Here is a 113,310-nt window from a genome sequence, read left to right as displayed (position 1 = left end):
CCTGCGCCAGCGACTGCCCGCCGATGCGCCGCCGACCCACCGGCTGCGCATGCTCAACCGCTACTTCTTCCGCGAACTGGGCTTTGCCGGCAACGTCAACGACTACCACCATGCCGACAACAGCTACCTGCACCGGGTGCTGCAGACGCGCCTGGGCATTCCCATCTCGCTGGCCCTGCTCTACATCGAGATCGCCCAGCAGATCGGCCTGACGGCGCGGGGCATCTCGTTCCCCGGCCACTTCCTGGTCAAGCTGCGGCTGCCGGCCGGCGAGGTGGTGGTCGACCCCTTCACCGGCGAATCGCTCTCGCGCGAGCGCCTGGCGCAGCGCCTGGAGCCCTGGCGCCAGCAGCTGGGCCTGCCGGGCGATGACGAGCTGCCGCTGGGCCTGTTCCTGCAGGCGGCCGAGCCGCGCGAGGTGCTGGCGCGCATGCTGCGCAACCTCAAGTCAGTGCATGAACGCCAGGGTGACCTGCGGCGCCAGCTGGCGGTGCAGCAGCGCCTGGTGCGGCTGTTGCCGGGCGACTGGGACGAGCGCCGCGACCGCGGCCTGCTGCTGGCCGAGCTGGGCCGCCCGGCCGAGGCGCTGGTCGACCTGCAGACCTGCCTGGACCAGCGCCCCGACGGCCCGCAGGCCGAGCTGCTGCGCCAGCGCATGGCCGAGCTGCGCGGACGCCCCCCCGCCTGAGCGGCGTGGACGGTCGCCGTACAATCGCGCAGCGTGTTGCGGGACGCCCCCCACGGGCCGCGCGGCTGGCCGGCCCCGACACCGTGACCCGCACCGCCCCGCCGCCGCCAGCGTTCCTGCCGGGACGCGCGTGCCGCCGATCCCTGTACCGATGAACCTATCCCCCGCCCAGAGACAGTCGCTGAGCTGGCTGCTGATCGCCGCAGTCGTGCTGGTGCTGCTGTGGCTGCTCGCGCCCGTGCTGATGCCCTTCCTGATCGCGGCGGTGCTGGCCTATGCGCTGCAGCCGCTGACCGAGGCGCTGGCCCGGCGCGGCTGGCCGCGTTCGCTGGCGGCCACGCTGGCGGTGCTGCTGGCGGTGGTGTCGGTGCTGGCGATGGCGCTGCTGGTGGTGCCCATCATCGCCCGCGAACTGCCCATCCTGCGCGAGCAGATCCCGCGCGGTGCCGAGTGGGCCAACCAGGTGCTGGCGCCGGCGCTGGCCAGGCTGGGCATCGAGGTGCGCCTGGATGTGGCCGGCATCAAGGACATGGTGCTCAAGGGCCTTGGCGGCAACCTCGAGGATGGCCTGGCGGCGTTGCTCAGCTCGGCGCGCCTGGGCGGCAGCGTGGTGCTGACCGTGCTGGGCAACCTGGTGCTGGTGCCGCTGGTGCTGTTCTACCTGCTGCTGGACTGGCCGCAGATGATGGAGCGGCTGCGCCGGCTGGTGCCGCCGCGCATGCGTGCCTCGGTGGACAGCTTCCTGGGCGAGTGCGACGAGCTGCTGGGCCAGTACCTGCGCGGCCAGCTGATGGTGATGCTGGTGCTGTCGGTCTGGTATGCCGGTGCGCTGGCGCTGGCCGGTTTCGAGCTTGCGCTGCCGGTGGGCGTGTTCACCGGCCTGCTGGTCTTCATTCCCTACCTGGGCTTCGGCCTGGGCCTGGTGCTGGCGCTGCTGAGCGCGGTGCTGCAGTTCGGCAGCTGGTACGGCCTGGGCGCGGTGGCCGTGGTCTACGGCCTGGGCCAGATGCTGGAGAGCTTCGTGCTGACGCCGCGCCTGGTGGGTGAGCGCATCGGCCTGAACCCGCTGGCGGTGATCTTCGCGCTGATGGCCTTCGGCCAGCTGTTCGGTTTCGTGGGCGTGCTGGCGGCGCTGCCGCTGTCGGCGGTGGCCCTGGTCGCTGCCCGGCGCGTGCTGGCCGCCTACCTGCAAAGCGAGCTGTACCGCGGATGAAGCAGATCCCGCTGGCCATCGGACTGGGGCCCGAGCCCGGTTTCGACAACTTCGTGACCGGGCCCAATGGGGTGGCCCTGCATGCGCTGACCCAGTGGCGCCAGCCGGGTCCGCCGGTGTTCCTGCACGGGCGGGCCGGCACCGGCAAGTCGCACCTGCTGGCGGCCTGGGCGGCGCGGGTGCGGGGGCAGGGCGGTCAGGTGGCCTGGTTCCACGCCAGCACACCGCTGCCCTGGACCTTCGACGAGGCCTGGACCCTGGTCGTCATCGACGACGCCCAGGACCTGGACGAGGCGCGCCAGCATGCCGCCTTCACGCTTTTCGTCGAGGCCGCCACCCATGGCACGCAGATGGCCGCCGCCGCCCGCCTGCCGCCCGTGGACCTTCCGCTGCGCGAGGACCTGCGCACGCGCTTCGGCTGGGGCCCGGTGTTCGAGCTGCAGCCACTGGACGAAGCCGCCACCCGAGCGGTACTGCGCCGCGAGGCCGACGCGCGTGGCCTGATGCTGTCCGACGAGGTGATGGACTACCTGCTGACCCGCTTCGAGCGCGACCTGGGCTCGCTGAAAAGCCTGCTGCACCGGCTCGACCGCTTCTCGCTGGCCGAGCGCCGCGCCGTCACCGTTCCCCTGCTCAAGAAGATGCTCACTGAAGGCGAGGTGGCCGCATGAGGCTGGCCCTGTTCGACCTGGATGGCACCCTGCTGCCCACCGATTCCGACCACGCCTTCGGCGAGTTCATGTGCGCCATCGGCTGGACCGACGGCCAGGCCTGGCGCGCGCGCAATCAGCAGTTCTTCGAGCAGTACCAGGCCGGCACGCTGGTGCTGGCCGACTACGTGGACTTCGCCACCTCGGCCTGGCGCCACCGCCCGCTGGCCGACGCCGAGGCCGCGCGCGAGCGCTTCATGCAGGAGGTGATCGGCCCCGCGCTGCGCTTCGAGGCGATCGAGCTGGTGCGCGCCCACCAGCAGGACGGCGACCTGGTGGCGGTGGTCACCGCCACCAACGAATTCGTCACCCGGCCGATCGCCACGGCCTTCGGTGTCGAGACCCTGCTGGCGGTGGAACTGGAGCGCGGCGCCGACGGCCGCGCCACCGGCGCCATCCGCGGCACCCCCACCTTCCGCGAAGGCAAGGTGGCGCGCGTCCAGGCCTGGCTGCACAGCCGGGGCCAGTCCTTCGCCGACTTCGACGACGTGCTGTTCTACAGCGACTCCACCAACGACCTGCCGCTGCTCGAGGCGGTGCCCACCCCGGTGGCCACCAACCCGACGCCGGCCCTGCGTCAGATCGCGCTTGAGCGCGGCTGGCGCATCATCGACCTCTTCGACGCGACATGATCCGCAAATTCATCGACAAGCTGCTGGGCAAGCCCGCAGCGCCGCAGCCCGCCGGCATCCCGCTGGGCAAGCGCCTGGAGATCCCGGCGTCCGAGCATGGCATCGACCCCTCGCTGCTCGACGAGCGCGCGGTGCGCGTGGTCACCACGCTGCAGGACGCGGGCCACGAGGCCTACATCGTCGGTGGCGCGGTGCGCGACCTGCTGGTGGGCCGCCGCCCCAAGGACTTCGACGTCGCCACCAACGCCACGCCCGAGCAGGTCAAGGGCCTGTTCCGCCGCGCCTTCATCATCGGCCGGCGCTTTCGCATCGTCCACGTGATCCATGGCCGCGGCCGCGACCACGAGGTGATCGAGGTCTCCACCTTCCGCGCCTACATGGACGCCAGCGCCGCCGAGCAGGTGGCCGGCAATGAGAAGACCTCCAAGAAGGAGATCGAGAACAAGAGCCACGTCGTCGATGCCGACGGCCGCGTGCTGCGCGACAACGTCTGGGGCCCGCAGATCGAGGACGCCGCGCGCCGCGACTTCACCGTCAACGCGATGTACTACGACCCGAGGCGTCAGCTGGTGGTCGACTACCACCATGGCTTCAAGGACGTGCGTGCGCAGACGCTGCGCATGATCGGCGACCCGGCCACCCGCTACCGCGAAGACCCGGTGCGCATCCTGCGCGTGGTGCGCTTTGCCGCCAAGCTGGGCTTCAAGATCGAGCCCAAGACGCACAAGGCGATCGCCGCCGCCATCCCGCTGCTCGCCAACGTGCCGGCCTCGCGCATGTTCGACGAGATGATCAAGCTGCTGCAGACCGGCCACGCGCTGGCCAGTCTGGAGCAGATCCAGGCCCAGGGCCTGGGCCGGGGTGTCTTCCCGATCCTGGATGCTGCGCTGCTCAACGCCCCGGCCGGCAGCGCGCGCCAGAAGTTCATCCAGCTGGCGCTGGCCGACACCGACCGCCGGGTGGGCGAGGGCAAGGCGGTGGCGCCCAGCTTCATGCTGGCCTGCATGCTGTGGCACGACGTGCAGGCCGGCTGGGCCGAGCGCCGCGCCGCCGGCGAGCACCCGTCGCCGGCGCTGCAGCAGGCGATCGACGCGGTCTTCGACGCCCGCATCGGCGACATCTCCGGCCGCGGCAAGCTGGCCGCCGACATGCGCGACATCTGGATGATGCAGCCGCGCTTCGAGCGCCGCACGCCCAACGGCGCCTTCGGCCTGGTCGAGCAGCCGCGTTTCCGCGCCGGCTTCGATTTCCTGCGCCTGCGCGCCGACGTGGGTGAGATCCCGGCCGAGCTGGCCGAGTGGTGGGAGGATTTCTCGCTGGGCAGCCCGGAGGACCGCGAGGCCCTGCTGGAAGCGGTGCGCGACAGCCAGCACAAGCCGCGCCGCGCGCCCAAGCCGGCCCGGGCGCCAGCGGCCACTGCCCAGGCCCCGCGCGAGGCCGACGCCGATGACGACGGCCCTGAGGCCGGCGCGGAGGGCGGCCCGGACGCCGGCGATGGCCCCGACGAGGGCGGTGACGCCGCCCCGGCGCGCAAGCGCCGCCGGCGCCGCCGCCGCAAGCCCTCGGGCGGGGGCGAGGGCGCGCCGCCCGCCGCGGCCTGAGCGTCGTGACCGAGCTGGCCTACATCGGGCTGGGTGCCAACCTGGGCGATGCCCAGGGCACGCTGCGGCTGGCCTGGCAGGCTCTGACCACGGTGGCGGGGGTCGAGGGCGACGGCCTGTCGGGCCTGTGGCGCAGCGCGCCGGTCGATGCCGGCGGCCCCGACTACGTCAACGCCGTGGGTCGCGTGCGCACCGCGCTGGCGCCGCGCGCGCTGCTGGCGGTGCTGCAGGACATCGAGCAGCGCCACGGCCGCGAACGACCCTACCGCAACGCGCCGCGCACCCTGGACCTGGACCTGCTGCTCTACGGCCAGTTGGTGCAGGACGACCCGGTGCTGACGCTGCCGCACCCGCGGATGCACCAGCGCGCCTTCGTGCTGCGCCCGCTGGCCCAGCTGGCGCCGGAACTGGCGCTGGCGCAGGGCGACTGGCCCACGCTGCTGGCGGCCGTGGCCGATCAGCGTCTCGAACCCCTGTGAGGGCCCTGGCATGACCTGGCTGACCAGCCTGCCGCTGTGGGTGCAGACCTTTGGCCTGCTCACCCTGTCCAACCTGTTCATGACCGTGGCGTGGTATGGCCACCTGCGCCATCAGGCCGGCCAGGCCTGGTACGTGGCCGCCCTGGTCAGCTGGGGCATCGCGCTCTTCGAGTACCTGCTGCAGGTGCCGGCCAACCGCATCGGCTACGGCGGCGGCTACAGCCTGGCGCAGCTGAAGATCGCCCAGGAGGTGATCACCCTGGCGGTCTTCGTGCCTTTCGCGGTGTTCTACATGGGGCAGCCGCTGAAACTGGACTACCTGTGGGCCGGGCTGTGCCTGCTGGGCGCGGTGTACTTCATCTTCCGGTCCTGAGCGCCCGCTAGAATGCGGATATGACAGGGCGATGACCGCAGTGTGACGGTCACCGCCCCTTTTTGCGCCCGCACCGGGCCAGAGGAGACCCCGATGTTCTTCGGCAAGCTGTTGCCCAAGGAAGGCAACTTTTTCGAACTCTTCAACGAGCATGGCAAATACATCGCCGAGGGGGCCCGCTCCTTCACGTCGATGATCCAGTACTACAGCACGCCCGACCTGCGTGAGAAGTACGCCGCCGAGGTGGACAACGCCGAGCGCGCCGCCGACAAGGTCACGGCCGAGGTCAACCGCCTGCTGCACCGCAGCTTCATCACGCCGATCGACCGCGAGCAGATCCACGGCCTGATCAACGCGATGGACGACATCCTCGACCTGCTGCAGGACTCCTCCGAGGTGATGGCGCTGTACAACGTGCAGAACGTCAACGAGGACGTGATCCGCCTGGGTGACATCTCGCTGAAGTGCTGCGAGCGCGTGCAGCATGCGGTCTCGCTGCTGCCCAAGCTGTCGCAGCCCGAGGTGGCCGAGGCCGCGCTCAAGACCTGCGAGGAGATCGACCGCCTGGAAAGCGACGCCGACCGGGTGATGCGCAGCGCCATGTCCAAGCTCTTCCGCGACGACATCGACGTCAAGGAGCTGATCAAGCTGAAGGCCATCTACGAGCACATGGAGTCGATCTCCGACCGCTGCGAGGATGTCGCCAACCTGATCGAGGGCGTCGTCCTCGAGAACTCCTGAGCGGCCGCGGCCCGGACTTCTCATGGAAGCAGCCCAGATCGCGTTCTGGTTCGTCGTCGTGCTGGTGGCCCTGGCCCTGGCCTTCGACTTCATGAACGGTTTCCACGACGCGGCGAACTCGATCGCCACCGTCGTCTCCACCGGTGTGCTCAAGCCGCAGCAGGCGGTGCTGTTCGCCGCCTTCTTCAACGTCATCGCCATCTCGGTCTTCCACCTCAGCGTGGCCAAGACCATTGGCAAGGGCATCGTCGAGCCTGGCGTGGTCGACCAGCATGTGGTCTTCGGCGCGCTGATCGGCGCCATCACCTGGAACATCATCACCTGGTGGTACGGCATCCCCTCGTCCAGCTCGCACGCGCTGATCGGCGGCATCATCGGTGCGGTCATCACCAAGGCGGGCCTGGGCAAGCTGATCGGCGCCGGCATCGCCAAGACGGTGGTCTTCATCTTCATCTCGCCGGCCCTGGGCTTCGTGCTGGGCTCGCTGATGATGGTGGGCGTGTCCTGGGTGTTCCGGCGCACCGCGCCGATGCGCGTGGACCGCTGGTTCCGGCGTTTCCAGCTGGTCTCGGCCGGCCTGTATTCGCTGGGCCATGGCGGCAACGACGCGCAGAAGACCATCGGCATCATCTGGATGCTGCTGGTGGCCTCGGGCTACGTGGCCGCCTCCGACACGGCACCGCCCGACTGGGTGATCTGGTCGTGCTACATGGCGATCGGCCTGGGCACGATGTTCGGCGGCTGGCGCATCGTCAAGACCATGGGCCAGCGCCTGACCAAGCTCAAGCCGGTGGGCGGCTTCTGTGCCGAGACCGGCGGCGCGCTGACGCTGTTCCTGGCCACTTCGCTGGGCATCCCGGTGTCGACCACCCACACGATCACCGGCGCCATCCTGGGCGTGGGCTCGGTGCGCAACCCGTCGGCGGTGCGCTGGGGCCTGGCCGGCAACATCGTCTGGGCCTGGATCTTCACGATCCCGGCGGCGGCCTTCGTGGCCGGCGTGTTCTACTGGATCAGCACGATGCTGTTCTGAGCCACGCGGTTCGGCGCACAGACAGGGCCTTGCGGGGCCCTGTGTCGTGTCTGGCCCTCAGTCGGCCGCCGGCAGCGTGTCGCCCACACCCAGCGCGCGTTGCATCAGCACCACGTCCAGCCAGCGGCCGAACTTCCAGCCCGAGGCCTTGAGCACGCCGGTGTGCTCGAAACCCAGCCGCCGGTGCACGCCGATCGAGCCGGCATTCGCGCTGTCGCCGATCACCGCCAGCATCTGGCGGGCGCCACGCGCCTCGCACTGGCCCACCAGTTCGGCCAGCAGGGCGGTGCCCACGCCACGGCCCTGGGCCTCGGGAGCCAGGTAGATCGAGTCCTCCAGGCAGAAGCGGTAGGCCAGGCGCGGCCGGAAATGGTTGGCGTAGGCATAGCCCAGCAACGCGCCGTCGGCGCCTGCGGCCACCAGCCAGGGCAGCTGCTTGCCCAGCACGTCGGCGCGGCGGCGGCCCATCTCGGCCAGGTCGGGCGGCTCCAGTTCGAAGGTGCCGGTGCCGTGCAGCACGGCCTGGCCATAGATCGCGGTGATGGCCGGCAGGTCGGCATCGGTGCTGGGGCGGATGAGCAGCTCGGGCATCTCGGTTTGTCAGGTTCGCTGTACAGACCCTATAATCCCATGTTTTCCAGCACCGGCTTGACGGTACCCACGGAGCGTGGTCACCGAGCAGGCGTATCTACGGGGCTGGAGCAGCGTTCGGGTCTGACGTACATCTGCACATCAGGCCCGGGCAACCGGATCAGCCAATCCAGGCGGTGTCTCCCAGGCGCGGCGGTCCACACGAACTGAACATCAAGGAACGACAACATGGTCGTGATTCGTCTGGCCCGCGGTGGCTCCAAGAAGCGCCCCTTCTACAACATCGTCGTCGCCGACTCGCGCGAGCGCCGTGATGGCCGCTTCATCGAGAAGCTGGGCTTCTACAACCCGGTGGCCTCCGAGGGCGAAGAAGCCCTGCGCGTGGCTCAGGACCGCGTGACCTACTGGGTCGGCGTCGGCGCCCAGCCGTCGGACACCGTCTCGCGCCTGATCGCCCAGGCCAAGGCCAAGGTCGCCCCGGCCGCCTGACCGGCCCGGCCGGCCCACCCATCCGCGCATGACGTCGCCTGATGCGGTGAGCTGGCCCGATGACGCGGTCGAGGTCGGCCGCATCATCGACGCCTGGGGCATCAAGGGCGGGTTCAAGGTCCAGCCTTTTTCCGCCGATCCCCAGGCCCTGTTTTCCTCCCGCCGCTGGTTCCTGCAACCGGCGGACGCGGCGCCCGGCAAGGGTGTCGCCGCGGTGCGCGCCGCCAAGCCGGCGCCGCTGCCGGCGCTGCTGAAGATCACCAGCGCCAAGGAACATGGCGAGGTGGTCGTGGCCACCGCCCAGGACATCCCCGACCGCAACGCCGCTGAGGCGCTCAAGGGCGCCCGGGTGTTCGTCTCGCGCCAGAGCTTTCCCACCGCCGACCCCGACGAGTTCTACTGGGTCGACCTGATCGGCCTGCAGGTGCTCAACCGCGAGGGGGCGGTGCTCGGCACCGTCACCGACCTGCTTGAAACCGGGGCCCACTGCGTGCTGCGCGTGCGTCGCCCCGACGCGGCCGCTGATGCGCCGCCCGACGAGGCCGAGCGCCTGATCCCCTTCGTGGCCGCCTATGTCGACGAGGTGGACCTGCCGGGCCGGTGCCTGCTCGTCGACTGGGGCCTGGACTATTGACGATCGGGCCATGCGCTTCGACGTCATCACGCTGTTTCCCGAGCTGTTCACGCCCTTTCTCACGCAGGGCGTGACCCGGCGCGCCTTCGAGTCGGGCCAGGTGGACGTGCGCTGCTGGCCGCTGCGCGATTTCGCCGACGACAACTACCGCCGCGTCGATGACCGTCCCTACGGCGGCGGCCCCGGCATGGTGATGCTCGCCGAGCCGCTGGAGCGCGCGCTGGCCGCGGTGCGCGCCGACCGCGCCGCCCCCGCGCCGGTGATCCACTTCAGCCCCACCGGCCGACGCATCGACCAGGCCCTGCTGCGCGAGATGGCCGGCGGCCCTGGCGCGCTGCTGCTGTGCGGCCGCTACGAAGGGATCGACCAGCGCCTGCTTGACCGCCATGTCGACCTGGAACTGAGCCTGGGCGACTTCGTGCTGTCCGGGGGCGAACTGCCCGCGCTGGCGCTGCTGGACGGCATCGCGCGTCTGCAGGAGGGCGTGCTGGCCGACGCCCGCTCGCACCAGCAGGACAGCTTCGAGGACGGCCTGCTCGACTGCCCGCACTACAGCCGCCCCGAGGTCTGGACGCCCGCTGAGGGCGAGGCCGCCCAGCCGGTGCCGCCCGTGCTGCTGTCCGGCCACCATGCGCAGATCGAGCGCTGGCGCCGCGAGCGCTCGCTGGAACTCACCGCGCGCCGTCGCCCCGACCTGATCGCTGCCGCCCGGGCGGCGGGCCGCCTCAGCGCGGCCGATGAGCGCTTCCTGGCTGCGCTTGGCGCCCAGGGCAACGCCGCGCTATAATCAGCGGCTTTTCGATCCTCTGCCGAGGGACGCATCCATGCACCGCCAGGGATGCACCATCTTTCAACCAGCCCCGGCACGATCACTTCGGAGAAGTCAGTGAACCTGATCCAGACCCTCGAGCAGGAAGAAATTGCTCGTCTTGGCAAGACCATCCCGGCCTTTGCCCCCGGCGACACCGTGATCGTCAGCGTCAACGTCGTCGAAGGCACCCGCAAGCGCGTGCAGGCCTACGAAGGCGTCGTGATCGCCAAGCGCAACCGCGGCCTCAACAGCAGCTTCATCGTGCGCAAGATCTCCAGCGGCGAAGGCGTCGAGCGGACCTTCCAGCTCTACAGCCCGCTGATCGCCTCGATCGAAGTCAAGCGCCGCGGTGACGTCCGCCGCGCCAAGCTGTACTACCTGCGCCAGCGCTCGGGCAAGTCGGCGCGCATCAAGGAAAAGCTGTCCTGATCGCCGGCCTCGCGCCTGCCCCCAAGAAAGCCGCCCCACCGGGGCGGTTTTTTTTCGTCCCGGCGCGGCGCTGCTGGGCAGGGTTCTTGCTGAGTCCTGGGGGCAGTACAGAACAAGAGGACGTCGATGGCCACCCCTTTGCCAGCCCTGGTGCCGGTCGCGCAACTCAGCGCCGGCGACACCGCCTGGATGATCAGCGCCACCACGCTGGTGCTGCTGATGAGCCTGCCAGGCCTGGCGCTGTTCTACGCCGGCATGGTGCGGCGCAAGAACGTGCTGGGCACCCTGGCGCAGGTGCTGGCCATCGCCGCCCTGGTGAGCCTGCTGTGGTTCGCCATCGGCTACAGCCTGGCCTTCGGCCCTGGTGATGGGTGGATCGGCGACTGGCGCCACCCCTGGATGGCCAGCCTGCGCGTGGACAAGCCACAGGGCCTGGCCAGCGTGCACCCGCTGATGCCCTCGGTGCCCGAGGCGGTGTTCGCGATGTTCCAGCTCAGCTTTGCCGTCATCACGCCCGCACTGATCGTGGGCGCGGTGGCCGAACGCATGCGCTTCGCCGCCCTGTTGTGGTTCAGCGCACTGTGGTCGCTGGGCGTCTATGCGCCGCTGGCCCACTGGGTCTGGTCGCCCGAGGGCTGGCTGGCGCAGCGCGGCGCACTGGACTTCGCCGGTGGCACCGTGGTCCACCTCAACGCCGGCGTGGCCGGCCTGGTGGCGGCCTGGTGGCTGGGCCCGCGCCAGGGTTGGGGGCGCGAGGCCCTGACCCCCTCGCACCTGGGCCAGACGATGACCGGCGCGGCGCTGCTGTGGGTGGGCTGGATCGGCTTCAATGCCGGCTCGGCCGGGGCCGCCGATGCCCGCGCCGCCATGGCCATGCTGGCCACGCAACTGGCCGGGGCCGCCGGCGCGCTGGGCTGGATGGGGGCCGAATGGACGCTGCGCCGCACGCCCACGCTGCTGGGCCTGTGCAGCGGCGTGGTGGCCGGCCTGGTCGCGGTGACGCCGGCCTCGGGCTTCGTCGGCCCCGGCAACGCGGTGCTGATCGGCGCGGTGGCGGGTCTGGCGGGCCTGTGGGGCGCCACCGGTCTGAAACGCCTGCTGGGCGTGGACGACTCGCTGGACGTGTTCGGCGTGCACGGCATCGGTGGCCTGGTCGGTGCACTGCTGACCGGCGTGCTGGCCGAGCCGCTGGTGGGCGGCGTCAGCGGTTCGCTGGCGGCGCAGGCCACCGCCGCGGGCGCCACGCTGCTCTACAGCGGCGTCGCCACCGCGTTCCTGCTGTGGCTGGTCGACGCCCTGGTCGGCCTGCGCCTGACACCCGACCAGGAGCGGCTGGGGCTGGATCTGGCCCAGCACGGCGAACGCATCGACTGACCCACGACCCGGGAGTGACCCATGTTGGAGAGCGAGAAGCTGGCCCTGGCGGCCCATCTGCACGTGGTGCTGCGCCGCCATGTCGGCCGCGTCACCGACGTCGAATGGCTGGTTCGCGATGCCGCCTACGCGCAGGAGATCATCGCGCTGGCGCGGGCCAGCGGCCAGGCCGACTGTGTCGAGCGCGCCAACCGCCTGGCCGAGGCCCTGTTCCCGCCGCCACCGCCCGCCGCGCCGGTGCGGCCGGCCGCCACGCCCAGCAGCCCGCTGGGCGTGGCGATGCGGCGCTACGTGGGCAGCCTGCGCTGACGGGGCGAGCCGCCTATCATGGCCGGGCATGAACGCGCCGCCGACCCGACCCAGCCGCCTGATCCGCGACCCCCGCGCCATCCCGGTCCTGTCCACCGACGCCCATCTGCCGGCGATCGATCCGGCGCGGCTGCAGCCTGCGCTGTTGCGCCAGCGCCTGGCGGGCGCCCATGAACGCGTCGCTCCGATCGCGGGCGACGGCAACCGCCACGACCTGCACTTCGACCGCGAACCCACGCCCGCCGCGGTGCTGGTGCCGCTGGTGCCGCGGCCGCACGGGCTGTCGGTGCTGCTGACCGAGCGCACCGCCCACCTGCACGACCATGCCGGCCAGGTCAGCTTTCCCGGCGGCCGCACCGACCCCGAGGACGCCGACGCGGTGGCCACCGCGCTGCGCGAGGCCCACGAGGAGGTGGGCCTGGGCGCCGAGCGGATCGAGGTCATCGCCCGCCTGCCCACCTACACCACGGTCACCCGCTACGTGGTGACGCCGGTGGTCGGCCTGGTCGACCCGGACCACCAGCTGGCGCTGGACGCCTTCGAGGTGGCCGAGGCCTTCGAGGTGCCGCTGGCCTTTCTGATGAACCCGGCGCACCACCGGCGCCACCGCTTCGAGGCGGCGCCCGGCGTCTGGCGCGAGTTCCTGTCCATGCCCTGGTCGCCCGACCCGGCGGGCCAGCCCGACCGCTTCTTCATCTGGGGCGCCACAGCCGCGATGCTGCGCAATCTCTACCACCTGCTGGCCGACGATTGAGCCGCCAACGCTGGGTATCATCGCCAGCGTGAGTTTCTTCGCCGTCCTCTTCGCGCTGGTGCTTGAGCAGATCAAGCCGCTGCCGCGCGACAACTGGGTCCATGACACGCTGGCCGACTGGGTCGGCTGGACCGGGCGCAATTTCGACGCCGGCCAGCCCCAGCACGCGCGCATCGTCTGGGTGGTGACGGTCATCGTGCCGGCCCTGCTGGCCTGGGCGCTGCACTGGGTGCTGGCCACCTACATCAGCTTCTTCCTGGCGCTGGCCTTCGATGTGCTGGTGATCTACCTGACGCTGGGTTTTCGCCAGTTCAGCCACTACTTCACCGACATCCGCGAGGCGCTGGAGAAGGGCGACGAGGACGGCGCCCGCCGCCTGCTGGCCGAATGGCGCCACCTGGATGCGTCCGAGCTGCCGCGCACCGAACTGCTGCGCCACGTGCTGGAACACGCACTGCTGGCCGCGCACCGCCATGTCTTCGGCGTGTTCTTCTGCTACGTGGTGCTGGCGGCGCTGGGCCTGGGCCCGGCCGGCGCGGTGCTCTACCGCATGGCCGAGTTCGGCAGCCGCTACTGGGCCTTCAAGAGCCACCACCTGGGCGTGCCGGTGAATGACAACCTGCGCGAGCTGTCCCAGCGCGCCTTCAACCTGATCGACCATGTGCCGGCCCGCCTCACCGCCTTCGGCTTCGCGGTGGTGGGCAACTTCGAGGATGCGGTGGCCGGCTGGCGCCGCGACGCCGGCCTGTGGAAGCACGCCAACGAGGGCATCATCCTCGCGGCGGCGGCCGGTGCGGTGGGCGTGCAGCTGGGCGGCGCGGCCGCCCCGGGCGTGACGCCTGACCGCAGCCGCACCTTCGCCAGCGGCGACACCGACGCCACCGACGCCACCGGCTCCACCCCCGGCCTGCCGCCCGAACTGGGCCACCTGGGCAGCCTGGTCGGTCTGGTCTGGCGCTCGGTGGTGCTGTGGATGCTGCTGCTGGCGCTGCTGAAGCTGGCCAATCTGCTGGGTTGAGAACCCCGCGGAATGCGGGCCACGTGCCGCCGTGGCTTGTCCAGGGTCAAGCTGAACAGGTGGTCGCCCACCACAGAATCGACAGGTCTCGCCTGTGATCCTGTGCCGCCGTGAACGCTGATGCCGCCCCCCGCACCGACTGGCACGCCCTGCCACCGGCGGCCGCACTGCAGCAGCTGGGCACCGACGCCGAACTGGGCCTGAGCGCCGAGGACGCGGCGCGCCGCCTGACCGTGCATGGCCCCAACACGCTGCCCGAGCCCAGCACGCGCCCGTACTGGGCGATCTTCCTGCGCCAGCTGCGCAGTCCCTTGATCGCCATCCTGGGCGTCGCCGCTGGGCTGGCGCTGGCGATGGGTCACCTGGGTGATGCGGCGGTGATCGTGGTGGTGGTGCTGATCAACGGCCTGCTGGGCAGCCTGCAGGAGGGGCGTGCCGAGCGCTCGATGGCGGCGCTGCGCCAGCTGGCCGCGGTGCAGGTGCGGGTCTGGCGCGACGGCGCCGAGCAGTTGGCGCCGGCCCATGCGCTGGTGCCGGGCGATGTGCTGTTGCTGGCCGCGGGCGATGCGGTCGCGGCCGACGCACGGCTGCTGGAGGCCGTGCGGCTGCAGGTGGCCGAGGCCGCCCTGACCGGCGAATCGGTGCCGGTGACCAAGACCGTGGCCGCCGTGCCCGAAGCCAGTGCGCTGGCCGACCGCCACTGCATGCTGCACGCCGGCACGCTGGTCACCGCCGGCCGCGCCCGGGCGCTGGTGGTGGCCACCGGGCGGCACACCGAGATCGGCCGCATCGCCGGCCTGACCCAGCGTGCCCAGGAGCCGCCCACGCCGCTGGAGCAACGGCTGGAGCGCTTTGGCCGCGCGCTGACGCTGGCGGCGCTGGGCCTGTTCGCGCTGGTGATGGCGCTGGGCCTGTGGCGCGACATGCCGCTGGCCGAGGTGCTGATGGTGGCGATCAGCCAGATGGTGTCGATGGTGCCCGAGGGCCTGCCGGTGGCCATGACCATCGCGCTGGCGGTGGGCATGCAGCGCATGGCCGCCCGCGGCGCCATCATCCGCCGACTGGCGGCGGTGGAGACGCTGGGTTCGACCACGGTGATCTGCAGTGACAAGACCGGCACGCTCACCCGCAACGAGATGACCGTGGTCGCGCTGTGGCTGCCGGGGGACACGGGCGGCCAGCGTCTGCAGGTGCAGGGCAGCGGCTACGCCCCGCAGGGCACGCTGTTGGCGGCAGACGGGCCCGTGCAGGCCACAGCGCTGCCGGATCTGCATGCGCTGCTGCGTGCCGCGGTGCTGTGCAACGACGCCCAGCTGCTGCCGCCCGCCGATGGCGCAGCCTGGCGCATCGTCGGCGACCCCACCGAGGGCGCGCTGCTGACACTGGCCGCCAAGGCCGGTCTGGACGTGGACACCACCCGCGCCGCCACACGCCGGCTGGCCGAGCAGCCCTTTGACGCCGACACCCAGCGCATGGCCACGCTGCACCCCGGGCCCGATGGCCGCGCCCAATGGCTGATCAAGGGCTCGCCGGAGGCCGTGCTGCGCCTGTGCGGCGCCGAGCGCCCGGCGACGCTGCAGGCCGCGCGCGCCCAGGCCGAGGCGCTGGCCGGCCAGGCGCTGCGGGTGCTGGCGCTGGCGGTGATCGACGCCGTCGATCCGCAGGCCCCGTCTGCGGTGGATGACTCCGACCTGGTGGCGCGGGGCCGCCTGCTCGGCCTGGTCGGCCAGATCGACCCGCCGCGCGAGGCCGCGCCCGCCGCGGTGGCCGCCTGCCAGGCCGCGGGCATCCGCCCGGTGATGGTCACCGGCGACCACAAGCTGACCGGCCTGGCGATCGCGCGCACGCTGGGCATCGCCGGCCTCGACGACCGCGCCGTCGACGGCCCCGAGCTCGAGCGCATGGGCGAGGCCGAACTGCTGGACGCGCTGCCGGCCATCGCTGTCTTCGCCCGCGTGCAGCCGGCACAGAAGCTGCGCATCGTCGAGGCGCTGCAGGCCCGCGGCGAGGTGGTGGCCATGACCGGCGACGGCGTGAATGACGCGCCGGCGCTGGCCCGCGCCGACGTGGGCGTGGCCATGGGCCGCAGCGGCACCGAGGTGGCCAAGAGCGCCGCACGCATCGTCATCACCGACGACGACTTCGCCACCCTGGTGCATGCGGTGGCGCAGGGCCGGGTGGTCTATGCCAACCTGAAGAAGGTCATCCTCTACCTGTTCGCCACCTCGGTGGACGAGGTCATCCTGCTGCTGCTGTGCCTGGTGGCCGGCCTGCCGCTGCCGCTGGTGGCGGTGCAGATCCTGTGGATCAACATCGTCACCGAGGGCACGCTGACCGTGAACCTGGTCATGGACCCGGCCGATGGCGACGAGATGCGCCGTGCGCCCACCGCACGCGATGAGGCCCTGTTCGACCGCCGCATGCTGCTGCGCGCCGCCCTGATGGCCCTCAGCGCGGCGGCGGTGGCCTTCGTGTGGTTCCAGTGGCGGCTGGGCGTGGGGATAGCGCTGGAGCAGGCCCGCACCGAGGTGTTCACCCTGGTGGCGCTGACCCAGTGGTTCAACATGCTGAGCTGCCGCAGCGCCACCCTCAGCGTCTTCAGCCGCCGGGCGCTGCACAACCGCTGGCTGGCCGCCGGGCTGGGCCTGAGCGTGGTGCTGCAGGCCGCGGTGCTCTACCTGCCGGCAATGAATGCGCTGTTCCACACCGTGCCGCTGGACGGCAGCACGCTGCCGGTGCTGCTGGCGCTGGCGGCCCTGGTGCTGGGGGTGGAAGAGGCCCGCAAGCGACTGATGCGCCGCTGATCGGCAGGCGCCTGGCGGACGGCCACGCCGGCCGTGGCGGCACAATCAGGGCGTTCATCACCACCAAGAACAGGGAGACTCACCCATGATCCGAATCGACCGGGCCGCTGGCCTGGCGCTGCTGTGCGCCCTCGCGCTGCCGGCGCCCGCCCAGGGGCTGCCCGCCTGGCTGGTCGAGGCCCAGGCCCGCGAAGCCCGCCTGCCCGCACCGGTGCCGCTGAGCAGCGAGGATGGCTGGCTGCGCACCCAGGTCCAGGGCCGGGTGGACCGCAAGCCGGTGCTGCAGGACGAGGGCTATGCCTTCAGCATCGTGGTGGACGACACGCTGACCGTGCATTGCGAAGTGGCCCGCGAGGCGCGTGATCTGGCGCGGCTGCTGGTCGTGTCCTCCGAAGCCGGTTTCGCCCAGGTCGCGAAGTCCATGGGCTCGGTCGAGGCGCGGGTGATTGAACGCACCGCCGCCGGCGCCGTCGGGCCCCATGCCTTCCTGGGCCTGCAGTGGATCTACCGGGTGACGCAGAAAGGCGAGCAGCGGGTCGGCGCCTTGCACCAGTTCGCCGCCAACGTGGGCGATGCAGCGCTCCTCTGCGCGCACGATCAGGTGGGCTACGCCAAGACCTTCGAGACCCTGACGCGCACGCTGACCAGCGCCCTGCGCACCGGCGACGCCGAGCCGCCTGCGCCGCGCTTCCGGGAGATCGTCACCTTCAGTGTCGACGGTGCACCGGTGGGTGTGACCACGACCTCGTTCAGTGTCGACGCCGATGGGGACACCCAGCTGGTCAGCCGCGGTTCGACGATCCTGCAGATCACGCCGGGCCGACTGGTGTCCGAGGACAGCTTTGCGGTGGAGTGGGTGCGCCCCGACGGCAGCCTGATCAATGCCGCGCAGTTCAAGGCCGCCAACGGCGAGCTCAGCCACAACCTGACGCTCAAGCGGGCCGACGGCGTCTGGCGCGCCAGCGGCAGTCTCGACGGCAAATCGATCGACCTGGCCTTGTCGGGTGAGCCGGCGTCCCAGGTCGCGCAGGCCCTGGCACGGCGCCAACTGATGGCCCGTGCCGACGCGGTGGGTGCCAGCACCGAGGCCATGAACTGGAGCGGGGTGGACCCGACCCGCCTGATCAAGGCGCGCGCCACGGTACTGGCGGCCCAGGGCGCGGACGCGTTCTCGGTGCGCGAGGAACTGGGTGAGATCGCGATGGAGATGGTGCTCGACCGCCGCACCGGCACCCTGCTCAGCGGCCGCATGCCGATCGGTCCGCGGACGATGAGCTTCCAGCGCATCTACACCGAGGGCAGCTTCTGATGCGCCGCCGCCACCCGGCGTACCGTGGGGCGTCGGCGGCATCGCGGGTGGGCGCCGTGTTCGTCAGCCTGTGCGCGGTCGGGGGGGCCCTGTGGCCCGTGTCGGGCCAGGCCCAGGTGTTTGCCTCGATCCCGGTGGAGGCCTCAGCAGTCGCCGCGCCGCCCGCCAGCGGGTCGGCGGTGCGGGTGCGCGTGCAGGCGGCCGATGCCGCCGCGCTGGCGCGCTTCCTGGGGCGGCCCGAGGGCGAGGACACGCGGCAAGGCCATGTGGTGCTCACGCTGGCGCCCGGCCGGCAGGCGGACCTGGACGTCGCGCTCGACGCCCTGGCCGCGTCCTTCATCATCGACCACGCCGACCCGGCGGTGCAGCAGCTCAAGGCGCAATTGCTGCAGCAGCGGCCCGGCGAGCCGGTGGACGGCGCGCGCGTCGTGGCCTTCGTGGCCAGCGTGATGCGCTCGGAGCCGGCCCAGACACCCTACGCCTCTGCGGTGGCCCGCAACCTGCGCGGCGACTGCACCGAGCACGCGCTGCTCAGCGCCGCGCTGGCGCGCGCGCTGGGCATTCCGGCACGCGTGGTCCATGGCGCGGTGCTGGTGGTGGTGAACGGGCAATGGCAGGGTTATGGCCATGCCTGGATCCAGACCCAGGAATCGGGCCAGTGGGTGCTGCGCGACAGCGCGCTGTGGAGCGAGCCCGGGCCGATCTACTACCTGCCCAGCCTGGTGCTGAGCAATGAAGGGCCTGGCCACCGACTGTCCCTGCTGCAGGGCCTGGCCCGGCTGCCCAGCCGCATCGAGGTGCTGGGCCTGGCACAGGACCCTGGCGGCCGCTGAGCAGTCCTAGCCCTTGCGCTGCCCCGCCTCCAGCTCGTCCCACAGCCCGGCATACAGCCGGTAGCGGGTGGCGGCGATCTCGCCGCGATCGGCCGCGTCACGCACGCCGCAGCCGGGTTCGTGGCGGTGGGTGCAGTTGTAGAAGCGGCACGCGCCCAGGTGCTGGCGCAGATCGGGCATCAGCTCGGCCAGGCGCTGCGGCGTGATGTGCATCAGGCCGAACTCCTGGAAGCCGGGCGAATCGAGGATCGCGCCGCGGCCGTCCAGGCCCGACGCGGTCTCGTCCAGCCAGTACCAGCGGGTGGTGGTGGTGGTGTGCTTGCCGGAGTTCAGCGCCTGCGAGACCTCCTGCGTCTCGGCCTGCGCGCTGGGCACCACCAGGTTGATCAGCGTGCTCTTGCCCATGCCGCTGGCGCCCAGCACCAGCGTGGCGCGGCCGGCCAGCAGTGGCGCCAGCGTGGCGCGGGCCTCGTCGGGGCGGGTCTTCAGCGCGGTCTCGTGCAGCGTGTAGCCCATGGCGGCGTAGGGCCGCAGGCGCTCGCGCGCGGTGGCGGCCTGCGGCACATCCACCTTGTTGAGCAGCAGCGTGGCCGGGATGCCGGCGTCCTCGGTGGCGATCAGCGCGCGGGTGAGCTGGCTTTCGCTGAACATCGGCTCACCGGCCAGCACCACCAGCAGCTGGTCGATGTTGGCGGCAAAGCTCTTGTGGCGCCACTCGTCCTGGCGCATCAGCAGGTTGCGGCGCGGCTCGATCGCCTCGATCACGCCCTCGTCGCCAGCGCGTTGCCAGCGCACCCGGTCGCCCACCACGCAGGCGCTCTTCTTCCCGCGTGGGTGGGCGATCAGCCGCTGGCCTTCCGGGGTCTCGATCATCACGTGGCGGCCGTGGCTGCCCACCACCAGCGCCAGATCCAGCTCGGCGCGCGCCACCATCAGTCGTGCTTCTGCATGGCCGCGAGCCGCTCGCTGGCCGGCGGGTGCGAGTAGTGGAAGCGCACGTACAGCGGATCAGGGGTCAGCGTGCTGGCGTTGTCCTGGTAGAGCTTGAGCAGCGCCGACGACAGCTCGCGCGCGCTGGTCTGCTGGCAGGCGTAGGCGTCGGCCTGGAACTCGGCGCCGCGCGAATGCACCGCCATCAGCGGCCCGATGAAGAAGGTGAAGCAGGGCGAGGCCAGCAGGAACAGCAGCAGCGCCAGGCCGTCGTTGGCCGCGGCCAGGTTGGGCTGCACCCCCAGGCCCACATAGAAGCCGGTCTGGCCCGCCAGCCAGCCCAGCAGCGCCAGGGCCGCGAAGGACAGGCCGAACATCATCAGCATGCGCTGCTGGATGTGGCGGTGGTGGAAGTGGCCCAGCTCGTGGGCCAGCACCGCCTCGATCTCGTCGGTGTTCAGGCGCGCCAGCAGCGTGTCATAAAAGACCACGCGCTTGGACTTGCCCAGGCCGCCGAAGTAGGCGTTGCCGTGGGCGCTGCGGCGGCTGCCGTCCATCACGAAGAAGCCCTTGCTCTGGAAGCCGCAGCGCTGCATCAGCGATTGCACCCGCTGCGCCAGGCCGGTGTCGTCCAGCGGCTTGAACTGGTTGAACAGCGGCGCGATCCAGATCGGGTAGATCACCTGCATCAGCAGCGCAAAGCCGGTCCACAGGCACCAGGCCCACAGCCACCACCAGCCGCCCGAGGCGCCCATCACCCACAGCACCGCGGCCAGCAGCGGGCCGCCGATCAGCACGCCCACCAGCACCCCCTTGGCCTGGTCGGCCAGCCACAGGCCCAGGCTGCTGCGGTTGAAGCCGAAGCGCTGCTCCAGCCGGAAGGTGCGCCACCACGACAGCGGCAGGTCCAGCAGGCCGCTGATCACGCTGAAACCGGCGAACAGCGCCAGCTGGTAGGCCAGGTCGCCCCAGCGCGCTTGCACGGCGTCACGCACCCATGCGTTCAGCGCGTCCAGCCCGCCCAGCAGCGTCCAGCCCAGCAGCACCACGCCGCCGAAGCCATCCACCAGCAGGCTGAAGCGGGCCTTGGCGATGGTGTAGTCGGCGGCCTTCTGATGGGCCTCGGGCGTGATGCGCCCCGCGAAGGCCTCGGGCACGCGGTCACGGTGCGCGGCCACGTGGCGGATCTGCCGGGTGGTCAGCCAGAAGCCCACGCTGAGCGAGGCGAGCAGGAAGGCGCAGAACAGCGCGGTGACGGTGCCGGCGTGCAGGGACAGGGACATCCCGGCAGTGTATGTTGTCGGACAATCAGCGGCTGGACCTGCCCCGAGATGACCATGACCGACACCGCCCCCGTGCTCGCCAAGAGCGAGCAGAACCTGATCTGGATCGACCTGGAGATGACCGGCCTGAAGCCGGAGTCCGACCGCATCATCGAGATCGCGGTGGTCGTCACCGACCCCAGCCTGAGCATCCGAGTCGAGGGCCCGGTGTTCGCCATCCACCAGAGCGATGCCGTGCTCGACGGCATGGACGCCTGGAACAAGGGCACCCACGGCAAGAGCGGCCTGATCGACCGCGTCAAGGCCAGCGAGGTCTCCGAGGCCGACGCCGAGGCCCGCGTGATCGAGTTCCTGGCCCAGTACGTGCCCGCCGGCAAGAGCCCGATGTGCGGCAACAGCATCTGCCAGGACCGCCGCTTCCTGGCCAAGGACATGAAGGGCCTGGAGGCCTACTTCCACTACCGCAACCTGGATGTCTCCACGCTGAAGGAGCTGGCCAAGCGCTGGAACCCGGCGGCACTGGAGGGCCTGGTCAAGGCCAACAAGCACACCGCGCTGGCCGACATCCACGAGTCGATCGACGAGCTGGCGCACTACCGCAGCACCTTCCTGAAGGTCTGAACAAGGGGGCGGCCCCTTGAAACCGCGCCGGGCTGCCACGATCTGCCAGGGTCTGCCGCTTTTCGACCCTGCCATGAACCCTCGTTCGCTGGTTCCTCTGCTGACCGCCGGCCTGCTGGCCCTGACCCCCGCCTGGGCCCGCGAGCCCGCCGCGCCGCGCGCCGTCACGCCGCGCGGTCCGCTGCTGGCGCAGGAGCAGCAGGTGGTCAACCTGTTCGAGTCCACCGCGCCCTCGGTGGCCTACATCACCACCGAGGTGGTGCAGATGAACGGCTTCTTCCTGCGACCCGAGGTCAGCCAGGGCGCCGGCAGCGGATTCGTCTGGGATGCCAGCGGCCACGTGGTGACCAACAACCATGTGGTCGAGGACGCGCGCCGGGTCTTCGTGCAACTGGATGCCGGCAACCCGATCGAGGCCACGCTGGTCGGCCGCTCGCCCGAGTACGACCTGGCGGTGGTCAAGCTCAGCCGCGTGCCCAAGGACCTGCGGCCGATCCCGCTGGGCAGCTCGCGCGAGCTGCGGCCCGGCCAGACGGTTTACGCGATCGGCAACCCCTTCGGCCTGCAGCGCACGCTGACGCAAGGCCTGATCAGCGCGCTTGACCGCGAACTGCCCACCACCGACTACCGCGAGGTGGCCGGCGTGATCCAGACCGATGCGGCCATCAACCCCGGCAACTCCGGCGGCCCGCTGCTTGACAGCGCCGGCCGGCTGATCGGCGTGAACACCGCGATCCGTTCGGCCTCGGGCTCGTCGGCGGGCATCGGCTTTGCCATCCCGGCCGACCTGGTCAACCGCGTGGTGCCGGCGCTGATCAGCCGCGGTCGCGCGCCGCTGCCCAGCATCGGCATCGCACCGGTGCGTCCTGATCTGGTGGCGCGCGCCGGCCTGTCCGGCGTGGTGATCGCCGACGTGGTGCGCGGCAGCCCCGCGCACGATGCCGGCCTGAAGGGGCTGGATCGCCGCACCGGCGAAGTGGGCGACATCATCGTCGCCGTCAACGGCAAACGGATCACCTCGCTGTCGGGCTTCGTCGGCGAGCTGGACAAGGCGGGTGTCGACAACACCGCCGAGCTCACCGTGCTGCGCGGCGACCAGGAGCGCCGGCTGCGGGTGAAGGTGGTCGACGGGGTGCGCTGAGGCACCCCCTCGCGCGGGGGCTCAGACGCCCAGCAGCTGCACCTCGAAGACCAGCGTGGCGTTGGGCGGGATCACGCCGCCGGCGCCGCGCGGGCCATAGCCCAGGTGCGGCGGGATCACCAGCACGCGGGTGCCGCCCACTTTCATGCCCTGCACGCCGTCGTCCCAGCCGCGGATCACCATGCCGGCGCCCAGGTGGAAGCGGAAGGGGTCGTTGCGGTCCTTGCTGGAGTCGAACTTCCGGCCGCGGTTGTCCGGGGCGCTTTCATCGAACAGCCAGCCGGTGTAGTGCACGATCACCGGCTTGCCGGCGGTGGCCTCGGCGCCATCGCCCAAGGTGACGTCGATCATCTGCAGTTCCGGCAGCACCGGCTGCGGCAGCAGCTCCACCTCGAAGACCAGCGTGGCATTGGGCGGGATCACGCCGCCGGCGCCGCGCGCGCCGTAGCCCAGCTCGGGCGGGATGGTCAGGATGCGCTGGCCGCCCACCTTCATGCCCTGCACGCCCTCGTCCCAGCCGCGGATCACCATGCCGGCGCCCAGGTCGAACTCGAAGGCCTCGTCGCGGTCCTTGCTGGAGTCGAACTTCTTGCCGCGCTTGTCGGGGGCGTTCTCGTCGTACAGCCAGCCGGTGTAGTGCACGGTGACGCTCTGGCCGGCGGTGGCCTCGGCGCCGTCGCCGATCTTGACGTCATCGATCTGCAGGCCGCTCGGGGTGGTGCTCATGGACATCCTTGGAATGGTTCAGGCAAAGGCGGTGATCATGCCACCGAAGCACGCCACGGCCAGGCGGCCACGGCGCTGGCCAGCCAGTCGGGCAGGGCGGTGCCGGGCAGCGGCGGCAGCCCCAGCACCGTGCCCGCCGCGCGCAGCGCCGCCAGCGGGTCGGTCAGGTCCAGCGGCGCGGCGCCGTTCTGCTTGCTGAGCTTGCAGCCGTCGGCCGCCAGCACCAGCGGTGTGTGCAGGTAGACGGGCGTGGGCACGCCCAGCGCGCGCTGCAGCAGGATCTGGCGCGGCGTGTTGTCGGCCAGGTCCTCGCCGCGCACGACGTGGGTGATGCCCTGCGCGGCATCGTCCACCACCACCGCCAGCTGGTAGGCCCACAGACCGTCGGCGCGGCGCAGCACGACATCGCCCACGGCACTGGCCACGTCCTGCTGCTGGGCGCCCAGGCGGCGGTCGGTCCAGTTGATGCGGGCCGAATCACCGGTGTGCAGGCGCCAGGCGCGGCCGGTGCGGCCGGCCAGACCGCCGCGCTCGGGGCGGCAGGTGCCGGGGTAGGGCAGCTCGGCATGGCGCTCGCGCTGCAGGCCGGCGGCGGCCTGCGCGGCCTCGATGTCCTTGCGGCTGCAGGCACAGGGGTAGGCGCGGCCGGCAGCGGCCAGCGCGTCCAGCGCCTGCTGGTAGTGGGCGGCACGCGCCGATTGCCAGACCGGCGGCTCATCAGCGTGCAGGCCGCAGGCGGCCAGCTGGCGCAGGATCTCGTGGTCGGCGCCGGGCACGCAGCGGGGCGTGTCGACATCCTCGATGCGCAGCAGCCAGACGCCGCCATGCGCGCGCGCGTCCAGCCAACTGGCCAGCGCAGCCACCAGCGAGCCGGCGTGCAGCGCACCGGTGGGCGAGGGGGCGAAGCGGCCGCGGTAGATCAATCGACGTCAGAGGGCAGGCCGCAGTGGCGCTCCAGCAGGGCCCGGCGGGTGGCCGGGCTCTCCAGCTGCTGCAGCCACCATTGCAGCGCCAGGCCCTGCGGCGCCTGGCGCCGGCTGCCCACTGCGGCGGCGCGCCAGGCATAGCCCAGCCGCACCTGCCGGCGCTGGCGCTGCACGGTTTTGGCCACCAGGCGGCCGCCGCGCAGGTGGTCGCGCACCAGCGGCTCGGGCACGAAGCCGCAGCCCAGGCAGCGCAGCTGGGCCTCGATCTTGGCCTGCATGCTGGACACTGTCAGCACGTCCTGGCCCGGCAGCAGGTTCACGGTGATGGGTGACAGGCGCTGCGCCGAGTCGGCCACCGCCACCGCGCGGTGGCGCAGGATGGCGTCGTCCGGCAGCGGCTCGGGCAGGGCGGCCAGCGGGTGGTGCGGCGCCACCGCAAAGACAAAGGGCAGGTCGCCCAGCGGCGCCAGCTCGATGCCCGGCGCCGCCGATTCCAGCGGCACACCCAGCGCCAGGTCGGCCTGGCCCGAGACCAGCGCCTCCCAGGTGCCGGCCAGCACCTCGGTGCGCAGGCGCAGCCGGGTGCCGGGACCCTGCTCGGCCTCGTCCGGGCGCAGCGCGTAGAAGGCCTCGCACAGCTCCAGCAGCGTCAGGCGCGAGAGCACGCCGTCGGCCGCCACGGTCAGCTGGGTTTCCCAGCCGGTGGCCACGCGGCGCACCCGGTTGGCCACCGCGTCCATCTCGGCCAGCAGGCGCCGGCCCTCGGCCAGCAGTTCCTCGCCAGCGGCGGTGGGCTTGGCCTGGCGCGAGCGGCGGTCAAACAACAGCACGTCCAGCGCGTCTTCCAGCTGGCGCACGCTGTAGGTCAGCGCCGAGGGCACCTTGCCCAGCTCGCGCGCCGCGGCGGCAAAGCTGCCGGTGCGGGCGATCGCGTCCATCATCAGCAGCGCGTCGGGCGTCAGGGCGGTGCGGCGGTCGGGCATGGGTTCATCTTATTTGAAAGATCCCTCCAACGCGTCGCATCCCCCTGCTCGCGGCAGCGCCCTACAGTGGAGCCCACTGCACGAAAGGAGTCCCGAGATGATCACCCTGCGCCGCTCCGAAGACCGAGGCTACGCCGACCACGGCTGGCTCAAGAGCCACCACAGCTTCTCGTTCGCCGACTACCTGGACCCGGCCCACATGGGCTTGGGCAACCTGCGGGTGATCAACGAGGACCGCATCGCCCCGGGCACCGGCTTCGGCACCCATGGCCACCGCGACATGGAGATCGTCAGTGTGGTGCTCTCGGGCGAGCTGGCCCACCGCGACAGCATGGGCAACGAAAGCGCCATCCGCCCCGGCGAGATCCAGCGCATGACCGCCGGCACCGGTGTGCGCCACTCCGAGTTCAACCACGCCCAGGGCCAGACCACGCACTTCCTGCAGATCTGGCTGCTGCCCGAGGCCACCGGCCTGGCGCCCGGCTACGAGCAGAAGGCCTTCGACCCGGCCGAGCAGCGCGGCCGGCTGCAGCGCGTGGCCTCGCCCGATGCGCAGGACGGCGCGATCCGCCTGAACGCCGACGCCGCGCTGTCGCTGGGCCGCTTCGACGGCGCCGAGTCGGCCACGGTGGCGCTGAACCCGCGCCGCCTGGGCTATGTCTTCGTGGCCGAAGGCTCGGTGCAGGTCAATGGCCAGCGTCTGGGCACCGGCGACGCCGCCACGCTGGACGGCGAGCCCGAGCTGCGCCTGGATGGCGGCCAGGGCGCCATGGTGCTGGTCTTCGACCTCGCCCGATGAGGCGCTGATGGCCCGACAATCGGGCCGATGCGCATCTTCAGTGTCGACGCCCTGTCCCTGCTGCCGCTGGCCGACTGGCTGGCGCTGGCGCTGTTCTTCGTCGGCTGGGTGGGCTACGCCGCCTTCGCGCGGCGGCGTGCCGCCACCCGGCCGTCGATCCTGGGCCTGACCAACCGCGCCCGCCACGCCTGGATGCTGCGCGCCACCGCGCGCGACAACCGCGTCTTTGATGGCGTGGTCACGCAGAACCTGTCGTCCAGCCCGGCGTTCTTTGCGTCCACCACGATCCTGATCATCGGCGGCCTGCTGGCGGTGCTGGGCACCGCCGACAAGGCGGCCGAGCTGGCGCGCGAGCTGCCCTTTGCCGCCCGCACCACCGGTCTGGTGTTCGACTTCAAGCTGGTGCTGCTGACGGGCGTCTTCGTCTTCGCCTTCTTCCGCTTCACCTGGAGCATCCGCCAGTACAGCTTCGGCGCGCTGCTGCTGGCCGCCGCGCCGCAGCGCGACGAGGGCTGGACCGAGCCCGAGCGCCAGGCCTTTGCCGACCGCGCCGGCGGCATCATGGGCCTGGCCGCCGAGAGCTTCAACGACGGCCTGCGCGCCTACTACATGGCCTTTGCGGCCGTGGCCTGGTTCATCTCGCCCTGGGCTTTCATGGCCGCCACGGCCGCGATCGTCGCGCTGCTGTACCGGCGCGAGTTCCACTCCGACGTGCTGCGGCTGCTCGCCCAGCCGTGAATACGTCACTGCACATTTCGTGATGTGAGAGTGAGGCCGGTGGCGTCCGGCCGTCCTGTGGTGTTCGTCACCGAAGAGAAGGACAAATCCGGCCAGTTCTGGAAAACGCTTAATTCCATGCAGGTCCGAGCCGAAACCACGAGCGACGGGGACCCTCGGGCCGGGCTGCATGACCATTGTGCGCATCGATCCAGGGGTTCCAACCCAACACCCTGGAGTGCTCGATGGCCACCTATATCCCGAACCTGACGACGGCCCAGATTGCTGCCCTGTCGACCGCGACGATCGCGCGTCTGACCACTGAAGACTGGGCCGCCTTCTCGACCGCGCAGATCGTGGCGCTGACGACGGCGCAGATCGCGGCCATCCCGGCGGCCCGCCTGTCCGGCCTGTCGACCACCCAGATCGCGGCGATGGAGACGGCCGATGTGCGCGCCATCACCACCGCCGGCATCGCTGCGCTGACCACGGCGCAGCTCAATGCGATGACCGACGCCCAGATGGCCGCGCTGACCACGGTGCAGCTGGGCAAGCTCAGCACCACGCAGGTGGCCGCGCTGGACACCGGCAACCTGAACGCGCTGGGCACCGCGCAGTTCGCGGCGCTGAGCTCGGCGCAGATCGCCGCGCTGGGCACCGCCCAGGCCGCCGCGCTGCAGTCGGCCGATGCCGCCGCGATCAGCACCGCGTCGCTGCGCAGCCTGTCGACCGCCGCGCTGGCCGCGCTGTCCACCGACGCCATCCAGGCCATGACCACCGCCCAGTACCTGGCGCTGACCACGCGGCAGGTGGCCTCGCTGGGCACCGACCAGATCGCGGCCCTGCAGACCGCCGATCTGCGTGCGCTGACCACCGCCCAGGTGGCCGCGCTGGGCACGGCGGCTGTCGATGCCCTGACCACCGCGCAGGTGCAGGCGCTGACCACCGCCCAGGTCAATGCGCTGTCGGTGGCCCAGGCCCAGGCGCTGAACACCGACCAGATGGTGGCGCTGGCCAGCGCCCAGCTCAACGCCCTGAAGACCGCCGCGCTGGCCGGTCTGTCGTCGGACCAGCTGGCGGCCCTGGGCAGCGCCCAGTGGGCCGCGCTGGGCACCGCCAACCTCAATGCGCTGACCACCGCCCAGGTGGCCGCGATCGAAACCGATGACCTGCGGGCCCTGACCACCGCCCAGTACGCCGCGATGAGCGCCAGCCGCATCACCGCGCTGACCACCGACCAGGTGGCCGCGCTGGAGACGGCCGACCTGCGCGCCATCAGCACCCGCAACGTCATCGCCATGGGCAGCGCCCAGCTCAACGCCCTGGGCACCGCCCAGGTCGCGGCGCTGACCACCGCCCAGGTGGCGGCGCTGACCACCGGCCAGGTCGCCAACCTCGGCAGCACCCAGCTCAACGCGCTGGGCACGGCCCAGATCCAGGCCCTGACCACCGCCCAGGCCGCCGCGCTGACCACCGCCCAGGCCGCCGCGATGGAGACCGCCGACATCGCCGCGCTGACCACCGGCGCGCTGCGCGCCCTCAGCACCGCCGCCATGGTGGCGCTGGGCACCGAGGGCCTGAGCGCGCTCAGCACCGCCCAGCTGCGCCAGCTGACCACCCAGCAGACCGCCGCCCTCACCACCGCCCAGATCGCCGCGCTGTCCACCGCCCAGGTGGCCGCGCTGCAGACCGCGCAGGTCAACGCGCTGGCCACCGACCGCATCGCCGCGATGGAAACCGCCGACGTGGCGGCCCTGAGCACCGCCCAGGTGCGCGCGCTGTCGAATGCCCAGGTCGCCGCGCTGACCACCGACCAGGTGGCCGCGATGGAAGCCGCCGACCTGGCGGCGCTGAGCACCTCGCAGCTGCTGTCGCTGGGCTCGGCCCAGCTCAATGCGCTGGGCACGGCCCAGCTGGTGTCGCTGACCAGCGAACAGGTGCAAAAGCTCAGCACCGCCCAGCTGTCCGCCCTCAGCACCGACAACCTCAACGCGCTGACCACCGCCCAGTTCAGCTGGCTCAGCGCCACCCAGGCCGCCGCGCTGACCACCGCCCAGGTGGCCGCGCTGCAGACCGCCGACGTGGCCGCGCTGGCCACCGCCAGCTTCGCCGCGCTGACCACCGCCCAGGTGGCGGCACTGGGCACCGACCAGCTGGCCGCCATCACCACCGCCCAGGCCGCTGCGCTGACCACTGCCCAGGCCGCCGCGCTCGGCAGCGACCAGATCGCCGGTCTGCAGACCGTGGACCTGGCCCGCCTGAGCACCGCCGCCATCCGCGCCCTGGCCGCCGACACCGTCGCCGCGCTGGATTCCGCGCAGATCGCCGCGCTGGGCAGCGCCCAGGTCGCCGCGCTCAGCACCGCCCAGGTGGCGGCGCTGACCACCGCGCAGATCGCCGCGCTCGAGACCGCTGACCTGGTCGCCCTGGGCAGCGCCGCCGTCCGCACGTTGGACAGCAGCCAGATCGATGCCCTGACCACGGCCCAGGCCGCGGCCCTGACCACGGCCCAGCTGGCGGCCCTGAGCACCGACCAGATCGCCGCCATCGCCACCGATGACCTGCAGGCCCTGGGCACCGCCCAGTACGCGGTGCTGAGCACCGCCCAGGTCGCCGCGCTGAGCACCGACCAGGTGGCCGCGCTGCAGACCGCCGACCTGGTCAGCCTGAGCACCGCGCAGATCGCCGCCATGGGCACGGCCCAGCTCAATGCGCTGGGCACCGCCCAGTGGCAGACCCTGAGCACCGCGCAGATCGCTGCGCTGGGCACCGCCCAGGTGGCCGGTCTGTCGACCACGCAGATTGAAGCCCTGACCACCACCCAGGTGGCAGCCCTCAAGGCCAGCCAGGTGGCGGCCCTGGGCACCGATCAACTGGCCGCGCTGGAAACCGGCGACATCGCCCACCTCAGCACCGCCGCGATCGCCGGCCTGGGCACCGCCCAGGTCGCCGCGCTGGGCACCGACCAGCTGGCCGCGTTGACCACCGGTCAGGCCGCCTCGATCACCGCCACCCAGGCCGCCGCGCTGGGCACCGACCAGGTGGCCGGCTTCGAGACCGCCGACCTGGCCTCGCTGGGCACCGCCGCCGTGGCCGCGCTCACCACCGATGTGGCCGCCGCGCTGGGCACCGCCCAGGTCGCCGGCCTGAGCAGCCTGCAGGTGGCCGCGCTGACCACCGCCCAGGTCGCCGCGCTGACCACCGACCAGGTGGCCGCGCTGGAAACCGCCGACCTGCGCGCGCTGGGTACCGCTCAGATGGCCGCGCTGGGCACCGACCAGGTCGCTGCGCTGACCACCGCGCAGGCGCAGGCCCTGAGCGTCACGCAACTGCGTGCGCTGGACACCGCGCAGATCGGCGCGCTGTCCACCGACAACCTGCGTGCGCTGAGCACCGGGCAGATCGCCGGCCTGTCGACCACGCAGATCGCCGCGCTGGGCACCGAGCAGGTCGCCGCGCTGGAAACCGCCGACCTCGCCGCCCTGGCCACCACCCAGGTGGTGGCGCTGGGCACCGACCAGCTCAACGCCCTGGGCAGTGCCCAGGTGGCGGCGCTGTCCACCGTGCAGGTGGCCGCGCTCACCACGGCGCAGGTCGCCGGCCTGAGCACCGACACCCTCAATGCGCTGGGCACCGAGCAGTTCGCCACGCTCAGCGCCACCCAGGCCGCCGCGCTGACCACCGCCCAGGTGGCCACGCTCGAAACCGCCGACGTCGCCGCGCTGAAGGTGGCCACGCTGCGCGCGCTGGACACCGCCCAGATCGCCGCGCTGTCCACCCAGGCCGTGCAGGCCCTGACCACCGCCCAGGCCGCCCAGCTGACCACTGCCCAGGTGGCCGCGCTGACCACCGGCCAGGTCGCCGCGCTGGAAACCGCCGACCTGGCGGCGCTCAGCACACAGCAGATCGTGCGCCTGGGCAGCGACCAGCTCAACGCCCTGGACAGCACCCAGCTGGCCGCGCTCAGCACGGTGCAGACCGCCGCGCTGACCACCGCCCAGCTGGCCGCCATGGACACCGCGCACCTCAATGCGCTGACCACCACCCAGTTCGCGGCGATGAGCGCGCTTCAGGCCGCCGCGCTGACCACCGCCCAGATCGCCGCGCTGGAAACCGCTGACTTCGCCGCGCTGGGCACCGCCGCGCTGCGCCAGCTCAGCACCGCCCAGATCGCCGCGCTGACCACCGAGGCCATCGCCGTGCTGACCAACGGCCAGGCCGCCGCGCTGTCGTCTGTGCAGTCGGCCGCGCTGGGCAGCGACCAGGTCGCCGCGCTGACCACCGCCGCGGCCTCCCGCCTGACCACCGCCGCGCTGGCCGCGCTGCAGACCGACGCGCTGGCCGCGCTGGGCACCGCCCAGGTCGCCGCGCTGGGCTCGGCCCAGGTGGCCTCGCTGACCAGCACCCAGATCGCCGGCCTGACCACCGACCAGATCCAGGCCCTGGAAACCGCTGACCTGCAGGCCCTGGGCAACGCCGCCATCGGCGCGCTGACCACCGACCAGATCGCCGCGCTGACCGACAGCCAGGTCACCGCGCTGGCCACCCAGCAGGTGGCCCACCTGTCCACCGACCAGATCCAGGCCCTGGGCACCAGCCACATCGTGGCCCTGGGCACCGCCCAGGCGCTGGCGCTGACCACCGCCCAGCTGGCCGCGCTGACCACCGAGCAGGTGGCCGCGCTGGAAACCGCCGACCTGCGCGCCATCGGCCGCACCGGCCTGGTGGCGCTGGACACCGACCAGGTCAATGCCCTGTCCACCGACCAGATCGCCGCGCTGACGACGGCCCAGGTGGCCGGCCTGACCACCGACCAGATCGCCGCGCTGGACACCAGCCTGCTCAACGCCCTGACCACCGCCCAGGTGGGCGCGCTGGGCTCGGCCCAGGTGGCCGCGATGGGCACCGACCAGGTGGCCGCGCTCGAGACCCAGGACCTGGCCCTGCTGAGCACCGCCGCCCTGCGTGGCCTGGACGCCGCCCGCGTGGCCGCCCTGACCACCGAGCAGGTGGCGGCGCTGACCACCGCCCAGGCCGCCTCGCTGACCACCGCCCAGGCCGCGGCCCTGACCAGCGACCAGGTCGCGGGTCTGGAAACCGCTGACCTGGTGCAGCTGGGCACCGCCCAGATCGCCGCGCTGGCCACCGCCACGCTGGCCGCGCTGGACACCGCCCAGATCGCCGCCATCACCACCGCCCAGGCCGCCGCGCTGACCACCGCGCAGATCGCCGCGCTGGGCACCGACCAGGTCCAGGCCATCGAGACCGCCGACCTGCGCACCCTGGGCAGCGCCGCGCTGCAAAGCCTGTCCACCGAGCAGATGGCCGCGCTGGGCACCGCCCAGGTGGCGGCCCTCAGCACCACCCAGCTGCGCTTTCTGGGCACCGACCAGATCGCCGCGCTGGGCACCGACCAGATCGCCGCCCTGACCACCGCCCAGGCCGCCGCCATGACGACGGCGCAGATCGCCGCGCTCGGCACCGAGCAGGCCGCCGCGCTGGAGACCGCCGACCTGGTGGCCCTGACCACCGCCCAGGTGGCCGCGCTGGGCACCGAACAGCTCAACGCCCTGGACACCACCCAGATGGCCGCGCTGCTGGCCAGCCAGGTGGCCGCCATGGGCACCGCGCAGATCGCCGGCCTGAGCACCGACAACCTGGTGGCCCTGGGCACCGCCCAGTTCGCCGCGCTGGGCAGCGCCCAGGTCGCCGCCCTGGGCACCGACCAGGCCGTGGCGCTGGAAGCCGCTGACCTGGCCGCGCTGGGCACCGCCGCGCTGCGTGGCCTGGGCACCGATCAGCTGGCCGCGCTGGGCACCGACCAGATCGCCGCCCTGACCACCGCCCAGGTGGCGGCGCTGGCCACCGGCCAGGCGGCCGCGCTGGGCAGCGAGCAGATGGCGGGCCTGAGCACCGCGCAGGTCGCGGCGCTGGGCACGGCCCAGGTGGCCGCGCTGGCCACCGAGGCCCTGGCCGCACTCGACACCGCCCAAGTGGCTGCCCTGGGCACCGCCCAGGTGGCCGCGCTGACCACCGCCCAGGTGGCGGCCCTGACCACCGACCAGGTGGCCGCACTGGAGACCGCCGACCTGCGGTCGCTGGGCACCGCCGCGCTGCAGGCCCTGAGCACCGGCCAACTGGTTGAACTGACCGCCACCCAGGTGGCGGCGCTGACCACCACCCAGGTGGCCGCCCTGACCACCGACCAGGCCGCTGCGCTGACCAGTGACCAGATCATCGCCCTGACCACTGCCCAGGCCGCGGTCATCACCGCCGGCCAGGCCGCCGCGCTGACCAGCGACCAGCTGGCCGCCTTCGAGACCGCCGACCTGGTGCAGCTGGGCACGGCCCAGGTGGCTGCGCTGAGCACCGAGGCGCTCAACGCCCTGGGCTCCGACCAGATCGGCGTGCTGACCGCCGCGCAGGTGCGCGCCCTGGGCACGGCCCAGGTGGCCGCGCTGGGCACCGACCCGCTCAACGCCCTGACCACCGCGCAGTTCGCCCAGATCAGCTCAGCCCAGCTGGCTGCGCTGTCCACCGACCAGGTCTCGGCGCTGGAAGCCGCTGACGTGGCGGCGCTCAGCACCGCCGCGCTGCGGGGCCTGGCCACCGAGCAGGTGGCGGCCCTGTCCACCGACGCCATGGCCGCGCTGACCTCGGCCCAGGCTGCGTCGCTGACCGCCACCCAGTCGGCCGCCATCGGCAGCACCCAGATCGACAGCCTGTCCACCGCGGCGCTGGCCGCGCTGAGCACCGCCGCCGTCGCCGCACTGACCACCGACACGCTGGCCGCGCTGACCACCGCCCAGGTGGCCGCGCTGGGCAACGCCCAGGTCGCCGCGCTGACCACCGACCAGGTGGCCGCACTGACCACCGACCAGATCCAGGCCATCGAGACCGCCGACCTGCGCATGCTGGGCTCGGCCGCGCTGACCGCGCTGGGCACCGACCAGGTGGCTGCGCTGACCACCGCGCAGGCCGCCGCGCTGTCCACCGCGCAACTGGTGCGTCTGTCCACCGACCAGGTGGCGGCGCTCAGCACCGACGCCATCACCGCCCTGGGCTCGGCCCAGGTGATGGCCCTGGGCACCGCCCAGGTGGCCGCGCTGACCAGCGACCAGCTGCCCTCGCTGGAGACCGATGACCTGCGTGCCATGAGCAATGCGCAGATCAACGCCCTGGGCACCGACCAGCTCAACGCCCTGGGCACCGCCCAGATGGCCGCGCTGACCGGGGGCCAGGTGGCGGCGCTGACCACCGCCCAGCTGGCCGGCCTGGACACCACCCAGCTCAACGCGCTGGGCACCGCCCAGTTCGCGGTGCTGACCACGGCCCAGGCCGCGGCCCTGACCACCGCCCAGCTGGCCGCGCTGGAGACCGCCGACCTGGCGGCCCTGAGCACCGCCGCCGTGCGGGGCCTGGGCACCGACCAGGTGGCCGCGCTGACCACCGACCAGGTGGTGGCCCTGACCACCGCCCAGGCTGGCGCGCTGAGCGCCACGCAGGTGGCCGCGCTGACGACCGACCAGATCGCCGCGCTGGAAACCGCCGACCTGCAGCGCCTGGGCGCCACCCAGATCGCCGCCATGGGCAGCGACCAGCTCAATGCCCTGGGCTCGGCCCAGGTGGCCGCGCTGACCACCACCCAGTCGGCCGCGCTGACCACCGCGCAGATCGCCGCACTCAGCACCGACACGCTGAACGCGCTGACCACCAGCCACTTCGCGCTGCTCAGCTCGGCACAGGCCGCCGCGCTGGGTTCGGACCAGGCCGCCGCGCTGGAAACCGCCGACCTGGCGGCCCTGAGCACGCTGGCGCTGCGCAGCCTGGAGACCGCGTCGGTCGCCGCGCTGACCAGCGACCAGATCATCGCGCTGACCACCGCCCAGGCGGCCGCGCTGTCCACCGCCCAGCTGGCGGCGCTCAGCACCGACCAGGTGGCGGCCCTGGAAACCGCCGACCTGCGCGCGCTGAGCGTGGCCTCGCTGCGCACGCTGTCCACTGACCAGCTCAATGCCCTGGGCTCGGCCCAGTTGGCCGCGCTGACCACCACCCAGGTGGCCGGCCTGACCACGTCGCAGATGGCCGGTCTGGACACCGCGCAACTGGCTGCGCTGACCACCGCGCAGTACGCCGCGCTGACCAGCACCCAGGCCGCCGCGCTGGACACCACGCAAGCCGCCGCGCTGGAAGCCGCGGATGTGGCCGCCCTCAGCAGCGCCACGCTCAACGCGCTGGGCACCGCCAACCTGGCCGCGCTGTCCACCGACGCCATCGCCGCCATGGGCACCGCCCAGTGGCAGACCCTGACCACCACCAACCTGGCCGCGCTGGGCACCGACCAGATGGCCGCGATCGAGACCGCCGACCTGCGTGCCTTGTCGGTCACCTCGCTGCGCGCCCTGGGTTCGGACCAGCTCAATGCGCTGACCAGCGGCCAGTGGGCCTCGCTGAGCACCACCCAGGTGGCCGGCCTGGGCACCGCGCAGCTGGCGGCGCTGTCCACCGATGCGCTGAATGCGCTGACCACCACCCAGTTCGCCGCGCTGACCGGCAGCCAGGTGGCGGCCATCGGCACCGCCCAGGCGGCGGCGCTGGACACGGCTGACCTGGCGGCGATCGAGACCACCGCGCTGCGTTCGCTGGGCACCGCTGCCTTCGCCGCGCTGACCAGCGACGAGATCACCGCGCTGACCACCGCCCAGGCCTCGGCCCTGACCAGCGCCCAGCTGGCCGCGCTGACCACCGACCAGATCGCCGGCCTGCAGACCGCCGACCTGGCGCTGATCGCCACCGCCTCGCTGGCCGCGATGGGCACCGCCACGCTGGCCGAGCTGTCCACCGCCCAGGTGGTGGCCCTGACCGGCGCCCAGGTGGCCGGCCTGACCACCGCCCAGACGGCGGCGCTGACCACCACGCAGATCCAGGCCCTGGAAACGGCCGACCTGCGCCTGATGAGCACCGCCCAGGTCAGCACCCTGGGCACCGACCAGGTGGCCGCCCTGACCACCGGCCAGGTGGCCGCGCTGACCACCACCCAGCTGCGCAGCCTGACCACCGCCCAGGTGGCGGCCATGGACACCGACGACGTGGTCGCCCTGTCCATCGCCCAGGTGGCCGCGCTGACCACCGCCCAGGTGGCCGCGCTGACGACCACGCAGGTGGCCGTCATCGAGACCGCCGACCTGGCCGCGCTGAGCACCAGCCAGTGGCAGGCCCTGGGCACCGACCAGCTCAACGCCATGGGCACCGCCCAGATGGCCGCCGTCAGCACCGCCCAGGTGTCGGCGATGAGCACTGCCCAGCTGTCGGCCCTGAGCACCGACCTGCTCAACGCGCTGGGCACCGCCGCCTACGCCAGCCTCAGCGCCACCCAGGCTGCGGCGCTGACCACCGCCCAGGTGGCCGCGCTGGAGACCCTGGATCTGCGCGCCCTGGGCAGCACCGCGCTGCGCGCCCTGAGCACCGACCAGATCGGCGCCCTGGGCACCGAGCAGGTGGCGGCCCTGACCACCGTCCAGGTGGCCGCGCTGACCACCACCCAGGTGGCCGCGCTGGACACCGACCAGTGGGTGGCCATGGGCTCGGCCCAGGTGGCCGCGCTGACCTCGGCCCAGGCCGCGGCGCTGACCACCGCGCAGATGGCCGCGTTTGACACCGCCGACCTGCCGTCGCTGGCCACCGCGTCGCTGCGCGCCCTGGGCACCGCCCAGCTGGCCGCGCTGACCACCGAGGCCGTGCTGGCCCTGACCACCGCCCAGGTGGCCGCGCTCAGCACCGCCCAGGTGGCTGGCCTGGGCACCGCCCAGATCGCCGCGCTGGAAACCGCCGACATGGCCGCGCTGGGCACCGTCAACCTGCGCGCCCTGACCACCGACCAGGTGCTGGCCCTGACCACCGCCCAGGTGGACGCGCTGACCGCCACCCAGGTGGCCGCGCTGACCACCGCCCAGGTGGATGCGCTGGACACCGCGCAGCTGGTGGCCCTGGGCACCGCCGAGATCGTGGCGCTGGGCACCGCCGGCCTGCGCGCGCTGGACACCGCGGCCATCCAGGCCCTGGAGACCCAGGACATCGTCGCGCTGACCAGCCTGCAGGCCGCAGCGCTGACGGCCACCCAGGCCGCCGCGCTCACCACCGCCCAGGTGGCGGTGATGGAAACGGCCGATCTGCAGGCACTGAGCAGCGCCGCGCTGCAGGCCATCGGCACCGAGCAGATCGACGCGCTGACCACCGCGCAGTTCGCTGCGCTGGGCACCACGCAGCTGGCCCGCCTGACCACCGAGCAGATCGCCGCGATCGCCACCGAGGACCTGCAGGCCATTGGCGCCAGCCAGTTCACCGCGCTGACCACGGCCCAGGTGGCGGCCCTCAGCACCACCCAGTTCGCCGCGCTGAGCACGGCCGAAGTGGCGGCGCTGACCACCGCCCAGGCCCATGCGCTGACCACCGACCAGATCGCCGCCTTCACCACCGAGCAGATCACCGCGCTGCACACGGCGGACATCGCCGCCATGACCAGCGACCAGGTGGCTGCCTTCGAGGCCGAGGACGTGGCCGTGATGAGCGCCGCCCAGCTTGACGCGCTGTATCTGGTCACCCCGATGGTGCTGGACCTGGACGGCAACGGCATCCAGACCGTGTCTGCGGCCCAGGGCGTGAACTTTGACCTGGCCGGCACCGGCACCACCCACCAGGTGGGCTGGGTGGGTGGCAACGACGGCCTGCTGGTGATGGACCGCAACGGTGACGGCCGCATCAACGACGGCACCGAGCTGTTCGGCACCGGCACCCGCGACGCCAACGGCCAGCACGTGGGCAACGGCTACCAGGCCATGGCCCTGGAAGACAGCAACCACGACGGCGTGCTGAACGCGGCCGATGCCCACTGGGCCAAGCTGCAGGTCTGGGTGGACGGCAACCACGACGGCGTCACCGACGCCGGCGAGCTGCGCAGCCTGGACAGCCTGGGCATCGCCAGCCTGGACCTGGCCGCGCAGAAGGGCGGCGCCGTGGACAACGGCAACCTGCTGGGCCTGGTGTCGAGCTACACCAGCACCGACGGCCAGACCCACGCCATGGCCGACGTCTGGTTCGCCAAGCAGCAGCCCGCGGCCGACAGCACCCCGCCCAGCCTGGGCGAGCTGCTGGTGGCGCCCAGCGAGGCGCTGCCCACCGCGCTGACCGAGCACGCTGCGGCCACCGCGTCGCAGCCGGCCCTGCTGGCCGCCGTCTTCCGCCCGGAGAACGACGACCTGCAGCGCCACACGCCGCTGCTCTGATCCGGCGCTGAACCGGAGAGGGCCCGCTGGCGGACAGAAGTCCGCCAGCGGGCCCTTTTTCATGGCTTCAGCCGCGCCGGGCGCTGCCTAGACTGCCCGGATGAAAGTCCACGTTCTGTGCCCGGCCTCCTCGGTCACCGGCGGCCCCGAGGCGCTGCATCAACTGGTCGACGCCGGGCAGCGCCTGGGCTACGACATGGCCATGCTCTACCTGCCCGAGGACGACCCGGACCCCACGCCGGCCGTCTTTCGCATGTACCAGCCGCGCGTGGTCAAGGAGATCGTCGACAGCCCCGACAGCGTGGTGGTGGTGCCCGAGACCGGCACGCTGCAGCTGCTGGAGCTGAAGCACGCCACCCGCGCGCTGTGGTGGCTGAGCGTGGAGCATTACTTTTCGCGCGCCGAGGCCCTGCGCCGCGGCGCCGCCCGCAGCCCGCTGGACTTCGTCTTCGACCCCCGCTTCGAGATCGTCCACCTGGCGCAAAGCGAATACGCCCGTCAGTGGGTGGCCGCCCGCGGCTCCAGCGCGCTGATGCTGACCGACTTCATCCGCGACGAGATCCTGGACCGCAGCCGCGCGCTGCGCGGCGGTGCGCGCCAGAACATCGTGGCCTACAACCCCAAGAAGGGCCTGGCCTTCACCCAGCAGCTGATGGCGGCCTCACCGCCCGAGGTGCAGTGGGTGGCGATCGAGAACATGAGCCCCGCCGAGGTGGCCCAGTTGCTGGGCCGTGCCAAGGTGTATGTGGACTTCGGCCCCCACCCCGGCCGCGACCGCATCCCGCGCGAAGCCGCGCTGTGCGGCTGCGTGGTCATCACCAACACCCAGGGCAGCGCCGGCAACGCGGTGGATGTGCCGCTGCCCGAAGGCTACAAGTTCGACGAGCGCCACCCCTTGACCGTGCCGCTGGTGATTCAGCGCATCGCCGAGGCCATGGCCGACCACGCCACCCACGCCCAGCGCCTGGCGCCCTACGTGCAGTGGATCGAGGACCAGCGCCGCCTGTTCACCGAGGAGGTGTTCACCTTCCTGGCCACGGTGGAGGCCCGCCAGCGCGCGCGCCTGCGCGACGGTCTTCCTGCCTGAGCGAGGCCCGAGCATGAGCCAAGACACCTCTCCCGCCGTCCACCTGTGCGTGACCGCCCCCGCCGGCGCCTGGGCCGGCCTGCACGACCTGGAACTGGCCCTGGCCCTGCGCGACGACCTGCGCGCCCTGGGCCTGGCGCCCACCCTGGCCCGCCGCCGCCTGCAGCCCGGCGCCATCAACTACGTGATCGGCGTGGAACACGGCTTTGATGCCGCCGCCGCCCAAGGCCACGCCTGCGTGCTGGTGCGCGGCACCGGCGAAGCCAGCGCCCTGTCCACCCAGGCCCGCCGCCTGCTCAAGCGCTGGCCCGTGCTGGACGCCGACCCCACCGCCGTGGCCGCCTACCGCGCCGACGCGCCCAAGGCCCCGCCCTTCGCCCTGTGGCAACCCGCCCCCGACCCCGCCACCCCCTGGCAACCCACCCCCCAGCGCCCACTCGGCCTGGTGGTCGAAGGCCAATTGAACGAGCGCCAACACGCCGTGCTGGCCGGCCTGCAACGCCTGGGCCTGCCCGTGCACCGCATCGACGTCCCCCTGGCCGGCCCCGAACGCCGCGCCCTGCTCCGCCAGGCCCAGGCCTGGCTGGCCCTGCTGCCGCGCGACGACGCCGCCCCCGACCTGATGGCCCTGCGCCTCGCCCAGCGCCACGGCGTGCCCGTGCTGGCCGAGGTCAGCAACCGCGCAGCGCTGCCCAGCGATGCCGCGCATGCCCACATCCGCTGGTTCGAGGCGCGGGCGGACGATCTGCTGCGCGCCCTGGCCGACGGGCTGGGGGGGCCGGAGTTCGCCGGAATTGCCGAACGCGACTGGCGCAGCCGCTTGTCCGACGACCGGCTGGACGGTGCACGCGCCGCCTGGCAACTGGGTCAGCAGGTGTGGGCGGCTGCACAGCAGGCCGGCAGCGCGCTGCCGGTGCCCGACCGACTGCACCTGGACGACGGCCGCTCAGGCTACCGGCCGGGCTGGTTCAACGTGGGGGAGGGCGGTGATGCAGCCGGCCCCCTGGATGCCGCTGCACTGCCACGTGGTGACGGGCAATGGACCCTGATCGATGTGGGCGAGCGGCGGCTGGATGACGCTGCCACTGCGCCGCTGCTGGACACCGCGCTGCGGCTGCTGGGGCCGGAGGGGCGCTTGGTGCTGCAATTGGGCGCGGGCGATGCGCCCAATTGGTCCGAACGGCTGGCGCCCTGGCTGGATCGCTTCTGGGAGCGCGGGATGCTGCAGCAGCGGTTGTCGTTGGTGCATGCTGGGGCGTTGGACGACGGTGGGATGCCAGTTGCCGACGCGGGCTCCAACTGCGTGCGCTTGGTGCTGTCGCGGGCCGACACCTCGCTGGCCGAGCGCAGCCGCGCCAGGGTGATGCGCAACAACCTGGCACTGGAGGCCTGAACATCGGCCCGGGTACGCTCGCCCGGATCGTTCTGATCGCACATCGGGCCTGCGCGTTTGAGCCCAGAGCGGACAAACACGGGGGCATTCCTTCCCGGCCGCCTACCTCCACACGGGCATGCCGGGCGGCCGTGGGTCGGGTGCGGCCAAGGGTTGATTGCCATCGCGAGCGATCTTCGTTGCGTAGACTTGACAGTCATAGGAACCCAGATGGCCGTACCGGCCCGGCGGGCTGAGGTAGCCCGCCACGGCAACGGGTACACCCCAAGGTGATCGGCTCATAGCTAACGAGGGGTCGATCTGCGCGTCGCCAAGGCCCCACAGCCAGCATCGCCGGCGCGATCCATCGCCGACTTCAAGGCTGCTTGCCTCGTAACCAACGGTCCAAAGCCCTGCCAGTCGCACCTCGACGTAGCCGTAGTTCTGCATCACCCATGGGCGCAAGCTGGGCCGCGTCCACCAAAACGCCTGGCCATCCTGGAACGCGTCACGCTCCAGGTCGTGATCGCCCGGCATGAAGTCGCCGGGACTGACGAATCCCTCAAAGAACCAAATCAGGTAGGAGCGCCGCGCGCGCTCGCGAGCGACTGGCGTTGACTGCGCATAGACGCGATCAACATACCGATCGGCGAGCTGCTGCGGCGTGGTGGAGGACAGTTCTCCCGTGACCGAACATGCCAACGCAATGGGCAGTGTGGCCTTGATCACTTGAAAACACGCAGAACGCAGTTGCATGATCTTCGCTGCTGACGGTAGCGCCTATGCGCTGCCGAAGGTGGTCGGCTCGAACGTTGAGCCAAGCACCGTTCAGCCCGGACGGCACTGGCATCGGCTCGCGCTGCGACGCAAAGTTTTTCAGGACCTTTGTGACGCAATCTGAGGCGGTTTGTTCCGCTTCGCAAAGAGCGATAGGCAAGGCTCGCCTGCGGCCGCTGGCTGGCGGCGGTGGCGTTGGGCAGTTGTTCGGTCGCGTCTTGCGGGGGAGGGCTGGTCAGCCACTCGTCGCGACGACCTGAACTTCAGGTGCGCCTCGTTCGTCGGAAAGTGAGCCACCTGGACGCGGCTCGCCTTCGTCTTTAGGATGGACTGCAACAGGTCAGAGTCCAGATGGTGATGCGCCTCGACCCACTTGAGCTGCTTGGGGGGAGTGGCTTGGAACTGGCGGGCACCGGGAATCTCCTTCACCGGTGCGCCGATGTATGGCTCGCGTCAGCGGCGGATCAGGTGCCCACTCCAGTGTGGGCGGCGAATGGCCGGGCGGCAAGAGGTGGAGTATCAGACTTGCCGGGCGCTTGATGTTGCCATATGCTATGCCATATGGCAGAGCAGCACACCCCCAAGCAACGCCCCACCGCGCGCGTCGGCTGGAACAACCGCTCGCAGACGGTGACGATGCCGCTTGAGTTTCGGTTTCCGGAGTCGGTGCGCGAGGTATTCATCCGCCGCGAGGGCGAGAGCGTTGTGTTGACGCCGCGACCCACGGATTGGTCCGGCTTTCTTGCTTTGGGCTTGACCGCGTCGGCTGACTTCATGGCGGAGACGGAACGTTTGCCCGTGCAGGAGCGCCGGTTTTGACGTTGCCGCTGTACATGCTGGACACCGACACCTGCATCTTCCTGATGCGTGGCGAGTCGGCGGTGTTGGCGGACAAGGTGCAGTCGGTGCCGCTGCAGCAGCAGCTGATGTCAGCGGTGACATTTGCCGAGTTGAGCTACGGTGTGCAGGCCTCGGCCGCGGCCAAGCGCAAGCAGAACCAGCAGGTGCTGGACAGCCTGGCCCTGCACCTGGCGGTGCTGGACTGGCCGCAGGAGGCGGCGCCCCACTATGCAGAGATCCGCGCTGACCTGAAGCGTCGCGGCGCGCAGCTGGGCGCCGCAGACCTGATGATCGCGGCGCATGCGCGGGCCTTGGGCGCGACCGTGGTGACGAACAACGTCAAGGACTTCGGGCGCGTCAAGGGGCTGCGTGTCGAGAACTGGACCCGGTAGCCAATCGGGGCCAAGTCGGCCTCGCGCGACTGGGCTGGAAGGACCTTGTCGTCAAGCCCGCCGCGCTCACCGCAGCGGCTGCTGCACCCCACCCGCCAACGACCACAACAGCGCCACTGACTGCTGCCCATCGTGCAGCGCGTCCACGTAGGCCAGGCGCAGGTTGAAGTGGTCGCCCTCGGCCGACATCACGTCGAAGAGGGAGCGGCGGCCCAGTTGTTGCCACATCTGCAGGGTGTCGTCGCGCACGCGTTCGGAGTCGCGCAGGACCTGCACCACGTCGCGGGCGCGGGTGAAGGCGGCTTCGGCCTGGCCGTGGACCTGGTCGATGCGGTTGAGCAGGGTGGCCAGGGTGTCTTCGCGCTGCAGGCGGGCGGCTTCGGCGCGTTGGCGGGCGGCGCGCTCGGCGGGGGCGGCGCCGGGGTTGTAGAGCGGCAGGCTCAGGGTCACGCCGGCTTGCCATTGGCTTTGGCGGTCGCCGGCCAGGTCGCGGCTGGCCTGCACGGCCCAGCTCACTTGCGGGCGCTGGCTGGCGGCGGTGGCGTTGGCCAGTTGCTCGGCGGCGTGCTGCTGGGCTTCCAGTTGCAGCACCTCGGCGGCGCCGGTGGCGCGCTGGTGCAGTTGCGGCAGCTCGGGCAGTTCGGTCATCAGCGCGGCCAGGCTGGGCACGTCGGGCAGGTATTCACCCACGTAGCGGCGCAGGCGGGTGTCGGTCAGCTGCATGGCACTCAGCGCCTGCTGGCGTGACAGCTGCACCTGCTGCAGTTGCTTGCGGGCCTGCACCAGTTCGCTGGCGCGGCCGCGGTCGCGGGCGACGATGTCTTCCAGCGCCTGCACCAGGGTGCAGACCTTATGGGTGTATTGCTGCCACACCTGCGCCTGCAGGCGGTAGCGGCTGCGATCAAACGCCAGGTTGACCACCTGCACGCGCAGTTGCTCGGCGGCGTTCAGCTGGCCCTGGCGGGCGGCTTCGGCCAGCTGGCCGCGCCAGTCTTCCAGCGCCTGCTGGCGGCCGCCGTCCCACAGCGGTGCGCCCACCTGCAGGGAAGGGCGGTTCAGCGCATCGCTGCGGCTGGGCAGCAGCTGGCTGCGGCTGCCGGTGGCGCCGGCGATCCAGCTGAGCGAGGCCTGCGGCTGCTTGGCGGCCTGGGTTTCCTGCAGGTCGCTCTGCGCGGCCTCGGTCAGCAGGCGGGCGGCGCCGATGGCCTGGCTGCGCTGCTCGGCCAGCGACAGCAGCTGCACCAGGCTCTGGCGCGGCGGCGGCGACTCGGCCGGCTGGGCCAGGGCCGTGGGGGGCTGGCAGCCGGTGGGCTCGGCGTGGGCGGGCAGCGCCAGCAGCACGCTGGCAACAAGCGAAAGCGTGTGGGCGTGTCTCATCGTTCACGGAAGGCCTCACGGGCCTTGAGCAGGGGGCGCAGCACGAACTCCAGCACGGTGCGCTCGCCGGTGTTCACCTCCACCGTGGCGGTCATGCCGGGGATCACCGGCAGCACCTGGTCGGCGCTGCGCAGGTGGTTGGTCTGGATGCGCACCAGGGCGCGGAACCAGGTGGCATCGGGCGCGTTAGGCGGGCGCTCGGCCTCGCCCAGCGCGTCGGGGCTGATCGATTCGACGGTGCCGCTCAGGCCGCCGTACAGGTTGTAGTCGTAGGCCGACAGCTTCACCTCGGCCGCCTGGCCGATGCGCACGAAGCCCACGTCGGCGGGCTTCAGGCGCATCTCCACCAGCAGGTGTTCGCTGCGCGGCACGATCTCCAGGATGGGTGCGCCGGGCGAGATCACGCCGCCCAGCGTGTGCTGGCGGATGTTCTTGACCAGGCCGTCCACGGGGGAGGCCACCACGGTGCGGCGCACCGCGTCCTCGCGCGCCACCATCTGCTCGTCCAGCTGGGCCAGTTCGCCCTGCACGCGCAGCAGCTCGGTGCTGGCGTCCTGGCGGAAGCGGTTGCGGCGCTCCAGCATCTGCTGCTGCATGTCGTTGATCTGGCGGCGCAGGCGCACCACCTCCACCTCGGACATCAGGCCGCGCTGGGCCATGTCCTCGGCCACCGCCAGCTCCTTGCCCACCAGCGCGATGCTCTGGCGGTTGGCGCCCACGGCTTCGTCCAGCAGGCGGCGGCGGGCCTGGAAGGCCTCGGTCTCCATGGCCACCAGGCGGGGCTGGTCCTTCAGTTCAGCAGGGAAGCTGGGTTCGCGGCCCTGCACCTCGGCCTGCAGGCGGGCGGTGGTGGCCAGCAGCGCCAGGCGGCGCGCAGCGCCTTCGTTCTGGGACGATTCGGCGCGCGTGGGGTCGATGCGCAGCAGCGGCTGGCCGGCGCGCACGGCTTCGCCCTCGCGCACCAGCAGCTCGGCCAGCAGGCCGCCTTCCAGGCTGGAGATGACCTGCTCGCGGGTCTCGGGGATCACGCGGCCTTCGGCGCGGGTGATCTGCTCGACGCGGGTGGTGGCGGCCCACAGCGCGGCCAGCGTGATGGCCACCGCCATCAGCCACAGCGCCAGGCGCGGCGCGCGGCGCGGCTCCAGCTGCTGGGCGGCGCGCACGGCGTGCAGGAAGTCTTCGTCGCCGGGGCGCAGCGCGGCGCGGGTGGGGCGGGGGGAGGCGGCCTGGGCGGCGTTCAGCAGGCGCTTGCTGGCGCGCTCCGGGGCGGGCGCAGCAGCGGGCTCAGGCGGCAGGGTGTGCTTCAGCGTGGGTGGCTGCGTCACCGGCGCGCCCGTGGCCGAGGGCTGCCGCTCGGGCGGCGCCGAGAACCAGCGGCGGGTGTCGGGCGGCTTCATCGCGCGGGGGCTGCGGCGGGCGCAGCGGCTGGTTTGGCAGCGCCGGACAAGGCGGCCAGCACGGCGGCCTTCGGGCCGTCCATCACCACGCGGCCGGCATCCACCACGATGATGCGGTTCACCAGCTCCAGCACCGCCGGCCGGTGGGTCACCACCAGCAGCGTGCGGTCACCGGCCGAGGCGGCCAGGCGCTGCAGGAACTGCACTTCAGACTGCGCGTCCATCGAGCTGGTGGGCTCGTCCATCAGCAGGATGCGCGGCGTGGTGATCAGGCAGCGCGCCAGCGCCACCAGCTGGCGCTGGCCGCCCGACAGCAGTGCGCCGCGCTCGCCCACTGGCAGGTCCCAGCCCAGCGGGTGGCTGGCCACCAGGCGGTCCAGGCCGGTCAGCGCGGCCACCTGCTGCAGGCGCACGCTGTCGGCATGCGAGCGGCCCAGCAGCACGTTGTCGCGCAGCGTGCCGGCAAACAGGCGCGGGTCCTGGGCGACAAAGCCGATCTGGTCGCGGTAGTCCACCGGGTCGATCTGGCGCAGATCAATGCCGTCCACCTCCACCCGGCCGTCGGTGGGCTGGTACAGACCGGCCAGCAGACGCAGCACGGTGGACTTGCCCGAGCCGATGCGGCCCAGGATGGCCACGCGCTCACCCGGGGCGAACTGCAGCGTCACGTCCGACAGCACCTTGGGCGGCCGGTCTTGGCCGGTGGGCGGGTAGGCAAAGCTGGCCTGGCGCAGTGCCAGGCCACCGCGCAGCTGCGGGCGCACCACGTACTGACGCTGCTCGTCGCGCTCCAGCGGCAGGCGCATCAGACGGTCCAGCGCGGTCATCGCGGCGCGCGCACCCTGGTAGCGGTTGGCCAGCGCGATCACGCTGCCCAGCGGCGCCACCGCGCGGCCGGCGAACATCACCGCGCCGATCAAGGCACCGGCGGTGATCACGCCGTCGTGGATCAGGTAGACGCCCCAGACCAGCATCACCAGCGTCACCAGCTGCTGCGCGCTGCCGCTGAGGTTGTTGCTCCAGGCGCTGACCGAGCGGGCGCGCAGCGCCGATTCAGCCGCCAGCGCGGTGGCGTCTTCGTAGCGGCGCAGGAAGCGGCCCTGGGCGCCGCTGGCCTTCAGGTCTTCCAGACCGTCCACGGCCTCCACCAGCACGCCCTGCAGGTCGGTCTGGTGGCGCAGGCCCGAGTTCATCGCGCGGCGCAAGGAGCCCTGCATCACCAGCACCACGGCCAGGATCAGCGGCACCGCGCCAGCCAGCACCCAGCCCAGCGGGCCGCCGACGATGAAGGTCATCGCCATGAACAGCGCGATGAAGGGCAGGTCGGACAGCGTGGCCAGCGTGGCCGACGCGAAGAAGTCACGCACGGTTTCGATCTGCGCCAGGTGGTGGGCGTAGGCGCCGGCGGACACCGGCCGGTGCTCCATGCGCACGCCCAGCGTCTGGCGGAACAGCAGCGAGCCGATGATCAGGTCGGCCTTGCGGCCCGACACATCGATCAGGTGAGCGCGGATCTGCCGCGCCGCCAGGTCCAGCCCCAGCGCCAGCACGGCACCGGCGGCCAGTGTCCACAGCGTGACGAAGGCCTGCTGCGGGATCACCTTGTCGAACACCACTGAGCTGACCAGGCCGGTGACCAGCATCATCACGTTGCTGATCAGCGCGGCCAGCAGGGCGGCGCGGTAGTAGGGCACGAAGCGGCGCAGCGTGCCCCACAGCCAGTGGCCGCCGTGGCCCAGCAGGCCGTTGTCATCCTCGTCGTGCACCACCGGCAGCTGCGGCGTGGCGGCGATCACATGGCCCAGGTATTCCTGCGACAGCTCCTGCTCGCCGACGATCAGCGTGGCGCCGCCGGCGGCGGGCAGCACGATCTCGTAGGAGCGGCCACCGTGCTGCGGCGATTCGATGCGGCGGCGCAGGATGCAGGCGTCGTCGTCGCGCATCAGCGCCACCACCGGGAACAGCAGCGGGCTGATGTCGGCCAGCGGGCGCGGCAGCAGACCGGTGCGGTAGCCCGCTTGGGTGAGGGCGCGCAGTGCCTGCGCGGGCGTGAGGGCGTGGCCGTCCACCGGCACGCCCACCAGCAGTGCGCTGGCCGAGCGCTCGCGGCCGTGGTGGCGGGTCAGCCAGACCAGCGATTGCAGCAGGGCGTCGTGCTCCATCGCCACCCGTTTCGGGGCGGCGGTGGCGGCAGCGGCGGCGGTGGCGGTGCTCACGCGGTGGCCGGATTCATTCGGGTTGGCGCGCCTTCAGCGCCAGGGCGGCCAGCGCGTCTTCGAGCTCGCGCACACGGGCGGGCATGTCGAACAGCGGCGACTGGCGGCCGTCGCGCTCCAGGTAGCGGCGGTACGAGCGGGCACGGCCGGGCGAGCGGCCGATGGCGACGGCCAGGCGCTCGTAGTCGGGCAGGGTCTCGGTGATCAGCTCGGGCAGGCCCACCGCGGTGAGCAGGCTGCCGGCCATGCGCGAGATGTAGCTGCGCCCGGCCAGCGTGACGATGGGCAAGCCCATCCACAGCGCATCGCTGGCGGTGGTGCCGGCGTTGTAGGGGAAGGTGTCGAGCATCAGGTCGGCCAGCGCGAAGCGGGCCAGGTAGTCGGGCGGCGCCACGCGCGGCGCAAACACCAGGCGCTGCTCGGCAATGCCGTGCTGCGCAGCGCGGGCCAGCAGGTTGGCGCGGGTCCAGTCGTTGTCGGCCAGCAGCCACAGCACGCTGCCGGGCACCGCGGCCAGCACGCGCATCCAGCTGTCGAAGACCTCTTCGGTGAACTTGAAGTTGTTGTTGAAGCTGCAGTAGACGAAGCCGTCCTCGGGCAGGCCGTACTGGGCCCGCGTGGGCAGCGCGCCCACCGGGCGCTGGCGGTCACTGACCTGGTAGCACACCGGCAGGTAGATCGGCCGCTCGGTGTGGAAGGGCAGCAGGGCCTCGGGCATGACGAAGCGGTCGGCGACGATCCAGTCCACGCCGGGGATGGCGCAGGTGCCCGGAAAGCCCAGGTAGCTCACCTGCACCGGCGCCGGGCGCAGTGCCAGGATGGCGGGCCGCGCGCCATTGGTCAGGCCCTGCAGGTCGATCAGCACGTCGATGCCCAGGCCGGCGATCAGCCGCGCGGCCAGCGTGTCGTCCATCTGGCCAATGCGGTAGACGTGCTCGAAAGACTTCAGCAGCCGCTCGCGCAGCGGGCTGCCGTCTTCGCGGCTCCAGCAGAAGGCAAAGGTCTCGAAGCGGCTGCGGTCGTGCAGCTCGAAGAGCTCGGCGGTGAGCAGGCCCACCGCGTGCATCGCCAGGTCGCCCGACAGGTAGCCGATGCGGATGCGGCCCTCGCGCCGCGGGCCGCTGGTGTGCAGCGGCGGGTGGTTGGTCCTGGGCAGCTTCTCCTGCACGAAGCGCAGTGCGGCCATCAGCTGGCGCGCGGGGTCGTCGCTGACGCTGAGCATGGCCAGCGCCGAGGTGCCCATCAGCAGTTGGTTGGGGGTGACCTCGCCCACGGTGCGGTACAGCGGCCACTCGCACTGCTTCTGGCGGATGTGCACGTAGTGCTGGATGACGTCGAACTGGTCGGGCTTGATCGTGAGGCTGTCGACCATGTGTGCCTCGGCCACGTCGAAGCGGCGCAGCTGCTCGTTCAGGCGGGCCAGATTGTTCAGCGCGTGCAGGCACAGCTCGCGCTGCTCGGGGCGCGGGTCGTCGGGCAGGGGGCGGGTGTCGGCCACCACGCGGGCCCATTCGGCCAGGGCGCCGTCGGTGTCGCCACGGCGCTCCAGCGCGTGGCCCAGGTTCAGCCGGGCTTGGGAAAAGGCCGGCAGCAGGGCCAGGGCCTCGCGGTAGGCGGCCTCGGCCTCGGTATCGCGCTGGCGGGCGGCCAGCAGCGTGCCCTGGTTGAACAGCGCCACGTGGCGGAAGGGGGAGTCGGTGTGGGCCAGCCACTCGGCGTACAGGCGGATCGCGGTGTCGTCGTCGCCCCGGGCCTGCCAGGCGGCGGTGCGGTCCAGCAGCTCGGCCAGCGGACAGGCGCCGCTGCGCAGGCGCGCCAGATCGGCTTGCGCCGGGGTGGCAACGGGGGCGCTGGCGGGATCGCCGGTGGGGGCGGTCAGCGGGGCGGCAAGGGTGGTCGCGGACATGGCTGGGACACGGTATGGGGTCTCCAGCCGATGCTAGTCAGGGCGGCCCGGGGCCATGGGGCGGAATAGGCGGGCCAAGGCGGGGCAGATCCGCCAGCCGCGGCGCGGGGGGATGTGCCTCAGCGTGGCGGCAGAAAGGCCTGCAGTGCGCCCAGGCTGCGCGCCGGCAGCTCTTCCTGGGGCGCATGGCCCAGGCCGGCCAGCACCTGGAACTGGGCGCCGGGAATGCGCCGGGCGAACTCGGCGCCGGCGGCGGGCGGCACCACGCGGTCCTTCTCGCCCCACAGCAGCAGCGTGGGCAGGCGCAGGCCGGCCAGACGCTCGACGTCGCGCCCCGGCTGCTGCTGCAGCAGGGTCTGCCGCAAGGCCTGGCGGTTGCCGTCGCGCAGCAGCAGCTCGAAATGGCGGTCCACCACCTCCGGCGTCAGGCGCCGCGGATCGGCGTAGACCGCTTCCAGGGTGGCCTCGACCACGCCGCGCGGCAGCAGCGACTGGCCCAGCCAGCCCAGCACCGGCACGCGGGCCAGGCGCAGGCCCGGGGGCACTTCCAGCGGCTCGATCGCCAGGCCGGTGGCGTCCAGCAGCACCAGGCGGCTGATGCGTTCGGGGGCCCGGCTGGCCAGTTGCCAGGCCACCTCGCCGCCCAGCGAATGGCCCACCAGCACCACCTGGCGCAGCTTCAGCTGGTCCATCAGTTGCAGCGTGAAGCGGGCCAGGGTTTCGCTGCGGTAGTCCTGGGGCTGGGGCTCGGGGAAGGGGCCGGTCAGGCCGGCGCCGGGCAGATCGAAGCGGATCACGCGGCGCTGCGCGCGCAGTGCGCTGGCCCAGCCTTCCCAGGTGTGCAGGCTGGAGCCCAGGCCGTGGATGAACAGCAGCGGGGTGGGGTCGTTGCGCGGCCCCTCGTCGCGCAGATGGACCATCAGGCCACCCACCTCCACCAGCTCGGACGGCCGTGGCGCCCAGCGGGCCACCAGCGATTCCGGCGAGCGGTCGGGCGCCCGCGCCAGCGGCAGGGCCACGGCGGTCAGCATCAGCAGGATACCGAAGGCGCGCAGCAGGACGGACAGCATGCGGCGATTCTAGGAGCCGCGCCCGGCGGCCGCGGTCCCCGTCTGGTCACAGGGGTGTGACATCCGTCCGACCTGAAACGTGGGGGGTGGGTCCGGGGCTTGGTAACACTTTGCGACACTTCGGGACCCACAAGGAGACCCAGACCCATGCCCGCATTGAAGTCGTCGAAGACCCTGGCCTGTGCGCTGACGCTGGCCAGCCTGGCCTGCGCACCGCTGAGCGCCGCCGCCGCCAGCTGGACCCCGGTCGCGCGCAAGCCGCCCAACAGCGTGGAGACCATGCTGCTGCTGACCGACGGCACGGTGCTGGCCCATTCCTACGACGGCCCCGGCAACATCTGGCTCAAGCTGAGCCCGGACGCCAACGGCAACTACGCCAACGGCCGCTGGACGCGCGTGGCCGGCATGGGCACCAATCGCCTGTACTTCGCCAGCCATGTGCTGCGCAGCGGCGACGTCTGGGTGCTGGGTGGCGAGTACAGCGGTCCCAACCTGGACGCCAACTGGACCAACACCGGCGAGTGGTACGACACGCTGCGCAACGTCTGGACGCCGATCGCCCCGCACCCTGAAGCCAACTTCGGCGACGTGCCCACCATGCTGCTCGACAAGGACCGCATCCTGGCCGGTTCGCTGTTCGGCCGCAGCACCTACCTGTACGACATCGGCAGCAACAGCTGGACCCGCGCCGCCGACAAGGCCTACGACGACAGCAGCGACGAAGAAACCTACGTCAAGCTGCCCGGCGGCAAGGTGATGGTCTATGACCTGTTCCGCAGCATCGCCACCGGCGGCGGCTACGCCGAGGTCTACGACCCCAAGACCGGCCTGTGGAGCGGCCGCAGCCCGTCCGACGGCACCGCCGCGGGCAGCATCCCGCAGCTCAGCAGCCCGGCCATGGGCTACGAAATCGGCGGCGCGCTGGCGCTGCGCAGCCGCGACCGCGGTGGCCGCGTGATCACGATCGGCGCCACCGGCCACACCGCGCTTTACGACGTGGCCAGCAACACCTGGTCGGCCGGGCCGGACATCATCGGCACGCTGCCCAGCGGCGCCCAGGGCCTGTTTGGTGCGGTTGATGCGCCGGCGGCGGCGCTGCCCGACGGCCGCGTGATGCTGGCCGCCGATGCCAGCCCCTCCACCGGCACCGCCTTCTCGGGGCCGACGCAGCTGTTCACCTACAACCCGGCGCAGAACACCATCCAGCCGCTCAGCCCGGCGCTGCCGGTCACGCTGGGTGACCCGGCCTTCGTGCACCGCATGCTGGTGCTGCCCACCGGCCAGGTGCTGTTCACCCGCGGCGGCACCGATGTGTGGATCTACACCGCCGACGGCGCGCCCCCCGACAAGGCCCGGCCCACGGTGGAAACGGTGCGCTACGACGGCAAGGGCCGCTTCACGCTGAGCGGCCGCCAGCTGACCGGCGCCAACGCCGGCAGCACCTACGGCGACGACGCCGAGTCGGACGAGAACTACCCCATCGTGCGCTTCGGCCAGCCCGGCGGCAGCTCGGTCTGGTACGGCCGCACCTCCAACTGGAAGAGCACCGACGTGCAGGTGCGCAAAATCACCAGCACCCGCTTCACGCTGAAGACCGGCACGCCGGCCGGCCTGGTGAGCCTGGTGGTGAGCGCGGCGGGCGTGGAATCGCTGCCGGTGTGCCTGACGCTGACGGCGGACCAGGTGGCCGGCACCGGCACGGCCGCCGACATCCCGCTGCAGGCCTGTCCTTGAGCGCCGACTGAGGCGGTGGGCGGCCACGGAGGCGCGGTGGCGCCTCCGTAGAATGCCGCGATGTCTTTCGTCCACCTGCGCACCCACACCGAGTTCTCCGTCGTCGATGGCACCCTGCGGATCGACGATGCGGCGGCGGCGGCCAAGGGCGATGGGCAGGTGGCGATGGCCATCACCGACCTGGCCAACCTGTTCGGCGGGGTCAAGTTCTACAAGGCCTGCCGCGGCAAGGGCGTCAAGCCCATCCTGGGCGCCGATGTCTGGGTCGAGCCACTGCCCGACGCGGGCGACCGCACCCAGGCCACGCGCCTGCTGCTGCTGGTGCAGAACAAGCAGGGCTACCTCAACCTGTCGGAGCTGCTGGCCCGCGCCTGGACCCAGCATGTGCAGCGCGCCCAGGCCTGGGTGGCCTGGAGCGACCTGCGCGAGCTGCACGCCGGGCTGATCTGCCTGTCGGGCTTCGAGCATGGCGCGGTGGGCCAGGCGCTGCTGCAGGGCGACACCGCCCGCGCCGCCGCGGTGGCGCGCGAGCTGGCCGCGCTGTTTCCGCGCCGCTTCTACCTGGAGCTGCAGCGCGCCGGCATCCCCAGCCATGAGCCGCTGGTGCGCGCCACCGTGCCGCTGGCCGCCGAGCTGGGCCTGCCGGTGGTGGCCACGCACCCGGTGCAGTTCCTGACGCCCGATGACTTCGAGGCCCACGAGGCCCGCGTCTGCGTGGCCGAGGGCGAAACGCTGGCCAACCCCAAGCGCGTCAAGCGCTTCACCCGCGACCAGTACCTGAAGTCGCAGGCCGAGATGCAGGCGCTGTTCGCCGACGTGCCCAGCGCGCTGGCCAACACGCTGAAGATCGCCCAGCGCTGCAGCCTGAGCCTGGTGCTGGGCAAGCCGCAGCTGCCCGACTTCCCCACGCCCGAGCTGCCCGACGGCAGCCGCATGCCGATCGAGCAGTTCTTCCGCGAGGAAAGCTACAACGGCCTGGACAAGCGCCTGCAGCAGCTCTTCCCCGACCCGGCGCAGCGCGAAGCCGAGCGGCCGCGCTATGTGGAGCGGCTGGAGTTCGAGCTGGGCACCATCCTGAAGATGGGCTTTCCGGGCTACTTCCTGATCGTCTCGGACTTCATCAAGTGGGCCAAGGCCAACGGCTGCCCGGTGGGGCCGGGCCGGGGCTCGGGCGCGGGCTCGCTGGTGGCCTACGTGCTGTTCATCACTGACCTCGACCCACTGCAGTACAAGCTGCTGTTCGAGCGCTTCCTGAACCCCGAGCGGGTGTCGATGCCCGACTTCGACGTCGACTTCTGCCAGGGCAACCGCGACCGGGTGATCGAGTACGTCAAGGAGAAGTACGGCCGACCCGCGGTCAGCCAGATCGCCACCTTCGGCACCATGGCCGCCAAGGCCGCGCTGCGCGACATCGGCCGCGTGCTGGGCATGGGCTTCGGCCATGTGGACAGCATCGCCAAGCTGATCCCGGCGCCGCCGGGCAAGACGGTGACGCTGGCCAAGGTGCCGCCCGAGCCCGACAAGGGCGTGATCTATGCGCGCCTGGAAGCGCCCGAGCTGGAGGAGCGCGAGAAGAACGACGAGGAGGTGGCCGAGCTGCTGCGCCTGGCCGCCAATGTCGAGGGCATGGTGCGCAACATCGGCATGCACGCCGGTGGCGTGCTGATCGCGCCGGGCAAGATCACCGACTTCTGCCCGCTCTACCAGCAGCCTGGCAGCGACAGCGCGGTCAGCCAGTACGACAAGGACGATGTGGAAGCCATCGGCCTGGTGAAGTTCGACTTCCTGGGCCTGGCCACGCTGACCATCCTGGAGCTGGCCAAGGACTTCATCACCAGCCGCTACCCGGACCAGAAGGACTTCGCCTACGAGAACCTGCCGCTGGACGACAAGGCGGTCTACAAGCTCTTCTCCGACGGCCTGACCGAGGCGGTGTTCCAGTTCGAATCGCGCGGCATGCAAGGCATGCTGCGCGACGCCCGGCCCAGCCGGCTGGAAGATCTGATCGCGCTGAACGCGCTGTACCGCCCGGGCCCGATGGACCTGATCCCCAGCTTCGTCGCGCGCAAGCACGGCAAGGAGGTGGTGGAGTACCCGCACCCGCTGGTCGAGCCGGTGCTCTCCGAGACCTACGGGATCATGGTCTACCAGGAGCAGGTGATGCAGACCGCCCAGGTGCTGGGCGGCTACAGCCTGGGCGGCGCCGACCTGCTGCGCCGCGCGATGGGCAAGAAGAAGGCGGAGGAGATGGCCGAGCACCGGCTGATCTTCCGCAACGGCGCGGCGAAGAACGGCATCGAGCCCGAGAAGGCCGACGAGATCTTCGACCTGATGGAGAAGTTCGCCGGCTACGGCTTCAACAAGTCGCACGCCGCCGCGTACTCGCTGCTGGCCTACCACACCGGCTGGCTGAAGGTGCACTACACGGCCGAGTTCTTCGCGGCCAACATGACGATCGAAATCAGCGACACCGACAAGCTCAAGGTGTTGCTGAACGACGCGGTCAAGAACTTCGGCATCCGCTTCGAGCCGCCCAGCGTCAACCGCGGCGTCTACCGCTTCGAGCCCTTGCCCGGGCCTGAGGGGCGCAAGGCGATCCGCTATGGCCTGGGCGCGATCAAGGGCACCGGCCAGGGCGCGATCGAGGCCATCGTGGCGGCGCGCGAGGAGGGTGGGCCCTTCAGCAGCCTGTTCAATTTCTGCCAGCGCGTGGACAAGGGCCGCGTGAACAAGCGCGTGGTCGAGGCGCTGATCAAGGCCGGCGCGTTTGACGAGCAGCACCCGGATCGCGCGGCGGCACTGGCCAGCGTGTCGCTGGCCTTCGACTGGGCCGAAACCCAGCAGGCCAACGCCAACCAGGGCGGCCTGTTCGACTTCGACGATGGCGACGGCCACGGCAGCCACACCCAGGAGCCGCCGCTGGTGGTGGCCGAGCCCTGGACGGTGCGCGAGAAGCTCTCGCTGGAGAAGACCGCGCTGGGCTTCTACCTGTCGGGCCACCTGTTCGACCAGGACGAGGCCGAGGTGCGCCGCTTCGTCAAGCGTCGCGTGGCCGACCTGATCGATTCGCGCGACCCGCAGCTGCTGGCCGGCATCGTCAGCGACCTTCGCATCATCAATGGCCAGCGCGGCCGCGTGGGCATCTTCAAGCTCGACGACAAGAGCGAACCGATCGAGGCCGTGGCCGGCGAGGAGCTGCTGGACGCCCACCGCGACCTGCTGAAGGACGACGAGCTGCTGATCGTGCAGGGCCGGGTGAAGCCCGACCGCTTCAGCGGCGGCCTGCGGCTGGATGTCAGCGCGGTGTGGAGCCTGCCCGCCGCGCGGGCGCGCCACGGGCGCCAGCTGTGGGTGGAACTGCGCGGCGGCAGCACCGCCGCGCTGCCGCGCATCACCGAACTGCTGCGCCTGCACCCGCCCAAGGTGGTCAGCGACGAGCAGGGCGAGACCCGCCAGGGCCTGCCGGTGCGCCTGCGCATCACCGGCGACCGCGCCAGCGGCGAGCTGGACCTGGGCGAGGCCGGCCGCTTCTGGCCGGCCGACGAGGCCCTGGCCGCCTGGCGCGCCCTGGCCGCCGAGGGGCAGGCACGCATCGCCTACGACGAGGGCCGCTGAGCGGCGGCCGCTTCACAATTGCTTGCGGCTTGCCCGCCGCCCTGTGACAACCAAGGCCGGGCGTGCGGCGTTGTTCACGCATCGCCACTTGAGACCGATCTGAACATGAAGAAGCTGACCCCCCTGCTTGTGATGGGCGCCGCCGGCCTGCTGGCCGCCGTGCTGGGATCACCGGCCCAGGCCGCCGAGGTCGGGGTGTCGATCGGGATCAGCCAGCCGGGCGTGTATGGGCGCATCGACATCGGCCGCTTCCCGCAGCCGGACGTCATCGTCCAGCAGCCGGTGGTGGTGCGCCAGGTACCGGTCTATTCGGCGCCGCCGCAGCCGGTGTATCTGTGGGTGCCGCCGGGCCACCGCAAGCACTGGTCGCGCCACTGCGGCCGCTACAACGCCTGCGGCGTGCCGGTGTACTTCGTCCGCGAGGACTGGTATCGCCGCCATGTCGCGCCGGCCCCGGTCTACCGCTCGCATCCCCGCTACGAGCCGCACGGTCCCGGCGAGCATGGCCGCGGCCGCGGCCACGACTGATCGGTCGACAGCGGTCTTTTCCTCGCAATGCAGGCACCGGGGGCGGGCATAGACTCGCCCCATGTCCGCGTCCTCGTCCCCTGTCACGGGCCTGGTGCTCACCGGCGGCGGTGCCCGCGCGGCCTACCAGGTCGGCGTGCTCGTGGCCTTGGGCCGGCTGCGCGCCGAGGCCGGTCAGGCCGGCGCCCCGACCCCGTTTCCGGTGATTGCCGGCACCTCGGCCGGGGCCATCAACGCCGCCGTGCTGGCCGCCGGTGCCGATGACTTTGACGCCACCGTGGCGCGCATGCACGCGGTCTGGCACGATTTCCACGCCGAACAGGTCTACCGTGCCGACGCCCTGGGCGTGATCCGCAGCGGCGCCGGCTGGCTGACGATGCTGTCGATCGGCTGGATGCTGGCGCGCTGGCGCCGCCAGAAGCCACGCTCGCTGCTGGACAACACGCCGCTGGCCGCGCTGCTGGCCGAGGCGGCCCGGCTCGAGCGCCTGCCGCAGCTGATCGCCAGCGGCCATCTGCAGGCGCTGGCGCTGAGCGCCTCGAGCTACAGCACGGGCCAGCACATCACCTTCTACGAGGCGGCCCAGGAGGCGCAACCCTGGGTGCGTTCGCAGCGCCTGGCGGTGCGGCAGCGGCTGTGCATCGACCACCTGATGGCCTCGTCGGCCATTCCCTTCGTGTTTCCGGCTCGGCTGCTGTCGATCGATGGCATGCCCGAATGGCTGGGCGATGGGTCGATGCGGCAGGCGGCGCCGATCTCGCCGGCCATCCACCTGGGCGCACAGCGCGTGCTGGTGGTGGGTGCCGGCCGCATGCATGAGCCGCCGGGCGAGCGCCACGTCGACCCTGGCTATCCGTCGCTGGCGCAGATCGGCGGCCACGCGCTGTCGAGCATCTTCCTGGACACGTTGGCGGTGGACATCGAACGCCTGCAGCGCATCAACCGCACACTGTCGCTGATGCCGCCCGAGGCCCGCGAGGCCAGCAGCCTGCGGCCGGTCGAGCTGCTGGTGATCGCGCCCAGCCAGCGCCTGGATGACCTGGCCGCGCGCCACCTGCATGCGCTGCCGCCGATGGTCCGCGCCCTGCTGCGCGGCCTGGGGGTGTCCGGGTCGGCGGGCTCGACCAGCGGTGCGGCACTGGCCAGCTACCTGCTGTTCGAGGCCGACTACACCCGCGAGCTGATCGCGCTGGGCGAGGCCGATACGCTGGCGCGGCGTGACGACGTGCGGCGCTTCTTCGGTTGGGACCGGTAGGCCGGACGCAGCCGGGGTGGCTGGTCAGGCGAAGGCTCAGACAGCCGCGCCATTCACGCGCAGACCCGCCTGTGACAGGCGCCGCGCGGTGGCCGGGCCCAGGCCCTTGACGCGGCGCTGCAGCGCGCGCCAGTCCTTGAACGGTCCGCCACGCCGGCGCTCGGCCAGGATGGCCTCGGACAAGGCCGGACCGACGCCGGGCAGCATTTCCAGCTCGGCCTGGTTGGCCTGGTTGACCTCCAGGCGCGTGTCGGCCGCCTGCAGCGCCACGGGGGCGCTCAGGCACCAGGCGAGCCAGTGGCGGCGTTGGCGGTTCATCGCGCGGCCAGGGCCGGCGGGCGCGCCGGGCTGGGTGGTGCGTACTCGGTGCCGAACAGGTCCAGCGTGGGCTCGTAGTAGCGCGATCGGACCGCCAGCAGGTGCTGCACGGCGTGGTCGGCCCAATCCAGCCGGAATGGGCGCTGCGCCAGGGCCTGCAACTGCGCTGGGTCCGGCGCCGTACCGCGGCTCCACCAGTAGAGCGGGATGGCGTAGCCGGCCTCGGTGCTCTGGCTGTGGCCGGCGAAGTCGCTGACGTGGCCGACCTCCTGGCCGTGGTCGCTCACATACAGCAGCTCCAGCGCGCGGTCGGGACGCTGACGGTGCAGCGCGTCCATCATGCGCGCCAGCACGTCGGCGCCGCAGCGCACCGCGTCGTCGTACTCGTTGCGGGCGCGCACGATGCTGCTGCTGCGGCCGGCGGCGCGCAGCGCGCGGGTGACCTCGTCGTCCTCGGTGGCCACGGCCCACTGGCGCATGGCGGCGGGGCAGCGCTGCGCGAAGTGGAAGTGCTGGCCCAGCAGGTGGATCACCAGCAGCTCCTGCGGCGCCGCAGGGGCCGCCAGCCACTGGTCCAGCGCGGGCAGCAGGTCGTGGTCGGTGGCCGAGCTGTCGCGCCAGTTGCCGTGGTTGATGAAGCGGCGCTGGTCGGCGCTGGCGGCCATCGACGCGAACCAGCCCTCGTGCGCCGGCTGGTTGGACAGCCAGGTCACGCGGTAGCCGGCCGCGCGGGCCAGCTGCGTCACATCCGGCGTGCTGGCCCAGTCCTCGGGCCGCTCCAGCGTGGCGGCGGTCAGTGCCAGGCGCAGCGAAGGCAGCGTGAAGGCTTCGGCCGACCAGGCCTGGCGCAGCAGCACATGGCTGCCGGGCAGCCGGGCCATGGCCTGGGCCAGCGCGGCGGTGGTGTCGCGCGGGTAGCCCAGCAGGCCCCAGTTCAGGCGGGTGTTGGACTCGCCAATGACCAGCACCACGGTGCGCGGCTGCTCGTCCAGCCGCCGGACCTGCCAGTCGGCGCGCTGGGCCCAGAGCGCGGCGCGGGTGCTGTCGAGCTGGGCGATCTCGCGCTGGGCCTTCAGGTGGCGGGCATAGACCACGCCCCAGCGCGCCAGCGGCTCGGCACGCAGCATCGCCGGGTTCAGGTGGAGCAGGGCGGCCAGCAGCAGCAGGGCGATCAGCGGCCAGCGCGCCGCGCGGTGGTTGGCGGCGGGCGCCAGGCGCCAGCGCCAGGCGCTCCACAGCGCGGCCGCGGTGAAGCCCAGGCCGGTGGCGATGGCGCGCCACTGCTCACCCAGGAAACCGGCGACCTCGGCACCGCTGGTGTTGGCCAGCGACTCGGCGATCACGCTGGGCTGCGGCTGCGAGCCGAAGTAGCCGCGCAGCAGGCCCTGGGTGCCGATGTCCAGCGCAAACAGCCCGGCCAGCAGCAGCCACACGTGCTTGGCAGCGCGCGGACTGCGGCAGCCCGCCAGCAGCCACAGCCCGCCGCCCAGCACCAGCCACCAGGCCAGCGACTTGGCCAGGTCCTTGGTCAGCATGAAGCCCAGAGCCCATGCCGCCGCATGCAGGCCCAGGCCGAAGAGGACGAAGCGCCCGCCGGGCCGCTGCACCAGGGCGTCCGCGCGCATCAGGCGAAGGTGGTGGGTGTGCGGCCGGTCAGCAGCGCCAGCAGCGCCGCGCCCACCTGGCGGGCGTTGTGCGCCTCGTCGAAGTCCGGCACCAGGGTCTTGTAGTGGCGCTCGACCACACCCTCATGGCAGTGGTGCAGAAACTGGCCGACCGAGCGCTCCAGCGCCGCGTGGTCGGGCGGTGCGGCGACGATATCCTCGAAGCGCAGGCCCGGGTGCCAGCGGTGCACGCCCGGCAGGTCGGCGTACCAGGTGGCGCCGAAGACCAGCGCCGGCTTGCCCTGGCGCACCGCCTCCCAGCCCACGGTGCCGCTGATGCTGGCGACGAACTCGCTGCGCGCGGTCAGCTCATGGGTGCTGGTGTGCGAGGCCATGAAGACCAGGTTGGGAATGCGGCGCAGGCGGTGGAAGAACATCGGCCCGCGCATGAAGGCGCCCTGCTTGGGGTTCTCCTTCACGTAGATGGCCACGTCCTCGGGCAGCATGCGCGCCAGCGACTCGATCGCCAGGGCCTGGTCCTTGAACGGGCCGCCCAGCGCCGAGGTGGTCATCTCGGGCTGCAGTTGCAGCGGGAAGTAGACGAAGCGCCGGCTCCAGTCGGGCTGCACGTCCTCGAACTGCAGCAGGTGCTCGAAATAGGCCAGCGAGTCTTCGTGGAAGAAGCGCGCGAAGGGGTCGCGCCAGTCGGGCAGGCCGCCGTAGATGCGCTGCATGCGCCGCAGCAGTCCCGCCACGTACAGCGGGTTCAAGGCCTTGAGCTTGCGCTTGGTGAGCAGGAAGGTCATCAGCTGCGCCACGGCACGCACCGAGATGCGGCCGCCCGCCTGCTTCTGCTGGCCGATGCCCTTCATGTAGAAGTGCTGCAGGGTCTCGCCGCGCTGGATGGGGTAGGGCGGCGCGGCCTCGGCGTCGGGGCGCAGGCGGCCGTAGGCCTCGATCGTCGGCATCGAGATGAAGCGGTTGGGAAACAGCGACTGCGAGACGATCAGCGTGGGCAGGCCCATGGCCCGCGCCACCTGCCAGACCAGGGTGTCGTGCACCAGGTGGGGCACGTTGAAGAACAGCGCATGCGTGGCGCCGCTCTCGGCGATGCGCTGCGCGAAGACATCCGCCAGCACATGGAAGTAGTCCCAGTATTCGTGGAAGCCGTGCAGCGGGTGCGGCAGGTGGGCAAAGGGCTCGGCCCGGCGGTGCAGGTGGTCGATGAACTCGTCCACCCGCTCCTCGTAGTCCTCCTGCATGAAGAGGGCGTGGGCCAGGCCAGTGAAGCGCGTGTCCTGGGTCAGGTGGCCGCGGCGGCCGCGGCGCAGGTTCATCCGCGAGACAGCAGAGGCCTTGTAGTCGGACTCGGTGTTGCCCAGGTGCAGGACCAGCTCGACCTCCGGCCCGGCCTGGCGCAGCAGCTCCTGCAGGGCCGCATCGGTGTTGGCCGCGGTGGACACGGCAAGCAGGCGGATCGTCATGGCGGGTGGTGGGCAGCGGGCCGGGCGGTGGCCCTCAGGGTTCGTCGAGCATCCGGGGCGGGAAGCTGTCCCAGCTGAGGCAGCCCGGGCATTGCCAGAAGTGGCGCTGCGCCTCGAAGCCGCAGGCGGCGCAGCGGTAGCGCTGCAGCGGCTTGGCGGCGCGGGCCACGGCCTCGCGCACGGCCTGGGCGCTGGCGGCGTCCCACTGCTCGACCGGCCGCGCCAGCACACCCAGCGCGGCACTCAGCGTGGGCTGGGCGGCCAGGTGCGGCAGCAGGCCGGGTGCGTCGGCCAGCTCGGCGCCGTCCAGCCGGGCCAGGGCGCGCAGCAGCGGCAGGCTGGGTGCGCGGCGGTAGGCCTCGGTCAGGCGCTGGCGGGCGGCCTCCTGCTGGCCGGCGGCGCGGGCGGCCTCGGCATAGTCCTGGGCCACCAGCTGGAAGACCTGCGGGTCGCGCACCTCCAGGTCGCCCCACAGCGCCAGCGCGCCGGCGGCATCGCCCAGGCGCAGCGCGCGCTGGCCGGCCAGCAGCAGCGGCCGCGGGGCGTTGGGGGCGGCAGCGCGGGCGGTGGCCAGCGCGGCGGCGGCCTCATCAGGCTGGCCGCGGCCGTCCAGTTCCAGCGCACGCTCGCACCAGTGGTGGGCGATGCGGGTGCCGAAGGCACCGGTGCCCAGCTTTTCGAGCGCGGCGGCGGTGTCGGCGGCCTGCTCCCACTCGCGCGAGCGCTCGTACAGGCCCAGCAGCGCCAACCGGGCGTCGGTGTCGAAGGGGGTGCCCTGCAGCGCCTTGTAGGCCTGTTCGGCGCGGTCGAACAGGCCGGCCTTCATGAAGTCCTGCGCCAGTTCGTGCTGCACGCGGTCGCGGTCGCTGGTGGCCAGGTCGCCGCGGTTCAGCAGGTGCTGGTGCACGCGCACCGCGCGTTCAAATTCGCCACGGCGGCGGAACAGGCTGCCCAGCGCGAAGTGCAGCTCGGTGGTGTCGGGGTCGTGCTGGACGGCCTCGATGAAGGCGTCGATCGCCTTGTCCTGCTGTTCGTTGAGCAGCAGGTTCAGGCCCTGGTAGTAGGCGCGCGGTGAATCGGACTGGGCGCGCTTCCACTGGCGCAGGTCCATGCGCGAGGCCAGCCAGCCCAGGCCGAAGGCCAGCGGCAGCCCCAGCAGCAGCCAGGAGAGGTCAAATTCCATGCGCGCGGGCGTCGGTGAGGTCGTTGACCGAGGCGGTGGCGGGCACCGCGGGCGCCTGGGCCGGTCCCGCTGGCGCGGCCACCGGTGCGGCGCTGCGCTGGGCCAGACGGCGCTGGCGCCACCACGAGGGCGCCATGGCCAGCACGCCCAGCACCAGCCCGGCGCCGAAGGCCGCCAGCACCACGAAGACCATGCGCGTCTCCCAGGCGTGGCCGAAGAACCAGTTCAGAGCCACGACATGCTGGTTGTTCAGCGCGAAGGCGAACAGCGAGAAGAAGATGAAGGCTCGCAGGAGCCAGACGATGAAGCGCATCGGCGGGGCAGGGATGTTCGGCGCATTGTAGGCAGGGCCGGCCGCGCATGAAAAAGGGCCCCGAAGGGCCCTGGTCAGCGCGGATGGTGTCGTGCCTCAGGCCGGATCGGCCGGCAGGCTGGCGTCCACGCCTTCGCGCAGCGCCTTGCCCGGCTTGAAGTGCGGCACCAGCTTCTCGGGGATCGTGACCTGCTCGCCGCTGCGGGGATTGCGCCCCACGCGCGGCGGCCGGCGGTTGATCGAGAAGCTGCCGAAGCCCCGGATCTCGATGCGGTGGCCGCGGGCCAGCGCATCGGACATCGCGTCGAGCATGGTCTTGACCGCGAACTCGGTGTCCCGCTGCGTGAGCTGCGAGAACCGTTCCGCGAGCTTGTTGACCAAATCCGATCGGGTCATTCGGCGTTCTCAGGCGATCAGTTGCCGCCCTGGTCCAGCTTGGCGCGCAGCAGGGCGCCCAGGCTGGTGGTGCCGGCGTTCTCGCGCTCGTTGGACTGCGACAGACGCTGCATGGCTTCCTGCTGGTCGGCCTGGTCCTTGGCCTTGATCGACAGCTGGATGTTGCGGGTCTTGCGGTCGACGTTGACGATCATCACCGAGACCTCGTCGCCTTCCTTCAGCACGTTGCGGGCGTCTTCGACGCGGTCGCGGCTGATTTCGGAGGCGCGCAGGTAGCCCATGACGTCGTCGGCCAGCTGCACTTCGGCGCCGCGCGGGTCGACCGTCTTGACGGTGCCGTTGACGATGGCGCCACGGTCATTGACCGAGGTGAAGGTGGCAAACGGGTCGCCGTCGAGCTGCTTGATGCCCAGCGAGATGCGCTCGCGTTCGACATCGATGCCCAGAACGATCGCGTCGACTTCCTGGCCCTTCTTGTAGTTGCGCACGGCGGTCTCGCCCGGCTCGTGCCAGGACAGGTCCGACAGGTGCACCAGGCCATCGATGCCGGCAGCCAGGCCCACGAAGACGCCGAAGTCGGTGATCGACTTGATCGGGCCCTTGACGCGGTCGCCGCGCTTGACCGTGGCGGAGAACTCCTCCCACGGGTTGGCCTTGCACTGCTTCATGCCCAGCGAGATGCGACGCTTGTCCTCGTCGATCTCCAGGACCATGACTTCGACTTCCTCGCCCAGGGTGACCACCTTGGAAGGCGCGACGTTCTTGTTGGTCCAGTCCATTTCGGAGACGTGCACCAGGCCTTCGATGCCCGGCTCGATCTCGACGAAGGCGCCGTAGTCGGCGATGTTGGTGACCTTGCCGAACAGGCGGGTGCCCTGCGGGTAGCGGCGGGCCACGCCCATCCAGGGGTCGTCGCCCAGCTGCTTCAGGCCCAGCGAGACGCGGTTCTTCTCGGCGTCGAACTTCAGGACCTTGGCCTGCAGTTCCTGGCCGACGGTGACCACTTCGCTCGGGTGACGGACACGGCGCCAGGCCATGTCGGTGATGTGCAGCAGGCCGTCGATGCCGCCGAGGTCGACGAACGCACCGTATTCGGTGATGTTCTTGACCACGCCGTTGACGATCGCGCCTTCGGTCAGGGTCTCGAGCAGCTTGGCGCGCTCTTCGCCCATCGAGGCCTCGACCACGGCACGGCGCGACAGCACGACGTTGTTGCGCTTGCGGTCGAGCTTGATGACCTTGAATTCCATGGTCTTGCCCTCGAACGGCGTCATGTCCTTGACAGGACGCGTGTCGAGCAGCGAGCCCGGCAGGAAGGCGCGGATGCCGTTGACCAGCACGGTCAGGCCGCCCTTGACCTTGCCGCTGACGGTGCCGGTGACGAAGTCGCCCGACTCCAGCGCGGTTTCCAGCGCCAGCCACGAGGCCAGGCGCTTGGCCTTGTCACGCGACAGGATGGTGTCGCCGTAGCCGTTCTCGACGGCGTCGATCGCCACCGAGACGAAGTCACCGACCTGGACTTCGACTTCGCCCTGGTCGTTCTTGAATTCCTCGATGGGCACATACGCTTCGGACTTCAGGCCGGCGTTGACCACGACGTGGCTGTGCTCGATACGAACGACTTCGGCGGAGATGACCTCGCCGACGCGCATGTCGGCGCTCTTCAGCGATTCCTCGAAGAGGGCGGCAAAGGATTCTTGCATGGTGTTTCCTGGACCGGCGGCGCGCCGCCGGCGTTGGCTGCAGACCGGGAGGCCTGCCGGGTTGAGGTTGACGAGATCACCGCCCCCGGCGGTGCTGTGCGCACCAGGAGGGAGGGGCGGTGGGCCCTGTGGCCGCTGAACGCGCAGCCTGAGCGGGATGGCTCAGGCCAGGCGGCCAAACGGCCGGCGCTCGTGCCACCAGCCCAGGCAGCGTTGCACCGATTCCTCGATGCCCAACTGCGAGTTGTCCAGCAGCACGGCGTCCTCGGCGGGCTTCAGGGGCGCAGCCGAGCGGTTCATGTCCCGCTCGTCGCGCGCCCGGATGTCTGCGCGAAGACTGTCGATATTAGCGGAAATTCCCTTAGAAATCAACTGCTTGTAGCGGCGCTCGGCGCGCTCGTCGGCGCTGGCGGTGAGGAAGACCTTGAGCGCCGCGCCCGGGAACACCACGGTGCCCATGTCGCGGCCGTCGGCCACCAGGCCCGGCACGCGGGCAAACGAGAGCTGCACGTCGTGCAGCGCCTGGCGCACGGCGGGGTGGACGCTCACCTGCGAGGCCATCGCGCCGGTGGTTTCCAGGCGCAGCTCGTCGCTGATATCGCGGCCGTCCAGCCAGACCTGCTGGCCCTGGAAACGCAGCGCCATCGCGGCCGCCACCCGGGCCACGCCCGCGCCATCGTCCAGCGCCACGCCCGCCGCCCGGGCGGCCAGGGCGGCGGCGCGGTAGAGCGCACCGGAGTCCAGCAGGTGGTAGCCCAGGCGCTCGGCCAGTTCGGCCGCCAGCGTGCCCTTGCCCGACGCCGTGGGGCCATCCACCGCGATCACCGGCACCGCGCCGGGCAGCGGCTCGACCAGGCTGAACAGCGCCTCGAAGTAGTCGGGGAAGGTCTTGGCCACGCACTTCGGGTCGGCGATGCGCACGGGCACCGATGCGCCGGCCAGCGGGTTGAAGGCGGCCAGCGACAGGCACATCGCCATGCGGTGGTCGTCGTAGGTGTGGATCAGCGGGGCGCGCCAGGCGTGCAGCGGCTGCACCTCGATGAAGTCGGGGCCTTCGGTGACCGTGGCGCCGAGCTGGCGCAACTCGGTGGCCATGGCGGCGATGCGGTCGGTCTCCTTGACGCGCCAGCTGGCGATGTTGGTCAGCCGGGTCGGGCCATCGGCGTACAAGGCCATCACCGCCAGCGTCATCGCGGCGTCGGGGATGTGGTTGCAGTCCAGCGTGATGCCCTTGAGCGGCCAGGCGCCGCGGCGCACCTCCAACCAGCCCGGGCCGCCGCTGACCTGCGCGCCCATGGCCTGGGCCGCCTCGACGAAGCGGATGTCGCCCTGGATGGCGTCGAAGCCCACGCCCTCGATGCGCACCGGCGCGTCGGTGCCGGCGATCGCGCCCAGCGCGATGAAGTACGAGGCCGAGGACGCATCGCCTTCCACATGGATGCGGCCCGGCGTGCGGTAGGCCGAGCCCTGCGGGATGGTGAAACGCTGCCAGCCCTCGCGCTGCACGTGGATGCCGAAACGCGCCAGCAGGTTCAGCGTGATCTCGATGTAGGGCTTGGAAATCAGCTCGCCCACCACCTCGATCACCACAGGGCCGTGTCCGCTGACCAGCGGCAGCGCCAGCAGCAGCGCGGTGAGGAACTGGCTGGAGACGTCGCCACGCACCGGGATCGGTTGCGCGGTGTCCAGCGCGTGCAGCGCGCCATCGCCCACGCGCAGCGGCGGGTAGCCGGGCTGGCCCAGGTCGGCCACCGGGCAGCCCAGCGCGCGCAGCGCGTCGACCAGGTCGCCGATCGGCCGCTCATGCATGCGCGCCACGCCGGAGAGTTCGAAGGCACCGCCCTGGGTGGCCGCCAGCACCGCCAGCGCGGCGGTCAGCGGGCGCATCGCGGTGCCGGCGTTGCCCAGGAAGAGCCGGGCCTCGCGCGTGTGCAGGCGGCCGCCCAGGCCGGACACATGCAGCACCTCGCCCTCGCGGCGCAGGCCGCAGCCCAGCTGTTCCAGCGCGGCCAGCATCACCCGGGTGTCGTCGGAATCGAGCAGGTCGTGGACCGCAGTCGTGCCCTCGGCCAGGCCGGCCAGCAGCAGCACGCGGTTGGAGATGCTCTTCGAGCCCGGCAGGCGCACGGTGCCGCGGGCGCGGACGAGGGGCGGCAGGTCGAGGAAGGCGGTGTCGAACATGGGTCGGCGGCCGGCGGCACAGCGCCGGCAGGGGATCAGTTGTGGCGGGCGCCGGAGCTCAGGCGCCAATGGCTGCGGGCTTGCGAGACGCCCTGGATCAGCGCCTCCAGCGCCTCGCCGTGGCAGTCCTGCAGCGCCTTCTCGAGCACGCCCAGCGCGCCGCGGAAGCGCTCGGACTGCTTGATCACCTCCTCGCGGTTGGCAATCAGGATGTCGCGCCAGATCGCCGGGTCGGAGGCGGCGATGCGGGTGAAGTCGCGGAATCCCGGTCCGGCCAGCGCCAGGAACTGCTCGCTGTCCTTCTGCTGCAGCAGCCCGGCCATGTAGGCAAAGGCCAGCAGGTGCGGCAGGTGGCTGACGGCGGCAAACGCGGCGTCGTGCGCCTCGGGCGTCATCACCTGCACATGGGCGCCCACCGCGGTCCAGACCGCACGCGCCTTGTCGACCAGGCCGGCATCGGTCTGGGCGATCGGTGTGAGGATGACCTGGCGGTCGCGGTAGAGCTGGGCGTCGGCGTGCTGCACGCCGGCCTGTTCCTTGCCGGCGATCGGATGGGCCGGCACGAAGGCCGGTGCGCGCTCCTTGAGCACGCGGCGCACCGCATCCACCACGTCGCGCTTGGTGCTGCCCACGTCCATGAACAGCGTGGCCGGCGTCACCAGGTGGCGGATGGCGCGCAGCGTGGCATCGGTGGCGGCCACCGGCACGGCCAGCAGCACGATGTCGGCGCCGGAGACGGCCAGCAGCGCGGATTCGGCGACCTGATCGATCACGCCCAGCTGGCGCGCCTTGTCGGTGGTGGTGGGCGACTTGCTGTAGCCGATCACCTTGTCGACCAGTCCGGCCTCCTTCAGCGCCAGCGCAAAGGAGCCGCCCATCAGGCCGCAGCCGATCAGGCCGAGTTGCTTGAACATTGCCATGGTCGGCGCAGCCCTCAGTGGACGTCGACGGGGTAGGTGCCCAGCACCTTGAAGAAGGCGCAGGCCTCACGCAGCTCCTTCATCGCCTGGTCCACGCGGGATTCATCCGGGTGGCCCTGCAGGTCGATGAAGAAGTAGTACTCCCACTGGCCCGAGCGCGCCGGGCGGGATTCGAGGCGGCTCATCGACACGCCATGCTTCTTCAGCGGCGCCAGGATGTCGTACATCGCGCCGGGCCGGTTGTTGACCGAGACCACCAGGCTGGTGCAGTCGTGGCCCGAGGCCTTGGGCGCCGGGTGGCGGTGCGGGTCGGTGACGATGGCGAAGCGGGTGCGGTTGTGGGCGTCGTCCTGGATGGCCGGTGCCACCACATGCAGGCCGTACTCGTTGGCCGCGCGCACGCTGGCAATGCCGGCCAGGCGCGCATCCTGGCCCGCCTGGCGTGCGCCTTCGGCGTTGCTGGCCACCGGGCGGCGCTCGGCCTGCGGCAGGTGCAGCGACAGCCATTCGTGGCACTGCGCCAGCGCCTGCGGATGGGCGCAGACCGCCTCGATCGCGTCCAGCGAGTTGTCCTTGCGCAGCAGGTTGTGGCGCACGAACAGGCTGGTCTCGCCGATGATGAACAGTGGCGTGGTCAGGAAGATGTCCAGCGAGCGCGCCACCATGCCTTCGGTGGAATTCTCGACCGGCACCACGCCGAAATCGGCCACGCCGGCCGAGGTGTTGCGGAACACCTCGTCGATGCTGGCGCAGGGCACGCGCACGATCGAGCTGCCGAAGTAGCCCAGCGCCGCCTCCTCGCTGAAGGTGCCGGACGGGCCCAGGTAGGCCACGCGGGTGGGCGTTTCCAGCGCGCGGCAGGCGCTCATGATCTCGCGCCAGATGGGTGCGATGTTGTCGTTCTTCAGCGGTCCGGGGTTGCCGGCCTTCAGGCCGTCGATGACCTGGGCTTCGCGCTCGGGGCGGAAGACCACCGAGCCTTCCTTCTTCTTGATCTCGCCCACCTGCAGCGCGATGCTGGCGCGCCGGTTCAGCAGTGCCAGCAGGTCGCGGTCCAGGGCGTCGATCTGGTCGCGCAGCGCCAGCAGCGCCGGCTGGGCGGCGGGTTGGGTGTCGCCCGGCGGCGGTTGGATCGGTTCATCAGCCATGGCGGCGGGCGAAGTCCTGCAGGTAGGTGACCAGCGCCTGCACGCCGGCCAGCGGCATGGCGTTGTAGATGGACGCGCGCATGCCGCCCACGCTCTTGTGGCCCTTGAGCTGAAGCAGTCCGGCTTCGCGGGCGCCGGCCAGGAAGGCCTCGTTCAGGCGCTCGTCGGCCAGGAAGAAGGGCACGTTCATGCGCGAGCGGGCATCGCGGGCGACGCGGTTGCTGTAGAAGCCGCCGTTGTCGTCGAGGTAGCCGTAGAGCAGCTGCGCCTTCTCGATGGCGCGGCGCTCCATCTCGGCCACGCCGCCCTGGGCTTTGATCCACTGGAACACCAGGCCGGCGATGTAGATGCCGTAGGTGGGCGGCGTGTTGTACATCGAGGCGTTGTCGGCCACGTTCTTGTAGTCGAAGGCCGAGGGCGTGATCGGCAGCGCGTGGCCCAGCAGGTCCTCGCGCACGATGACGATGGTCACGCCGGCCGGGCCGATGTTCTTCTGCGCGCCGGCGAAGGCCAGGCCCACGCGCGACCAGTCGATGCCGCGCGAGAGCACGTGCGAGGAGCAGTCCACCACCAGCGGCGCGCGGTGGCCCAGCGCGGCCAGGTCGGGCAGGGTGTGCATCTCGACGCCATGGATGGTCTCGTTCGAGCACACATGCACATAGGCGGCGTTGTCGCGCAGGCGCCAGCTGGTGGGGGCGGGCAGCGTGGTGTGCCGATCGGCCTCGTTGCTGGCGGCGGCCTGCGCGTCAGCGTACCGGCGCGCTTCCTGCAGCGACTTCTGGCTCCACGAGCCCGTGACCACCACATCGACCGCGCCGCCGCGCGAGCAGTTCATCGGCACTATGGCGTTCTCGCCCAGACCGCCACCCTGCATGAACAGGATGCGGAAGTGCGCAGGCACCGCCAGCAGCTCACGCAGGTCGCGCTCGGCCGCTTCGTAGATCGAGATGAACTCCTTGCCGCGGTGGCTCATCTCCATCACGCCCATGCCGCTGCCGTGCCAGTCCAGCATCTCGGCGGCGGCCTGCTGCAGCACGGCCTGCGGCAACATCGCCGGTCCGGCCGAGAAGTTGAACGGTCTCGTCACTTGCGGGCTCCGGACGCCGCGGGCTTGGGCGCCGGCGCCGACGCGGCCGGACCGGCCGCCGCAGCCGCCTTCAGCTTGGCCATGACCGTCTGCTCCAGCGCCTTGAGCTTGGGCTCGACGGTGGCGCGCGTCTCGCTGACCACGCGCTCGGAGATGCGGCCCGGCAACTGTCCGCCGATCTCGCTGTACTTCTTGGACGCGGGCGATTCCAGAAAGGCGATGACCAGCTTCAGCTCGTCCTCGCTGAACTTCTCTTCCAGCATCGCCGGGGCGATCGCCTGGCCGGCCTTGCCGGCGCGCTCGACCAGCATCGGGGCGATGCCGTCGTAGAACTTGCGCACCTCGGCCTGGATCTCCTTGCCCACGGCCTCGCGGCGTTCGGGCGGCAACTGGTTCAGGGCCTGGCCGGCGGCGGCCAGCAACTGCTGCGCCGGCTGGCCGGCGACGCCGCGGCCGATGGCCTCGTAGTCGGCCTGCTGCAGTGCCACGACGCGCGCGACCAGCTCCTTCTTGGTCTGGGCCCACGCCGGTGCGGCGGCCATCAGGGCGGCCAGCGCCAGCAGGGTGAGTCGGTGCGTCATTCGGTGTCTCCAGGGGTGTCTTCGGTGTCGGCGCCGGCATCGTTGGCGTCGTTCTCGACGATGCGCTGCAGGCCCGAGAGCTTGGCGCCATCGTCCAGCGCGATCAGCGTGACGCCCTGCGTGGCGCGGCCGAGCTCGCGGATCTCGGCAACACGGGTGCGCACCAGCACGCCCTTGTCGGTGATCAGCATGATCTCGTCCTCGGCACGCACCAGCGTGGCGGCGACCACCTTGCCGTTGCGTTCGCTCTGCTGGATCGCGATCATGCCCTTGGTGCCACGGCCGTGGCGGGTGTATTCGACGATGCTGGTGCGCTTGCCGAAGCCGTTCTCGGTGGCAGTGAGCACGCTTTGCGATTCGTCCTCGGCCACCAGCATGGCGATCACGCTCTGGCCGTCTTCCAGCATCATGCCGCGCACGCCGCGGGCCTGGCGGCCCAGCGGCCGCACGTCGTCCTCGTCGAAGCGCACCGCCTTGCCGCCGTCGCTGAACAGCATCACGTCGTGGTGGCCATCGGTCAGTGCGGCGCCGATCAGGAAGTCACCCTCGTCCAGGTCCACGGCGATGATGCCGGCCTTGCGCGGGTTGCTGAATTCGTCCAGCGCGGTCTTCTTGACCGTGCCGCGCGCGGTGCACATGAAGACGTAGTGGTCCTTGGGGAAGCTGCGGAACTCGCCGGTCAGCGGCAGCACCACGGTGATCTTCTCGCCCGGCTGCAGCGGGAACATGTTGACGATGGGCTTGCCGCGGCTGCCGCGGCCGCCCTGCGGCACTTCCCAGACCTTGAGCCAGTACACGCGGCCGCGGTCAGAGAAGCACAGGATCCAGTCGTGGGTGTTGGCGATGAAGAGCTGGTCGATCCAGTCGTCGTCCTTGGTGGCGGTGGCCTGCTTGCCGCGGCCACCGCGCTTCTGGGCACGGTACTCTGTCAGCGGCTGGCTCTTGATGTAGCCGGTGTGGCTGAGCGTGACCACCATGTCGGTGGGCGTGATCAGGTCCTCGGTGCCCAGCTCCTGCACGTTGTGCTCGATCGTGCTGCGGCGCGCGCCCGCCTTGGTCTGGCCGAATTCGGTACGCAGCGCGGTGAGCTCGTCCGAGATGATGACGGTGACGCGCTCGGGCTTGGCCAGGATGTCCAGCAGATCGGCGATCTGCGCCATCACGTCCTTGTACTCGCCGACGATCTTGTCCTGCTCCAGGCCGGTCAGGCGCTGCAGGCGCATCTGCAGGATCTCGCCGGCCTGGTCGTCAGACAGGCGGTACAGGCCGTCGGGCTGCATGCCGAAGTGCATCGGCAGGCCCTCGGGGCGGTAGGCCGCGGCGCCGCCGGGGTTCTCGCCCTCGGCGCGCGAGAGCATCTCGCGCACCAGCGACGAATCCCAGCTCTGCGCCATCAGCGCGGCCTTGGCCATCGGCGGCGTCGGCGACTCCTTGATGATGCGGATGAACTCGTCGATGTTGGCCAGCGCCACCGCCAGGCCTTCCAGCACGTGGCCGCGCTCGCGGGCCTTGCGCAGCTCGAACACGGTGCGGCGGGTAACCACCTCGCGGCGGTGCTCGAGGAAGATCTCCAGCAGCTGCTTGAGGTTGCACAGCTTGGGCTGGCCGTCGACCAGCGCCACCATGTTCATGCCGAAGGTGTCCTGCAGCTGGGTCTGCTTGTACAGGTTGTTGAGCACCACCTCGGGCACTTCGCCGCGCTTGAGCTCGATCACCACCCGCATGCCGGACTTGTCCGACTCGTCCTGGATGTGGCTGATGCCCTCGATCTTCTTCTCGTGGACCAGCTCGGCAATGCGCTCGAGCAGGGTCTTCTTGTTCACCTGGTAAGGGATCTCGTCGACGATGATCGCCTGGCGCTGGCCGCGGTCGATGTCCTCGAAGTGCACCCGGGCGCGCATCACCACGCGGCCACGGCCGGTGCGGTAGCCCTCGCGCACGCCGCCCACGCCGTAGATGATGCCGGCGGTGGGGAAGTCGGGCGCCGGGATGATCTCCATCAGCTCGTCGAGCGTGGCCTCGGGCGTGCGCAGCAGGTGCAGGCAGGCGTCGACCACCTCGTTGAGGTTGTGCGGCGGGATGTTGGTGGCCATGCCCACCGCGATGCCGGCCGCGCCGTTGACCAGCAGGTTGGGCAGCCGCGTGGGCATGACCAGCGGCTCGGTCTCGGAGCCGTCGTAGTTCGGGCCGAAGTCGACGGTTTCCTTGTCGATGTCGGCCAGCATCTCGTGGGCGATCTTGGCCAGCCGGATTTCGGTGTAGCGCATCGCTGCCGCGCTGTCGCCGTCGACCGAGCCGAAGTTGCCCTGGCCATCGACCAGCATGTGGCGCAGGCTGAAGTCCTGCGCCATGCGCACGATGGTGTCGTACACCGCGGTGTCGCCGTGCGGGTGGTACTTACCGATGACGTCACCGACGATACGGGCCGACTTCTTGTACGGCCGGTTCCAGTCGTTGTTCAGCTCGTGCATCGCATAGAGCACGCGCCGGTGCACCGGCTTGAGGCCGTCGCGGGCGTCGGGCAGGGCCCGGCCCACGATCACGCTCATCGCGTAGTCCAGGTACGAACGCCGCATCTCCTCTTCGAGGCTGATCGGCAGGGTTTCCTTGGCGAACTGGGTCATGGGGTCGGCGCGGTCCTGCGCGGGGGCGCAGAACGGTGGCGGGGCGCGATAAGGCCGAAACCGGGCATTCTAAAGGGGGCACCCTGTCGCGACGGCGCAACAGGCTGTGTCCTCCGACCACGCCCGGCGCCCAAAATGCGGATCACCCGACGCCCTATGGCACAATGAGTTGTCGGTGGTGAGCGCTCGCAAGGACCGGGTGTTTGCCAGGTTATCTCGCTTCCGATTTGGACGTATCGCAGGCCTCTGCGGCTTTCCTTGAGAGGAGAATCATGAAGAAACTGAACAAGGTGGCAATGCTGTTCGCAGCTGCCGCGCTTGCTGCCCCGATGTCGAGCGCCTTCGCCCAGAAGACCGTCGACAACTGGCGTAATGCTGATGGCTCGCTGGTGTGGAAGAACGGCACCAACGAACTCTGCTGGCGCGATGCCAACTGGACGCCCGCAACGGCTGCCGAGAACTGCGACGGCGCGCTGAAGCCTGCCGCTCCGGCCCCGGCGCCCGCTCCGGCCCCCGCGCCCGCCCCGGCTCCGGCGCCCGCCAAGCCGCCCGCACCGCCCGCTCCGCCGGCCGCTCCGGTCAGCGAAAAGGTCACCTACGCTGCCGACGCCTTCTTCGACGTCGACAAGTCGGTGCTGAAGCCTGAAGCCAAGGCCAAGCTGGACGACCTGGTTGCCAAGACCAAGGGCATGAACCTGGAAGTCATCATCGCCGTCGGCCACACCGACAGCGACGGCTCTGACGCCTACAACCAGAAGCTGTCGGTCCGCCGCGCTGACTCCGTGAAGGCCTACCTGGTCGACAAGGGCGTCGAGAAGAACCGCGTCTACACCGAAGGCAAGGGCGAGAAGCAGCCGGTCGCCGACAACAAGACCAAGGAAGGCAAGGCGAAGAACCGCCGCGTCGAGATCGAGGTCGTCGGTACCCGCAACAAGTAATCCGCTCGCCGGATGCTTCGAAACCCCGCTGCGGCGGGGTTTTTCACATCTGCCGCTGATCAGATCCAATCCCGCTGCGGCGGGATTGTTCGTTTCAGGCCGCTACCATCACGCCCATGAGCATCAACGCCGACCCGCAGGAACTGGACAAGTTCGGAGACCTGGCCCACAAATGGTGGGACCCCGATGGCGAATTCCGCCCCTTGCACCAGATCAACCCGCTGCGCCTGGACTGGATCGCCGAGCAGGCCACGCTGGCGGGCGCGCGTGCACTGGACGTGGGCTGCGGTGGCGGCATCCTGGCCGAGGCCATGGCCCGCCGCGGCGCCCAGGTCACGGGCATCGACCTCTCCACGAAACCGCTGAAGGTGGCACGGCTGCATGCGATGGAGTCGGGCGTGGCGGTGGACTACCGCGAGGTGGCCGCCGAGGCGCTGGCGGCCGAGCAGCCGGGCGCGTTCGATGTGGTCACCTGCATGGAGATGCTGGAGCATGTGCCTGAGCCGGGCTCGGTGGTGCAGGCCTGCGCCACGCTGGCCAAGCCCGGTGGCTGGGTGTTCTTTTCCACCCTCAACCGCAACTTCAAGTCCTGGCTGTTTGCCATCGTGGGCGCGGAGTACGTGCTGAAGATGCTGCCGGCTGGCACGCACGATCACCACCGCTTCATCCGTCCGAGCGAACTGTCGCGCTGGGTGCGCGGGGCGGGGCTGGAACTGTCGGCGATGCGGGGCATGGAACACAACCCGCTGACCGGTCGCTACTGGCTCAGCAGCGACACCAGCGTGAACTACCTGATCGCCTGCCGCAAGCCGCTCGCATGAGGGCCGGTGTGCAGGCGGTGCTGTTCGATCTGGACGGCACCCTGGTCGACAGTGCGCCCGACCTGGCCGGTGCCGCCAATGAGCTGCGTGAACGCCACCAGCGGCCTGCCTTGCCCTTCGAGGCCCTGCGTCCGATGGTGGGCGCCGGCGCGCGCGGCATGCTGGGCGTGGCCTTCGGCGTGGCGCCGGGCGATGCCGCATTCGACACCCTGCGCGAGGACTTCCTGTCGCTCTACGAGGCCCGCATGCTGCGCGAGACGCGCGTCTTTGCGGCGATGGAGCCGGTGCTGCAGCGCCTGGAAGGCGCCGGTCTGCGCTGGGGCATCGTGACCAACAAGCACGAGCGCTTCGCCTGGCCGGTGATCCAGGGCCTGGGGCTGGACAGACGCGCCGCGGCGCTGGTGGCAGGCGATACCACGCCGCATGCCAAGCCGCACCCCGCGCCACTGCTGGAAGCGGCCCGGCAGGCCGGCGTGGCGCCCGAGGCCTGCATCTACGTCGGCGACGACCTGCGCGACATCCAGGCCGGCCGCGCCGCCGGCATGGCGGCCCTGGCCGCCGCCTGGGGTTACCTGGGCCAGGGCGAGGCGATCGAGGACTGGGCGGCCGATGCGGTGCTGTCCGAACCGATCGATCTCTTGAAGTGGCTGGAACTGACCTAAACTACAGGATTCCTGGGGCCGACCTGGTTTCGACGTGGGTGCGGAGTCGGGATAGTGCATGCCGAGCACCAGTTCGCTCGTAAAACCACTGGAAACAAGTAACTGCGAACGACGAACGTTTCGCCCTCGCCGCTTAACACCGGTGAGCCTCTCAGCAGTTGGCCGATGGGCTGCGTCTGAGGTCGCAAGGCCGAAGACAGAGAGGTCATTCACATTGGCTGGTCGACCGGTGGGCCACTCACCAGGCGACGAGACTCAGTGGCTGGCATCCCGGGCAGCGTGCTGCTGCGCGGCACGGGGTGTGAGATCCAAATCAGTCAGCTAAGCATGTAGATCTACCTGGCGATGGCTTGCGGACGGGGGTTCAATTCCCCCCGGCTCCACCATCACACTGCACGCTCCGGCGTGCTTGCTTCAAGGCCCTGGCGCATCGGCGCCCGGGCCTTGTTCATTGGGGCGTCGCCGCCCGCTCCAGCATCAGCGCCCGGATCGCGCCGACGGGCGCATTGCCGTAGCTCAGGAACTGCTCGTTGAAGTCCTTCACGCGGAAGCGCTCGCCCAGCTGGGCTTGTCGGGCCTGGCGCAGCGCCATGATCTCGCTGTAGCCGCTGAAGTAGCTGGTCAGCTGCACCGAGGTGAGGGTCACCCGGCGCCATTTCTCGCGCGCTTCCTGCGGGGTCTGGAAGGCCTGGCGGGTCAGCAGGTCCAGGGCCTCGGTTTCGGTCATGCCCTGCACATGCACCGCGTAGTCGAGGATGGCGTTGGTGACGCTGCGCAGGTTCCACTTGCACCACATCAGCCACATCTCGGGCGCGTGGTCGCCCCAGCCGTTCTCCAGCATCATGCGTTCGCTGAACACCGCCCAGCCCTCGATCATGGCGCCGTTGCCGAACAGCGTCTTGACCAGCGACGGTGAGCGGTTGGCATGCACCAGCTGCGTGTAGTGGCCGGGCACCGCCTCGTGGATGTTGAGGATCTGCAGGATCCAGTGGTTGTACTCGCGCAGCGTGCTCTCGGCCTGCTCATCGGTCAGCTCGTCGAGCGGCGTGACGTTGTAGTAGGTGCGGTCCTGCGGCCGGTAGGGACCGGGGGATTCGATGCCTGCGCCTGCCACACCGCGCTGGTACACCGGGGTTTCGCGCACCACCAGCGGCTTGCGCGGGTCCTGGCTGATCAGGTCTTTCTGGCGCACCCAGTCCTGCAACGTGGCGATCTGGCGGCGGATCTCGGGGTAGAAATCGGCGCGCGCCACATGCCGCTCGCTGAGCTTGTCGATCACCTGGCCGATCAGCACCAGGCGGTCGGTGGGTGGTGCGGCCGGGCCGATCACGCGGGGCCACAGGCCGCGCGCCAGATCGGCCATCTGGGTCAGCAACTGCTCGCGTGCCTGCAGGGCGGCGTCATAGGTCTGCGCAGCGCTGCGCTCGGACTGGATGTCGAGGCGGAACTTCTGCTCGTAGAGCGTGCCGCCCAGGCGGAACGGGCGTGCGTAGCCGGGCTCGGCGTCCATGCGGCGCAGCTGCCCGCGCAGGAATTCGACATACCCGTCCACCGCCGCCTTGGCGGCACCCAGGCGCACCTCGAACTGGCGCCGCTCGGCGGCGCCCAGTGCCTTGGAGGCGCGCGCGGCACGGCCCAGTTCGTCCAGCACCGACAGATTGCCCGGTGCCTGCGCAATCGCCAGCGCGGTGTGCTCGCGCGTGGGCTGCTCGATGGCCTGCTGGGCCGCCTGGTAGTAGGCCGGGACGGCCTGCAGGCGTCGCAGCAGCAGGCGCAGGCGCTGGGGCTCGGGGGCAAAGCGGGTCTGCAGCATCAGGTCGATCGGGCCGGCGATGCTGTAGGCCGACGGGTCCCAGCGGTACTGGCGCAGCACCTCCAGCTCGAAGCGGTCCTGCTCGAGCTTGTTGCGCAACTGGATCAGGTCGGTGCGCTGCTGGATGCCCAGTGTCTGGGCGTCCACCGCGGCCAGGCGCTGCTGCCAGTCGGTGACGAAGGCCAGGCGCGCCGCGCGGGCCGCCGCATCGGGCACCGGCAGGCGGCCGCTGCCTTCGTAGCGCCCGGCGTAGATCGCGGCATCCGGGTCGATGCGCCACAGCGCCTCGATGAAGGCGTGGCTCAGGGCGGCGAAATCGCGTTGCGCACTGGTGGGCATGGGGGCAGGGCGGTGGTGGGCGGCCAGGCTGGGCACAGGGGCCAGGACCAGGCCGGCCACCAGGGCGATGGCGGCCAGCGGGGCCTGGGCGCTGAAGCGCCGATAGCGGTGGGGGTGACTCATCGTGAAGCCCAGCATAACGTGGCCCTGCCGGCTTGAGCCATCCGGAGCATTCCAGGGGTCTCACGCGCCTTGGTACGATGCGCGCCGTTCCAGATTTCCGCACAGGAGAAGACCATGGCCATGGATGTGGTGGACTACGAGATCAAGGGCTCGGAGATGCAGTTCGTCGAGGTCGAGCTCGACCCCGGCGAAGCGGCGGTCGGCGAGGCCGGCAGCCTGATGTACATGGAGGCCGGCATCGGCATGGACACCGTCTTCGGCGACGGCTCCAACCAGGGCGGCGGCTTCTTCGGCAAGCTGCTGGGTGCCGGCAAGCGCCTGATCACCGGTGAGTCGCTGTTCACGACCGTCTACACCAACAATGCGCCGGCCAAGCAGCGCGTGGCCTTCGCGGCGCCGTACCCGGGCAAGATCATCCCGATGGACCTGCGCCAGATGGGCGGCATGCTGGTGTGCCAGAAGGATGCGTTCCTGTGCGCGGCGCGCGGGGTGTCGCTGGGCATCTACTTCCAGCAGAAGCTGTCGGTGGGCTTCTTCGGCGGCGAGGGCTTCATCATGCAGAAGCTCGAGGGCGACGGCCTGGCCTTCGTGCACGCGGGCGGCACCGTGGTCAAGCGCGAACTGAAGCCGGGTGAGACGCTGCTGGTGGACACCGGCTGCGTGGTGGCCTTCACGCCCAACGTGAACTTCGAGATCCAGTACGTCGGCAAGATCAAGACCGCGCTGTTCGGCGGCGAGGGCCTGTTCTTCGCCAAGCTCAGCGGCCCGGGCACGGTGTGGCTGCAGAGCCTGCCGTTCTCGCGTCTGGCCAGCCGTGTCTTCGCCGCCGCACCGCAGATGGGCGGCTCGCGCGAGGAGGGCTCGGTGCTGGGCGGCGTGCTGGGCGGCGGCCTGCTGGGTGGCGTGTTGGGTGGCGACGACGAGTGAGGGACTTTCGGCCCGCGGCGGCGGCCCGCAGCGCGCCGTGCGCGGCCCCCGTGCGGGTTATCCCGTGGGGGCGTCTACACTGACAGGTTTGCTGTTGCTGGTGTTGACGTGATCCTTGTGAACCGCTTCTTCCGCGCCCTGCGCGACGCTCTGGTCTGTGGCCTGGCCGGTGTCCTGTGGCTGGATGCGGCGCCGGCCGTTGCGCAGTCGGCGACTGCGGTCCCGCCGCCGGGCCAGCGACCGATCTTCGTGCTGAACTCCCTGGATGCGAACGTCAGCGTGATCGATCCGGTCAGCTTCAAGGAAGTCAAGCGCATCCCGGTGGGCAAGGAGCCGCACCACCTGTACCTGACCCCGGACGAGAAATCGCTGCTGGTGGCCAACGCCGTGGGCGACACGCTGACCTTCATCGACCCGCTGACCGCCCAGGTGCAGCGCACGCTGACCGGCATCGTCGACCCCTACCAGCTGCGTTTCTCGCCCGACATGAAGTGGTTCGTCACGCTGGCCAACCGCCTGAACCATGTCGACATCTACCGCTGGCAGCCCGAGAGCAGCACCGAGCCGCTGAAGCTGGTCAAGCGCATCGCCACCGGCAAGACGCCCAGCCACCAGTGGATCGACAGCAAGAGCTCGGTGGTCTATGCGTCGATGCAGGACAGCAGCGAACTGATCGCGGTGGACCTGACCACCCAGACCATCCGCTGGCGCGTGCCCACCGGCTCGCTGCCGGCCGACGTGTACCTGACGGCCGACGACAAGACGCTGTTCGTCGGGCTCACCGGCGACCGCTTCGTTGAGGTCTACGACGTCTCCAGCGGCCCCGCCAAGCTGGTCAAGCGCATCGAGACCGGCGAGGGCGCGCATGCCTTCCGTGCGCTGGGCGACAAGCGCCACATCTTCGTCAGCAACCGGGTGGCCAACACGGTCAGCATGATCGACACCCAGAGCATGAGCGTGGTGCGCACGCTGCCTGGCCCCGGCGGCCCCGACTGCATGGACGTGTCGGCCGACGGCAAGACGCTGATGCTCAGCTCGCGCTGGGCGCGCAAGGTGACCTGGATCGACATCGAACAGGGCAAGGTGATCCGCCAGGTCAACGTGGGCCGCTCGCCCCATGGGATCTACACGCTGGACCATGCCCCGCGGCAGTGACGCGCTGCGCCGCGGGCTGCTGCTGGCCGCGGTCGCCTGGCCGCTGGCGGCGGGCGCCGCCTGCGAGCGACCCATCTACCTGAGCTTCGACACCGGCCACATGGGCGTGGCGCCGCTGGTGGCCGAGGTGCTGCAGCGCCAGCAGGTGCCGGCGGTCTTCTTTCTGGCCAACGAGCGCACCCAGGAGGGTGGCGGCAGCCTGGATGAGCGCTGGGCGCCCTGGTGGAAGGCCCGTGCCGACGAGGGACACCTGTTCGGCAGCCACACCTTCGACCACGTCTACTGGCGCGCCGACCGTGCCGACGGCGGCTTCGAGATGCGGCCCAGCGCCGGTCCGCGCAACGGCCAGACCCTGCACTGGAGCGCGCAGGACTACTGCCAGGAACTCGAGCGCGTGCGCACCCGCTTCACGCAGATGACGGGCCGCAGCATGCCGCGCCTCTTCCGCGCGCCGGGAGGCAAGACCTCGCCCGCGCTGCTGCGCGCCGCGGCGTCCTGCGGCTGGACCCATGTGGGCTGGAGCCCCGCCGGCTTCCTGGGCGACGAGCTCTCCAGCGAGCGCTTCCCCAACCGCGCGCTGCTCGACAAGGCGCTGCGCGACATCCGCCCGGGCGACGTGCTGCTGGCCCACCTGGGCATCTGGTCGCGCCAGGACCCCTGGGCGCCCGCGGTGCTCGAGCCCTTGATCACCGGGCTGAAGGCGCGAGGCCTGTGCTTCGCGTCGCTGCGCGACCACCCGGCTTACCGCGCGGCGCTGGCCGCCTCGCCGCCATGAGCCTCGTCGACACCGCCCAGGCCGCCGTCGACGCGCTGACCGGGGCCTTCGGCGACGCCCAGCAGGCCTTGTTCGAGGCGGTGGTGCAGCCGCTGCTGTTCCACGCGGGGCTGGGCTCATTCATCAGCGACGCCTTCGACGCCACCGGCTGGTTGCTGGTGGGCGTGTTGCAGATCGCCGCGATGCTGCTGCTGATCGCGCCGCTGCAGCGCTGGCGCCCCGATGAGCCGCGGGCCACCAGCGCCGTGGCGCAGACCGAGCGCCGGCAGGCGGTGCGCGTGGACGTGCTCTACACGCTGATCCACCGGCTCGGCCTGTTCCGGGTGGCGCTGTTCTTCGCGGTCGATCCGCTGTTCAACGCGCTGTTCGGCTGGCTGGCCGTGCATGGTGTGGACGGCTGGCACCTGGACCAGTGGATCGCGCCGTGGTGGCCCGGGGTCAGCGACACGCAGTTGGCCGGCTTTCTGGTTTACCTGCTGGTCTTCGACCTGCTGAACTACGCGCTGCACCGCGCCCAGCACCAGTTCAACTGGTGGTGGGCGCTGCATGCGCTGCACCACAGCCAGCGGCATGTGACGATGTGGAGCGACAGCCGCAACCACCTGCTCGACAGCCTGATCGTCGACGCGGTGTTCGTGCTGGTGGCGCGCGTCATCGGCGTGGCCCCGGGGCAGTTCGTGGCCTTGATCGCGCTGTCGCAACTGGTCGAGAACCTGGCGCACGCCAACCTGCGGCTGTCCTTCGGCTGGTTGGGCGAGCGCCTGCTGGTGGGGCCGGCCTTCCATCGGCGCCACCACGGCGCCGGCATCGGCCATGAATCGCATGGCAAGGGCACGCTGGGCGGCTGCAACTTCGCCGTGCTGTTCCCGCTGTGGGACATGCTGCTGGGCACCGCCGACTTCCGCCATGACAACGGGCCCTGCGGCATCCGTGACCAATGGCCTGACGAAGGCGGTCGCGACTACGGTCGCGGCTTCTGGGCACAGCAGCGCCTGGGCTTGCTGCGCCTGATCGGGCGCGCATGATCCGCCGCGCCTGATCCGCCGCACCTGAGGCTATCCTCCGCACCATGAAGCTGCTGCTCGATTCCTTCTGGCGCGCCGGCGCCTACCTGTTCCTGCCCCGGGTGATGGGCCTGACGCTGATGCCGCTGCTGCTGTCCTCGCTGCTGGCGCTGGGTCTGGGCTGGCTGTTCTGGGAGTCCGCGGTGGCCGGCGTGCGGTCCACGCTGGAGGGCTGGTCGCTGGTGGCGGCGATGCTGCAGTGGATCGAGGTCAACCTGGGCGCGTCGTGGCGGTCGCTGGTCGGGCCGGTGATCGTGCTGGCGCTGGCGGTGCCGCTGATCGTCGTGCTGAGCCTGCTGCTGGTGGCCTGGTTGGCCACGCCGGCGGTGGCCCGTCTGGTGCGCGAGCGGCGATTCCCGACGCTGGAGCAGCGCCATGGCGCGTCCTTCGTGACCGCGGTGCTGTGGTCGGTTGGCTGCACGCTGGTGGCGCTGGCGGCCCTGCTGGTGACCATGCCGCTGTGGCTGATTCCGCCACTGGTGCTGATCGTCCCGCCGCTGATCTGGGGTTGGCTGACCCGCCAGGTCATGGGCTTCGACGTGCTGGCCGACACCGCCAGCGCCGCCGAGCGCCGCACCGTGGTCGCCGAGCACCGTTGGCCTCTGCTGCTGATCGGCGTGGTCACCGGCTATCTGGGCGCGGCGCCCTCGCTGATCTGGGCGGTGGGCGGTGCGGCGGCGCTGATCTTCGCGCCGCTGATGATCGCGGTGGCGGTGTGGCTCTACACGCTGGTCTTCGCTTTCGCGGCGCTGTGGTTCGCCCACTATGCGCTGGCGGCGCTGGACGAGTTGCGCCGCCGCCAGATGGTCGAGGTGGTGCCCGTCGAGCCGCCTGCCGCACCGCTGCCCCCCGTCACCGACGCACCGAGGTTGCCATGAGTTTCGGTCTGCTCGTGATCGGCGACGAGATCCTCTCGGGTCGCCGCCAGGACAAGCACCTGCCCAGGCTGATCGAACTGCTGGCGGCCCGGGGCCATGCGCTGGGCTGGGCGCAGTTCATCGGCGACGACCGCCCGCGCATCATCGCCGCGCTGAAGGAGGCCCGCGAGAGCGGCGACATCGTCTTCTCGTGCGGCGGCATCGGCGCCACGCCCGACGACCACACACGCCAGTGCGCCGCCCTGGCCGCCGGCCTGCCGCTGGCGCTGCACCCGGGCGCCAAGGCGCTGATCGAGGAGCGCATGCGCGAGGTGGCCGCCGAGCAGGGCGTGGCCTGGGAGCCCGAGCGGCCCGACAACGTGCACCGCCTGAACATGGGCGTGTTCCCGGCAGGCGCCACGCTGATCCCCAACCCGTACAACAAGATCCCCGGCTTCAGCCTCGGGCGCCTGCACTTCTTGCCCGGGTTCCCGGTGATGGCGCACCCGATGATCGAGTGGGTGCTCGACACCTGCTACGCCGACCTGCGCCCGCAGCCGCATGCCGAGCATGCGCTGTACGTCTACAACGGCCTGGAGGCCACGCTGACGCCGCTGATGGAGTCCATCGAGGCGCGCTTTGCCGGCGTGCGGGTGTTCAGCCTGCCCAGCGTCGACCATCCGCAGCGCGGGCGTCACATCGAGCTCGGGGTCAAGGGCGAGCCGGTGCTGGCCGCCCAGGCCTTCGAGGCGCTGAAGGGCGGATTGGCGGCCTTTCCGGAGCTGCGCGTCAGCACCGAATGAGGGCGCCGCGAATGCACCAATATGATGCATATTGATCACCAGGACGGTGCATTGCCTCAGGTGACGTCCGTCAAGTCCCTTGCTTCCTCGGGGACCCGCCCCGCTGAAACCCCCTGGCCGATCACCAGATTTGGGCACGCTTTCTGCTACATTCCGCCCGCTGCAGTCGGGTTCCACGGGTGAACCCTGTCATGGGGCCCTGTACCGCCCGACCGCCGTTCCCGGAATTCATTCCCGATTCTTCTCAGCCAACCATCCGCCAGGAGCCTTTCTGATGGCCAAGACCGTCGCCGACGTGATGAAGCTCGTGAAGGACAACGACGTCAAGTTCGTTGACTTCCGCTTCACCGATACCCGTGGCAAGGAACAGCACGTCTCCGTGCCCGTGTCCGCTTTTGACGAAGACAAGTTCCAGTCGGGCCATGCGTTCGACGGCTCGTCGATCGCTGGCTGGAAGGGCATCGAAGCGTCGGACATGCTGCTGATGCCGGACCCGAACACGGCCAACATCGACCCGTTCTTCGAAGAGCCGACGCTGATCCTGACCTGCGACGTCATCGATCCCACCGACGGCAAGCCCTACGAGCGCGATCCGCGCTCGCTGGCCAAGCGCGCTGAAGCCTACATGAAGGCCTCCGGCCTGGGCGATGTCGCCTACTTCGGTCCGGAGCCCGAGTTCTTCGTGTTCGACAGCGTCCGCTGGGGCAACGAAATGGGCGGCTCGTTCTTCAAGATCGAGTCCGAGGAAGCCGCCTGGAACTCCAGCAAGGAGTACGAGCACGGCAACACCGGCTACCGTCCCACCGTCAAGGGCGGCTACTTCCCGGTCCCGCCGGTCGACAGCGGCCAGGACATGCGCTCGGAGATGTGCCTGCTTCTCGAGCAGCTGGGCATCCCGGTGGAAGTGCACCACCACGAAGTGGCCAACGCCGGCCAGATGGAAATCGGCACCAAGTTCAGCTCGCTGGTCCAGCGCGCTGACTGGCTGCAGCTGCAGAAGTACATCATCGTGAACGTGGCCCATGCCTATGGCAAGACCGCCACCTTCATGCCCAAGCCCATCGTTGGCGACAACGGCTCCGGCATGCACGTGCACCAGTCGGTCTGGAAGGACGGCAAGAACCTGTTCGCGGGCGACGGCTATGCCGGCCTGAGCGAGTTCGCGCTGTACTACATCGGCGGCATCATCAAGCACGCCCGCGCGCTGAACGCGATCACCAACCCCGGCACCAACAGCTACAAGCGCCTGGTCCCCGGCTTCGAAGCCCCGGTCAAGCTGGCCTACTCGGCCAAGAACCGCTCGGCCTCGATCCGCATCCCCTACGTGGCCAACCCGAAGGGCCGTCGCGTGGAAGCCCGCTTCCCGGACCCTTCCGCCAACCCGTACCTGTGCTTCGCCGCGCTGCTGATGGCGGGCCTGGACGGCGTGGAGAACAAGATCCACCCGGGCGAAGCCGCCACCAAGGACCTGTACCACCTGCCGCCGGAAGAAGACGCGAAGATCCCGACCGTCTGCCACAGCCTGGACCAGGCCCTCGAGTACCTGGACAAGGACCGCGCGTTCCTGACCAAGGGCGGCGTGTTCACCGACGCCTACCTCGATGCCTACATCGACCTGAAGATGCAGGAAGTCACCCGCTTCCGCATGGCCGTGCACCCGGTCGAGTACGACATGTACTACGCCCTGTGATCCCTCGCGGGATCGCGCACGAAAGGGACGGCCTGGCCGTCCCTTTTTCTTTGGGGCGCCGCAGCGGCGTCGGCCGGCGGGCGGCGCCAGGCGTTGATCCCCAGCCTGTCATCACGCTGCGCTGCCAATCCAGCGACAATGCCGCCATGCGATCCCCTCCTGCCCCCCGTGCTCCTGGTGTGCTGTTGGTCCTCGGCCTGGGCCTGCTGGCGGCGTCGGCCGTCCGGGCCCAGTCGGGCACGCAGGTGTACTACGTCTGCCCTGGCAACGTGTTCACCAACACCATCACCGCCAAGGAAGCCGAGCAGCGCGGCTGCAAGGCGCGCGAAGCCCAGCAGCCCACGTCGGTGGCCATGCCCAAGGCGCGGCCGGTGCCCTCGGCCTCGCCTGGCAGCACCAAGGTCAATGACGCCGACCAGCGCGCCCGCGAGAGTGACGCCCGCCGCATCCTCGAGTCCGAACTCGCCAAGGAGGAGGCCGCCCTCGAGGCCTTGCGTCGCGAGTACAACAACGGCGAACCCGAACGCCGCGGTGACGAGGTGCGCAACCCGCAGAAGTACATCGACCGCGTGGCCGAGATCAAGGCGGCCATCACCCGCAAGGAAGCCGACATCGCCGCACTGCGGCGCGAGATCAGCAAAGTGGCCTCGTGATGCCCACGCGACCGGTGACCCCGTCGCCCAGCGAGCGTCACTGGGAGGCCTTCGACCAGCTCGCCACGATGGTGGCGGTGGTGCGCCCCGATGGCCAGTGCCTGTTCGTCAACAGCGTGCTGGAGTCGGTGATCGGCCTGTCGCGCCGCACGCTGACCTCGCGCTCGCTGCTGGAGTGGTGCCGCGAGCCGGCCCAGCTGCTCGAGGCCCTGCAGGCGCTGGCCGCCAACCAGTTCTCCACCCGCCGCTTCGAGAGCGCGCTGCGCCGCGCAGTGGTGGGCGCCACCGAGCCGCTGCCGGTGCATTTCATCGTCAGCCAGATCGACCACTCGCACGAGCGGCTGCTGGTGGAGATGATCGAGATCGAGCAGCAGACCCGCCAGGACCGCGAGGAGCGGGTGGCCGGTCAGTCCCAGGTCACGCGCGAGCTGATCCGCAACCTGGCGCATGAGATCAAGAACCCGCTGGGCGGCATCCGCGGCGCGGCGCAGTTGCTGGCGCTGGAGCTGCCCTCGCCGGAGCTGGGCGAGTACACCCAGGTCATCATCCACGAGGCCGACCGGCTGCAGGCCCTGGTCGACCGCCTGCTGGCGCCGCACCGCAAGCCCCACATCGTCAGCGACGTCAACATCCACGAGGTCTGCGAACGCGTGCGCTCGCTGGTGCTGGCCGAGTACCCGCGCGGCCTGCAGGTGCTGCGCGACTACGACGCCTCGATCCCCGAGTTCCGCGGCGACCGCGAGCAACTGATCCAGGCGGTGCTCAACATCGTCCACAACGCCTGTCAGGCGCTGGCCGAGCAGATCGACCACGGCGATGCGCGCATCGTGCTGCGCACGCGCGTGTCGCGGCAGGTGACGATCGGCAAGCAGCGCTTCCGACTGGCACTGGAATTGCATATCCAGGACAACGGACCGGGCGTCCCCGAATCGCTGCGAGACCGCATCTTCTACCCGCTGGTATCGGGGCGGGAGGGCGGCTCAGGCCTCGGGCTCACGCTGGCGCAGACTTTCGTGCAACAACACCAGGGCACGATCGAGTGCGACAGCGAGCCGGGACGCACGGTCTTCAAGATCGTGATTCCGTTGCCCTGAGCACCCTGCATGAAACCCATCTGGATCGTTGACGACGACCAATCCATCCGCTTCGTGCTCGAGAAGGCCCTCGCGCGCGAGCAGCTGCCGGTGCGCAGCTTCGCCAACCCCCGCGACGTCCTGCACGCCCTGAACGACGGCGACGAGCCGCAGGTGCTGGTCAGCGACATCCGCATGCCGGGCGGCTCCGGCCTGGACCTGCTCAGCCAGGTCAAGCAGCGCCTGCCGGGTCTGCCGGTCATCATCATGACCGCCTACTCCGACCTGGACAGTGCCGTGTCGGCCTTCCAGGGCGGCGCCTTCGAGTACCTGCCCAAGCCCTTCGACCTGACCAAGGCCACCGAGCTGATCCGCCGCGCGGTGGATGAGAGCCTGCGCGAGGAGGTGGGCGATGAACGCCACCAGCCCGCGCCCGAGATCCTGGGTCAGGCCCCGGCGATGCAGGATGTTTTCCGCGCCATCGGCCGCCTCAGCCAGAGCAACGTCACGGTGCTGATCACCGGCGAGAGCGGCTCGGGCAAGGAACTGGTGGCGCGCGCCTTGCACCGGCACAGCCCGCGCGGCGATGGCGGCACCAACGGCCCCTTCATCGCCATCAACACCGCGGCCATCCCCAAGGACCTGCTGGAGAGCGAGCTCTTCGGCCATGAGCGCGGCGCCTTCACCGGCGCGCAGACCATGCGCCGCGGCCGCTTCGAGCAGGCCGATGGCGGCACGCTGTTCCTCGATGAAATCGGCGACATGCCGTTCGATTTGCAGACGCGCCTGCTGCGCGTGCTGTCGGATGGCCAGTTCTACCGCGTGGGCGGCCACCAGCCGCTCAAGGCCAATGTGCGGGTCATTGCCGCCACGCACCAGAACCTGGAGCAGCGGGTGCGCGACGGCGCCTTCCGCGAGGACCTGTTTCACCGCCTGAACGTGATCCGCCTGCGCCTGCCGCCGCTGCGCGAGCGCGCCGAGGACATCCCGGCGCTGGCCCGTTTCTTCCTGCAGAAGAGCGCCAAGGAGCTGGGTGTCGAGCCCAAGCGCATCACCGACGAGGCCCTGGAAAAGCTCAAGGGCTTCGAGTTCCCGGGCAACGTGCGCCAGCTCGAGAACGTCTGCCACTGGCTGACCGTGATGGCGCCGGCCCAGGTGATCGAACTGAAGGACCTGCCGCCCGAACTGCTGGGCGCGCTGGCCGCCGAACCCGCCTCGGCCGCGCTGCCCACGCCGGTGATGCACGAGCCCGCGGCTCCGGTGCCGATGGCGGCACCGGCGGCAGTCGCCGCGTCGCCAGCGGCGCCCATGCCGGCCGGGTGGCTGGACGATCTGGAAGGCGTGGCGCGCCGCATGCTGGAGTCCGGCGCCCCCGAGGTGTGGGACGCGCTGACGCGCCAGTTCGAGGCCCGCCTGATCCACACCGCGCTGCTGATCACCCGCGGGCGCCGCATCGAGGCGGCGCAGAAGCTGGGCATCGGCCGCAACACCATCACGCGCAAGATCCAGGAACTGCAGATCGACGACTGATCGGCGGGCCATGAGTGGGCCATGAGCGGGCCATTCGCGGGGCGTGCGACACTGCCCCGCGATGCCCTCGTCCGTGCTGTTCATCGTCTGCGTGCTCGTCTGGGGCACGACCTGGTTCGCCATCCTCTACCAGTTGGAGGCGATCGCGCCTGGGGCTGGCGTGGCGCTGCGCTTTACGCTGGCGGCGCTGGCGGTGGCTTTGTGGGCGTGGTGGCGCGGCGAGCGCCTGCGCCTGCCCGTGCGGCTGCACCGCTGGTTCGCGCTGCAGGGCCTGGCCGGCTTTGCGCTGGCCTACTGGTGCGTCTATGAGGCCGAGCGCCACGTGGTGACCGGGCTGGTGGCGGTGGGCTACGCGGCGTCACCGCTGCTCAACATGGTGCTTGCCCGCTGGCTGCTGGGCAGCCCGATGTCGCGCCGCGTGGCCATCGGCGGCGTGGCCGGCGTGGGGGGCGTGGTGATGATCTTCTGGCACGAGTTCGCACGGCTGGCCGCGTCGCCATCGGTGCTGACCGGCGCGGCGCTGACCGCGGCGGCGGTGCTGATGTCCTCGGTCTCCAGCCTGTGTGCCGCGCACTACCACCGCCAGCAGGTCAGCGGCCCGGCGCCGCTGGCCTGGGCGATGGGCTATGGCGCGCTGTGCATGGCGCTGCTGTCGCTGGCCAGCGGCGAATCCTGGACCCTGCGCTGGAGCGCGGCCTTCGGCTGGTCCCTGGCCTACCTGGTGCTGGCCGGCTCGGTGCTGGCGTTTGGCAGCTACTACGCGCTGATGAAGCGCATCGGCCCGGCGCGTGCGGCCTATGTGGGCGTCAGCACGCCGGTGGTGGCGATGACGGTGTCGATGCTGTTCGAGGGCTACCGGCCCGAGGCGCTGGCCGTGGCCGGCGCGCTGCTGGCGGTGGCCGGCAATGTCTGGGCGCTGTGGCCGCAGCGCGCCGGTCCATCGATCAAGGCGCCAGCGTGACGATCACCGGCGCGTGGTCGCTGGGGCGCTCGTTCTTGCGCGGTGCCTTGTCGATCTCGCAGGCGCTGACGCGCGGCTGCAGCACCTGGCTGACCAGGATGTGGTCGATGCGCAGGCCCTGGTTCTTGCGGAAGGCCAGGTTGCGGTAGTCCCACCAGCTCCAGCTCTTGGGCGGCTGCTCGAACAGGCGGAAGGCATCCACCAGACCCAGGTCCAGCAGCGCACGAAAGTGGGCCCGCTCCTCATCGGTGCAGTGGATCTGGCCGGCCCAGCCCACCGGGTCGTAGACGTCGCGGTCTTCGGGCGCGATGTTGAAGTCGCCCATCAGCACCAGTGAGTCGTGGCGCGTCAGCTCGTCGGCCAGCCAGGTTTCCAGCGCCCGCAGCCAGCCCATCTTGTAGACGAACTTCTCGCTGTCGGGCGCCTGGCCGTTCGGGAAATAGCCGCCCACCACGCGCACGCCATCCACGGTGCCGGCGATGACGCGCGCCTGCTCGTCGGCGAAGCCGGGGATGTTGCGCACCACGTCGGTCGCCGCGCTGCGCGACAGCAGCGCCACGCCGTTGTAGGTCTTCTGGCCGTGGAAGACCACGTGGTAGCCGGCGGCCTCGATCTCGGCCTGCGGAAACTTGTCATCGGTGAGCTTGGTCTCCTGCAGCACCAGCGCATCCACCGGATGCGCAGCCAGCCAGTCCAGCAGTTGAGGCAGGCGCACGGCCAGCGAGTTGACGTTCCAGGTGGCTAGTTTCAAAGCAGTCCTAACGTACTGTATTTATTGAACTTTATCTATTGAGATCTGGTCGGTACCCCCACGCATACCCCCAGTTTTTTCCGCTGCGAGCCCAGGCGATGGCGCTGGGCGGCAATCTGTTGTCACCATCCTACAAGCGGTCCTCGGCGCGCGTTCTTGGATGCGCGGGCAGAGCGTCATGCGGCCCCCAGCGCCGCCGCGTTCACCTTGAGCGCAAGCGCCTGGCAACGCTGCAGCAGGACGTCGAAGGGTTCGGCGTCGTCCAAGAGCAGGCCGTCCTCGATCATGCGCTGGTAGTCCTCGGCCAGCGTCTTCCGCGCTTCGCCGCTCGGTGCCAGATCCAGTGCACCGGTGACCGCTGCGCGGTAGTCGATGGGCGCACCGTCTGGCATCGATTCGGCGAAGAAGATGCTCTTGTGCTCTGCGACGGCGAGCGCCAATGCGCGGTCCTTCGCGGCGCTGTCGGCGAAGCCGGCAGCATCGAGCCGCGTCACGTCGTGCCAGTGGCGCGCGTAGCGGTCACCGCCTCGAAAGCTGCCTTGGGCGCAGAAGACATGGATGGCCGTGGCCTTCTCCCAGAACGTGCGCTCGGGGCGCATGACCTGGGGCACGGCCGATGGAAAGCTCACGTCCGGCAGGTGCGGCGCTGCGTCGCACGCTACCAGTCGCGGCTCGTTGGGCTCACCCGTCGATCTCGCGCCGAACTCCAGCAGGACCGAGGGGCGCACATAGCCCGTGCCTTCGCCCAAGGCCTCGTAGTCGATGAAGATCTGCTCGCCTTCTGCGCGGGCCTTCGCCGGTAGCCCCTGCTCGGCGATTGCCTCGGTGAGATCAGGCGCCAGCTTGCCGCTGACAAGTTCGGCAAGGCGCTGCCGGATCGCCTTGCTCCACTTCTTCTCCTGGCTGCGTGATGTGGGCCAGGGGGAGTCGGCCTTCTGGATCAGGTCCGGAGCGATGGCACGGATGTCGTAGGTGAGGTCCACATCTTCCGAGAAGCGCTTGATGACGCCGTAGGCCTTTGAGAGCGATGTACCGCCCTTGAAGACCAGGTACGGCGCGTGCCGTCCGGTGAACAGGTGGTGCAGGGCCCATACGACCCACACGTCCTTCTCGAGCAAGTGCAGGGGACGGCCCGAACGCTCTGCCGCGACGAGTAGCACCTCGCGCTGGTCCTCGCGCGGCAGGGCGAAGTATTCAGGCACGGGTCACCAGGCTGCTGACCTGGCTCGCAAGCCAGGTGGGCAGGCGCGCGCGCGCGTTGGCGACGGCCAGCAGTTCCGACGCCGGCAGCCTTTCCCTGAGCTGACCGAGCGCCGCTTGAGATCCCGACGGCCCTACCCAGGCCAGCGAGCGGATGGCTTCGCCCGCGGCCTGCCCTGGATAGAGCAGTTGCCACGGCGGGGCATGCTTCAACTCGACCGTCTGCGCGCCGAGCTTGAGCTTGCGGCTGCGGCCCGAGGTCAGGAAGACCTGGCGCACCGGCACCTGGGTCGTCAGACCCAGCGCATTCGCTGCAGCCGCGCCGTTACCGACGACGGTTTCGCCGCGCTGGCTGGCCCACTCCTGGACCACCTTGGCGACATCCGGTGCCCGTGCGCCGAACTTGCCCTTCACCGGCAGGACGTAGACGCCCCGCCCGGCGCGCAGCAGTTCGCCGCTGCGCGCCAGGCGCGACAGCGCCTGATCCACCGCAGCCCGGCTGCCCAGGTGCAGCAGAGCCTTGGCGGACAGGCTGGCGCCTTCCGGAATCGAGGCGGCGTGCGCGAGGACTTGCTGGGCGAGGTTGGGCACGGTGATTTCTTGGTTGTCAGAATTATGAATCGTTTTCTGACGACTTTCAAGTGAAGTGCTCCGCTATGGCGTGAGCTTGACTCCTTTCGGCACCCTGGTGCCTACATGCTCCCCCCTGTTTAAGCGAAACTATTTTGTTATAAAATCCGCCTAAGCGAAATCGCTGACGAGGTGACATAAAGCATGAACCCGCCCACCAAGGACACGATCCCAGGCCTGCTGCTGCGCAGCATCCCGCGCGGGCTTGTGCTCGGCGTCGAAGACGCACTCAATGCTGGGGCTGCGCGCGCGTACGCCGCCGCAAAGGGGATGGATGAAGGCCACCTTCCGCATGTCTTGGGCCAGCTCCGGCACTTCAACATGAACGAAGCCTTCTACCGCGCGCTCGCGGCGGCCGAGGCGGCGCCTACGGCCATCCAGGGCAACGGCTTGGTGACCGGCCGCACTGGCGTCTTCACCCTCGCCAGGTTCAATATCCCCGAAGGATCCTGGATCAACGGTCGGCGCAGCCAGACTCGCCGCCAGATGGCGTTCGCAAACAAGGCCATCGAGCCGCTGGTGCAGCCAGAGTTGTTCGATCAGTACCAGCCGCCGGCTGAAGCCGTGGCGTTCTTCGTGGCCTGCTTCTCGGGGTCATTGCAGATCCAGCCTGAATCGCCCACCTCGATCCAGATCGCAGTGCCCGACCGGTACATGCGCGGCTGGCTGTTCCGCGAGCCGCTGGAGGTGTTTGCCAAGCGCTATGACGTCCAAGAGCCCAGCCAAATCGACCTGGCCGTGCCGAGGCTCAAGAAGAACATCGGCAAGAAGGACATGGACGGCACCTCGTCATGAGCCGCGGTGGCGTTCAGGGATTCCAGTGTGATCGCCTCAGCCAGATGTTGGCTGCGCGCCGCCTGACCCAAGCGCAGCTCGCTTCGCTGGTGGGGGTGTCGCCCGCGACGGTGAGCAAGTGGCGCGCTGGAGCCCAAGCTCCAGAGCGAGAAGCGCTCGATCGATTGGCCGACGTTGTCAATGTTACGCCCGAGTGGTTCACCAGGCCGCCCGCGGAGAAGGTTTCGCTGCCGCTTTTCCGGAGCAACGCCTCTGCGCATGTGGCTGCCCGGGCCATGCTGGAAGCTAGGATGGAGTGGGCTCAAGACATTGCGTTGGCCCTGACCGAGTTCGTCGACTTCCCGGCGCTGAACCTGCCGAGCCGCAACTTCACCGATCCTGAGCAGATCACCAAAGAAGAGATCGAACTGGCGGCGGCGGAGTGTCGCGATCTCTGGCGCCTTGGGCGGTCGGCTGTCCAGGACTTGGCGCTGGCCATCGAAGGCGCTGGGGTTGTGCTCGTCCGTGAAGAGACTGGTATCGCGCAGATCGAAGGCCTGTCTGCGTGGAGCGCAGTGCTTGGAAGACCGCTGGTACTTCTCTCCGCCGACAAGGACAACGGCTATCGAAGCCGCTTCGACCTGGCCCATGAACTCGGTCACCTGATCCTGCACAGGCACATCGCACGTCCGACCGATCGGGAGCGTCACAAGGAACTTGAACAGCAGGCCCACAGGTTTGCGGGCGCGTTTCTCCTGCCCGCGGAGACCTTCGCATCCGAAGTGCGCATGCCGGTGACCTTGGACGACTTGCTGTTGATGAAGCGTCGTTGGGGCGTATCCGTTGGCGCGATCTTGATGCGGCTGCGGGCTCTCAAACTCCTGGACGATGAAGGAGCTCAGGCGCTGTTCAAGCGTCGGTCGGCGCGATGGGGCGCCAAGTCGGAACCGGGGGATGGCGATCGAGCGCCTGAGCGACCCCGCTTGCTGCGTCGCACGATCGACCTGCTCGTCGATGAGAACGTGATGCCGCTGGAAGCCATTCCTCGGCATCTCGGCCTTGCGTCGCACGATATCGAGATGCTGGCTGGGTTGCCCGAAGGCTACTTTCAGGGGCGAGGCAACGTCGTTCAACTGGCCCGCATCCGTCAGTCGGCGGATGCGCCTGCCAGTTCAGCGTCTGCGCCGAGCACCGTGCTGCCATTTCGTGACCCCCGAAGGTCTTGATCGAATCCACCGCTTGCTTGGAAAGTGAGAACGCCCCATGGCTCGGACCATCTACGACAAGCCAACGCGGGCGCTTCTCAAGGACATGCTCGCCGAGTGGAAGCTCAAGCCCGACGAAACGTTCAGCGCCCAGCGTGCGGTTGAGTGGTTCGCAAAGAACTACCCGAAGCTGAAGGCCGGCAGCATCCACGCGCACCTTGTTCAGGCTTCGACGAACGACCCGAGTCGTCGCCACCATCCGGCGACGAATGCCACCGATGATCTCCTGTTCAAGGTCGGGTCACGCGAGTACCGGCGCTACCAGCCTGGCGTCGACCCAGCGCCGATTCATCAGCCGGGCAAGACTCAGATCGCTGGCGCCGGTGGGGCGATGGTCACCGTCGATGAGGAGGACGACGATGCTGGGGCAGCCGTTGACGCCGCGCTCGCCGGCTCGACCCAGTTCGCCCTGGAGAAGGACCTGCAGCGCTACTTGGCCGATAACCTCCAGCTCATCGAGCCCGGGCTGACCTTGTTCCAGGACGAAGACATCACCGGGTTCGAGTACCCCGCGGGCGGAGGCCGCCGCATCGACATCTTGGCAAAGGACAAGTCGGGCAACTTCGTTGTGCTCGAACTGAAGGTCGAGAAGGGCTACGACCGCGTGGTCGGGCAACTGCTGCGCTACGTGAACTGGGTGCGGAAGGAGCTTGCTGAGCCGGGCCAGCGCGTGCGCGGCATCATCGTTTGCAGGACGATGTCTGAAGACTTGGTCCTGGCCTGTGCCAGCAACAAGGAAGTGGAGCTCTACGAGTACCGCCTCCAAGTGACGGTGTCGAAGGTCCCCTCTCTTGAGCTCCCTGCGTAAGCGAGCAAGCCTGTTTCATGATGCTCGGTATTCACCGCCTTCGGGAGACTTGTCATGACTGCGCCGCGCCCGCTCCGCAACCCTGAGGTGTGCGTCAATCTGTGGGCCTATGCCGATGAGGCTGGCTACATTGCCCGCGTCGCAGCACGAAGCTACGTGCTGGATGGCGACGACGCGGCCAAGCTGGCTGTCTTGCATCAGTTGGCCGCCACCGACTTCCTACACGCCGAGTGGATGGGTGTTTCCAAGAAGTTCGTGATCAGCAATCCTGATGGGGAGCGCATGGAAGGCGTTGCCCATGCCTCGATGTTGAATGACGGGGTGACGCCCGGAGTGTTGTTTGGGCCGCTCTTCAACAAGCTCGAGGCCGCGGTGCCAAAGCAGGCACGCACCGCGAACGGAGGCTACGAGGCCTTCTCGTTGAAGCTGCCCGAGGACCCGCTGACGGTGACGACTGTGGTCATGGAGATGGACGACGGGCGCTTGGTCCCGATGGTCTCTAACAAAGCTTGAGCGAACTGCATGATCTGACGTGACAGGGGCTCTTGCCGGTGGGAAACCACATTCGGAGCGACTCGGTGTACTCACGGCTAACGCGGTCAGGGCGGCAGTGCCGCCGCACATCACAAGTTGGACGACGGTGCTTGGAGGTTGGGCTTGCCGTGTCGACCCACGCTACCACGCCGTTCTCGCCGTCAAGGTCTGCGCGGTCGCAGGGCGAGCGCTTGCGGCCTGCGGCCGTCCTCGAACCCTGACGGCTGCGCTGCGCCGTGGTGCTCCGGTCTCGGGCAATCCCGCCCGACACACCGGAGTCCATCATGTCCACGTCTTCGATCTCATCCGTGGGTGCCGCCGATACGCTGCTGGTCCGCGATGTCGACGGTCAGTACCGGCCGGCGCATGCCGACGAAGTGCTGTGCCATGCACGGCGGCTGCTGGCCAACCGCGTGCGGCGAGGTGCCACGATGTCATCGCCGCAGGCCGTGAAGGACCATCTGCGCCTGGAGCTCGGTGCGCTGGAGCATGAGGTCTTCTGTGTGCTGTTCCTGGATGCGCAGCATCGCATCATTGCGCTGAAGCAGATGTTCCGCGGCACCGTGTCGCAGACCTCCGTCTACCCGCGCGAGGTTGTCAAGGAAGCACTGTCGGTGAATGCGGCGGCGGTGATCCTGGCGCACAACCATCCGTCGGGATCCGTGGAGCCGAGCCGGGCCGACGAGTTCTTGACGCAGACGCTGAAGACGGCGCTTGCACTGGTCGACGTGCGGGTGCTCGATCACCTGGTGGTGGCCGGTGCCGACGTGTGTTCGTTTGCGGAGCACGGGCTTGTGTAGCTCGCGCAGGCGCCGCGTTGCGGCGCCACTTGCCGCTCACGCCAGGCCGATGCGCCGGACTTCGAGCGCGAAGGCGCCGGCCTGGCGCTCGGCGATCATGAGGCCGACCTGGCGGATGCGGGCAGGGTCGAGTGCCGGTGCGCCGGGGACCTCTCGGCCGCGAAAGGTGGCGCGGAAGGTGGACAAGGGAATATGCAGCGTCTGCCAGGTAGCGCCCGGGGCAAAGCTGGCCTGGTAGTTGATGCTGTCGAAGGCATCTTCGGTCAGCAGATTCAGCTTGAAGCGCTTGCCTGTGGCGCGGGCCTCGATGAAGCAGGTCTGCGCGCCGGGACCGCCTCGATCGGCGGGCGTTGACCGGATCGAGGCGAAGCCTCCGTTGCGTTCGAAGGAGACGGTGCCTTCGAAGACCGCATGGCCGGCCGAGTCGTGTCGCAGCCGGCTGCTCGAGACGCCGCCCATCACACGGTCGTCGATCGCGGCCCACTCGGCGACCGCGCCAGGGTCACCGAAGTCGAACAGCAGCCATGTCGTGTCCGGGTCGCTCATGTGGCGATTCTGCGGTGCTGGGTCGCTGCCTTGGCTGGCAAGATGCGCCTGAAGAAGGGAGACAGGGATGAACCTTGGTGAACTGCAGGCTGAGTTGCGGCACTTCGCGGCAGAGCGCGACTGGCAGCCGTTTCACACACCCAAGAACCTGACGACGGCCCTGATGGTTGAGGCGGCCGAGCTGGCGGAGATCTTCCAGTGGCAGACGCCTGAGGAGTCCCGGACTGCGCACGAAGACGCCGCGGCCAAGCAACGCATCGGCGAGGAGGTCGCCGATGTGCTCCTCTACCTTCTGCAGGTGGCAGATCACTGCCAGATCGATATGTCGCAGGCGGTGCGGGACAAGCTGGCGAGAAACGCGGTCAAGTACCCGGCGAAACGCGTGATCCCGCGGGTTTCGCCGACGCGCGCATCGGTGCCTGGTACGCATGTGCTGCTGGACTTCGAGAACGTCCAGCCTAGTGATGCGGAGCTGCGGGCGCTGGTCCCGGATGCTGGCCAGGTCTGGGTGTTCCATGGGCCGCACCAGCGGGAGGTCGAAAAGCGCTTCGCATCGTTCGGGACCGGTGCTACGGCCGTGCCGATCAGCAAGTCGGGCAAGAACGCGCTGGACTTCCATCTGTCGTTCTACATGGGCTACATCGCGTCGCGGAACCCCGAGTCGGCGATGGTCGTCGTCGCCAACGACAAGGGCTACGAGCCCATGTTGGAGCATGCAAAGGCGATGGGCTTCGTGGTGCGCCGACAGCCCCATGGCGAGGTGAAACCACCAGCGAAGAAGGCCGCGGCGAAGAAGGTGGCCGCCAAGAAGGCGCCAGCTAAGAAGGTTGCTGCGAAGAAGGCCGCAACGAAGAAGGCGGTGGCCAAGCCGGTCGCTGCGAAGAAGCCAGTTGCCAAGACGCCAGCGTCTTCGTCAGCGGCGAAGAAGGCGTCGCCGCCGAAGGTCGTGCCTGCCAAGAAGGCGGAAGCTCCCACACCGGCTGGGGCAAGGGGCGTGGCGGCTGGGCCAGGCAAAGTGTTGGCCGTTCCGGCCGCTGTGGCGCCGAGTGGCACCGGCGCTGTCCCTGCGTCCCCGTCGCCGAAGAAGTCGGTGTCCGACGCCGACATCAAGAGGATCACCGAGAACCTTCGCAAGGTCGGTGTCAATCGCCCGACGAAGCCGGCCGCGCTGCGGCGCTTGTTGAAGTCGCTGCTCGCCGCCGAGACCGGCGACGCCTCGATCGAGGTGGCCCTCGACAAGCTGGTTGCGGCCGGCACCGTGGTGATCAACGCCGAGAGCGACGTCAAGTACCCGTTGTTCGAGTCCGCTGCGGGGGCCGGAGCCGGCGCGTCGTAGGGCTCCGCTGCGCGGTTCGCTGGGTGGAGTCCGATGCGACTTACATGAGCTCGAAGGGCGACAGGACTCCGGCGAGGTGTCCGGGGTGCTGCTTGTCGACAACCAGCCAGAGGGTTGGTCCCTTCTGAACCTTCGCACGCTCCAGCACCTCGGCGATCGTCGTGTCTTCGTGCAGCAGATCCGCCTCACGCAGTCTGACCAGCTGCATGCCAGCTGCCTTCGCATCCTGAATCGGCTGGGCGAGGCGATCCTTCTTGCCGTCTCCGTTCAGGAACTTGGCCAGGCCGATCTCCGACACGAGCCACCACGACCTACCGATGCGCACGGGCAGGAAGGAGAACGAGTGCATCAACATGAGTTGCCGGGCCTGGGCGACCGGTTGCCAGGGCTCAACGGTCATGGGTGACTTGACCATCACGTCCTTGACCTTCCTCTCGAAGTTCGCCATCAGTGCTTCCTCCAATCCGATGCTCAGCTCGATTGCGGCTTCGGTTGCGTGGCGCGCGTAGGCGCCGATGTGCATTGCGTCGTTGCGGGCCGTCTGGACCGTCTTGAAGAGCGCCTCGAACGACTTGAACGTCGAGGGGAAGCGTTCGGGCAGGCCCGTCAGTAGCGGCGAGTTCGCCGCGCAGATGGCAAGCTTGGGTCTGTAGTGCTCGAGTGCTGCCTGTTTGCCGTGCAGCCGAAGGCCCAGGGCCTCAAGTGCGAAGCAGATAGCGCCAAAGCCCTCGGCATCGGCCAGGGCGGCGTAGCGCGCCTCGCGAAAGCGGTCGCGGTAGTAGACCCGCTCGCCGGGATTGAGGTCCTTCGGCGAGGAGCTCAGTCGGGATAGTGGACTGGGGAGCATGCTGTGGTCTGGTTGGCTCGGCGAGAGAGGATGGTAGTTGGTAGTTCTCGTGGGTGGGCTGGCTGTGGGAGCGGTGGCGACCTCTGTTGGCGTGGTGTCGATCAGGAGGTTCTTCCCGGGCGTGTCCCCGCTGCGCGGGGCCGGGCTGTTGCGCGGCGCGTCGAGCCGCTGTCAAAGGCCCAGCGTCTCGCCCCTGTCGGGCGGCCATCCCTCACGCGAACACGGCCAGGCCGGCGAAGCCGGCGGTCCTTGTGAGGCGTCCCTGTCCCCTGCCCGGGGATCGCGGGCCCTGGTTCCTTCACGCTACGCGTGAACGACGCCCGCTTGGCGAACTGGCCGGCTTGCAGGTCGCTACGCTGCGCTTCGCTCGGTGCGGCGCCCGCCAGATCGCCACCCCGGGCACCCGCCATGCCCGGAGCCGGGCCGCTGAAGACCAAATGCGTTGAATTGCCCGCAGCAGCTAAGCCGCTGCAAAGCCAGCGATCAGCGGCTCGACCGCCGCGCCAGTCGCTCGCCTGTGGCTCGCTCGGTGGCACGTCGGCCGCAGAGTCGCCGCTGCTCGTGGTCGTTTGGTCGGCTGCGCTGCAACCGCTGCGCCAGGCGAGCTGGCACATCGGCCGCGACGCTGCGCCGCCCGTGGGGAACATGGGGGAGGGCAGCCCGTGCGCCAGTCGTCCCACCGCGCTCCCCCCACGCGCCCCCGTCGAATTGCGAGGGGGACTTGTGGGGGGATCTTCAAGCGGTGGGCCGGGAAACCGGCTCACTGCTTCGGCTGCGAAGAGGCGCACCCATCCCCCACCCCTTCCCTCCCGAGGGAAGGGGCCATCCCCCACCCCCCGCCCGCCCCAGGGCGGGTGCGAGGTGAGTCCGAGCGAGAGGATCAGTTGTCAGGGAACCCGGACCGGGACCCGGCTGGTGGCTCTCGTTTGGAGATCGTCATGGCTCAAGTTTCTGTCACCCAGCGTCACGCCCACCTGGCCGGCGCCGTCAAGCTCGAACTCGTCAACGGCCGCGAAGGCAAGATCGCCAAGGCGGTGTTGACCGCGATCAGCAACACCCGGCGCGGTTCGGGCGAAGCCCGCGAGGAGGAATCCACCGCGATTCAGTGGACGCTCTGGGGCAAGCAGGCCGAGAACGCGGCGGAGTACCTGGGCAAGGGCTCGCACGTCAACATCGTCGGGCGGCTGCGCAACAACAACTACGAGAAGGACGGCGAAACCGTCTACGGCATGGCGTTCACGGCCGAGGAGATCGACTACCTCGACAGCCGTGCCGAGTCCGAAGCGCGCCGCAGCGGTGGCCCCGGTGCCGAAGGCGGCACCAGCAGCGCCGAGCGCCCCAGCACCCCCGCCGCGAGCCGCAAGCCCCGCAGCGGTCGCCAGCCGGCGCACGCCGACGCCTGACCCCTGACCGGGTGGGCGCCATGTTGGTCAATAGGCCAACGAGCCGCGCTCGCCCTTCGAAGCTCCATCAACGATCGAAGGAAACCACCATGTACTCGACCCCGACCCTGGCGACCCGCTTTGCCCGCAACACCCGCGTGGTGCGCGGCGACCAGCCGCTGAGCGAAGACCAGATGCGCGCCGCGGCGCCGTCCATCTTTGCCGAGGGCAAGCACGCCAGCCGCTCTGAGCGCTACACCTACATCCCCACCATCGACGTGCTGCGCGGCCTGCGCAAGGAGGGTTTCGAGCCCTTCATGGTCGCCCAGGGCGCCAGCCGCGTCGAAGGCAAGGCGGAGTTCACCAAGCACCTGATCCGCATGCGCCATGCCGGACAGGTCCAGGCCCGTCCCGAGGCTAACGAGATCATCCTGATCAACAGCCACGATGGCGCCAGCTCGTACCAAATGCTGGCCGGTCTCTTCAGGTTCGTTTGCTGTAACGGCCTGGTGGTAGGCCAGGTGGTGGACGACATCCGTATCCCTCACAAGGGCAACATCCAGGGCGAGGTGATCGAGGGAGCGTTTCGCGTGCTGGGTGAGTTCGAGGCGGTGAACCAGCACACCGAGGCGATGAAGGCCCTGCAGCTGCAACCGGCCGAGGAGATGGCCTTCGCGACGGCAGCCCTGGCGCTGCGCTTTGGTGAGCGCCAGACAGAGGAGGGCGACGACCTGGCCCCGGCCCCGGTCACTGCCCAGCAGCTGAACGAAGCGCGCCGACCCGAGGACATCGGCCGCAGCCTGTGGACCACCTTCCAGCGCGTGCAGGAAAACGTCATCCGAGGCGGCCAGCCCGGCCGCAGCGCGCAAGGGCGCCGCCTGCAGACCCGGCCGGTGGGCAGCATCGACCGTGGCGTGAGCCTGAACCGTGCGCTGTGGATGCTGGCCGAGGAGATGCGCAGGCTGAAGGCCTGATACAGGCCAGCGCGCCAGATTCAGCACCGAATCTGGCGCCTTGGCCAAGCCCGATCCGCCCGACGATTGGGCGGGTCGACCTGTCACCTCGATCGAGGAGTTGCCCATGCCGTCCGAAGACCTCCCCGCCGTGCTCAGGCAGCTCGACGCCCGTTCGCGCCAGGCCACTCAGGCCGGCGCCCAGGCCTTCGCGCGCCTGCTCACGCTGACCGAGCAGGGCGACTCCGGCCAGATCCGGCGCATCGCGGCCTTCCTGGCCGCGACCTACAACGGCCGGGCGTTTCCGTTGGACCTGTACGAGCTGCGCGCCGTCGACATCGCCATCAGCGACGACATGCTGTGCTGCCTGGACGCGCTGCGCTGGGGCCGCGCCGACCTGCACACCCTGGTCCCCGACGGGGACGCCCGGGTGCGGTCGGTCATCGCGCGCTGGGGACTGCGCTGGCCCAGCCCGGCCTGAGGCGCCCTGCCGCCTGCTGGTGGACAAGGCTGGCAGTGGTCCATCGCCGCGCGGGCCGGCTGGCGCCGGCCCGCGCAAGGGTCCGCGCCGTGCTCGCCTTCGGCTGCACGGCACGCTGGTGCTTGCCGCCAGCGCCCAGCTTGGCCCTGGCCTTCGGCCTCGGGCGCCAGGCCAGGGCACCGGCGGACATAGCAAAGCCCGATGGAGTGACTCGACCCTCAGCGCGCCCACCACCAAGCCGCCAAGGCCCAGGTGACGCCAGACGCGACGCCGGCCGTGGCCGCGTGCGTCAGCCAGGTCTGCCAGGGGTGGGCGCCACGGTGGGCCAGATTTGCCAGGTGCTGCATCGGGATCGCCACCCGGTGCAGGGCCGGCCCCACCTCGGTCCTGAACAGCATGCGCGCCGCTTCTTCCATCGCACGGATCTGCGTCTGGGCCGATTCGCGGGCCAGCTCTTCCGTTCGGCGGGCGATGTGTTTGAGCGCCTGCGCCTTGGCGTTCTCGGTGAGCACAGCCATGCGGCGCTCGTAGGCGTCCACCTGGTCGGCGAGGCTGTTGCCGGCGCCAACCACCGCCAGCCGACTGGCCTCCAGCGCCGGGGCCACGGCTTCCAGCCGCTCCAGCAGCGCCGCCATCTCGCCCAGCGCTTCGGCGATCAGCGCCTCGCGCGCAGAGCTCGGGGCCGTCATGCCGCGGCCGCCTCCAGGGTCAGCGCCGCAAAGCAGGCGTCCAACTCAGGCAGCACGCCCAGGGCCAGCCGGCGGGTGGCCAGTTTCTGGGCCCAGGCGATCTTCTCGGCGGCATCCCCGGCCTGGGCGATGAGCGCCTTGTAGTCCGTCGTGTCACGCACCAACCCTCCGAGGTCCATGCCCGTGCTCTTCAGCCGCCTGTAGATCTCGTTCGTGCCCAGCCGGCAGGCCAGGTCAGCCTGCGCGACAGGATGCTCCGCCACGAAACTCAGCAAGGGATGGAAGCTGCGCGCCAGTTCGTCGCGATCGTCAACCATGTTGAACAGCAGCCGAACCCGGGAGGCGGGTACGCCGATGCGGGCGAGCTCCACGAGCGTGGCGATGGTGTCTTGCTGCTGCTTGAAGGCCGGCACGGTCGGCACGACGAAGGCATCGAAGTCCTCGTGGCTGCCGCGGTACTGGTGCATCAGCGCCAGCAGTTGCTCGACATTGCTGGCACCGATGTCGACGACCGCGCTGCTGACGGTCTGCAGGTACTCCTGCAGGTCGGCAAACTGCGCGCCGCGCATCGTCTGCGTCTCGGCCTCGGTCGCGTTGAGGCTCTCCACGCAGATCAGCTCGGCGCCTTCGACGCGCGGCTGCAAGAGGTGGCGGGCGACGGTGGACTTGCCCACGTTGCCCGAGAAGTTGATGACGGCGATCTTCATCCTGGGTCCTTTCGACGCATGAAGGGGTTGGTGATCTGGGTGGCCATGTAGGCCTTGGCGACGTCCTCGCCCTTGGGGCCGCCGGTGAAGCTGGGGGCAGCGATCGGAGCAGGGGCTGGCGGATGGGCGGAACGCGCGGGGGCAGCGGCTTTCTGGGGATGCGGCGTCGCGTCGACTTCTGCAGCCTGCGCGATCTGATCCATCTGGGCGTGGTCGGACTCCTCAGCGGGAGAGGAGGGCTGCCGCCGCCTGGCCTTCGTCACCTCCCGGTGCACTGTGCTGCGGCTGACCTTGACGCCGACCTTGGCCAGCGCGCTGCGAATGGCTTGCAGCGTGTAGCCCGCCGCATGCAGGCGGCCGATCTCGTCGGAGAAGGAGCGCGCCTTGCGCGTGCTGCGCCCCGGGGGCTGGTCAGGTACCAGTCGAACGCTGCTGGCGCAGCCTGGGGCGTTGACGCTATCGCCGCATGCTGGTTCGCCCGAGTTCGCCGCCTTGGGAGCTGTCGAGTCGATATTGTTCAAGGCGAATTCCGCTGTGTCCTGAGGTCAGTGGGGCTGCGGTGCAGACCGTCCGGTTCGCATGCGTCGCGGGCGTGTTCCTCTTGCGTTCGATGCCGTCAGACATTCGCACCGCTGCTGTCCCGGTCCGGTCCTGCCCTGTCTCGATCACGTCCCGGGGGATTCCCGGGTCAGTCTCGCTCCAGCACCAGCGCGTCCCGCTGGCACGGAATCTTGGCCCGACGCGGGCCGCCGGGACTGCAGCATTTGCCCCGGAATCTCGCAGGCAGGCTGCGTGGATTCGGGCCAATACTGGTCTTCAAGGTGAGTGCAGAGATAGGCGGCCCGCCGCCAGTTTCACAAGCGCTTCGCGACCCTCCATTCGTCGGCTCATGAACACCATTGCCCATGACTTCGTTACGGTAGATATGCGCGGCTTGAAGGCTGCGCTGGTGGCGCGTGCGCAGGCCGATCGGGTCAGCGTGTCGGTGCTGGTCCGTGGCGCGGTGGCGCGTGATCTCGGGGTCGAATTGGAAGGCGAAGCGAGCCGCATGGATGCGCCGACAGCTGGTTCGGCGAGTGCTGCGACCGTCAAGCTGTCGATTCGACTGTCGGCCGAGGAGGCTCGCCAGCTCGCCGCGGGCGCGCGCGCTGCGGGCCTGTCGCGTGGCGCCTACCTGGCAGGCCTGATAGCCGACGTGCCCGTGCTGTCTGCCGGTGGCGGGCGCGACGCTCACCTTGCGGCGCTGACCGCCTCCTGCGCCGAGCTGGCCACCCTCAGCCGCAACGTCCACCGGCTGAGCGCGCTGCTGCGCCAGGCCGATGCCGAGTCGGCCCGCGCCTACCGAGGGCTGCTGGACACGGTAGCCGGTCAGGTTCGCTCGCACCTGGAGCGTGTGGCACCGGTCCTGTCAGCACTGCAGCCACGGGCCCGGCCAAGCGCGCCATCTCGGCCAACCCAAGCCAATCCTTGAACCACGAACCTGAGGAGACGCCCATGGCCTTGCCCCACGACATCGACGGCATGCTGGTCACCTGGGGGGATCGGCTGTTCTACCCAGGCAATCGCAGCGTACGGGCACCCCGTGAGCCCAGGCTGAACCCGGACGCGATGCGCCAGCGAGCCGCCGTCATCCGCCGGAGCATCGAAGCCACCGTGGTGCGACGGGCGCCTCAGGTGATGGTCAAGGTGACCGGGGGAGGGCGGGGCATGAAGGCCATCGTGGCGCACCTGCGCTACATCAGCAAGAACGGTCGGCTGGAGATCGAGGACCAGCGAGGCGAGACGATGCGGGGCAAAGACAGCCTGCACGACCTGGCCGACGAGTGGCGTTGGGGCGGTTCGAAGATTCCGGAGGAGTCTGCACCGGGTCAGCGGCGCGAGGCCTACAACATCATGCTGTCCATGCCGCGAGGCACCGACCCGCTGGCGGTGCAGCGCGCGGCACGCGAGTTCGCAAGGGTCGAACTGGCCGAGCACACCTATGTGATGGTGCTGCACGACCACCAGGCCAACCCGCATGTGCACATCAGCGTGCGGGCAGAGTCACGCCAGGGCCGGCGGCTCAATCCGCGCAAGGCTGATCTGCATCGCTGGCGCGAGACGTTTGCGGAGAAGCTGCGCGGGTACGGGGTCGAGGCTGAAGCGACGCGGCAGGCTACACGTGGCACGAGCAGGAACTATGAACCCCTGTGGCGCCTGAAAGCAGGCCAGGAGGGGCGGCTTCATACGGTCAGATCCAGTAGCAAGCGCAGCAGTGTTGCCGTTGCGGCGCGGGCGGAGGCAGTCGAGGCCTGGAAGCAACTGGGCCAGGCGCTGGCCACGTCTGGAGACTTGGCTGATCGGAAGCTTGCGAGGTCCGTCAGCAGCTATGTTCGAGAGATATCTGCAGCTGCGACAACCGACCGATCGGTCGACCATCGCGATCCATCACCGTCGCATGGCCTTCGAGGAGTCGAGTTGCCGCGGTGAATCGGCCACAATGCGAAAAACTTGGCGGCCCGCCAATTTCGCCTTGGCGCGGCCATGACCGGTGTTCAATCCGAAACGGATTGTGCTGCAGGGAGGCTGCGCTTGTCGATGTCTTGGGGACTACTGGGCCCGGCTACGGTTGCCGACGAGCGCCGTGTCAGAACGTTGGGTCTGGGCGCGGCCGTCCGTAGGTTCAACGAACTGGCCGTACCAGGGCTCGGGTCGGTCTGGTTCGGCAAGCAACTCGTCCTAGCCACCCTGGGCATTCACGTTGCCGAGTTGGCGCGCGAGGCCGGCTCAAGGGTCAGTAACGTGGAATGTGCCAATGCAATCGAAGCGCTGGCATGCTGGCTGGCCATTGGTCGGCGCGATCCTCAGTCGGGCTCGGATGACCGACCGGACCCACGTCTGCGTGGCACGTCGAAGCTACCGCGCGAGCACGGCATGGAATTCAAAGCTGTGCGCCATCGCAGCTTTTATGTCAGCCAGCCGATGCGCATGGGCACCACTTCGGCCCTTCAGCCTTTGGGCTTGGCTGCAGGGGGCACGCGCCGATTCAACGCCTTGGAGGCGACCGATACGGGTCGAGCCGTGCTGCGCGCGGCATTCCAGGGGTACTCCCCCGCCAATGTGCCCTTGGTCGAGCATTTGCTCAATTGGGTCCGTGGGGCAGAATTGAAGTTGAGGTCCGAAAGATTGATCAGCGCGCTGTCGCCCCGCATGGCGCTCGAATCTGAAGCCTGCGCTGCGCTGCGCGCCTGCCTGCAGGCGGGCTCCGCTGGTGAGCCCTCAGTTGATACGCGAAGGCGGCGTGCCGCGCTCGACTGGGTGGACCTGTCGCGCCGTAGCCCGAAACGCTGGGCCTGGGCAGATCGGCCAGACCCGATCGAGCCCGATCACTGGCACGACCTGCAGGCGGGCGCCAATCTCTTCGCGTTGCGCGACCAGGCCCTGGCCCTGCTGGATGCCGTGGAAGTGCAGGTAGCCGCCACACCGCGCGAATGCCTGCCGATGGGTGCTCCGCTGGCTCAGCCAGTACTGGTGGCCCTCAACGGGCTGCGCACGCTGGCTGGATCCTTCCTCGACCTGAACCATGCCGACCCCGACGCCACCGACTTCTGCCGCCAGTGCGTGCAGCTATCCGACACGGCCGTGTTGAAGCATTTGGTGCAACGTGACGGCCGTGTGCTCCGCCTTGCGCATAACGAGGTTCGGCCCGGCGGCGCGTTTCGGCGAGGGGCGCCGCCAGCGCCGGCCGACGATGCCAACGAACCTTCCGCTGCTCCGCAGCCCTCTGCCATGGACACGCTGGCCTGGCCGTCGGGAACCTCGTTTCGCATCCACAACCTGTTCCTGCTGAATCTGGATCTCCACAACGAGTTGGACGGATGGCTGCAAACCCACGGCCGAGCGAGGCTGGACACATGACGCGCCCTTCGTTGCTGCAGCACTTCGATGCGCCCGAGGGGCATGTCGGCGCCTTCGGCTGGCTTTGCGGCTACTCTGCCGACGCGCCCTTCATGGTGGACGCCACCGATCGCTTCACCCTCACCACCCGGCATCAGCGCGCGGCGTCCGGCCGAGTGGTGCTGGCCTTGGTGCTGGACCCAGGTCAGCCTCGCCTGGCCTGGGGCGATGTGCCGGGTGTCGTGCACTTGCCGGTGTATGCCGCCGACGCATTGCCCTTCAACCTGCTGCATGCCAAGGTGGCGCTGCTGGGTTTCCGCTGCGAGGACGCGGAGCCCGGCTGGCGTCTGCGCCTGATCGTGTCCACCGGTAACTGGACCACCCAGACCGTAGAAGAGAGCCTGGACATGGCCTGGTGCGTCGAGGTCGACCATGCCGAGCTGCAAGAACCCGACGACGACGCCCGTCTGCGCTGCGCCGATATCGCAGCGGCCGCCGATCTGCTGATCTGGCTTAGGAGGTACTTCGATCAGCGCCTGCTCGTAGCCTCGGTCCGACAGTCCGATGGGCCCACCTTGGCGCTGATCGCAGGCCTGGACGATGGTGCTGCGGCTTGCGCGCGGGTTGGCAGTGGCGTTAAACCGCGGTTTCTCGACTCGCGAGCCCTGAGCCTGCTCGATCAGTTGCCCGACTGGGTGGCCCACCACGCCGGCGCGAAGCGGCGCAGCCATCTGGTCATGGGCTCGGGCTTCTATGAGGGCCATGCCAACCCTGATGCGCTGCCCAGTGTTCCCGCCGGGATCGTCACCACGCTGCGACGCAACAGCCTGCTCACCAAGACCAGCAGGGTCGAACTGGTGGTCAACGAATCTGGCTGCCAGGCGATTGCCGCGTCGCGCGAGGCCATTGCAAGCGAAGGCTGGGGCTTGCTGCCGCCCAGCCGTGCCGAACACCTCTTTGGTGCCGATCACAAGCGGACCCTGCACGCCAAGTTCATCATCAGCTGGAATCCGAGCCCGTCGAATCCGAACCTGTGTACCAGCGGCTGGCTCTACCTGGGTTCCGGCAATCTCACGAACCCAGGCTTCTGCAAGGCAGCCATCTCAAAGGCCGGAAATCTTGAAGCCGGCGTGGTGTTGGCCACTGGCGATTTGGCCTTGATGCCTGATCGGCGCGACCCTGAGCGCTCCTCCATCGCCCATCTCCTGCCCTTCGAGCCAGGATCGGCTCTGTCCGACGCCGCGGTGCTGGCCGCGGGAGCCGAGATGCCTGAGCGGCCGCCGGCCTGGGTGGCGCCCTTGGTGGCCTTCCTACAGTGGCAGCCAGGCCCTGCCGCGCCGCGTCTCTTCACGACCGACCCTGTGCCCGCCGGCATTGAGCTGCTCGACCCTCAGGGACAGCCCTGTAGTAGCGAAGCCGGCGCCTGGATCTGGCCCGATCCAGTGTGCCCGCCCCAGGCCTGCCTGCGCTGCCCTGGACAGCCGGAAACCTGGATCCCCGTGATCGACGAGTTCGGCCGCATTGCGCCCGTGCCGCTGCCAGCGATGGACGTCCAGGACATCACCAGCGCCCTCGGGGCCTACCCCGCGGCGCCGGAGGACGCCAGCCCGGACGATGACGAACACCTCGATGGCCCCTTGAGCGCGCGTCCAGGGGCGCCCGAGACGGCAGCCTCCGGCGCAGGACAGTACGCCACACGGCAGATGATGCAGTTGATCGATACCATCGCGCGTCGGCAGGTGCTCATTCCCGCCGCCGACTGGCGCGCTTGGTGCCTGCGACTGGAGCAGTTGATGATCCTCGCCAAGGACAGCGATACGGTCCAGCGCTTCAAGAGACTGCCGTTTCACCCGCTGCAGCCGCTGACGGACGACAGTTTCCGGCCGGAGCACGCCCTCGCCGGCTCAACAGGCGCCGCCCAGGCTTACTTGGAGGCGCTGCACCGCATCGCTCAGGCCTGGGGCTTGCCTCCCTTGCACTCGGGAGGCAGACCATGACTCGCGCGCCGCGTTTCGCTGGCTGGGGCCAGGTTGCTGATGCACTGCGCGAGATGGCCAGCACTCCGCAACCTGGCGGAGAGGCCCCGCAGGCGCTGAACGAGGGCCAACGCCGCAGCCTGCGCGTTGTTGCCGAGCGCTTGGTGAACCACGGACTGCTGGTGGCCGACGAAGTGGGTATGGGCAAGACGCGCATCGCCGTGATGACGGCCAAGGCGGTGATCGAGGCCGGGGGCCGAGTAGCGGTGCTGATTCCGCCAGGCTTGGGCTACCAATGGGTGGACGAGTTCAAGCACGGCCAGGTGATGTGCCAGCCGGTGTTGAGAAGCCTAAGGCAGTACCTCGATGCCTGGGCGGTTGACGAGGCGAAGTCCGACGACCCGCCGGCCCATCCCTGGGCCTCGCAAAATGTGCTGCTTGTTTCCCACAGTTTCACCAACTGGCGTCTGGGTGCCAAGTCCGAGGCGTGGCGGTGGGTGTTGCTGCCGGAGTTGTATGCGCACTGGCGAGCGGCCACCACTGGCCGCCTGCCCAACGGCTACCACGGTGACGACCGTGCCACGGATGACCGCGCTCGCCGTGCTGCCGCCGATATCGTGCGGATCGCGAAGCGCCGTGACGGCAACGCCGAACGCCGGTTGATGGACGAGTTGATCGAGGGAACACCGTGGAAGCTCTCCTTAGAGGCCGCCGAGTACGCAAAGACCGGTACCTTGCGCCACTGGCTTGAGCAGGCGGTGGGTCTCGGTCTTGGGCACTTTGATCTAGTCATCATCGACGAAGCGCACAAGAGCCGGGGCGAAGAGTCGGGCCTGACGCGCCTGCTCGATCAGGTCATTCTGGCCCAGCCAGAAGCGCGCCGCCTTGGCATGACCGCCACGCCCATTGAACTGGCAGCCACCCAATGGCATCACACCCTTCAGCGCATCGGCGTGGCTGCGGCCCCCCTTGAGCCGGCGATCCGTGCCTATGCAGAGGCAGTCGAGCAAGTCCGCGCGTTGCCCGCACAAGCCGAGGCACGCCACAGACTTGCTGAGGCTGCCCAGCTCTTCCATGCCGCATTGAGCCCCTATGTGTTGCGCCGCGACAAGCGCGAGGCCGAGTCGGTCATCGCCTTCCAACGGGGCACCGGTCTGCCCGCCCATGCCTACCGCGAGCATCAGCCGGTGCTGGTGCCGATGGAGTCGCTCTCGGCGCCCTGGGCCCGTGCACTTTGCGCGGCCGAGGCGCTGTCGCTGATGGGCGGCCAAGTGACGGGTGCCGCCGCACAACGTCTGCGCCTGAGCCTGGGCAGCGGGCATGGTCTGAGTGCCGTACTGGATGCAGGAGCTCGCGCCGCGGCATCCGACGAGGAATTGTCTGCCGACGCTGACCCTGAGAAGGACCACTCCGATGTGGACGAGGCGGTGCTCGCCGCCGACAAGACGCAGGCCCGAGTAACCTATTGGCTCGGCCTGCTGCGCCAGACCTTTGACCGCAGCGCCGATGCGCTGTACGAGCACCCAGGTCTTCGGGCAGCCATACAGGCCATTGAGGCAGCCGACGCCGAGGGCGAGAAGGTGCTTGTTTTCGGCAGGTTCACGCGGCCGATGGAGGCCCTGGCGCGCATGCTCAACGCACGCGCGCTGCTGCGACACTTGGACCAGCGCCGTCCCTGGGCGCAGTCCACTCTTGACGACGAGGATTGGCACGCAGTTCAACTGGCCCATCGAGATCTGGGCCGCCCTGGCGCCTTCCACCGCGAGGCGTTGCAGGCGCGGCTGGGCGAGCAGTACAAGGCTCTCGAAAACACACGTGAACGTCTACGCGATGGACTTGCTCGCCGCCTGTCTCTCGGCCTGGCTCAACTGCCGCCCAACCCCCGGCTGCGGGCCCTTCAGCAGGCCATGGAGCGTGATCCGCAGCTCAGCCGTTCTACCTTGGCTGCGGCCCTGCACGAACACCTGGGGCCCGGCGCCGAAACCTGCAGCGATCTCGCTTGGGCTCAAGGATTCGAAGACCTGATCAATGCCCTGTGCGACCGAGACGAAGGTGACAGGAACCGTGACGGCAGCCTTGACGATGCCGAGGTGGGGGACTTGTGGGCCAACATTCTCCAGCGCCTGCACGATGAGTACGACGCGCCCACCGGCAGTTTTGCGCGATTGATGCGTGGCAGCACGTCGCAGCCTACTCGGCGCCTACTGCAACTGGCCTTCAACCGCGCACACAGCTTCCCTAGGGTGCTGGTGGCACAGTCCATTGTCGGCCGTGAAGGCCTCAACCTGCATCGCGCCTGTCGTACCGTGCTGCTGCTCCACCCAGAGTGGAATCCGGGCGTTGTCGAGCAGCAGATCGGACGGGTGGACCGCGTGGGCAGCCATTGGGAGCAGATGCTCCATCGAGCGCAGCGTGAAGGGTGGGCGCCTGAGAAGTGGCCCCGCATCCGCGTTTGGCCCCTCGTTTTTCAGGGCACCTACGACGAGTACAACTGGCAGGTTCTGCTAAGGCGATGGGATGATCTGAGATCGCAACTCCACGGGGTAATCCTGCCCGACTCATTGCGAACTGATGACCCCCAGTTCAATCAGAACATAGACAAGATCAATGCACTCGCGCCTTCTTTCTCGCCCTCGCTGTAACCGGTCGAGTCGAAGTGGTTTCCTTGCATACTCGACGTCACGCCGGGTTGTAGTAATCGTGCGCGCTCGCGCCCGGGTGGTGGCAGGAAGGGATGGCAACTGACTGGCACCTGGACAATTGGCACCTGCATGCTTGAGGCAGATCGCGCTTGAAAAAGGAACGGTCTTCGCGAGCTTGCTGCTGCGCTCATTGTGAAGCCAACAGCATTGAAGAAATGACTGTGACTCGTACAGATGCGCCGGGACGGTGGCGCTCTCAGGGTCAATTCGAGACAGGGAGAAAACATGTCAGGCGGAGTCAAAGGCGCAGTTGAAGCAGCGGGCACCACGGCACACCACGCCAAGTACTTTGCATGGGAGCTCACACGTCGTCGTGCGGCTTCAGAGGAAGACCGCCTGGCGCAGTCGCTGTTCGATGCCAGTGTTGACCTGAACCCGCATCAGATCGATGCCGCTCTCTTTGCTCTCAACAACCCCCTCAGCAAGGGCGTGGTGCTGGCCGACGAGGTCGGCCTGGGCAAGACGATCGAAGCCGCGCTGGTGCTGTGCCAACTCTGGGCCGAGCGCCGTCGCCGCCTGCTGGTGTTCTGCCCCGCATCGCTGCGCAAGCAGTGGGCGCAAGAGCTGGCCGACAAGTTCAACCTGCCGTCCGAGGTACTGGACGCGCGCACCTGGCACCTGCTGCGTGAAGGCGGTACCTACGACCCGCTGGACCGCGATGTCATCAGCATCATGTCCATCCACTTCGCAGCCCGAATGGAGGCCCAGCTCGGCGCCGTACCTTGGGACCTGGTCGTCATCGATGAAGCGCACAAGCTGCGCAACGCCCACCGCAAGAGCCATGAAACTGGGCAGGCCCTGAAGCGCGCCTTGGCTGGGCGCAAGAAGCTGCTGTTGACGGCCACGCCCCTGCAGAACTCCCTGATGGAGCTGTACGGCCTGACCTCGCTCATTGACGAAGAAATCTTCGGTGACGAGCGCAGCTTCCGTTCACAGTACAGCAGCATCGACGGCGACATCCATTCGCTGCGTCGCGGACTGCAGCCCTTCATCAAGCGCACCCTGCGGCGCGACGTGCTGGAGTACGTGCCGTACACCCAGCGCCACGCGCTCACCAACCCGTTCTCGCCTGCCGAAGAGGAAGTTCAGTTCTACGAACTGATCTCGGCCTACTTGCGGCGCGATTTCAGCTACAGCAGCCGCTCGACCGCAAGCCGCAAGAGCAGGAGGTTGTAGTTTTCGCCCGTGCTGCGCGACCGATTCAGCAGGCGAGCGAGCACCGAAGCCGAGCGGTCGGCGCTCATCCGGTCAGCGCCTCGAGGTAGGGGCGCATCACGTTGGTCATGCGGTTGACCTTGGCGTAGCGCCACAGGTCATCCATCGTCACTTTTCGCTGCTGCCAGGCCTCGCGAAGGGCTTCGAGCGCCACGTCGAGGCCCACCTTGCTGCGCAGCTTGAAGCAGTCGGTGATGGTCTTGGCGAGGTTGTAGACGCGGACCGGCGCGCCGTCGTGTATCGACCCAGTGAGAACCTGCTCAGGTGTTAATGTCGAAAGGACGACATCATGAGTACGTTGATGGACGAAGAG

Annotated in this window: 98 protein-coding genes, 1 other RNA gene and 1 pseudogene (1 of these 100 only partly in view); 64 read left to right on the top strand and 36 right to left on the bottom strand. The window is 70.0% G+C overall.

The window, feature by feature from the left end:
* The 9 genes from KAK07_RS21765 to KAK07_RS21725 all read left to right on the top strand — a co-directional run.
* A protein-coding gene (locus KAK07_RS21765) for a SirB1 family protein (RefSeq protein WP_210863197.1) crosses the window boundary here: on the top strand, positions 1-688 show its 3' portion. 173 nt of this gene lie to the left of the window's left edge; 688 of the gene's 861 nt are visible here — the last part of the coding sequence; its start codon lies off the left edge, out of view; it ends in the stop codon at positions 686-688.
* A 151-nt stretch (positions 689-839) separates the two neighbouring features.
* On the top strand, positions 840-1,901 hold the full coding sequence (locus tag KAK07_RS21760) for an AI-2E family transporter (protein ID WP_210856508.1): 1,062 nt from the start codon (positions 840-842) through the stop codon (positions 1,899-1,901).
* A complete protein-coding gene (gene hda / locus KAK07_RS21755) occupies positions 1,898-2,572 on the top strand; it encodes a DnaA regulatory inactivator Hda (RefSeq protein WP_210856509.1) in 675 nt (224 codons plus the stop codon). The genes KAK07_RS21760 and hda overlap by 4 nt, the downstream gene beginning before the upstream one ends.
* Positions 2,569-3,243 (top strand): histidinol-phosphatase, encoded by a 675-nt coding sequence (locus KAK07_RS21750; RefSeq protein WP_210856510.1) that lies wholly within the window; start codon positions 2,569-2,571, stop codon positions 3,241-3,243. The genes hda and KAK07_RS21750 overlap by 4 nt, the downstream gene beginning before the upstream one ends.
* A complete protein-coding gene (gene pcnB, locus KAK07_RS21745; protein ID WP_210856511.1) occupies positions 3,240-4,844 on the top strand; it encodes a polynucleotide adenylyltransferase PcnB in 1,605 nt (534 codons plus the stop codon). Before KAK07_RS21750 ends, pcnB begins: the two co-directional genes overlap by 4 nt.
* The gene (folK, locus tag KAK07_RS21740; protein ID WP_375140992.1) at positions 4,841-5,323 is read left to right on the top strand and encodes a 2-amino-4-hydroxy-6-hydroxymethyldihydropteridine diphosphokinase; all 483 of its coding nucleotides are present in this window, start codon (positions 4,841-4,843) and stop codon (positions 5,321-5,323) included. The genes pcnB and folK overlap by 4 nt, the downstream gene beginning before the upstream one ends.
* Positions 5,324-5,333: 10 nt before the next feature.
* Entirely contained in the window at positions 5,334-5,696 is a 363-nt protein-coding gene (locus tag KAK07_RS21735; protein ID WP_210856513.1) for a DMT family protein, read from the top strand.
* A gap of 93 nt (positions 5,697-5,789) precedes the next feature.
* The gene (locus KAK07_RS21730) at positions 5,790-6,437 is read left to right on the top strand and encodes a DUF47 domain-containing protein (protein ID WP_210856514.1); all 648 of its coding nucleotides are present in this window, start codon (positions 5,790-5,792) and stop codon (positions 6,435-6,437) included.
* 22 nt (positions 6,438-6,459) lie between these two features.
* The gene (locus tag KAK07_RS21725) at positions 6,460-7,470 is read left to right on the top strand and encodes an inorganic phosphate transporter (RefSeq protein WP_210856515.1); all 1,011 of its coding nucleotides are present in this window, start codon (positions 6,460-6,462) and stop codon (positions 7,468-7,470) included.
* Between the two features lie 57 nt (positions 7,471-7,527).
* On the opposite strand, the gene KAK07_RS21720 is transcribed toward KAK07_RS21725, so the two are convergent.
* Entirely contained in the window at positions 7,528-8,061 is a 534-nt protein-coding gene (locus KAK07_RS21720) for a GNAT family N-acetyltransferase (protein WP_210856516.1), read from the bottom strand.
* 228 nt (positions 8,062-8,289) lie between these two features.
* Here KAK07_RS21720 and rpsP point away from each other — a divergent pair, with 228 nt between their 5' ends.
* From rpsP to KAK07_RS21665, 11 genes are all read left to right on the top strand, one after another.
* Positions 8,290-8,550: a 30S ribosomal protein S16 gene (rpsP, locus tag KAK07_RS21715; RefSeq protein ID WP_210856517.1), complete on the top strand. Its 261-nt coding sequence runs from the start codon at positions 8,290-8,292 to the stop codon at positions 8,548-8,550.
* Between the two features lie 28 nt (positions 8,551-8,578).
* Positions 8,579-9,184, top strand: a complete 606-nt coding sequence (gene rimM / locus KAK07_RS21710; protein WP_210856518.1) for a ribosome maturation factor RimM — start codon at positions 8,579-8,581, stop codon at positions 9,182-9,184.
* A gap of 10 nt (positions 9,185-9,194) precedes the next feature.
* A complete protein-coding gene (gene trmD / locus KAK07_RS21705; RefSeq protein ID WP_210856519.1) occupies positions 9,195-9,971 on the top strand; it encodes a tRNA (guanosine(37)-N1)-methyltransferase TrmD in 777 nt (258 codons plus the stop codon).
* Between the two features lie 99 nt (positions 9,972-10,070).
* Entirely contained in the window at positions 10,071-10,424 is a 354-nt protein-coding gene (gene rplS, locus KAK07_RS21700; RefSeq protein WP_210803402.1) for a 50S ribosomal protein L19, read from the top strand.
* Positions 10,425-10,550: 126 nt separating this feature from the next.
* Positions 10,551-11,798, top strand: coding sequence for an ammonium transporter (locus tag KAK07_RS21695; protein WP_210863196.1), 1,248 nt, complete (start codon positions 10,551-10,553; stop codon positions 11,796-11,798).
* Between the two features lie 21 nt (positions 11,799-11,819).
* On the top strand, positions 11,820-12,107 hold the full coding sequence (locus KAK07_RS21690; RefSeq protein WP_210856521.1) for a hypothetical protein: 288 nt from the start codon (positions 11,820-11,822) through the stop codon (positions 12,105-12,107).
* Positions 12,108-12,135: 28 nt separating this feature from the next.
* The gene (locus tag KAK07_RS21685) at positions 12,136-12,861 is read left to right on the top strand and encodes a CoA pyrophosphatase (protein WP_210856522.1); all 726 of its coding nucleotides are present in this window, start codon (positions 12,136-12,138) and stop codon (positions 12,859-12,861) included.
* 28 nt (positions 12,862-12,889) lie between these two features.
* Positions 12,890-13,879 carry a CobD/CbiB family protein gene (locus KAK07_RS21680; RefSeq protein ID WP_210856523.1) on the top strand — a complete coding sequence of 330 codons (990 nt, stop codon included), beginning with the start codon at positions 12,890-12,892 and terminating at the stop codon, positions 13,877-13,879.
* A gap of 110 nt (positions 13,880-13,989) precedes the next feature.
* Positions 13,990-16,683 carry a cation-translocating P-type ATPase gene (locus KAK07_RS21675; RefSeq protein ID WP_310740758.1) on the top strand — a complete coding sequence of 898 codons (2,694 nt, stop codon included), beginning with the start codon at positions 13,990-13,992 and terminating at the stop codon, positions 16,681-16,683.
* 85 nt (positions 16,684-16,768) lie between these two features.
* Positions 16,769-17,992, top strand: a complete 1,224-nt coding sequence (locus KAK07_RS21670) for a hypothetical protein (RefSeq protein ID WP_210863194.1) — start codon at positions 16,769-16,771, stop codon at positions 17,990-17,992.
* The gene (locus KAK07_RS21665; RefSeq protein ID WP_210863192.1) at positions 17,992-18,825 is read left to right on the top strand and encodes a transglutaminase domain-containing protein; all 834 of its coding nucleotides are present in this window, start codon (positions 17,992-17,994) and stop codon (positions 18,823-18,825) included. The genes KAK07_RS21670 and KAK07_RS21665 overlap by 1 nt, the downstream gene beginning before the upstream one ends.
* A 6-nt stretch (positions 18,826-18,831) precedes the next feature.
* Here KAK07_RS21665 and rsgA read toward each other — a convergent pair whose 3' ends face one another.
* Together rsgA and KAK07_RS21655 are read right to left on the bottom strand one after the other, a co-directional pair.
* Complete coding sequence (gene rsgA, locus KAK07_RS21660; RefSeq protein WP_210863190.1) at positions 18,832-19,758, bottom strand: ribosome small subunit-dependent GTPase A; 927 nt, start codon at positions 19,756-19,758, stop codon at positions 18,832-18,834.
* Complete coding sequence (locus tag KAK07_RS21655; protein ID WP_210863188.1) at positions 19,758-21,038, bottom strand: M48 family metallopeptidase; 1,281 nt, start codon at positions 21,036-21,038, stop codon at positions 19,758-19,760. The genes rsgA and KAK07_RS21655 overlap by 1 nt, the downstream gene beginning before the upstream one ends.
* A gap of 54 nt (positions 21,039-21,092) precedes the next feature.
* On the opposite strand from KAK07_RS21655, the gene orn reads away from it, so the two are divergent.
* Both orn and KAK07_RS21645 read left to right on the top strand, forming a co-directional pair.
* Positions 21,093-21,659 (top strand): oligoribonuclease, encoded by a 567-nt coding sequence (gene orn, locus KAK07_RS21650; RefSeq protein ID WP_210856528.1) that lies wholly within the window; start codon positions 21,093-21,095, stop codon positions 21,657-21,659.
* Positions 21,660-21,732: 73 nt separating this feature from the next.
* Positions 21,733-22,800 carry a S1C family serine protease gene (locus tag KAK07_RS21645; RefSeq protein ID WP_210856529.1) on the top strand — a complete coding sequence of 356 codons (1,068 nt, stop codon included), beginning with the start codon at positions 21,733-21,735 and terminating at the stop codon, positions 22,798-22,800.
* A 21-nt stretch (positions 22,801-22,821) separates the two neighbouring features.
* On the opposite strand, the gene KAK07_RS25500 is transcribed toward KAK07_RS21645, so the two are convergent.
* The 4 genes and pseudogenes from KAK07_RS25500 to KAK07_RS21630 all read right to left on the bottom strand — a co-directional run bounded on the left by KAK07_RS25500 (position 22,822) and on the right by KAK07_RS21630 (position 25,435).
* Positions 22,822-23,151, bottom strand: coding sequence for an FKBP-type peptidyl-prolyl cis-trans isomerase (locus KAK07_RS25500; protein WP_247661312.1), 330 nt, complete (start codon positions 23,149-23,151; stop codon positions 22,822-22,824).
* A 27-nt stretch (positions 23,152-23,178) separates the two neighbouring features.
* A pseudogene (locus KAK07_RS25495) lies at positions 23,179-23,532 on the bottom strand (FKBP-type peptidyl-prolyl cis-trans isomerase); the annotation flags it as partial.
* A gap of 29 nt (positions 23,533-23,561) precedes the next feature.
* Positions 23,562-24,446 carry a tRNA glutamyl-Q(34) synthetase GluQRS gene (gene gluQRS / locus KAK07_RS21635; RefSeq protein WP_210863237.1) on the bottom strand — a complete coding sequence of 295 codons (885 nt, stop codon included), beginning with the start codon at positions 24,444-24,446 and terminating at the stop codon, positions 23,562-23,564.
* Entirely contained in the window at positions 24,446-25,435 is a 990-nt protein-coding gene (locus KAK07_RS21630) for a LysR family transcriptional regulator (protein ID WP_210863186.1), read from the bottom strand. Before KAK07_RS21630 ends, gluQRS begins: the two co-directional genes overlap by 1 nt.
* A gap of 97 nt (positions 25,436-25,532) precedes the next feature.
* Between KAK07_RS21630 and KAK07_RS21625 the strand changes: the two genes are divergently transcribed.
* The 5 genes from KAK07_RS21625 to KAK07_RS21605 all read left to right on the top strand — a co-directional run bounded on the left by KAK07_RS21625 (position 25,533) and on the right by KAK07_RS21605 (position 40,713).
* On the top strand, positions 25,533-26,234 hold the full coding sequence (locus KAK07_RS21625) for a pirin family protein (protein ID WP_210863184.1): 702 nt from the start codon (positions 25,533-25,535) through the stop codon (positions 26,232-26,234).
* A 27-nt stretch (positions 26,235-26,261) separates the two neighbouring features.
* Positions 26,262-26,972: a DUF599 domain-containing protein gene (locus tag KAK07_RS21620; RefSeq protein WP_210856534.1), complete on the top strand. Its 711-nt coding sequence runs from the start codon at positions 26,262-26,264 to the stop codon at positions 26,970-26,972.
* A 224-nt stretch (positions 26,973-27,196) separates the two neighbouring features.
* Positions 27,197-38,233: a beta strand repeat-containing protein gene (locus tag KAK07_RS25865; RefSeq protein WP_210863182.1), complete on the top strand. Its 11,037-nt coding sequence runs from the start codon at positions 27,197-27,199 to the stop codon at positions 38,231-38,233.
* A gap of 100 nt (positions 38,234-38,333) precedes the next feature.
* A complete protein-coding gene (locus KAK07_RS21610; protein WP_210863180.1) occupies positions 38,334-39,320 on the top strand; it encodes a hypothetical protein in 987 nt (328 codons plus the stop codon).
* Between the two features lie 13 nt (positions 39,321-39,333).
* Positions 39,334-40,713, top strand: coding sequence for a hypothetical protein (locus tag KAK07_RS21605; protein WP_210863178.1), 1,380 nt, complete (start codon positions 39,334-39,336; stop codon positions 40,711-40,713).
* 102 nt (positions 40,714-40,815) lie between these two features.
* On the opposite strand, the gene KAK07_RS21600 is transcribed toward KAK07_RS21605, so the two are convergent.
* The gene (locus KAK07_RS21600) at positions 40,816-41,448 is read right to left on the bottom strand and encodes a hypothetical protein (protein ID WP_210863176.1); all 633 of its coding nucleotides are present in this window, start codon (positions 41,446-41,448) and stop codon (positions 40,816-40,818) included.
* Here KAK07_RS21600 and KAK07_RS21595 point away from each other — a divergent pair.
* The 3 genes from KAK07_RS21595 (at position 41,447) to KAK07_RS21585 (ending at position 42,701) form a co-directional block, all read left to right on the top strand.
* Positions 41,447-41,593 carry a hypothetical protein gene (locus tag KAK07_RS21595; RefSeq protein ID WP_210863174.1) on the top strand — a complete coding sequence of 49 codons (147 nt, stop codon included), beginning with the start codon at positions 41,447-41,449 and terminating at the stop codon, positions 41,591-41,593. The genes KAK07_RS21600 and KAK07_RS21595 overlap by 2 nt on opposite strands.
* Before the next feature lie 437 nt (positions 41,594-42,030).
* Positions 42,031-42,288 (top strand): antitoxin, encoded by a 258-nt coding sequence (locus KAK07_RS21590; protein WP_210863173.1) that lies wholly within the window; start codon positions 42,031-42,033, stop codon positions 42,286-42,288.
* Entirely contained in the window at positions 42,285-42,701 is a 417-nt protein-coding gene (locus KAK07_RS21585) for a type II toxin-antitoxin system VapC family toxin (RefSeq protein WP_210863171.1), read from the top strand. The genes KAK07_RS21590 and KAK07_RS21585 overlap by 4 nt, the downstream gene beginning before the upstream one ends.
* A gap of 66 nt (positions 42,702-42,767) precedes the next feature.
* Here KAK07_RS21585 and KAK07_RS21580 read toward each other — a convergent pair whose 3' ends face one another.
* From KAK07_RS21580 to KAK07_RS21560, 5 genes are all read right to left on the bottom strand, one after another.
* Positions 42,768-44,078 (bottom strand): TolC family protein, encoded by a 1,311-nt coding sequence (locus tag KAK07_RS21580; RefSeq protein WP_210863169.1) that lies wholly within the window; start codon positions 44,076-44,078, stop codon positions 42,768-42,770.
* Entirely contained in the window at positions 44,075-45,475 is a 1,401-nt protein-coding gene (locus tag KAK07_RS21575; protein ID WP_210863167.1) for an HlyD family type I secretion periplasmic adaptor subunit, read from the bottom strand. The genes KAK07_RS21580 and KAK07_RS21575 overlap by 4 nt, the downstream gene beginning before the upstream one ends.
* On the bottom strand, positions 45,472-47,691 hold the full coding sequence (locus KAK07_RS21570) for a type I secretion system permease/ATPase (protein WP_210863166.1): 2,220 nt from the start codon (positions 47,689-47,691) through the stop codon (positions 45,472-45,474). Before KAK07_RS21570 ends, KAK07_RS21575 begins: the two co-directional genes overlap by 4 nt.
* A 13-nt stretch (positions 47,692-47,704) precedes the next feature.
* Positions 47,705-49,597 carry an O-linked N-acetylglucosamine transferase, SPINDLY family protein gene (locus KAK07_RS21565; RefSeq protein WP_210863163.1) on the bottom strand — a complete coding sequence of 631 codons (1,893 nt, stop codon included), beginning with the start codon at positions 49,595-49,597 and terminating at the stop codon, positions 47,705-47,707.
* 119 nt (positions 49,598-49,716) lie between these two features.
* Positions 49,717-50,667 carry an alpha/beta fold hydrolase gene (locus KAK07_RS21560; protein ID WP_210863161.1) on the bottom strand — a complete coding sequence of 317 codons (951 nt, stop codon included), beginning with the start codon at positions 50,665-50,667 and terminating at the stop codon, positions 49,717-49,719.
* A 147-nt stretch (positions 50,668-50,814) separates the two neighbouring features.
* Here KAK07_RS21560 and KAK07_RS21555 point away from each other — a divergent pair, with 147 nt between their 5' ends.
* The 4 genes from KAK07_RS21555 to KAK07_RS21540 all read left to right on the top strand — a co-directional run bounded on the left by KAK07_RS21555 (position 50,815) and on the right by KAK07_RS21540 (position 57,799).
* The gene (locus tag KAK07_RS21555) at positions 50,815-52,401 is read left to right on the top strand and encodes a Kelch repeat-containing protein (protein WP_210863159.1); all 1,587 of its coding nucleotides are present in this window, start codon (positions 50,815-50,817) and stop codon (positions 52,399-52,401) included.
* Positions 52,402-52,461: 60 nt separating this feature from the next.
* On the top strand, positions 52,462-56,016 hold the full coding sequence (gene dnaE, locus KAK07_RS21550) for a DNA polymerase III subunit alpha (RefSeq protein ID WP_210863157.1): 3,555 nt from the start codon (positions 52,462-52,464) through the stop codon (positions 56,014-56,016).
* A gap of 105 nt (positions 56,017-56,121) precedes the next feature.
* A complete protein-coding gene (locus tag KAK07_RS21545; RefSeq protein ID WP_210856553.1) occupies positions 56,122-56,544 on the top strand; it encodes a hypothetical protein in 423 nt (140 codons plus the stop codon).
* A gap of 61 nt (positions 56,545-56,605) precedes the next feature.
* Complete coding sequence (locus tag KAK07_RS21540; RefSeq protein ID WP_210856554.1) at positions 56,606-57,799, top strand: patatin-like phospholipase family protein; 1,194 nt, start codon at positions 56,606-56,608, stop codon at positions 57,797-57,799.
* Positions 57,800-57,835: 36 nt separating this feature from the next.
* Here KAK07_RS21540 and KAK07_RS21535 read toward each other — a convergent pair whose 3' ends face one another.
* The 13 genes from KAK07_RS21535 to gyrA form a co-directional block, all read right to left on the bottom strand.
* Positions 57,836-58,117 (bottom strand): ComEA family DNA-binding protein, encoded by a 282-nt coding sequence (locus KAK07_RS21535; RefSeq protein ID WP_210856555.1) that lies wholly within the window; start codon positions 58,115-58,117, stop codon positions 57,836-57,838.
* The gene (locus KAK07_RS21530; RefSeq protein WP_210863155.1) at positions 58,114-59,742 is read right to left on the bottom strand and encodes a phosphoethanolamine transferase; all 1,629 of its coding nucleotides are present in this window, start codon (positions 59,740-59,742) and stop codon (positions 58,114-58,116) included. Before KAK07_RS21530 ends, KAK07_RS21535 begins: the two co-directional genes overlap by 4 nt.
* Positions 59,742-61,205 (bottom strand): capsular polysaccharide export protein, LipB/KpsS family, encoded by a 1,464-nt coding sequence (locus KAK07_RS21525; protein WP_210863153.1) that lies wholly within the window; start codon positions 61,203-61,205, stop codon positions 59,742-59,744. The genes KAK07_RS21530 and KAK07_RS21525 overlap by 1 nt, the downstream gene beginning before the upstream one ends.
* A 34-nt stretch (positions 61,206-61,239) precedes the next feature.
* The gene (gene lapB / locus KAK07_RS21520; protein ID WP_210856558.1) at positions 61,240-62,388 is read right to left on the bottom strand and encodes a lipopolysaccharide assembly protein LapB; all 1,149 of its coding nucleotides are present in this window, start codon (positions 62,386-62,388) and stop codon (positions 61,240-61,242) included.
* A complete protein-coding gene (locus tag KAK07_RS21515) occupies positions 62,378-62,701 on the bottom strand; it encodes a LapA family protein (RefSeq protein ID WP_210856559.1) in 324 nt (107 codons plus the stop codon). The genes lapB and KAK07_RS21515 overlap by 11 nt, the downstream gene beginning before the upstream one ends.
* A gap of 96 nt (positions 62,702-62,797) precedes the next feature.
* Positions 62,798-63,097 (bottom strand): integration host factor subunit beta, encoded by a 300-nt coding sequence (locus KAK07_RS21510; RefSeq protein WP_210803918.1) that lies wholly within the window; start codon positions 63,095-63,097, stop codon positions 62,798-62,800.
* 17 nt (positions 63,098-63,114) lie between these two features.
* A complete protein-coding gene (gene rpsA, locus KAK07_RS21505; RefSeq protein ID WP_210856560.1) occupies positions 63,115-64,800 on the bottom strand; it encodes a 30S ribosomal protein S1 in 1,686 nt (561 codons plus the stop codon).
* Between the two features lie 162 nt (positions 64,801-64,962).
* Positions 64,963-66,981, bottom strand: coding sequence for a bifunctional 3-phosphoshikimate 1-carboxyvinyltransferase/cytidylate kinase (locus KAK07_RS21500; RefSeq protein ID WP_210863151.1), 2,019 nt, complete (start codon positions 66,979-66,981; stop codon positions 64,963-64,965).
* Positions 66,982-67,016: 35 nt separating this feature from the next.
* Positions 67,017-67,895 (bottom strand): prephenate dehydrogenase, encoded by an 879-nt coding sequence (locus KAK07_RS21495; RefSeq protein ID WP_210856562.1) that lies wholly within the window; start codon positions 67,893-67,895, stop codon positions 67,017-67,019.
* Between the two features lie 20 nt (positions 67,896-67,915).
* Positions 67,916-69,049, bottom strand: a complete 1,134-nt coding sequence (gene pheA, locus KAK07_RS21490) for a prephenate dehydratase (protein WP_210863148.1) — start codon at positions 69,047-69,049, stop codon at positions 67,916-67,918.
* A complete protein-coding gene (gene serC / locus KAK07_RS21485) occupies positions 69,042-70,136 on the bottom strand; it encodes a 3-phosphoserine/phosphohydroxythreonine transaminase (protein WP_210863146.1) in 1,095 nt (364 codons plus the stop codon). The genes pheA and serC overlap by 8 nt, the downstream gene beginning before the upstream one ends.
* On the bottom strand, positions 70,133-70,717 hold the full coding sequence (locus tag KAK07_RS21480; RefSeq protein ID WP_210863145.1) for a DUF2059 domain-containing protein: 585 nt from the start codon (positions 70,715-70,717) through the stop codon (positions 70,133-70,135). The genes serC and KAK07_RS21480 overlap by 4 nt, the downstream gene beginning before the upstream one ends.
* Positions 70,714-73,341, bottom strand: a complete 2,628-nt coding sequence (gene gyrA / locus KAK07_RS21475) for a DNA gyrase subunit A (RefSeq protein WP_210863143.1) — start codon at positions 73,339-73,341, stop codon at positions 70,714-70,716. The genes KAK07_RS21480 and gyrA overlap by 4 nt, the downstream gene beginning before the upstream one ends.
* 272 nt (positions 73,342-73,613) lie before the next feature.
* Here gyrA and ompA point away from each other — a divergent pair, with 272 nt between their 5' ends.
* The 4 genes from ompA (at position 73,614) to ssrA (ending at position 76,148) form a co-directional block, all read left to right on the top strand.
* Complete coding sequence (gene ompA, locus KAK07_RS21470) at positions 73,614-74,279, top strand: outer membrane protein OmpA (RefSeq protein WP_210863235.1); 666 nt, start codon at positions 73,614-73,616, stop codon at positions 74,277-74,279.
* Between the two features lie 116 nt (positions 74,280-74,395).
* Complete coding sequence (gene ubiG / locus KAK07_RS21465; protein ID WP_210856567.1) at positions 74,396-75,100, top strand: bifunctional 2-polyprenyl-6-hydroxyphenol methylase/3-demethylubiquinol 3-O-methyltransferase UbiG; 705 nt, start codon at positions 74,396-74,398, stop codon at positions 75,098-75,100.
* Positions 75,097-75,762 (top strand): phosphoglycolate phosphatase, encoded by a 666-nt coding sequence (gene gph, locus KAK07_RS21460; protein ID WP_210856568.1) that lies wholly within the window; start codon positions 75,097-75,099, stop codon positions 75,760-75,762. Before ubiG ends, gph begins: the two co-directional genes overlap by 4 nt.
* A gap of 14 nt (positions 75,763-75,776) precedes the next feature.
* Positions 75,777-76,148: a transfer-messenger RNA gene (gene ssrA, locus KAK07_RS21455) on the top strand.
* A 62-nt stretch (positions 76,149-76,210) separates the two neighbouring features.
* Here ssrA and KAK07_RS21450 read toward each other — a convergent pair.
* Positions 76,211-78,037: a DUF885 domain-containing protein gene (locus tag KAK07_RS21450; protein WP_247664529.1), complete on the bottom strand. Its 1,827-nt coding sequence runs from the start codon at positions 78,035-78,037 to the stop codon at positions 76,211-76,213.
* Between the two features lie 114 nt (positions 78,038-78,151).
* Here KAK07_RS21450 and KAK07_RS21445 point away from each other — a divergent pair, with 114 nt between their 5' ends.
* The 11 genes from KAK07_RS21445 to KAK07_RS21395 all read left to right on the top strand — a co-directional run bounded on the left by KAK07_RS21445 (position 78,152) and on the right by KAK07_RS21395 (position 89,525).
* Entirely contained in the window at positions 78,152-78,964 is an 813-nt protein-coding gene (locus KAK07_RS21445) for a TIGR00266 family protein (protein WP_210857132.1), read from the top strand.
* A 138-nt stretch (positions 78,965-79,102) separates the two neighbouring features.
* The gene (locus KAK07_RS21440) at positions 79,103-80,119 is read left to right on the top strand and encodes a YVTN family beta-propeller repeat protein (RefSeq protein ID WP_445663770.1); all 1,017 of its coding nucleotides are present in this window, start codon (positions 79,103-79,105) and stop codon (positions 80,117-80,119) included.
* Positions 80,103-80,894, top strand: a complete 792-nt coding sequence (locus KAK07_RS21435) for a polysaccharide deacetylase family protein (RefSeq protein ID WP_210863139.1) — start codon at positions 80,103-80,105, stop codon at positions 80,892-80,894. The genes KAK07_RS21440 and KAK07_RS21435 overlap by 17 nt, the downstream gene beginning before the upstream one ends.
* Positions 80,891-81,919, top strand: a complete 1,029-nt coding sequence (locus KAK07_RS21430; protein WP_210857134.1) for a sterol desaturase family protein — start codon at positions 80,891-80,893, stop codon at positions 81,917-81,919. Before KAK07_RS21435 ends, KAK07_RS21430 begins: the two co-directional genes overlap by 4 nt.
* A 44-nt stretch (positions 81,920-81,963) precedes the next feature.
* On the top strand, positions 81,964-82,836 hold the full coding sequence (locus tag KAK07_RS21425) for an EI24 domain-containing protein (RefSeq protein ID WP_210863137.1): 873 nt from the start codon (positions 81,964-81,966) through the stop codon (positions 82,834-82,836).
* Positions 82,833-83,618 (top strand): competence/damage-inducible protein A, encoded by a 786-nt coding sequence (locus KAK07_RS21420; RefSeq protein ID WP_210863135.1) that lies wholly within the window; start codon positions 82,833-82,835, stop codon positions 83,616-83,618. Before KAK07_RS21425 ends, KAK07_RS21420 begins: the two co-directional genes overlap by 4 nt.
* Before the next feature lie 274 nt (positions 83,619-83,892).
* Positions 83,893-85,308 carry a type I glutamate--ammonia ligase gene (gene glnA / locus KAK07_RS21415; protein ID WP_210803902.1) on the top strand — a complete coding sequence of 472 codons (1,416 nt, stop codon included), beginning with the start codon at positions 83,893-83,895 and terminating at the stop codon, positions 85,306-85,308.
* Positions 85,309-85,454: 146 nt separating this feature from the next.
* Positions 85,455-85,961 (top strand): hypothetical protein, encoded by a 507-nt coding sequence (locus KAK07_RS21410; protein WP_247664528.1) that lies wholly within the window; start codon positions 85,455-85,457, stop codon positions 85,959-85,961.
* A complete protein-coding gene (gene glnL / locus KAK07_RS21405; protein ID WP_210863133.1) occupies positions 85,961-87,055 on the top strand; it encodes a nitrogen regulation protein NR(II) in 1,095 nt (364 codons plus the stop codon). Before KAK07_RS21410 ends, glnL begins: the two co-directional genes overlap by 1 nt.
* Before the next feature lie 9 nt (positions 87,056-87,064).
* Positions 87,065-88,564 (top strand): nitrogen regulation protein NR(I), encoded by a 1,500-nt coding sequence (gene ntrC / locus KAK07_RS21400; protein ID WP_210857138.1) that lies wholly within the window; start codon positions 87,065-87,067, stop codon positions 88,562-88,564.
* A gap of 61 nt (positions 88,565-88,625) precedes the next feature.
* Positions 88,626-89,525 carry a DMT family transporter gene (locus tag KAK07_RS21395; RefSeq protein WP_210863131.1) on the top strand — a complete coding sequence of 300 codons (900 nt, stop codon included), beginning with the start codon at positions 88,626-88,628 and terminating at the stop codon, positions 89,523-89,525.
* On the opposite strand, the gene xth is transcribed toward KAK07_RS21395, so the two are convergent.
* The 3 genes from xth to KAK07_RS21380 form a co-directional block, all read right to left on the bottom strand.
* Positions 89,509-90,276, bottom strand: a complete 768-nt coding sequence (xth, locus tag KAK07_RS21390; protein ID WP_210863129.1) for an exodeoxyribonuclease III — start codon at positions 90,274-90,276, stop codon at positions 89,509-89,511. The genes KAK07_RS21395 and xth overlap by 17 nt on opposite strands.
* A 176-nt stretch (positions 90,277-90,452) precedes the next feature.
* A complete protein-coding gene (locus KAK07_RS21385) occupies positions 90,453-91,478 on the bottom strand; it encodes a nucleotidyl transferase AbiEii/AbiGii toxin family protein (RefSeq protein ID WP_210857141.1) in 1,026 nt (341 codons plus the stop codon).
* Positions 91,471-92,067 (bottom strand): DUF6088 family protein, encoded by a 597-nt coding sequence (locus tag KAK07_RS21380; RefSeq protein WP_210857142.1) that lies wholly within the window; start codon positions 92,065-92,067, stop codon positions 91,471-91,473. The genes KAK07_RS21385 and KAK07_RS21380 overlap by 8 nt, the downstream gene beginning before the upstream one ends.
* 183 nt (positions 92,068-92,250) lie before the next feature.
* Here KAK07_RS21380 and KAK07_RS21375 point away from each other — a divergent pair, with 183 nt between their 5' ends.
* The 5 genes from KAK07_RS21375 to radC all read left to right on the top strand — a co-directional run bounded on the left by KAK07_RS21375 (position 92,251) and on the right by radC (position 96,287).
* A complete protein-coding gene (locus KAK07_RS21375) occupies positions 92,251-92,901 on the top strand; it encodes an alpha/beta hydrolase (protein WP_210857143.1) in 651 nt (216 codons plus the stop codon).
* Positions 92,898-94,106, top strand: coding sequence for an XRE family transcriptional regulator (locus KAK07_RS21370; protein WP_210857144.1), 1,209 nt, complete (start codon positions 92,898-92,900; stop codon positions 94,104-94,106). Before KAK07_RS21375 ends, KAK07_RS21370 begins: the two co-directional genes overlap by 4 nt.
* A 37-nt stretch (positions 94,107-94,143) precedes the next feature.
* Positions 94,144-94,953: an endonuclease NucS domain-containing protein gene (locus KAK07_RS21365; RefSeq protein ID WP_210857145.1), complete on the top strand. Its 810-nt coding sequence runs from the start codon at positions 94,144-94,146 to the stop codon at positions 94,951-94,953.
* A gap of 54 nt (positions 94,954-95,007) precedes the next feature.
* Positions 95,008-95,466, top strand: a complete 459-nt coding sequence (locus KAK07_RS21360; protein WP_210857146.1) for a hypothetical protein — start codon at positions 95,008-95,010, stop codon at positions 95,464-95,466.
* 305 nt (positions 95,467-95,771) lie between these two features.
* Complete coding sequence (gene radC, locus KAK07_RS21355) at positions 95,772-96,287, top strand: RadC family protein (RefSeq protein ID WP_210857147.1); 516 nt, start codon at positions 95,772-95,774, stop codon at positions 96,285-96,287.
* A gap of 36 nt (positions 96,288-96,323) precedes the next feature.
* On the opposite strand, the gene KAK07_RS21350 is transcribed toward radC, so the two are convergent.
* Entirely contained in the window at positions 96,324-96,833 is a 510-nt protein-coding gene (locus KAK07_RS21350) for a CIA30 family protein (protein WP_210857148.1), read from the bottom strand.
* 67 nt (positions 96,834-96,900) lie between these two features.
* Here KAK07_RS21350 and KAK07_RS21345 point away from each other — a divergent pair, with 67 nt between their 5' ends.
* The gene (locus KAK07_RS21345; RefSeq protein ID WP_210857149.1) at positions 96,901-98,169 is read left to right on the top strand and encodes a nucleotide pyrophosphohydrolase; all 1,269 of its coding nucleotides are present in this window, start codon (positions 96,901-96,903) and stop codon (positions 98,167-98,169) included.
* Positions 98,170-98,209: 40 nt separating this feature from the next.
* Here KAK07_RS21345 and KAK07_RS21340 read toward each other — a convergent pair whose 3' ends face one another.
* Positions 98,210-99,016 carry a CBS domain-containing protein gene (locus KAK07_RS21340; RefSeq protein ID WP_210863126.1) on the bottom strand — a complete coding sequence of 269 codons (807 nt, stop codon included), beginning with the start codon at positions 99,014-99,016 and terminating at the stop codon, positions 98,210-98,212.
* A 938-nt stretch (positions 99,017-99,954) separates the two neighbouring features.
* On the opposite strand from KAK07_RS21340, the gene KAK07_RS21335 reads away from it, so the two are divergent.
* From KAK07_RS21335 to KAK07_RS21325, 3 genes are all read left to right on the top strand, one after another.
* Positions 99,955-100,419, top strand: a complete 465-nt coding sequence (locus KAK07_RS21335) for a single-stranded DNA-binding protein (RefSeq protein ID WP_210857151.1) — start codon at positions 99,955-99,957, stop codon at positions 100,417-100,419.
* Positions 100,420-100,508: 89 nt separating this feature from the next.
* Positions 100,509-101,372 (top strand): DUF932 domain-containing protein, encoded by an 864-nt coding sequence (locus KAK07_RS21330; RefSeq protein WP_210857152.1) that lies wholly within the window; start codon positions 100,509-100,511, stop codon positions 101,370-101,372.
* Positions 101,373-101,478: 106 nt separating this feature from the next.
* Positions 101,479-101,832 carry a DUF7673 family protein gene (locus KAK07_RS21325; RefSeq protein ID WP_210857153.1) on the top strand — a complete coding sequence of 118 codons (354 nt, stop codon included), beginning with the start codon at positions 101,479-101,481 and terminating at the stop codon, positions 101,830-101,832.
* A gap of 218 nt (positions 101,833-102,050) precedes the next feature.
* Here the strand turns inward: KAK07_RS21325 and KAK07_RS21320 are convergent, their stop codons facing one another.
* The 3 genes from KAK07_RS21320 to KAK07_RS21310 are packed head-to-tail and all read right to left on the bottom strand — an operon-like array spanning position 102,051 to position 103,749.
* Positions 102,051-102,521, bottom strand: a complete 471-nt coding sequence (locus KAK07_RS21320) for a hypothetical protein (protein WP_210863124.1) — start codon at positions 102,519-102,521, stop codon at positions 102,051-102,053.
* On the bottom strand, positions 102,518-103,228 hold the full coding sequence (gene stbB / locus KAK07_RS21315) for a StbB family protein (protein WP_210857155.1): 711 nt from the start codon (positions 103,226-103,228) through the stop codon (positions 102,518-102,520). The genes KAK07_RS21320 and stbB overlap by 4 nt, the downstream gene beginning before the upstream one ends.
* A complete protein-coding gene (locus KAK07_RS21310) occupies positions 103,225-103,749 on the bottom strand; it encodes a helix-turn-helix domain-containing protein (protein WP_210857156.1) in 525 nt (174 codons plus the stop codon). The genes stbB and KAK07_RS21310 overlap by 4 nt, the downstream gene beginning before the upstream one ends.
* A 368-nt stretch (positions 103,750-104,117) precedes the next feature.
* On the opposite strand from KAK07_RS21310, the gene KAK07_RS21305 reads away from it, so the two are divergent.
* From KAK07_RS21305 to KAK07_RS21280, 6 genes are all read left to right on the top strand, one after another.
* Positions 104,118-104,699: a hypothetical protein gene (locus KAK07_RS21305; protein WP_210857157.1), complete on the top strand. Its 582-nt coding sequence runs from the start codon at positions 104,118-104,120 to the stop codon at positions 104,697-104,699.
* A 23-nt stretch (positions 104,700-104,722) separates the two neighbouring features.
* Positions 104,723-105,697, top strand: a complete 975-nt coding sequence (locus KAK07_RS21300) for a relaxase/mobilization nuclease domain-containing protein (RefSeq protein WP_210857158.1) — start codon at positions 104,723-104,725, stop codon at positions 105,695-105,697.
* Positions 105,698-105,718: 21 nt separating this feature from the next.
* Entirely contained in the window at positions 105,719-107,125 is a 1,407-nt protein-coding gene (locus KAK07_RS21295; protein ID WP_210857159.1) for a hypothetical protein, read from the top strand.
* A complete protein-coding gene (locus KAK07_RS21290) occupies positions 107,122-109,101 on the top strand; it encodes a phospholipase D-like domain-containing protein (RefSeq protein WP_210863122.1) in 1,980 nt (659 codons plus the stop codon). Before KAK07_RS21295 ends, KAK07_RS21290 begins: the two co-directional genes overlap by 4 nt.
* Entirely contained in the window at positions 109,098-111,722 is a 2,625-nt protein-coding gene (locus KAK07_RS21285; protein ID WP_210857161.1) for a DEAD/DEAH box helicase family protein, read from the top strand. Before KAK07_RS21290 ends, KAK07_RS21285 begins: the two co-directional genes overlap by 4 nt.
* Before the next feature lie 285 nt (positions 111,723-112,007).
* A complete protein-coding gene (locus tag KAK07_RS21280) occupies positions 112,008-112,958 on the top strand; it encodes a DEAD/DEAH box helicase (protein ID WP_210857162.1) in 951 nt (316 codons plus the stop codon).
* 64 nt (positions 112,959-113,022) lie between these two features.
* On the opposite strand, the gene KAK07_RS21275 is transcribed toward KAK07_RS21280, so the two are convergent.
* Positions 113,023-113,310: type IV toxin-antitoxin system AbiEi family antitoxin domain-containing protein (locus tag KAK07_RS21275; RefSeq protein WP_445663765.1), on the bottom strand; the 288-nt coding region annotated here is incomplete at its 5' end.

It is taken from the genome of Ideonella alba (assembly GCF_018069875.1).
GTDB lineage: Bacteria > Pseudomonadota > Gammaproteobacteria > Burkholderiales > Burkholderiaceae_C > Ideonella > Ideonella alba.
Note: the sequence above shows the minus strand (reverse complement) of the source record. Positions and strands in the feature narration are given on the sequence as shown.

What these genes read in the sequence shown, in the direction of transcription:
- KAK07_RS21760 (WP_210856508.1), top strand. Translation starts at nt 840, where the DNA reads ATGAACCTATCCCCCGCCCAGAGACAGTCGCTGAGCTGGCTGCTGATC.
- hda (WP_210856509.1), top strand. Translation starts at nt 1,898, where the DNA reads ATGAAGCAGATCCCGCTGGCCATCGGACTGGGGCCCGAGCCCGGTTTC.
- KAK07_RS21750 (WP_210856510.1), top strand. Translation starts at nt 2,569, where the DNA reads ATGAGGCTGGCCCTGTTCGACCTGGATGGCACCCTGCTGCCCACCGAT.
- pcnB (WP_210856511.1), top strand. Translation starts at nt 3,240, where the DNA reads ATGATCCGCAAATTCATCGACAAGCTGCTGGGCAAGCCCGCAGCGCCG.
- KAK07_RS21735 (WP_210856513.1), top strand. Translation starts at nt 5,334, where the DNA reads ATGACCTGGCTGACCAGCCTGCCGCTGTGGGTGCAGACCTTTGGCCTG.
- KAK07_RS21730 (WP_210856514.1), top strand. Translation starts at nt 5,790, where the DNA reads ATGTTCTTCGGCAAGCTGTTGCCCAAGGAAGGCAACTTTTTCGAACTC.
- KAK07_RS21725 (WP_210856515.1), top strand. Translation starts at nt 6,460, where the DNA reads ATGGAAGCAGCCCAGATCGCGTTCTGGTTCGTCGTCGTGCTGGTGGCC.
- KAK07_RS21720 (WP_210856516.1), bottom strand. Translation starts at nt 8,061, where the DNA reads ATGCCCGAGCTGCTCATCCGCCCCAGCACCGATGCCGACCTGCCGGCC.
- rpsP (WP_210856517.1), top strand. Translation starts at nt 8,290, where the DNA reads ATGGTCGTGATTCGTCTGGCCCGCGGTGGCTCCAAGAAGCGCCCCTTC.
- rimM (WP_210856518.1), top strand. Translation starts at nt 8,579, where the DNA reads ATGACGTCGCCTGATGCGGTGAGCTGGCCCGATGACGCGGTCGAGGTC.
- trmD (WP_210856519.1), top strand. Translation starts at nt 9,195, where the DNA reads ATGCGCTTCGACGTCATCACGCTGTTTCCCGAGCTGTTCACGCCCTTT.
- KAK07_RS21695 (WP_210863196.1), top strand. Translation starts at nt 10,551, where the DNA reads ATGGCCACCCCTTTGCCAGCCCTGGTGCCGGTCGCGCAACTCAGCGCC.
- KAK07_RS21690 (WP_210856521.1), top strand. Translation starts at nt 11,820, where the DNA reads ATGTTGGAGAGCGAGAAGCTGGCCCTGGCGGCCCATCTGCACGTGGTG.
- KAK07_RS21685 (WP_210856522.1), top strand. Translation starts at nt 12,136, where the DNA reads ATGAACGCGCCGCCGACCCGACCCAGCCGCCTGATCCGCGACCCCCGC.
- KAK07_RS21670 (WP_210863194.1), top strand. Translation starts at nt 16,769, where the DNA reads ATGATCCGAATCGACCGGGCCGCTGGCCTGGCGCTGCTGTGCGCCCTC.
- KAK07_RS21665 (WP_210863192.1), top strand. Translation starts at nt 17,992, where the DNA reads ATGCGCCGCCGCCACCCGGCGTACCGTGGGGCGTCGGCGGCATCGCGG.
- rsgA (WP_210863190.1), bottom strand. Translation starts at nt 19,758, where the DNA reads ATGGTGGCGCGCGCCGAGCTGGATCTGGCGCTGGTGGTGGGCAGCCAC.
- KAK07_RS21655 (WP_210863188.1), bottom strand. Translation starts at nt 21,038, where the DNA reads ATGTCCCTGTCCCTGCACGCCGGCACCGTCACCGCGCTGTTCTGCGCC.
- orn (WP_210856528.1), top strand. Translation starts at nt 21,093, where the DNA reads ATGACCGACACCGCCCCCGTGCTCGCCAAGAGCGAGCAGAACCTGATC.
- KAK07_RS21645 (WP_210856529.1), top strand. Translation starts at nt 21,733, where the DNA reads ATGAACCCTCGTTCGCTGGTTCCTCTGCTGACCGCCGGCCTGCTGGCC.
- KAK07_RS25500 (WP_247661312.1), bottom strand. Translation starts at nt 23,151, where the DNA reads ATGATCGACGTCACCTTGGGCGATGGCGCCGAGGCCACCGCCGGCAAG.
- KAK07_RS21630 (WP_210863186.1), bottom strand. Translation starts at nt 25,435, where the DNA reads ATGCCCGACCGCCGCACCGCCCTGACGCCCGACGCGCTGCTGATGATG.
- KAK07_RS21625 (WP_210863184.1), top strand. Translation starts at nt 25,533, where the DNA reads ATGATCACCCTGCGCCGCTCCGAAGACCGAGGCTACGCCGACCACGGC.
- KAK07_RS21620 (WP_210856534.1), top strand. Translation starts at nt 26,262, where the DNA reads ATGCGCATCTTCAGTGTCGACGCCCTGTCCCTGCTGCCGCTGGCCGAC.
- KAK07_RS25865 (WP_210863182.1), top strand. Translation starts at nt 27,197, where the DNA reads ATGGCCACCTATATCCCGAACCTGACGACGGCCCAGATTGCTGCCCTG.
- KAK07_RS21610 (WP_210863180.1), top strand. Translation starts at nt 38,334, where the DNA reads ATGAAAGTCCACGTTCTGTGCCCGGCCTCCTCGGTCACCGGCGGCCCC.
- KAK07_RS21605 (WP_210863178.1), top strand. Translation starts at nt 39,334, where the DNA reads ATGAGCCAAGACACCTCTCCCGCCGTCCACCTGTGCGTGACCGCCCCC.
- KAK07_RS21595 (WP_210863174.1), top strand. Translation starts at nt 41,447, where the DNA reads ATGATCTTCGCTGCTGACGGTAGCGCCTATGCGCTGCCGAAGGTGGTC.
- KAK07_RS21600 (WP_210863176.1), bottom strand. Translation starts at nt 41,448, where the DNA reads ATGCAACTGCGTTCTGCGTGTTTTCAAGTGATCAAGGCCACACTGCCC.
- KAK07_RS21590 (WP_210863173.1), top strand. Translation starts at nt 42,031, where the DNA reads ATGGCAGAGCAGCACACCCCCAAGCAACGCCCCACCGCGCGCGTCGGC.
- KAK07_RS21580 (WP_210863169.1), bottom strand. Translation starts at nt 44,078, where the DNA reads ATGAGACACGCCCACACGCTTTCGCTTGTTGCCAGCGTGCTGCTGGCG.
- KAK07_RS21575 (WP_210863167.1), bottom strand. Translation starts at nt 45,475, where the DNA reads ATGAAGCCGCCCGACACCCGCCGCTGGTTCTCGGCGCCGCCCGAGCGG.
- KAK07_RS21565 (WP_210863163.1), bottom strand. Translation starts at nt 49,597, where the DNA reads ATGTCCGCGACCACCCTTGCCGCCCCGCTGACCGCCCCCACCGGCGAT.
- KAK07_RS21560 (WP_210863161.1), bottom strand. Translation starts at nt 50,667, where the DNA reads ATGCTGTCCGTCCTGCTGCGCGCCTTCGGTATCCTGCTGATGCTGACC.
- KAK07_RS21555 (WP_210863159.1), top strand. Translation starts at nt 50,815, where the DNA reads ATGCCCGCATTGAAGTCGTCGAAGACCCTGGCCTGTGCGCTGACGCTG.
- dnaE (WP_210863157.1), top strand. Translation starts at nt 52,462, where the DNA reads ATGTCTTTCGTCCACCTGCGCACCCACACCGAGTTCTCCGTCGTCGAT.
- KAK07_RS21545 (WP_210856553.1), top strand. Translation starts at nt 56,122, where the DNA reads ATGAAGAAGCTGACCCCCCTGCTTGTGATGGGCGCCGCCGGCCTGCTG.
- KAK07_RS21540 (WP_210856554.1), top strand. Translation starts at nt 56,606, where the DNA reads ATGTCCGCGTCCTCGTCCCCTGTCACGGGCCTGGTGCTCACCGGCGGC.
- KAK07_RS21535 (WP_210856555.1), bottom strand. Translation starts at nt 58,117, where the DNA reads ATGAACCGCCAACGCCGCCACTGGCTCGCCTGGTGCCTGAGCGCCCCC.
- KAK07_RS21530 (WP_210863155.1), bottom strand. Translation starts at nt 59,742, where the DNA reads ATGCGCGCGGACGCCCTGGTGCAGCGGCCCGGCGGGCGCTTCGTCCTC.
- KAK07_RS21525 (WP_210863153.1), bottom strand. Translation starts at nt 61,205, where the DNA reads ATGACGATCCGCCTGCTTGCCGTGTCCACCGCGGCCAACACCGATGCG.
- lapB (WP_210856558.1), bottom strand. Translation starts at nt 62,388, where the DNA reads ATGGAATTTGACCTCTCCTGGCTGCTGCTGGGGCTGCCGCTGGCCTTC.
- KAK07_RS21515 (WP_210856559.1), bottom strand. Translation starts at nt 62,701, where the DNA reads ATGCGCTTCATCGTCTGGCTCCTGCGAGCCTTCATCTTCTTCTCGCTG.
- KAK07_RS21510 (WP_210803918.1), bottom strand. Translation starts at nt 63,097, where the DNA reads ATGACCCGATCGGATTTGGTCAACAAGCTCGCGGAACGGTTCTCGCAG.
- rpsA (WP_210856560.1), bottom strand. Translation starts at nt 64,800, where the DNA reads ATGCAAGAATCCTTTGCCGCCCTCTTCGAGGAATCGCTGAAGAGCGCC.
- KAK07_RS21500 (WP_210863151.1), bottom strand. Translation starts at nt 66,981, where the DNA reads ATGTTCGACACCGCCTTCCTCGACCTGCCGCCCCTCGTCCGCGCCCGC.
- KAK07_RS21495 (WP_210856562.1), bottom strand. Translation starts at nt 67,895, where the DNA reads ATGTTCAAGCAACTCGGCCTGATCGGCTGCGGCCTGATGGGCGGCTCC.
- pheA (WP_210863148.1), bottom strand. Translation starts at nt 69,049, where the DNA reads ATGGCTGATGAACCGATCCAACCGCCGCCGGGCGACACCCAACCCGCC.
- KAK07_RS21480 (WP_210863145.1), bottom strand. Translation starts at nt 70,717, where the DNA reads ATGACGCACCGACTCACCCTGCTGGCGCTGGCCGCCCTGATGGCCGCC.
- gyrA (WP_210863143.1), bottom strand. Translation starts at nt 73,341, where the DNA reads ATGACCCAGTTCGCCAAGGAAACCCTGCCGATCAGCCTCGAAGAGGAG.
- ompA (WP_210863235.1), top strand. Translation starts at nt 73,614, where the DNA reads ATGAAGAAACTGAACAAGGTGGCAATGCTGTTCGCAGCTGCCGCGCTT.
- ubiG (WP_210856567.1), top strand. Translation starts at nt 74,396, where the DNA reads ATGAGCATCAACGCCGACCCGCAGGAACTGGACAAGTTCGGAGACCTG.
- gph (WP_210856568.1), top strand. Translation starts at nt 75,097, where the DNA reads ATGAGGGCCGGTGTGCAGGCGGTGCTGTTCGATCTGGACGGCACCCTG.
- KAK07_RS21450 (WP_247664529.1), bottom strand. Translation starts at nt 78,037, where the DNA reads ATGAGTCACCCCCACCGCTATCGGCGCTTCAGCGCCCAGGCCCCGCTG.
- KAK07_RS21445 (WP_210857132.1), top strand. Translation starts at nt 78,152, where the DNA reads ATGGCCATGGATGTGGTGGACTACGAGATCAAGGGCTCGGAGATGCAG.
- KAK07_RS21435 (WP_210863139.1), top strand. Translation starts at nt 80,103, where the DNA reads ATGCCCCGCGGCAGTGACGCGCTGCGCCGCGGGCTGCTGCTGGCCGCG.
- KAK07_RS21430 (WP_210857134.1), top strand. Translation starts at nt 80,891, where the DNA reads ATGAGCCTCGTCGACACCGCCCAGGCCGCCGTCGACGCGCTGACCGGG.
- KAK07_RS21425 (WP_210863137.1), top strand. Translation starts at nt 81,964, where the DNA reads ATGAAGCTGCTGCTCGATTCCTTCTGGCGCGCCGGCGCCTACCTGTTC.
- KAK07_RS21420 (WP_210863135.1), top strand. Translation starts at nt 82,833, where the DNA reads ATGAGTTTCGGTCTGCTCGTGATCGGCGACGAGATCCTCTCGGGTCGC.
- glnA (WP_210803902.1), top strand. Translation starts at nt 83,893, where the DNA reads ATGGCCAAGACCGTCGCCGACGTGATGAAGCTCGTGAAGGACAACGAC.
- KAK07_RS21410 (WP_247664528.1), top strand. Translation starts at nt 85,455, where the DNA reads ATGCGATCCCCTCCTGCCCCCCGTGCTCCTGGTGTGCTGTTGGTCCTC.
- glnL (WP_210863133.1), top strand. Translation starts at nt 85,961, where the DNA reads ATGCCCACGCGACCGGTGACCCCGTCGCCCAGCGAGCGTCACTGGGAG.
- ntrC (WP_210857138.1), top strand. Translation starts at nt 87,065, where the DNA reads ATGAAACCCATCTGGATCGTTGACGACGACCAATCCATCCGCTTCGTG.
- KAK07_RS21395 (WP_210863131.1), top strand. Translation starts at nt 88,626, where the DNA reads ATGCCCTCGTCCGTGCTGTTCATCGTCTGCGTGCTCGTCTGGGGCACG.
- KAK07_RS21375 (WP_210857143.1), top strand. Translation starts at nt 92,251, where the DNA reads ATGAACCCGCCCACCAAGGACACGATCCCAGGCCTGCTGCTGCGCAGC.
- KAK07_RS21370 (WP_210857144.1), top strand. Translation starts at nt 92,898, where the DNA reads ATGAGCCGCGGTGGCGTTCAGGGATTCCAGTGTGATCGCCTCAGCCAG.
- KAK07_RS21365 (WP_210857145.1), top strand. Translation starts at nt 94,144, where the DNA reads ATGGCTCGGACCATCTACGACAAGCCAACGCGGGCGCTTCTCAAGGAC.
- KAK07_RS21360 (WP_210857146.1), top strand. Translation starts at nt 95,008, where the DNA reads ATGACTGCGCCGCGCCCGCTCCGCAACCCTGAGGTGTGCGTCAATCTG.
- radC (WP_210857147.1), top strand. Translation starts at nt 95,772, where the DNA reads ATGTCCACGTCTTCGATCTCATCCGTGGGTGCCGCCGATACGCTGCTG.
- KAK07_RS21350 (WP_210857148.1), bottom strand. Translation starts at nt 96,833, where the DNA reads ATGAGCGACCCGGACACGACATGGCTGCTGTTCGACTTCGGTGACCCT.
- KAK07_RS21345 (WP_210857149.1), top strand. Translation starts at nt 96,901, where the DNA reads ATGAACCTTGGTGAACTGCAGGCTGAGTTGCGGCACTTCGCGGCAGAG.
- KAK07_RS21340 (WP_210863126.1), bottom strand. Translation starts at nt 99,016, where the DNA reads ATGCTCCCCAGTCCACTATCCCGACTGAGCTCCTCGCCGAAGGACCTC.
- KAK07_RS21335 (WP_210857151.1), top strand. Translation starts at nt 99,955, where the DNA reads ATGGCTCAAGTTTCTGTCACCCAGCGTCACGCCCACCTGGCCGGCGCC.
- KAK07_RS21330 (WP_210857152.1), top strand. Translation starts at nt 100,509, where the DNA reads ATGTACTCGACCCCGACCCTGGCGACCCGCTTTGCCCGCAACACCCGC.
- KAK07_RS21325 (WP_210857153.1), top strand. Translation starts at nt 101,479, where the DNA reads ATGCCGTCCGAAGACCTCCCCGCCGTGCTCAGGCAGCTCGACGCCCGT.
- KAK07_RS21320 (WP_210863124.1), bottom strand. Translation starts at nt 102,521, where the DNA reads ATGACGGCCCCGAGCTCTGCGCGCGAGGCGCTGATCGCCGAAGCGCTG.
- stbB (WP_210857155.1), bottom strand. Translation starts at nt 103,228, where the DNA reads ATGAAGATCGCCGTCATCAACTTCTCGGGCAACGTGGGCAAGTCCACC.
- KAK07_RS21305 (WP_210857157.1), top strand. Translation starts at nt 104,118, where the DNA reads ATGAACACCATTGCCCATGACTTCGTTACGGTAGATATGCGCGGCTTG.
- KAK07_RS21300 (WP_210857158.1), top strand. Translation starts at nt 104,723, where the DNA reads ATGGCCTTGCCCCACGACATCGACGGCATGCTGGTCACCTGGGGGGAT.
- KAK07_RS21290 (WP_210863122.1), top strand. Translation starts at nt 107,122, where the DNA reads ATGACGCGCCCTTCGTTGCTGCAGCACTTCGATGCGCCCGAGGGGCAT.
- KAK07_RS21285 (WP_210857161.1), top strand. Translation starts at nt 109,098, where the DNA reads ATGACTCGCGCGCCGCGTTTCGCTGGCTGGGGCCAGGTTGCTGATGCA.
- KAK07_RS21280 (WP_210857162.1), top strand. Translation starts at nt 112,008, where the DNA reads ATGTCAGGCGGAGTCAAAGGCGCAGTTGAAGCAGCGGGCACCACGGCA.